This is a genomic window from Microcoleus sp. B4-C2 (genome assembly GCF_036705265.1).
Lineage (GTDB): Bacteria > Cyanobacteriota > Cyanobacteriia > Cyanobacteriales > Microcoleaceae > Microcoleus.
On the sequence record NZ_JAUBUB010000009.1, the window covers coordinates 1 to 112230 of the forward strand.

Below are 112230 nucleotides of genomic sequence, written 5' to 3' on the forward strand. Positions count from 1 at the left end.
TTAACTTCAAATCAACCGGGATTTATCCCTTTGTTGATTAACGGGCGACCATTGAAATCGATTAACCAGTTCTACAATAAGCGGAAAGCACGATTGCAATCCCAGTTAAAAGGGAATAGCAAAACTTCGCCCCGCATTCAGCGCTTAACTCGCTGTCGCCATCAAAAAGTTGATAATTACTTGCATCATGCTAGCCGTCTAATTATTAACCTTTTGCTAACCAAGCAGATTGGGACGCTAGTAATTGGCAAGAACGCGCAGTGGAAAACAGAAATCGAGTTAGGGAAGCAAACCAATCAAAACTTTGTTAGTATTCCTCACTCTCGATTAATTGAAATGTTGGAGTACAAAGCTCGGTTGGCGGGAATCACAGTAATTGTGCAGGAAGAATCCTACACATCCCGATCCAGTTTTTTAGGTTTAGACCCAATTCCTGTTTATGGAAAAACAGAAAAAGAGCCTGTGTTTACTGGTAAACGGATTAAGCGGGGTTTGTACAAAACGTCGAGTGGTCAGCTAATTAATTCCGATGTGAATGCAGCGTACAATATTCTCAGAAAAGCAATCCCAAATGCGTTCCGCAATGGGATAGGGAGCTGCGTAGTTCAGCCGAGGCGGGTCGATCCGCTCAAAGCAAAAGTGAAAGGGGAGGGACTTAACGCCCCCCATGTCTATAAATGACTATACTTTTGCCAGCTATAATATTAATATATAATTTGTTAACTTGTACTTAACACTATCCGGGTAAATGAGCAATCCAACTCAACTCACCCCCGATTTCACGATCGGACATCTGCCGTGTCACGACTTCCAAGTGAGCGCTGCAACTCTAGGACAGGTAGTGGCTGAAAGATTTGAGCAAGAACCCGACCTGCCGGGAGTCATTATTACTCATGAATCACAGGTATTGGGCATGATTTCTCGCGTCAAATTTCGAGAGCAAATGAGTTTTCCCGATCGCGTAGAACTTTACGGGTCACACCCGATTCGAGCCTTGTTAGATTTTATTAGAATTCCGCCTTTGCTGCTTTCGGAAAACTGGAAAATTGACGATGCTGTCCAAGCGTCTTTCAACAGGCATAGAGACTTGATTTATGAACCGATAATTGTGGTAATGGAAGACCAGAGCCACCGCCTTTTGAACATTCATACTCTGGTGATTGCCCAGTCAAAGATTTTAGCACAAACCAACAAAGCTATTCAAAAATACAGACTAGAAAGACACAAGTATTTGGCGCTGATTCAACAAGAAAGAGCGAAAGTTCATGAATGTAATGAACTTTTAAAAAGCTACCAACGTCAAGCAGAAAAATCCCAGGCTCATCCGAATTCCCATCAAGCGGCGCTGGTCAAACAAGCTGAAGAAATTGCTCAAATGAATCAGCGATTTGTGAGGATTGCAAAACTGATTTCTTCGGAAGGTCGCCAAGCATTTCAAGCTACTTTTCAAGGTGCTAATTCTATTTGCAACAATACAGATAAAATTTTGGGCGTGGGCAAAGCCATAGCTAATGATTTAGAAACGGTTAACCGCACTTCCCGAACCATCCGGGAGGCGATCGAACAAGTCAGGCATTTAGCAGTACAGGTGGCTGTAGTTACCAATCAAATGGGAAGTCAGCCCAGCGGCCTGAGTAAAGTGAGTCTAGAAATTGGCAGACTGGCAAGTAAAACTTTTGAATTGGGGACTCAAATGGAGCAAATTGCCAGCCGATTTAAACTTCGAGTTCACGAACTCACGGAGGCAGCAAGAGCGGGTGCTAATGTGGCTAAATCCGTGACTATCAAGATCGATCGCGCCGAAATGGCCCTATTAGAGTTGGAAGAATTAATAGCGGAAAAAAATTTCAATTCGTTGACCGCTATCCAAGAACCTTTGGGAGTCATAAAAAGTGTTACCGCTGATTCTTTAGTTCGAGAAATAGAACACACAGAAGTGGCGGCTTCCGAGTTGGAAGATTTAGTGAGAAATCAAGATTCCTCGCAATATTTGATTCAAAAAATTCAGCAGGCGTTGAAGTCCAAAAAGCCCTAAAATCCAAGCCAGAATCTAATGAAATATTACGATAGGAAAACAAATAAAATCACAAGAATAATTGACACTTATACTATTTCAATAATAATATTTGTTATACTGAAGGTGGGGAATTTTTCCATTCAGTTGTAAAAAGGCTATTTAATTAGCCCCAAAAACCTCTAAAAAATTCCAATAATAGTTGGAAGGACAGGTGACGTTTATGAAAATCCTGCTGGTAGAAGATGACACAGTTACAGTCAGTTTGCTGACTCAAGCGCTGGAGTCTCACAATTACAATGTGAATGCGGCAGCAGACGGTGAAACAGCGTTGCATTTGGTGCAGGCATACGATTACGACCTGATTGTTTTGGATGTGCTGATTCCTAAACTCGATGGCATTAGTTTGTGTCGAAAATTGCGATCGTCCGGCTGCCAAATGCCGATATTACTGCTGACAGCGCTAGATAGCAGCAACGATCGAGTCCAAGGTTTAGAGGCCGGTGCAGACGATTATGTGGTCAAACCCTTTAATCTCGAAGAATTAATCGCTCGAATTCGGGCTTTGCTGCGCCGGGGTAAGGCAACTTTGTCGAGTACAAATTTGACCTGGGAAAAACTGCAAGTCAACCCGGACACTACCGAAGTAACTTATGCCGAAAAAGTGCTGCACTTGACTCCCAAAGAGTACAATTTGCTCGAACTTTTCCTGAGAAATCCCCGGCGCATTTTCAGTCGCAGCGCCATCCTCGATCGCATTTGGTCGGCCGGCGAATTTCCTCAAGAAGAAGCCGTTACTGCTCACATCAAGGGGCTGCGGCAGAAGCTGAAAGCAGCCGGGATGACTGTAGATTTAGTGGAAACAGTGTACGGATTGGGCTATCGGCTCAAAAGTCTGCCGGAGGAGATTGAGAGCCAACAAGTTGGACAGGAAACGGCAGAAACTGCTAAAACTCAAGAGACTTTATCTACTGAATCCAGCGGTTCGAGCCAGGAATTAAACAAAGACGAGCGCCGTCTCAAAGTCTTGAATGCGATTGCCCAAATGCGCGGAAATTTAAAAGCTAATTTTATAGAAAAGGTGGCGATATTCGATCGCGCGATCGATCAACTCAAAAGCGGAAGCTTGGAGGGCGAAGTGCGCGAGGAAGCCCAGGCCCAAGCTCACAAATTAGTCGGTTCTTTGGGAACGTTAGGGCTGCCGAAAGGTTCGGAAGTTGCGCGCCAGATAGAACATTTGTTCAAGGCTCAAAACATCTTGAAACCGGGGACAGCCCAGCAAATTGAGGAATTTCTGCATCAGCTCAAACAGATATTCGATCGCCCGTCGCCCGAACCGGAAGGCGATTTAGTTCCTGCGGTTTCCCAAAAGCGCCGAATGCTGGTTGTTGATGATGATACTTTTGGGAGCGATCGACTCAAAACAGTAGCATCCGGTTCCGACTTCCAGATAGAAGTCGCCAACTCTCCGCAAGCGGCAAGAAATGCGATTTCTCAACAGCCTCCCGACGCGATTTTGCTGGATTTGACATTTTCCAGATCTCAGGAAAACGGACTTTCTCTATTAGCCGAACTCCGCAGTGAAAAGCCCGAAATTCCGGTAATGGTTTTTAGCGGGCACAATCAATTGAGCGATCGAATAGAAGTTGCTCGTTTGGGAGCTTCGGGCTTTTTACACAAATCTATCCCCCCAGCAGATATACTCAAAGCAGTCGCCCAACTACTCGACCAGACTGGCCCTGCTGAAGCTAAAGTTATGGTGGTAGACGATGACGTGCATCTATTGGCTGCACTGCAAGTGATTCTCCAACCTTGGGGATTTCAAGTAACAACATTGGACGATCCCGAAAAGTTCTGGGAGGTACTCGAAACGACTTGTCCGGATTTGCTAATTTTAGATGTGGAGATGCCCGGTTACAGCGGTATCGAGCTGTGTTTGGCAGTTCGCAACGATTTGCGCTGGAGCAAGCTCCCCGTGCTATTTTTGACAGCTCATTCCGAGTCGGAAACCGTGCGCCAAATGTTTGTCGCAGGTGCTGACGACTACGTTAACAAGCCGATCGTGAAACCGGAATTAATTGCTCGCCTCCTGAATCGTTTGGAGCGGACTCAACTGAGAAACAGACTGGCTCAGGCACAGCGCTAATCCCATTTTAGATTTAAAAAATTAAAGAATTGAAGAACTGGGAATGGCTGATGAGATATGGGTTTCGAGCACGTACCTACAGTTGTATTCTTTTTTTAAAATGGGATAACTAGGAGCAAATATGCAGTGCGTGTCCGAAACAAATTAGGAAGCCTTAGCCAAGACTGGGGATGGTTAGATTGTGTGATTGCGACGCGGTGCTGTTGATTAATGCTAGCCCGCCGATCGAGAACACAGGCTAATTTAGAGAAATATTAATCAGATGAAAGCGATGGTATTGCCCTCAGACACAGGCACTCTCAATAACAGCGACTGCGAACTAATTTACGCCCCAGGTTCGATTCAACCTCACGGCATCCTTTTGGTGCTGGAATCTCCGGCGTTAAAAATTTTGCAAGTTAGCAACAATACTTTTGAGGCGATGGGCCTTTACCCCGAACAACTTTTGGATAAATTTTTAGAGGAATTTGTCGAGACTGAGGAAATTGAGGCTATTGAAAAAGCTTTATTTGAAAAAGACCAACGTAATGGTATCAGATTATCATTCAAAAGTCAAGACCGCCAGTCTTTTTTTGAGGGGACGCTACATCAATCAAATTCAGCATTAATTGTTGAACTAGAGTCGGTTGTTTCTCCAAAAACGAGCGATTGTTTCAATTGTTATAATTTAGTCCAAGAGCCGATCGACAAAATCCACAAAACACCAAACCTGCAAGTGCTGTGTCAGACAGCAGTTGCAGAAGTGCGGAGGATAATCGGTTTCGATCGAGCGATCGTCTATCAATTTGATGCCACCGGGGCGGGGGAAGTTGTCGCCGAAGACAAAGTAGAAAGTTTGGCTCCTTTATTGGGACTGCACTATCCGGCTACCGATATTCCCGCCCAAGCAAGAAACCTGTTCAGCATGAATTTAATTCGGTTTATTCCCGATATTAACTGTCAGCCTGTCGAACTAATTCCTCACTGCAATCCGCTGACGGGTAGCCCTTTAGATATGGGCGGATCTTTGTTGAGAACAGTTTCGCCTTGCCACGTTCAATATCTCAAAAATATGAACGTGGCTGCTAGCATGACTCTGACATTAATCAAAGATAAAAAACTCTGGGGATTGATTGCCTGTCACCATCCAACACGAAAGTATGTCAACTACGAAACAAGAACTGCTTGCGAACTACTAGCGAAGTTTGTGAATTTAGAACTCAGCTATAAACAAGATAGCGAAAACCGGGAATATGCTATTTATTTAAAAGCACTTTGCCAAAAATTTATCACGGAAATTTATCAAAAAAACTGCTTTGTAGAAGGTTTACTAACCTACCGAGATGAATTGCTTGCCTTAGTGGGTGCTACCGGTGGAGTTGTGTGTGCCAATGAAAATTTAACAACCATCGGGCAAACCCCGGAATTGGTAGAAATCGAAAACTTAATTGCTTGGATAAAAACTCAAATAAATAATGAGGTTTTTTATACAGATTCTCTCTCAAAACTGTATCCGCCCGCCGATAATTTTCAAGAATTTGCTAGCGGTTTACTGGTGCTTGCCATGTCCGAGATGCAAAATTATTACATTTTGTGGTTCCGTCCCGAAGCACTTCAAACTGTCAACTGGGCAGGTCCACCAGAGGGAAAAATTGAATTTAAACCGGATGGCACCCGATTAATTTCTCCTCGCATTTCCTTTGAGTTGTGGCAAGAAAATGTGAGGTCAAAATCTTTGCCTTGGCAGCAGTGCGAAATCGAAATAGCCAGAGAACTTCGAGTTGCTATTACTAGCATTGAGCTGCGGAAAATCAATCAGCAGCTTAGCTTAGCTTTGTCGGCTACCAAAATTGGATTTTGGGACTGGGACGTGCAGAAAAATCACATAGTTTGGTCGAGGGAACACGAAGAGTTGTTTGGGTTGGCCCCAGGGACTTTTGCCGGAACTTATCAAAGTTTTGCAGCTTGCGTTCACCCAGAAGATTTTAAAAATATGGAGAATGCTATCAATCAGGCGATCGCCCAGCGAGGAGATTACTGTCACGAAAAGCGCGTGGTTTGGCCCGACGGCAGCATTCACTGGATGGAGGGAAAAGGTAAGTTTTTTTACAACGAAGCCGGCGATCCAGTGCGGATGGTGGGGACTGTTAGAGAAATTACCGATCGCAAAGCTAGAGAATTGCAGTTGCGCCTGTTGGAATCAGCAGTCACCACCACTAACGACGCCGTGTTAATTACCGAAGCTGAACCGATTGAGGAACCGGGGCCGCGAATTATTTATGTCAACCCAGCTTTCACGCGAATGACCGGCTATACACTAGAAGAAGTTGTGGGCAAAACGCCACGCATCTTCCAAGGTGAAAAAACAGATCGCGCCAGTCTCCATCGAGTTCGGACAGCTTTGAAAACCTGGCAGCCGGTGCGGGTTGACTCGATCAATTACCGCAAAGACGGGACGGAATTTTGGGTAGAAATGAGCATTGTCCCCATAGCGGACGAAAATGGTGAGTTTACCCACTGGGTATCAGTCCACCGCGATATTAGCGATCGCAAACTTGCTGAAGCTACCCTCCAACAGCTCAACGAACGGTTAGAAATGCGAGTTTTGCAGCGAACCAGAGAACTAGAAAGCTCTCAAGCAGAACTCCGGGAAAGCGAAGCTTTATTTCGCTCTCTGAGCGAGAGTTCACCCGTGGGCATTTTCAAAATCGATACTGAGGGGAAATGTACCTATACAAATCCTCGCTGTCAAGCAATTGGTGGCTTCACATCGGCAGCGGCTTTAGGAAACGGCTGGATGCGGTTTGTTCACCGCGAAGACCTCAAACTAATTCTGTCTAAGTGGTCTCAATCGCAATCGCTAGATGGGGAATTTTCCGGCGAATTTCGCCACATCCAGCGAGACGGAACCATTCGGTTTTGTCGGCTTAAAACAGCTCCGATTTTTTCCGACAAAGCTCAACTAATTGGTCACGTGGGCACAGTCACAGATATCACAGAAAGTCGGGCAATTGAAAAAATGAAAAATGAGTTTATTTCGATTGTCAGCCACGAACTGCGAACGCCACTTGCCTCGATTCGCGGTTCTTTAGGTTTGCTGGCGGCTGGGGTACTGAAAAATAAACCGGAAACTGCCAAACAGATGTTAGAAATCGCTTCGAGCGATACCGAACGGTTAGTGCGTTTGGTCAACGATATTCTCGACTTAGAACGGCTCGATTCGAGCCAAGTTATCCTCGTCAAGCAGTGGTGCGATGCCCAGGTTTTGATGCGGAAGTCTGCCGAAGCTGTACTTTCTTTGGCTGCTGAAAATAACATTGATTTGTTGATTTTGCCCGGAACAGCAAAAATTTGGGCTGACCCCGACAGAATCGTTCAACTGCTGGTAAATTTGTTGAGCAATGCGATTAAATTCTCCGCTCCTGGAAGTACAGTAACTCTCAGGGTGGAAGATTTGGGCGAGCGGGTTTTATTTGAAGTCAAAGATCGAGGGCGGGGGATTCCGGCAGATAAACTAGAAACAATCTTTGGACGGTTTCAACAAGTCGATGCTTCTGACTCCCGCCAAAAAGGAGGTACGGGTTTGGGTTTGGCTATCTGTCGCAGCATAGTACAGCAGCACGGGGGCAGAATTTGGGTCGAAAGTGTTGTCTCACAAGGCTGCAGTTTCTATTTCACAGTCCCTGCACCGTTGGAAGGCGAGGGGGGAAAAAGTTTGGAGGTTTGAGATTGCTTTGATAATATCTCGCGAAAGCTCAAGTTCCTGGCAACCCACGCGGGTAGGATGATTGTGGGAGGCTGATAGGTCGATTTTTATGTTCAGGGTTTAAGTAGGTGAGCGGCAAAATCTATCAACAGCGCCCGACGATTAGGACGTTTTTAAGTGCTGAAACTCTTAATTTTATTGCTTCTTCCTTTTGCTATATCTTTCAAGAAACCCGGTTGAGGAGGCAGCGTGCCTAAGTTTTTTTTCGGTTTACCATGATTAATTTAAAATTTGAGTTTTAATTATGTCAGCAAAGCGCATTCTGGTCATTGATGATGAAAAAAACCTCTGCAGCGTGATTCAGGCTTGTCTGGAACATTTAGGCGGCTGGTTTGTACTAAGCGCACCAGGCGGCAGCCAAGGATTGCTGTTAGCTGAAACTCAACTCCCTGACGCTATTCTACTAGATGTGATGATGCCGGATATGGACGGACTTACTCTGTTTGGTTTGCTACAAAACAATGTTGCTACTCGGGGGATTCCGGTGATTTTCCTGACGGCTAAGGTGCAGGCGATGGATTTGAGCAAATTTGCTGATTTGGGGGTAGCGGGGGTGATTGCAAAGCCTTTCGATCCTTTGATTTTGGCACAGCAAGTGGCGGAAATTCTGGGTTGGGAACCGTTGCTTTAAGCTGTGGCGGCATTTAAATTGTAGGTCAAAAAAAATTAAAGTCTTGTGGGGAGTAGGGGCCCTAGCGTCCCGCCCGCCCTTAATATACAATTTAAATGCGCGACAGCTTAAACTCGGGTAAAATACATCGCAGATAGCAGATCAAACTCGGCAGTTGAAACCGCTACTAGACAAACAAAGTCGGCCCAGCCCGACGGCAGAATCAAAGAGGCATTAAAGCCGGATGAGGATCAAAACTCCGCTTTCTCATTCCCTTGATTCTTGCGAAAATAACGCAGTTATGTTATTGAACCGGGTTTAGGCGTCGAGGAAAGTGCTAGTTTTTCCGGCTATTTTCATAATTTCCTCATTTTTTTGATTTAGCTTTGAGATCGATCGGTGATTCGTTCATTTAAACCCTGATTCCCTAGAAATTCTAGAGATGATCTCAGGGAGTCGGGGTTTTTTGTTACCTGCAAAGCCGATCGGCTATCACCGTATTTACAGGCAGAATAACTCCTGCAGAAGTTACACAGATTGGCCTCAAGAACGGTTTTTTTTAATCCGAGCTCACAGATGCAGCGAAGTTTTTTGGTAAAAAACCCGGTTTCAGCCTGCTAATCCAAGATTTACGCAGATTTCCCTCAGAAACCGGGTTTATTAACCCAGGAGCACAGATGGAGTCAAGTTTTTGGCTAAAAAACCGGGTTTTTGCTTAAGTATTGTAATCCCTGCTTCGGCAAAAGTAGATTTATCAAAAAAAATGATGGTCTTCATAATTTCCTCATATTTTTTAGATAAAGTTTACTCCAAGCTCAGGATCTAAAGGTCGATCGCACTCTCAGCACCATTCCACTGCCAAAGAGTGAATCTGTTGTCAGGAGAGTTCGGGAAAGTGACGGTATTTTCGATTAACGGGTGCAACAGAACAACAACCTTAATAAGTCAGGATATAGGCCCTGCATACCAAACAAACCGGGGGTTTTCGCCGGAAAAAACAGGGTTTCTTCGCCAAACCTCTCAATGTTGGCAGGATTACTCAATGCTACAAAAATTAATAACTGAAGATGTGATTCGTGCTATAGAATAACACAAAAAAAATAAGTCTGTCCTTTTGTCAAGATCCAAACTCACAATTGCCACTAACAGGCAAAGCCAAGTCTCAGTAAGTTTTTGAAAGAGTGTGGAGATTTTTTAAATGTCTGATCAGCTATCTTATAAAGGTAACAACCAGATTCTGTGCTATTACGCAAATGTTACCAACCTAGTTCAGGTGGTTCGGATTGGGAACATTCCTAATTGGTACTTTGAAAGAGTGATGTTTCCGGGACAGCGACTGATGTTTGAAGCTGCTGCAGAAGCAGTCTTAGAAATTCACACTGGTACGGTGGCAAGTGCTATTTTATCCGACAAGATTCCCTGCTACGTGCTGCGGGTTATAGAAGAGGTAAGTTCTGAGTTTGAGCTGGTGATGACCGAAGAACGATGGGCGGTATTAGCCGGTTAAAATTCATGAGAAATCAGACGAAAACGAGAAGGATCACAAAAATATTAGTTAACGAGTCTTTGGGGACAGGGAAAATGCAGAAAAATCTTGTCAATATTACCTTGGCTGTAGTCACAGAGGAAGTAGAAATTATCTTGGAGTCTTATCCGAAGCACCCATACCAACAAGCTTTTTCGCCTTCGGGATTGCGACAAGATTTAATTGCTTATGTGCTCAGCCGAGTTCCTAATAGATATACTGCGATCAACTCCGGCGAGTCTGTGTCAAACCAAACAGTTCAGGTTAGCTGTTCTTCAGAACAGTTGCTGCACATAGAAAATTTGATTCATACTGGCATTCGCGACGTGCTGCACAGCTATCAGAAGATAGATTACCCCCTACCTGAAGAAGTTAAATTCGATTCCAGAGTTGCTAGTTGGTTTTGATAGTTTATTGTCATTGAGGGAGACGCCGAGATTCTCGGCACTCTCGGTTTCTCAGTTGGGCGAGGTGAAATTGTGTACTGACGGAAAGCATCCAGGATACCCGCCACGTGATTCATCCGTCCAGAAATAAAAAACCTGTATCCGATAAATGCGCCCCCGAATTTATCCGTGGGCTCAATGCTTAAATCTAAAATCTAAAATCTAAAATCTAAAATCGATTGACTTGATGGTTCAAGACTGTTGGTAATCGCAGCAGCAGTTGCACGGGCCATTGGGATTGACAGCACAGCGCAGAATTTCCGATCGAGCATTAAAGCGACAGCTAGCATCTCCAATAACCCAGATGCCGCTTACAAAAGTTCTTTCCGTCGGCGGTGTGGCCGACTGCACGTACAGGGCAATTTTTTGCAGTTGGTAGCGGCCGGATTTGAGTTGATAGCGGTGGTGGCGTTCCAAAACAGCGTAGGTTTGTCCCTCTAAATCTAGATAGTTCCCCGGTTGCGGCGTCCAATCCAGCCGAATGCTACCTAAATATTGGCGGGGGTGAGAGAGAATCACCTCTACGGGTAAAGTATTTTGTTCCATGTGGCGGTGCGTTGGCGAACTGAACTAAAGGGGCAAATAGTTGACTCAACCTACATCTTGTTCATCTAGAAAAATAAGTTTTTATAGAGAGAGTAATTTAGGTTTAGGCGCTAAACTCACTATAGAACCTTTGGCGATCGGGGAATAGCCGACTTATCTTGGGATAGCCGACTCCCTCCACTACGTTGGGCCCAAGAGGCTAGGAAATAAACTTCAACTCGCTTGAGGTAACTCAAGTGAAGTTCGATTAGGTTTGATAAAGCAGTACACGCTGATGGTATCGCAACTCGCAGGTTCGATCGATACGCGGTTGAGATTCCTGAACAGATTTTAACTGTTTGCAGGACTTGGGGTGCTTGGGGTGCGTTTGTACTGAGGACTTCACAGCTAACTACAAACCAAACCGAATTTTTGGCAATCAAAATTCCCAAAAATATGCCATTCCTTCCATGATTCCCCAAGCGGAAGCAGAACCAGCTAAATAATGATTTTCAGTGCCGCATTCGCGATGCCATTCTAAGAGTTCTGATAGAGCATTAGCGACGATTACTCCCCGGAAATCCTGCTCAAACATACTGATATCATTGCCAGAATCACCGCAAACTAATGTTGCTTCAGATGGAATTTGTAGGCGCTTTTGTAAATAAGTAAGGGCATTGCCTTTATTGCTAGTTTGTGGTAAAATATCTACATTACTATTGCTGCTAAAAATGATTTGAGCTGGCAGTCCCGATTCAGTTAACTTTTGCTGCAAAGCCTTGATTGTCGAGCTATTTTCTGCTGCTGGTTCCAGACTATAACTGATTTTCCAAGGATTTTGTTCTTTTACGGATTGGGGTTTAAGCTGGGAAAACTGCTGTGCTAAAGAGGCGATCGCCATTTTATCCCAGTCTTGAGAAAGATACTCCGCCCAATCTAAATCGAGGATTCCGTCTTGGTAAATTTCGCTGCCTACACCTGCGATCGAATAGTCGGGTGATAGCAGTTGCTTTTGGGCAATTAATTCGCAAGTTGAAGCATAAGAACGCCCGGTAGCGTAAACCAAACAAATTTGCGATCGCACAGGTTGCAAGCGCTGGTTGAAAACTTGAGTTGCTTCGTCATCTCCGACTAGCGTGTTGTCTAAATCTGTAACTAATAAAAACTTCATTTGGGGAATTAGTCAGGAGTCAGTAGTCTGTAGTCATCAGTCATTAGTGATTGGAAATCGATCGCTTCCTAAAATAATTTTAACTATTTATAAGAATTTGTTAAACCAACTACATTTATAAGCAAGCTTATCGTTTAAGATGGGCCAGATTTAATTTTCAACAAGTGGTGTGAGTGGTATGGTGAATAATTCAACCTCCGTTAAAGCTTTTTGGCTGTCTTTCTTGATTTCTGGTGCGGCAGTGCCTTTGGGGCCGATCGCAGCAACAGCTCAAATTCAGGATACCTCAACTCCAGAAGTTGCGCTAGAAGGTAGTGCCGTCCCTACGGCTACCCCAGACGCAGCGCTGGCAGCAGGTAAGATTGAGATACCGCAGTTAGCGGCGATTACCGCAGAGACTAACTCAACAGTCGATCGCGCTTTACCCGAAACAGATGCAGCATGGGTGAATCGCGCTTTACCCGAAACAGATATAGCAACAGTCGATCGCGCTTTACCCGAAACAGATGTAAAAGTCGATCGCGCTTTACCCGAAACAGATGCAGCATGGGTGAATCGCGCTTTACCCCAAACAGATATAGCAACAGTCGATCGTGCTTTACCCAAACAAGATATAGCAAAAGTCGATCGTGCTTTACCCAAACAAGATATAGCAAAAGTCGATCGTGCAACAACAACCCCAGAAATAACGGAGGCAATTGGCGAATTGCCCCCACAGGAGTTAGAAATTGCAAACTCTCCTCAGTCTCAAAACGTTGCTGAAGCCAGCAAAGTTGCCGACATCAGCAGCGAGACGGGCACCGCTGATGACCTCAGCATACAAGAAGACGCAGCACAAGTCACTTCTGTTTCCCAACTCTCCGACGTGCGGCCGACAGATTGGGCTTTTCAAGCCTTGCAATCCCTAGTAGAAAGATACGGCTGCATTGCGGGATATCCAGACGGCACATTCCGAGGCAATCGAGCAATGACTCGCTACGAATTTGCCGCCGGATTAAACGCTTGCTTGGATCAAATCACCAAACAAATTGGCGGTTCTACTGGTAATTTAGTCAAGCGAGAAGATTTACTTGCTTTGCAAAGATTGCAAGAAGAATTTGCCGCAGAATTAGCTACATTGCGCGGTAGAGTAGATGCTTTAGAAGCCCGCACTGCCGAATTGGAGGCCAACCAATTTTCCACGACAACTAAACTAAACGGATTTGCTTGGTTTAACCTGACTGGAGCTTTTGCGGGCGATCGAGTCCGAGTTGAAGCAACAAATGGAAATGCTGCTCCGCTCGATCGAGTAGCCGGACGCGATCCTGTCACCAACAGACCAATTGTGCAGAGAGTGGACGATCCAGAAATCACTTTCAGTCAGTTAGTTTGGTTGACTCTCACTACTTCCTTTACAGGGAAAGACGAATTGATTACACAGCTAGCTGTAGGTAACGGCAATTCCCCCGCCAACCAGTATACTTCAACGGGTTTTTTCAATACATTCGGCACTCCTTTTCTCGATCAAACTGCCGGAGCAAATCCCAATGAAGTTATCCTGCGGGAACTTTCCTATCGGTTCCCGCTTACCAACAGCTTGCAAGTAGTAGTCGGGCCGCGGATTAATTTTTACCGCTACTTTGACAACAATAAATTTAACTTTTTCGTAGACGGTGCGAGCAGCTTTAATTCTAACAACAGCCCTTTGTTAAGCGCTACCAGACGCGGTGCCGGTGCTTTGGCTTTGTGGGATATCGGCCGCGCATTGAAACTGCGTTTTGGTTACTTGGGCGAGAGTACAGAATTTTTGCCAACTTCCGTGTTTAATTCGGCTTCCAATCCGTCTCAAGGCTTGTTTGACGGGACAAATACGACTACAGCAGAATTAACATTCAGTCCGAGCGATCGGACTAATTTGCGCTTTTTGTACAGCCGTTCAAACATCCAGCAAATCGGCGGCTTAATTGGATCTCCTAACAGCAAGCCGTTAAACGGTGTGGCAGATGACGGTTTTGGTGGTCGGCTGGGGAATGCGACTGCGAATACTTATAGTTTCAATTTCGATTGGTCAGTCACTCGCGGTTTTGGTCTTTTCGGCCGTTACGGCTACGCCGAAACCAATATATTTCCCAAGACTAACCGACCCGACGGCACGATCAAAAATCAATCTTATCAGTTAGGAGTTGCATTTCCCGATTTGTTCAAAGAAGGAGCTTTGCTTACGGTGTCATATTTAGTACCTTTTGACTTTACTGGCGGTCGGAGGTTTCTGGTTTCTGGCGGGGGTAACGGTGGCACGCAGTACGAAATTGAGGCAACTTATTATTTTCCTCTCACCGACCATGTTTCGATCGTACCAGCATTTTATGCGATCGGCAATCCCAACAATTTCGATAACAACCCGACAATTTTTGTGGGCAATTTGCGGACGCAGTTTAGTTTTTAAGTAAGTTAGGGCTGACTTGAACATAATTATATAGCAATCCTCAATGAGTCGTAAATTTTTTACCCCACCCAACCCTCCCCGAACCCGCGGAGAGGAAGTAAGAAATTCACAAATGATGCGAGGATTGCTATATCCTGATTAGCGTCGTCCTGATGTCAACGAATTGGGATTTCGATGATAAATTCAGTGCCTTTACCGGGTTCCGAGTGACACTGCAATTTGCCGTTGTGTTTTTCAACGACAATTTGGTGGGAAATTGATAAACCCAAACCTGTGCCTTTGCCTACGGGTTTTGTGGTAAAAAACGGGTCAAACAAACGCACAATCTGATCTTCGGGAATGCCCAAGCCATTGTCTTTAATCCGAATTAAAATGCTCTTATCATCAATTGTTTCTGTTTGAATGGTAATAGTAGGAAAGGTATAATCGGCTGTGTCTTTTGCTTGGATGCAGCTTTCTTCCAAGGCGTCGATCGCATTTGCCAATACATTCATAAATACCTGATTTAACAGTCCGGGATGACAGTTTATTTGCGGCAGTTCTCCGTATTCTTTAATAACTTTAATGCCCTGCCAGTTGGGTTTGGCTTTCAGCCGGCTGTTTAACATTAACAAGGTACTTTCTAAACCTTCGTGAATGTCGGCAGTTTTGATTTTTGCTTCGTCCGCCCGCGAGAAATTTCGGAGAGTTTGAATTATTTCTACAATGCGCTCGCATCCGGTCTGCATTGAATTGAGCAATTTTGGCAGGTCTTTTGCTAGAAATTCTAAGTCTATATCTTCGGCTTGTTGCTGAATTTTTGTAGGGGAATTTGGGTACTCTTCTTGATAGACTTGCACGATTTCTAACAAGTCTAGAACGTAGCCTCGGACGTGGCAGAGGTTGCCGGCGACAAAGCCAACTGGGTTGTTAATTTCGTGGGCAATTCCTGCTAGCACTTGTCCGAGGGAAGACATTTTTTCGGTTTGTACTAACTGCATTTGAGTTTGCTGCAATTCGCGCAAAGCTGTTTGCAATTCTTGGGATTTTTGCCGATCGCGCGACGCGGCGGCGGCCCGTTCTTCCTCAACTCCGATCGCCCCGGCAATAATTCCGATCAGCTTGCAGTCGGCTTCTGTGGGCGCGATCGACTCAGTGTAGAGAACGCACATCGCACCCACGTAATTGTCGCCCAGCCGCACTGCTTGTCCCAGATAGCTTCGCAGTTGGTAGCGGATGACAGCGGGATCGATTTGGCCGTAGATCGTGTTCTGCAAGTCAGGAATGGCAACAGCCCGATCGCTTCCTTTGCTGCATACATCGGTGCAGATGTGGCCCTCGGCGCGATCGACTAGCGGGTAGTCCGGCGGCGCTTGCCAAGTCGCGATCGCTTGCAGCAGTCCGCCACCGACGTGGCTGTAGATGGCGCAGTTTCCGCCCAAAAGCTCGCCGGCTAAGGATGTCAGGCGCTGGATGTTCTCAGCGGCGTCGGTGGTGAATCCCAAAAAGCACTCGTTGATTTTGCTGAGGCGGTACTCTGCTTGCCTGCGCGCCGTCATGTCGCGGGAGTTGATCACAATTCCTTTCACAGCGGGGTCTGCTAGCAAGTTGATGCCCACACCTTCGAGAAAACACGAAGAACCGTCAGCGCGGCGGAACCGACCTTCTAGGGCGATCGGAACGCCTGGATTTGCGATCAGTTTTTCGCCGTCGGATATCACCGAGGCAATGTCGTCAGGGTGGATCGAATCGAGAGCAATTTGACGATCGAGTTCAAGGGGTTCGTAGCCCAAAACTCTTTCTACAGAAGGGCTTTCGTAAACAATGCGACCGCTAGCATCGAGAATAGTAATGATGTCGGAACTGTTGAGAATCAGCGATCGCCACTTAGCCTCATTTTGGAACAAAGCTGACTCGGCTTCTTTGCGATCGGTAATATCCTCTACCATTTGCAAAATAAACTGTGGCGTTCCCTGACTGCTGTCGATGACAGAGGTGCTGAGGCGTCCCCACCTGATGCTGCCGTCTTGGCGGAGGTAGCGCTTCTCAATTTGGTATGCTTCGCGGGTGCCCGCGACTAACTGTTGGCGCAACTCGCGCGAAACTTGTGCGTCTTCCGGGTGCGCGCAGTCGTCGAGGCCGAGACCCCGCAGTTGAGCTTCCGATCGCCCCAGCATAGCTTGAAATGCCGGATTAGTGGCGATCGCCACACCTTCGAGGGTAGCGACTACCATGCCGATCGCAGCGCGTTCAAAAATTGCCCGAAACCGCTGTTCGCTGTCTCGCAAAGCTGCATCCGCTGCCACTTCCTGCGTGATGTCCCGCCCCGCCACTGCCAAACCTTTGCGCGAACCGTCAGGGTTGAACAGTGGCACTTTTCGCACTTCAAACAAATTGCTGCCGCCTGTGGGCAAGGGGACAATTTGGCGGCTGGAGGTAAGAGTGCCTGCTTCCCAGGTGGTTTCGTCGGTTTCCTGCCAAGTTAGCAGGATTTCTCTGACTCTGGGATCGGCGGCGGCAGCGAGTTCGGCAGTAGTTTTGCCCTGATAGTCTGCGGTTTCCCAGCCCAAAAGTTGGAGGGCGCAGTCGTTGGCAATCAGCCAGCGCCCCTCGCTGTCTGTGAGGTTGATCGCGTCGGGGACGGCGTTGATCGCGGTTTTCAGCCAGTATTGTTGATTTCGCAGGGCTGCTTCGGCGCGCTTGCGATCGGCGATCTCGGCGACGGTTCCTTCGTAGTAAAGGAGTTCGCCATCTTCGTCGCGGACTTCGCGCACGTTTTCCGAGATCCAGGTAGTGCTGCCGTCTTGGCGGCGGACGCAAGACTCAAACTCTTTCAGAGAGCCGTTTTTGCTGATTTCTGCCATGAAGGAAGCGCGGCGGGTGCGATCGGCGTAAATGTTTTTTGCCGAACATTTTGCGATCAATTCTGACGGGGAATCGTAGCCGTACATTCGGGCAAGTGCCTGGTTGGCGCTGAGGTAGCGCCCGTCTGGGGCGGTTTGAAATATGCCTTCGGTGGCGTTTTCAAAGATGCTGCGGTATTTTGCCTCGGCTTGTTTGAGGGCTTCTTCTGCTTGGAAGCGATCGGTGATATCAGATTGGACGCCGATGAAGTGGGTGACGAGTCCGCTGCTGTCGCGCACCGGCGAGATGGTGAGTTCGTTCCAGAAGGGGGTGCCGTCTTTGCGGTAGTTTTTCAGAACTACTTTGCAGTCGTGTTGTTCTTTCAGGGCTACGCGGATGCGATCGACGGCAGCGCGATCGGTATCCGGGCCTTGCAGAAAGCGGCAGTTCTGCCCGATTATTTCGCTGCGATTGTAGCCTGTAATCCGCTCGAAAGCACCGTTGCAGTAAACTATAGGCTTGTCCGGCCGGGTAGCGTCCGCGATCGCGATGCCGTTGCTGGTAGCTGCCAGGGCGCGATCGTACAGTCGAAATACTTCTTCTATTAAATTCGGTGTGCCGCCAGTACGAGTCGGCGATAGCGTTTCAGAAGGAATGCTTATATCTATCTGCATGAGTTTCTATAAATTGAGTTTATTGTAGATACCGACTGCCAGCACACCCTAAAGTTTAACAGAATTTCCCTGTTTTCCGAAGGCAGAAGTTAGAAGGCTATCATGCAGAATTTTGGCGCTAAATTCTACCTAAAGAAAATCTGGCTTCCATCGTTTTTTTTTCCTTCTGCCTTCTGCCTTGTGCCTTCTACCTTCAAAGGAATCCTAGTTGTTAATTTATAATAGTTGTTCCCACCATAACTCTATCTCTGGTATGGTTTGCTTGGCAGAGTTTGGGCGGCTTACAAGTTCGGCCATTTATTTTTTTAGTTAAATAAAAAATACATCATCGGGCTCTCGTAAAAAAAATTAATTAAATACTTTATAGTTAAATGATTCAAACTCTTCTCTCAAACAAACCGAGGAAAAATTAATTTTTAACGAACACAGCAAGTTCTGAAATATCGTCGATCGCGAAAGTCGGTTCTAGGGCGAGACACTGAGCGCGATCGCCATATCCGTAAGCCGCCCAACAAACATCTATCCCAGCATTTTTAGCAAACAGCAAATCAATCGCTGTATCGCCAACCATTAAAATTTGACTGTTATCCAACTCCGGGAACAGCGGTTTAATAATCGAGTGAAAAACAGTCGGATTGGGTTTCGGAATTATTTGTCCGTTATCACCTAATATCAAATCAAAAAAACTGTGAATGCTCAAATTTTTTAGTAATAAATTAACAAAAGTAACCTGTTTGTTGCTGAAAACTCCCAGGCTCAATCCCGACTGACGCGCCAACTGCAACACTTGCTTTGTCCCGGTAAATAACTCTACCTGCTTTTCACCTTCAGTCCGATAATAAGAGCGGTAAGTTTCAACCCATTCAGGAATTGCGCTTTCCGCGATCGCCGGATGGAGGATTTTAAAGCTATTTGGTAAATTGATGCCGATCGTACCTATAATAGTATCAGCACTAGGCGGGGCAATATTGTAAGTCTCAAAAGTTTTGGTAAAGCAAAATACAATAGCTTTGTGAGTAATTGCCAAAGTGCCGTCAAAGTCGAAAATAATTAACTTGTACTGACTCATATTCCGTTCCCAATGTGAAGTAGAATTTTTAAACATTCAAGAGGTCAACATGAGTGTCACCGAAAAACCCGAACTTCTAGTAACAGATTTTACAGAATTTCCAGACCACACTCAATTACCAGACTCCGACGGTACTTTTGTGAAAAACTTTCAAGAACTCCCTCAAAGCATCCTGTTAACAACATCTGTCCGACCCATTTTAGACCAACTTCATCCCGACGGACAATACTGCATCGGTCAAGATTCAGGTATTTATTGGCGAGTCCCGAAACCCCCAGAACCGCCAGAAAAAGGAGCCGAAGCACCAGATTGGTTTTACGTGCCCGACGTGCCGCCAACTCTCGACGGAAATATGCGGCGTTCCTATGTAATGTGGAAAGAATTAATGCCGCCGTTAATTATACTAGAATTTGTCTCTGGAGATGGCAGCGAAGAAAGAGATAAAACTCCCAAAAAAGGCAAATTCTGGATTTACGAGCGGATTATTCGACCTGCTTTTTACGGAATTTATGAAGTCAAAAAAGCCAAAATAGAATGCTATCATTTGGTAGAAGATAGATTTGAGTTAATGTCAGAAAATCAGCGCGGACATTACCAAATCGAGCCAATGGGATTGGAATTAGGCATTTGGCAAGGAATTTATCAGGGCGTAGAACTGCCTTGGATGCGCTGGTGGGATGCTGAGGGGAATTTGCTGCTGGCCGCTGATGAACGGGTAGAACAAGCGGAATTCGTCGCCGAACAAGCGGAATTGGCAGTCGAACAAGCGCAGTCAGAAGCAGAACAAGAACGGCAAAGGCGAATAGAAGCCGAGCTGCGAATTCAAGCTTTAGAAGCGCGTTTGCGAGAGCTAGAAGGAGGCTAAAGTCCGAATCAAGAGGGCGGGTTTATTAAATTATTGGTGTGAGAGAATTAAAGGGCTGGTAAAACCCGCCCATACCCACATATTTTTTGTCGTTTACGCAGATATTTTTTCTCTTTTCTCCGGTTTGTCGTAGGGTAATTTTAAAAATTACCACTTCTAATCCAGAAGCTGCTTGTATTATTTGATAAGTATTTTGTAGCTTTGTGTAGAATCTATGGCACTAATTGTTCAGAAATATGGCGGAACCTCGGTTGGTACAGTCGATCGCATTTTGGAAGTAGCCAGACGAGTAGTAAAAACAGCACAGCTCGGCAACTCTCTCGTTGTCGTACTTTCAGCGATGGGCAAAACCACCGACGGTTTAGTTAAACTCGCCAAGGAAATTTCCCCAAATCCCAACAAGCGGGAAATGGATATGTTGCTTTCCACTGGGGAACAAGTCTCGATCGCACTTTTGAGCATGGCATTGCAGGAAATGGGACAGCCCGCCATTTCCCTCACCGGCGCCCAAGTCGGCATTGTCACCGAAGCCGCCCACACCCGCGCCCGGATTTTGCGAATCGATCCCAATCGCCTTGAGAGTCAGTTAAAAAGCGGTAAAGTTGTTGTTGTGGCGGGTTTCCAAGGTATCGCCGATGCCGGAGAATTGGAAATTACCACCTTGGGCCGTGGCGGTTCCGACACAACCGCAGTAGCCCTCGCTGCAGCGCTGCGGGCCGACAGATGCGAAATTTATACCGACGTGCCCGGAATTCTGACTACAGATCCGCGCTTGGTTGCCGACGCGCAATTGATGGACGAAATCACTTGCGACGAAATGCTGGAATTGGCGAGTTTGGGCGCAAAAGTCCTCCACCCGCGCGCGGTAGAAATTGCCAAGAATTACGGCGTGCCCCTAGTAGTGCTTTCTAGCTGGAGTGACGCCCCCGGTACCCGTGTAGTGTCCCCACCCCCGCAACCCCGGCCTTTGGAGGGCTTGGAGCTCGCAAAAGCCGTCGATGCGGTGGAATTTGACTTAGATCAGGCGGGGGTGTCGCTACTGCGTTTGCCCGATCGCCCCGGTGTAGCAGCGCGGTTGTTTGGTGCGATCGCCCAACAAAACCTCGATGTAGACTTAATTATCCAGTCAATTCATGAAGGAAATACTAACGATATTGCCTTCACAGTGACGCGAAAATCTCTGCAACAAGCCACCGCCGTTGCAGATGCAATTATCCCCGCCCTCGGCAAAAATTCTCGCCCAGAATTGGGAGAACCGGAAGTGAAAGCAGAAGAAAGGCCCATAGCTAAAGTTAGCATTGCGGGTGCGGGAATGATCGGTCGTCCGAGGGTAGCGGCGCAGATGTTTAAGACTTTAGCGGATGCGGGAATTAACATTCAAATGATTTCCACTTCCGAGGTAAAAGTTAGTTGTGCGATCGATGCCGAAGATTGCGATCGGGCCGTTGCCGAACTCTGCAAAACATTTGATGTCGCCAACTCCCCTGTTGGGCTGCGTTCATCCTCCCACAAACCGCCTGCAGTCCGCGCCGTTGCGTTGGATCTCAATCAAGCGCGTCTGGCAATTCGCCAATTGCCCGATCGACCCGGAGTAGCAGCAAAACTGTTCGGACTTTTAGCCGAAGAAAATATCAGCGTAGACACAATCATTCAGTCGCAGCGCTGTCACAATATCGACGGTATCTTAACTCGCGACATCGCATTTACCGTAGCACAAATTGACGCCGAAGCTGCTAAAATAGTCCTCGAAAAAGCCGCCCCAGAATTCGGATGGGGCGAAGTAGCAGTCGATACACAAATTGCCAAAGTTAGCGTTGTCGGTTCCGGGATGGTAGCGCATCCGGGAGTAGCGGCAAAGATGTTTGAAGCGCTTTCCCGCCAGCAAATCAACATTCAAATGATTGCAACTTCCGAGATTAAAATTAGCTGCGTTGTGGATGAAGGACAAGGCGTAACTGCTTTGAAGGCAATTCACGCAGCCTTTGAACTTGCCGGCACTGAAAGAATCCAAGTTCCAGCTTAAGACAAGTAGGGAAATGGCACTGCCGTGTCGTTACAAAAATCGAGGAGACGGCACTGCCGTTTCCCTACCTCAATTAATTGTAGGGAAACGGCACTGCCGTCTCCTGACTTTGGGTAACTTTAGTCCTTATCTTCAGCTTCTTGTGAAATTAAAGTCATTGCTTGATTAATAAGTGCCTCTTGATTCACTAACTGCGACAATTCTCTTGGTTCATAACGCCCTTCTTCCACTTCTAGGGAAGCTTTGTTAATAGCTTGTCGATACGCCATTTCTAAAACAATGAGTAACTCTTCTAGAGGTAAGTAAAAACCCGCGCCTCTCGGTCGCTTATTTTCCTCCTGAATTTCTAGAACCGAGTTCCGAATCGAGATATCCCAAGAGCGAGTTGTGCGATTTTCAGCTTGCTGTTTAATCAGATGCAATAGTAAAATCACTGCATAGCTGCGAATAGTTTTAATGATGTCTTTTTTGCTCATTTCTTCTAGTTCTTCAACTATAGCTAATGACCCAGGTATATCCCCTTTTAGCAGTAAGCTTTTTAAGGTGAGTAATTCTTCCATGACGACTATATCTATCTTGGGTGACTTATATTATAGCTCAAAGTTAGCGCTTGGTTAATTCTAAAATTGTTTAATAAGAAAGTTAATCTCAAGTAAGAGTGTTAACTAGAGTCTCAACTGGTTCCAGAATCCGGGACTCTGGACATCTTTGTAGTTCCTTCTTTTCATCATACAATAAATTTTGACTTAATATTTCTTGGGCGATCGCCTCCACCACCGGCACACAAACCGAATTCCCAATTTGCTTGTAACTTTCCCCCGCACTCGGATAACTTTTAAAATCTTCAGGAAAACCCATAAGACGGTAACATTCCTTCAGCGTCAACTTTCTCACCCTATCTTGCTCAGGAATGTAGATAAAAAACCTGCCCGATGTTTCTTGCGAAGGAATTGTCGGATGCACTCCATCTACCGAATAAATGCGATTAGGCTGTCTGTGAACTCTCGATAAATGTTCTGTATTCGGCCTCACGCCAGTTTTCCAAGTACCTTTATTTCTGTAACCTACAAATAAAAGTCCCGAATCTTGCTTTCTCGGAGACTCAATTAGAGTATACTCGGATTTATCCAATATTTCAAAATCTCCTGTCTCGTCTAGAAATTCCCTGATTTTTGGAGTAAACTGGATTTTAACTCTAGAAAAATTGAATGGTTTACCTTTAGTTGCAATAATAAATATTCTTTCACGATGTTGAGGAATTCCAAAGTCTTTAGCATTCAGCATTTTGTAATTCACGCTGTATCCCAAATCTTCAAGACTGGCAATAATTACTTTTAATGTATTTCCCTTGTCGTGATGGATTAAGTGCTTGACATTTTCGAGAACAATTACTTGAGGTTGCTTTACTTTGATAATTTTACAAATCTCGAAAAATAGCGTGCCTCTAGTATCTTCAAAACCTCGCTTTTTGCCACAGATGCTAAAAGGTTGGCACGGAAACCCGGCGACTAAAACATCAAAGTCTTCTAACTCAACGGGATTAATTTTACTGATATCTCCAAAAGGAACCTCACCGAAGTTCTCCGTGTAAACTTGTCGGCATTTGCTGTTAATTTCGCAGGAAAAAACGCATTCAAAGCCCATTTTTTCAAAACCTTGTCTGAAACCTCCAATTCCTGAAAATAAATCTATAAATTTCATTTATAATTAAATCCCAAAATTACTCACCCCAATGATAACTCACCGAAGAGCACTATTCTCAATAACAGGCAAGATGCCTGTTCCACAAAGAGTGAATTTCTGGTGGTGGGCAGGACAACCCGGTCTTTAAAAGCTGATTGCAAATGGTGCAATATCTCAGTGATAACATATTTTGTTTCTCTCTCTTCTTTCACTCTGCGTTCTCTGCGCTCTCTGCGGTTCATTCTATCAAGTTCCACAAGTATTGTGACAGTCCTCAATCTTATACCACTCATTAAAAGTCGCAGCAGCCACCGCCGGACACGGCAATGCCCTGTCCCCACAGATATCGGATAGAATGTCGATCGCCCGAAAATTCCCCCCGCATTCAACCAACCAATGTCCCAAACTTGTCCCACAGCCGACTAAACTAGAAATAGCAAAAAAAATATAGCTATTCTTTACTTCCTTTCACCAACCATGAGTCAAACATTGGAAAACCTCACCGCAATCGATGACAAGCTATCCAAACGCCACATCGACCTCGATCCAGGCGGCTACTTCATCATCTATCTCGATCGCGAAACCAGCTTAATTTGTGCCAAACATTTCACCAACATCATCGACGATCGAGGCCTCGCCGTCGATCCCGAAACTGGCAAACCCATCCCCGCCCGCGGCAAAGTAGAACGCACTCAGTCCACACTTTTTACCGGCAGAACCGCCAAAGAACTTTGTGTCAAAATCCTAGAAGAAACCCGCCCCAGCCCGGTGACAATGTTAGATCACGCGGCTTATCTGGGACGGGAATTTGTACGGGCAGAAATTGCTTTGTTGAGCGATCGAGAATACGTTCAAGATTAGTGCAGCCCTGCCATATTTTCTTGACAAAACGGCAACCGATCGGATGCAAGCAGCACCCGATCACGAAAAACCTTGATACCAGAAATAAGTCACCATCGGAATCACTGTCGCCAACACCAACAGCACAACCACAACAACTGTGGCATTGCCTTGATCTGTTTCTTCAGCTTTTTTAAACGTGCCTTCAACTTGAATGTTGTCAACAACTTCAGGAGGACCCGGATCGGGTTCGCCCGACAAAACAGTTGCAATGCGCGTACTTGCAGCCGCAAATGCCTCGTTGTATTTATTCGCTTCCCGCAGCGGCACTTGCACAGTTTCCCCGGCCACACTCTGGGCAATTTCATCGGTTAGCAGGGATTTCACCCCTTCCCCCGTCCGAATTGCCGCGCTGTTGGTAACAGTGTCGAGAACGAGTAAAATTTGATTAGTCTGGTCTTCTTTTGCGGGAAACCACTGTTCAAACAGTTGGTCGGTGAAAGTGGCAGCCGTTTCACCGTAGTCTAAGCGGTGGATGGTGACAAATCGGACTTGTTTCCCTGTTTTGTTTTCCAGGTTGTCGAGCACGCTGCTGATATTGCTTTCGCTACTGCGGCTGAGCACGTCGCCTTTGTCGAACACCCAAGTTCGATCGCCCGCCGACAACATCGGTATTTCGTAAACGCCAGTCGCCAATGCCGGCAATACCGCCATCTGGGATGCGATTAGGGCGATCGCGATCGTCGCGGCCAAAGGTTGGAGATATTTTCTCCAGTTAAATAATTGCTTCAGGAGTCTGGTCATGAGGTTAACCGTAAAACTGACTTTTTTCCAAAAATACTATAGAAACCCCCGTAAAATTCATTTTATGCAGGGCAATATTTACAATTAGCTAGTCAGTGGAACTCCCCGCCCGATTATTTTAGGATTCTAACTATGGAACCAGCAGACACTTATAAAGGTTGGATTATTCAATCCCAGAAAGTCTTCTACGTCGAGGTTTGGGATAGCCGCGGCAACCGCCACGTCGCCGTCCAAAATGCCAAGACAGAGGAGGAAGCTTTGGAATTGGCCAAAAAGTGGATAGACAAATATGAGTCAAAACCCGGAAGAATGCCGATCGACGTACCCCATCCTTTCGGAGACATGATCGATATGCCATTTTGACTCAGTTGACTGTTGACTGTTAACTGTTACATTACAGCTTGTAGGGTGCTCTGCTAGAGAGAAAGCCTCTTCAAATCGAGAAATTATGGCAACTGACGTATCCGAATAATATGCCAGTTGCGTCCAGGAATGCGTTTTTCCTGAAAGACAATTACGAAATTCCTCGCAATTTCCGCGTATTTTCCACTAAACTCCGAGCAAATTCGTCGAACCTTTCAGACAGTTTTTCATCCAATAATTTACCATCAGGACTAAAAGCTTTCCAAGCTTGTCCGATCGCAATTTGTTCGGGAATTACCCAAGCGTGCACCCATCTCAAAATGGTTCGCAAATCGTTGAGTGCGTTGCTGTTAACTTGCCCTCCCAAAACGCTAATCCCACCCGCAACTTTCCCGTCCAAATGCTCAAAACTCATCAAATCCAGGGCATTCTTGAGAGCACCGCTGATGCTACCGTGATACTCCGGCGTTGCCAAAATCAAGCCGTCGGCTTGCTTAACCGCATTCTGCAGCTTTTCCACATCTGGGTAATCGAGATAATCATTCTCACCATTGCAGAATGGCAGATTGAGCGATCGCAAATCCAATATTTCAACTTCCGCGCCCAAAGCCTGCGCCCGTTCTGCTGCCACCTTCAACGCTAACTGGCTGTAGGAGCCAGCCCGCAAACTTCCACCAATGCCGACAATTTTTACCATAAAGCTTAAAAACAATAACTGCTTGACTAAAACGTACTCATTACGAGTATGATTAACATAGCAAGTTCGATCGACAACTGTCAATCGATTTTAGATTTTAGATTTTAGATTTTAGATTTACCGACGGGGCCCAGAAACCGGGTTTTTTGAGCAAAATCCTGGGTTATAGCCCGCAGATTAGGTAAAAAACCCGGTTTCTTGAGGAGCCGTGGGTAAGTTCAGTGGAGGGGGCCCAGAAACCGGGTTTTTTGAGCAAAATTCTGGGTTATAGCCCGCAGATTAGGTAAAAAACCCGGTTTCTTGAGGAGCCGTGGATTCAAAACCCCCCCTCTTGAGGGGCCTCTTAGGATGCCCGCGAGAGATAAACCCATCCAACACCCGGCATCTTGTTAAAATAAATGAACGTAGCAAACCACAAGCGGTCAATCTTGGCAGTCTTCAACCTTGGGCAAAGCAATATGAAAAATTCTTGGAAACACGCATGGCTGGGGCATCTAGCTGTAAACAAAGACAAGTCGAGCCAGAATCCTAAAAAATCAATTCCAGGACGGAATCTTTGGCGCATCCTGGGCAGTTTGGTGATTTCTCAAGGAATATTGCTCTCGACCCCGGTGTTTGCCGAGAGTGCGCCAAACACCATGAGTTACAGCCAACTCATCGACAACATAGAAAAAGGGCAAGTCAGTAAAATCGAAGTAGACGAAACTCAAAGAACTGCCAAGGTTAGGCTAAAAAATCAAAAAAGCGATCAAACCCAATCAGTTAGTCTGTTCGACTACAACAACCGAGAACTGTACTCGCAAATCCGCGCCAAAAAGATTGACTTTGAAGTCAAACAAACAGCAGATAACGCAGCAGCAGTCAGTTTAGTAATAAACTTGCTAGTGATTTTTGCAGTCTTGGCAGTGCTGATGGCAATCCTGCGCCGATCGACCCAATCTCAAGGAAATGCCATGAACTTCGGCAAATCCAGAGCCCGTTTCCAAATGGAAGCCAAAACCGGCGTGATGTTCGACGACGTAGCAGGCATCGAAGAAGCTAAAGAAGAACTGCAAGAAGTCGTAACCTTCCTCAAAAAACCCGAACGCTTCAACGCCATCGGCGCCAAAATTCCCAGAGGAGTTCTGTTAATCGGGCCTCCCGGAACCGGCAAAACAATGCTGGCCAAAGCCATCGCAGGCGAAGCAGCCGTCCCCTTCTTCAGCATTTCTGGTTCCGAATTTGTCGAAATGTTTGTCGGAGTTGGCGCCTCCCGCGTCCGCGACTTGTTCAAGAAAGCTAAAGAAAATTCGCCCTGCATCGTCTTCATCGACGAAATAGACGCCGTAGGAAGGCAGCGCGGCGCTGGTATCGGCGGCGGCAACGACGAACGCGAACAAACTCTCAACCAGTTGCTGACAGAAATGGACGGCTTTGAGGGTAACAGCGGCGTGATTGTGATTGCAGCTACTAACCGGCCCGACGTGCTAGATACCGCCCTGCTGCGGCCCGGCAGGTTCGATCGACAAGTAACGGTAGATTTACCCAGTTACAAAGGGCGTTTGGGGATTTTGCAAGTTCACGCGCGCAACAAAAAACTCGACCCAGAAGTTGCCCTAGACACGATCGCCCGCCGGACTCCCGGCTTTTCCGGCGCTGACTTGGCAAACTTGCTCAACGAAGCAGCAATTCTCACTGCGAGGCGTCGCAAAGACACGATTACTAACTTAGAAGTTCACGACGCGATCGACCGGATCACGATCGGGCTTACCCTTAACCCGCTGCTGGATAGCAAGAAAAAGTGGATGACAGCATACCACGAAGTCGGACACGCCCTAGTCGCGACCATGCTCAAAAATGCCGACCCGGTGGAAAAAGTAACGATTATTCCGCGTTCCGGCGGGGTCGAAGGCTTTACTAGCTTTGTGCTCGACGACGAAATGCTCGACAGCGAAGGTTTGAGAAGTCGGGCTTTGCTGTTAAACCGAATTAAAGTAGCTTTGGGGGGACGGGCGGCGGAGGCCGAAATTTATGGCGATGCTGAAATCGACACCGGTGCCGGTAGTGATCTCAGAAAAGTTAGCAGTCTCGCGAGGGAGATGGTAACGCTTTATGGAATGTCGGATTTGGGGCCTGTGGCTTTGGAAAGTCCGAACAATGAGGTGTTTTTGGGTCAAAGCTGGAATTCGCGATCCGAGTATTCCGAAGAAATGGCAATCAAGATCGATCGCCAAGTCCGGGAAATTGCCTTTGAGTGCTACGAAGAAGCTCGCCGAATTATCCGCGAAAATCGGGATTTGGTAGACAAACTTGTCGAAGCGCTGTTGGATGAAGAAACGATCGACGGCGATGAATTCCGCCAAATTGTCGCTCGCTACACCGAGGTAAACAAAAAAGAGTTGGCACCAACATAAAGAGTCATTAGTCATTAGTTATTCAAGTTTGTAGTGATGACTTTATTCCTCATTCTCGAAAAAATCAGGACTTTACTCATTACTACAAACCCCAAAAATGACTACTAACTAATGACTAATGACTAATGACTAATGACTACTAACTAATGACTAATTAAGATTGTTGCGCGTACATTTCCCGGAGAACCAAAGCCGGGTCAACCCAGCGGCCGCCGTACTTCAATCCCCAGTGCAAGTGAGGCCCACTCGTGCGGCCGGTCATCCCAACTCTGGCAATTCTCGCACCCGCAGGCACTGTTTGACCTTGCCAAATTTGCAAGGTACCTTCGCGATCGGTATAATAACGCCCGCCGTTAGCCGTTAGCACTCGGCCTCTGAGGTGACAGTAGATGTGTTCCCAATTTCCCGATCGCACGATCATACCAGTGCCGCATCGGCCATCTTCCCAAACTTCCACAATTTGCCCGCCCCACCAATTGCGGATATAGCTGCCTTCCGGGGCGGCCAAGTCCAACCCGTAATGAAAATCCCCGCCACGGGGGCCGAAGGGGGAAGTGTAGGTTTCAAAGTTTTCGACTGGAAAAGAAGCTTCTTGCCACAAATTACCCGTCGCTACTCTGGTTGGTAAGCCTGACTGAGCTTTGACCACCTGCTGCTGCAAATAAGGGCTAATCAACACAATGCCGATCGAAAGTGCCAGCAGCAGCATCTGTCTGAGACGAAAAAAGCGTTTTGCCGTCAGCGGGCCTCTAGAGTCTTGCAGGATTTTTTTCACGGCTCAAAGTTAAATGTGTGTGTGAGTTTGCGTTGTCTGTTAGGCTCAGATATTGCACCCTGGTCAATAAAGCTTTCAGGGGTGGGCTTTCCGGCCCAGCCCACAAAAAAATCATCCTTTGTGGAACGGGCATCTTGCCCGTTTCTCAGAAGGGTGCAAGATGTAAGTTATGCCAATTCGCTGCAAGATTGGCTTTGAGCTCTACCCGCGATCGCGAATCAGTTTATCAACAACGTGTATCTTACTCCATCCAAAACCCGTGTCAAGGCTTCCGGGTAAATGGCTAGGGGTGATAAAAAAAAATTGGCCGAGGAATTCGTGCTGCGGTTGAATTCGATCGAGCTTTTGCTTGACACTATAGTTAAGTTCGGGGATTTTGGATGACATCCAAAATCTCAAATTCATCACAAATATCAAGCAATGCTTACTGAAATTTTTCCCTTTAGTTTTGCCATAGACGCAACTGCGATCGCCGGTGCGTCCTTGTGGTCTTTGGCCCTGTACTGGGGCCTGTCGCCCCTCACAGAATGGGTAATCCTGCAACTCAACCGCTGGATGAATTTTGCCGAGAGATCCCTCTACACCTCAGAAGCCGAGTTTGAAAGAACCCGCCAAGCCAGAGAAGCCCAAAATGCCTTTTACGCTTCGCTGTTGAGTATTCTGCCCTTTTTGATTGTGGGGGGATTGTGCAATTGGGGCGTCGAATTGTCTCTGGGCACTGGTTGGGCGGTATCTATGGGTACGATCGCCTGTATTGGCGGCGGCGTGTACGAGCTCGGCCGCCGAGACGGCGAGGAGTCTTAGGGGATTTTGGATTTTGGATTTTGGACAAAACTTACACGCAGGTAGTTAGACACCTGGTTTTTGCGACAATATTTCGTTGTCACCCGCAGATCCGCTAAAAAACCAGGTTTCTGTTTCTTTTCTTGAAGCGCGTAATTACTGTATGATTGTCGCTCAAAAATTAGGATGTAAAGCTATGAAACTCAAGTGGTTGATACCTGCAATTATCTCATCTTTTTCGATCGTTGTTATTCCTGCGAAAGCGGCTGAAACCAGGTGCGGATGGTTAATAAATCCCACGCCTGCTAATTGGTATCTCAAAGACAAAGATGCTCAGTGGACTATCTCGGTGCAAGGGGGATATCAAGCCGGAGGAATGAACAATATTCCTCCTTTTAACGACGATGAATATGTCAAAACTAATGTTAATTATGGATATGGCTGTGCTTGTTTAAATGTGGTGACAGATAGAAATCGAATGAGAATTACCACGATACAAGGTGGTGAACAATTACCACTCTCGACTTGTCGAAAAGATCCGAATTTGCCAAAAATTCGTTAGTTGTGGCGAAACCATACAAGTTTTTTAACTCAGTCAAATGAACTTTAAACCAGAACTAACATCATTAAATCAAGCCCGCGCCGCATTTAAAAAAATTTGGGGATACGACGACTTTCGACCACCCCAAGGAGAAATCGTCGGTAGTTTATTAGCAGGAAAAGATACACTTATAATTATGCCGACAGGTGGCGGCAAATCAATCTGCTTTCAACTACCAGCTTTGTTACAAACAGGCTTAAGTTTGGTAGTTTCGCCGTTAGTCGCCTTGATGGAAAATCAAGTACAAGAATTGCGCGATCGCAATCTTCCCGCTTCCCTCCTCCACAGTCAATTGCCAACAGCGCAGCGCCGACAAACTATGCAGTCGCTGCAACAAAACAAATTAAGATTGCTGTACCTGTCTCCCGAAACATTACTCAGCAAACCAGTTTGGGAAATTATCAGTCAGCCACACATACCAATCAACGGTTTAATATTAGATGAAGCTCACTGTTTAGTGCAGTGGGGTGATACTTTTCGACCAGCTTACCGCCGTTTGGGAACAGTGCGATCGGCTTTGTTGAAAGCTAAACCAGCAAACAGTAAAATTGCGATCGCCGCTTTCACCGCTACCGCCAACCCGGAAGCACAGCAGACAATCAAAAATGTCTTGCAACTGCAAAAACCCGAAGCATTTTTGCTAAGTCCCTACCGTTCTAATCTACACCTGCAAGTGCAAACAGTCTGGACGCCGAGAGGACGAAAACAGCAGTTATTAAATTTTATCAAAGCTCGACCCAAACAAGCAGGTTTAGTCTATGTCCGCACGAGAAAAGATAGCGAAAGCTTGGCGGATTTGTTGGAAGCAGCAGGTTATGAAACAGCAGCATATCATGCAGGTTTAAGTCCAGAATCACGACGACAAATAGAAACAGCTTGGCTGAACAATGACCTTAAATTCGTGACTTGTACCTCAGCATTCGGTATGGGAATTAATAAGCCAGACGTTCGGTGGGTTGTTCATTATCAAGCACCTTTGCTATTATCGGAATACATTCAGGAAATTGGTAGAGGCGGACGCGACGGCAAATCGGCGATCGCCCTGACATTGATTAGCGAACCTACGGGTTTGCTTTATCCCGAAGATAAACAAAGAGGGCAGTTTTTTCAAGATAAATTGCGATCGCAATACCGAGAAGCTCAGCAATTAGCAAAAAAACTGCCAGTTAAAGGCGATATAGAAGCAGTTTCCCGCGAATTTCCCGAAAGCGCGATCGCCCTTTCAATCTTGCACAGCAGCGGACAATTAAAATGGCAAGATCCTTTTAATTATGCGATCGACAAATCCGCACAGCAAAAAGGCGAAAAACAAAATTTTACCGCAGCGGAAGAAATGGCAAAATATCTCAAACATCGCGAGTGCAGGTGGCACTTTTTGCTGCAAGCTTTTGGTTTTACCAAGGAAGCTACATCAATGCGCTGCGGCCACTGCGATAATTGTAGATAGAATTGACGATTATACTCAAGCGACTTAACCACTCCGACCAAAGAAACCGGGTTTTTTACCCAGTCTGCGGGCAGAAACGAAGTATTGCTGTGAAAAAACCCGGTTTCTCGCTACCCGTGCGATCGCGAACTAACTCACAGATGTTATGATTAAGATATTTGCTTTACAGACTTGGCAAAAAATAGTAAAAACTAAATGATAGAAACAGACACTGCGGCACAGATTTACACAGTAGAAAATACAGAGGAATTCGATCGCAGTAATGTCAATCAGCGATTAGATATTTGGCTGTCAAACCAGATACCGGACTTATCCCGATCGCGAATCCAAAGCCTCATATCACAAGGCAATGTCAAAGTCAACGACGAAACCTGTACCTCGAAAAAAATATCAGTAAAAACGGGCGATCGCATCCACCTCACTTTACCCGAAACCGAGCCCACAAAGTTGCAGGCCGAAGCAATTCCCCTCGACATCCTCTACGAAGACGACAGCCTAATTATCATCAACAAACCAGCCGGATTAGTCGTCCACCCAGCCGCTGGACACGCAGATGGTACATTAGTCAACGCTTTGTTAGCCCACTGTCCCCTAGCAGAAATAGGCGGAGTTCAGCGGCCGGGAATCGTACACAGATTAGACAAAGATACAACAGGCGCGATCGCGATCGCCAAAACCGACATCGCCCACCAACACCTGCAAGCCCAACTCAAAACCAAAACCGCCCGCCGCGAATATTTAGGCATAGTTTACGGGGCTCCCAACACCGAAACAGGTACAATAGACCTACCCATCGGGCGGCATCCCACAGACCGCAAAAAAATGGCGGTAGTACCCGTAGAAAAAGGCGGTCGCCCCGCAGTTACTCACTGGACAATCAAAGAAAGAATCGGCAACTATTGCTTAATGCACTATCAATTAGAAACCGGCCGCACCCATCAAATTCGCGTGCATACAGCGGAGATCAAACATCCCATTGTCGGCGACCCGATGTACAGTTCTAACCGTTCTATCGGCGTCAATTTAACCGGACAAGCCCTCCACGCATGGCGGCTGACATTGCAGCATCCCGTAACCGGAGAATTAATAGAGGCGATCGCACCTTTACCAGATCAATTCAACACCTTGTTAAAAATATTGCGATTGCGCTCTCACACTTGATATGTTGGGCAGTTAACACTGGTAATTTCTATGTCTAAATTTGAGGAACTTTGCAAAGCTTACGCCGCATCCCGGCAAGCATACCGCGAATCCTGCGAAGCTTGTCAGGATTTTAGTGACATTTTTATCAAGCAAATGAGCGATTATTTGGAATGCCCGATTCAAAAGCAAAATCAGAAGTTTGATGACAATGGCATTCTGTATTTTGATGGTGCGATCGATGTTTGCGAAAATCCCGAAAATCCCCAAAAGGGCGATCGCGAAACAGTCGAAATATCTTTGAGTGTTAACAAAGTTATTGACAATTTCATTGTCACCGTTTATCCTTGGGGTCACGAATTCAAGATTCTCATTGATGAACCCAGACACTTTGAAGAAGCTTTTGAATACATTTTTGATCGACTCCAATCAGCTTATACTGGCGTAAGTCTGTTACCGTCAGAACCTGATCCTTTACCTTTTTAATGACTAAAGGCCTTACTATAAACATTTTTCCCCCTGCCTTTTTTCTTGATTAAACTTCTTGCCTAAATTTTTGATGTAATAGGCAAACCGCAGATGGAATGAGAATTAAATAACTTCCACAAGATTGTGGGATGGGCGTCCCGCCCGTCCAAAAAGGACGGGCGGGACGCCCATCCCACAATCTTGTGGAAGTTATTTAATTCTCATTCCTTAGCTAAAGTCCCTATTTTTTTGTTGATTAAAGGGGCGGATTGTCGGCAAATCTCGATCGCTCTTTAATCCAATCGAGTAAAATAGGATTGACCAATTCCGGCGCTTCATCTTGCGGGCAGTGTCCCACTCCCTCCAAAGGAATAAACTTTTCAACAGCCGGAAACTTTGCCAATTCTCGCCCCAAGGCGATCGGCTCCCAAGGGTCATCCGTACCCCACAAAATCAAAGCCGGACAGCTCAAACGCGGCAACAAATCCTCCGGTAGCGGGCCTTGAGAATAACTGATAAAGGCCACAAATACTTCAACTGCGCCGCTGTCTTTAGCAGGTTCCAGCAGCATATTTACCAGTTCGTCGCTGACAGCTTCAGGACGGTGATAAGCTTGCAAAAGCACTTTTTTTACTGTTTTTGGCGTTGCTAATTGTTTAAAAAATAATTGACTTATCCACTTGACATTTAAAACTTTTTGTGCAATTGGCGCTCCAAAACTGCGATACCAAGGCAATTCGGCGCGTTTGCGATCGTGCAGCAAGCGTAGGGAACAATTGAGTAAAATTACGCCAGAAGCAATATCGGGAAAATCAACAGCCGCTTGCATAATTGCCACACAGCCGATCGAATTTCCCACCAAAAAAGCCGGCCCGCCCGCAACTTCCCGACAAAAATCAGCAATTAGCTGACCCCAAGTTTCAAAAGTATAGTCAATCTCAAGCTTGGGCGCGGGTTTAGCAGAACCGCCAAAACCGATGAGGTCGATCGCATAACAGCGGCAATCAGCAGCCAGCGCCGGCAAATTCTTGCGCCAGTGGCCCCAAGACGCACCAAAACCGTGGACAAACACCACCGCAGGCCCCTGGGAACCAGCAGCCTGGTAGCAAATCGGAAAGCCTTTCCACAGCCAAGTTTGAGGCGAAATAAGTGTTGACAAAGCGGGAGTAGAAGATGTCATGCGATTTTAGATTTTAGATTTTAGATTTTAGATTGGGCATGGGGCATAGGGCATGGGGCATTGTTAGCTGCTGACTGCTGACTAATGACTAATGACTAATGACTAATGACTAATGACTACTTTGCAGTTAGAGCCGATAGTATGTCACGATTAAACCTGCTGACTTCTTTGCTGTATTAAAATTTCCCTTATGCCAACGATCGTTTCCACAGCAGTCGTACCATTTCTGGGGTCTGAAATTGTACCCGACTACGACACCGCCAAAGTAGTAATCTTACCAATTCCCTACGAAGCTACCACCACTTACCGCCGGGGGTGCGAAAACGGGCCGGCCAAACTTCTAGAAGCTTCTCATCAACTCGAGTGCTACGACGAAGAATTGGATGCCGAAGTTTGCTACGATGTCGGAATTTATACAAAAGAGCCGATCGCCGATACCCGCAACAGACAACCAGTTTCATCCTCAGAAATGCTGCAAGTAACCCAAGCAGCAGTCCACCAGCTAGTTACCGAAAATAAATTTGTCATCTCCCTCGGAGGCGAACACAGCATCACTGCCGGCGTTGTCGAAGGTTATCGCCAAGCATACCCAAACGAACCTTTCACAGTCGTGCAAATTGACGCCCACGGCGACTTGCGACACGAATACGAAGGCTCGATTCACAACCACGCCTGCGTGATGCGACGTGTTGTCGATATGGGCTTACCGACACTGCAAATCGGGATTCGCGCTATCTGCAAGGAAGAAGCCGACTTGATTAAAGCCAAACAGCTAAACGTGATTCGAGCCAGAGAAATCGCTACTCAACCGGATTGGGCCGATCGCGCAATTGCCAGCATAACAACTAAGCGAGTATTTTTGACGATCGACTTAGACGGCATCGATCCGACTTTAATTCCAGGGGTGGGAACACCCGAACCGGGCGGGTTAAATTGGTATTCCCTCACCGCATTTTTGCGCCGCGTCTTCGAGTCCTACGAAGTAATCGGGTGTGACATTATGGAATTAGCACCTATTGTAGATTCTGTAGTCTCAGAATTTACCGCCGCCAAATTAGCATACAAACTTATTGGATACCAAGCTCTAGCTCAAGGTTGGCTAAAGCCAGACGAGGAATAAATCGCGAAGCACGAATCAAAATAGGCTGTTGGCAAGGCTAGAATTAAGCTAAAGCCAAACAACAGCCAATTTTATTCGTGCTGACAGTTTCATCTTTCATGCTGGCAAATACTCCTCTTCACCTCCTGAAAACATGAGTTTACTAATGGATACAACGGGTACTCCCATTAACGGCTACGCTCCCGATTTTGAACTGCCGGGAGTTGACGAAGAAGTTCACCATTTAGCTCGATATTTAGAAAAATTTCGGGCGATCGCGGTGATATTTATGTGCAATCATTGCCCTTACGTGCAGTTGTATCTCAATCGCATGAAAGAACTTCAAGCAGATTTTCAAGATCGAGATGTTACTTTAATCGGGATTAATGCTAATGATGCAAACCAGTATCCCGACGACAGTTTTGAGAACATGAAAATTTTTGCCGCCAACAATCAACTCAACTTCCCCTACATCCGGGATGTTGCTCAAGATGTGGCTGAAAGTTTTGGGGCTTCTAAAACCCCGGAGGTTTTTTTGTTAGACCAAGACGGCAAACTGCGCTATAAAGGTTTAATTGACGACAACGCTGACGATCCGGCGGCGGTGCAGGTTTCTTATCTGCGGAGTGCGATCGACCAATTGCTCAACAGTCAACCCGTTGAGCCTTCAACTACAGAGGCAATAGGCTGTTCCGTCAAATGGCGATCGTAGGCAGATTTAAAATTAACGTTCCCGCACTAATTAACTGGTTCCCTGGCTGTGCCTGGGAACCTATCTCCAGAGGCTCTGCCTCGTCAAAGACTGGATGAAAATTGGAGGTACAGCCTCCGAATCTGCTTTACTAGGCAGAGCCTGGTAAGGAGTAAAAAGATTCAAAACAATTGTCTGTGAACTTAAAAAGTAGACGTATTCCCAACTTAATTTTCGCAGTCGCCTTCCTGCTAGCACTGCTGATTAGTTGGAACTTATTTAAGAACTTTTCCTCAGTCGATACGTTGCAGCGCACCTCCTTAAACGTATCCGCTGCTATCAGTCTCTCGAAAGCTTTAGGGGAAATCAAAACTGTTTATCAAAGCAGTAATCCGAATTTTACTATTACTTATAATTTCGGTGCTTCCGGCGCCCTCGCACAGCAAATTCAGCAGGGAGCACCGATAGATGTATTTTTCAGCGCCGCCACCAACCCAATGGATGCTTTGCAGCAATCTAACCTGCTAATTAACGACACGCGCCGCAATTTGCTGACAAATCGCCTGGTTTTTATTACTCCCAAAAACGGTGTTGCTTTGACGGATTTCAAACAGTTGACAGATGCCCAAATAAAGAAAATTGCGATCGGCGAACCTAAGAGCGTACCTGTCGGCCAATACGCTCAGGAAATGCTAAATAAACTTGGATTGTGGGGGCAAATACAGCCAAAATTAGTGCTAGGAAATAACGTCCGCCAAGTGCTGACATTCGTCGAAAGCGGTAACGTTGATGCTGGTATAGTTTATGCGACTGACGCCACAGCCTCCGACAAAGTAACTGTGCGGCTAACGGCTGCCGAAAATTTGCATTCGCCCATTGTTTATCCGCTGGCAGTTATCAGAAACAGCCGCAATCCGGCTGCTGCGAAAAGGTTTGTTGACTTTTTGGCGGGCGATCGGGCTAAAATAGTATTTCAGAAATATGGGTTTGGCATAGCTAGTTAATTAGTCTCATACAACTGAGATGTTGCACCATTCTCAATTACTTGTTTAGCAACAGGCTTTCCGGCCTGTTCCACAAGAAAATTCACTCTTTGTGGAACAGGCATCTTGCCTGTTCTTGAGAATGGTGCAAAATGTGAGATACAACCAAATTTTGTAGGGGCGGGTTCACCAACAATATCTAATTCCCGCCAACAATCTATATAAACCCGCCCTCACACAACAGATAACCTTGTGTATTCAAAGAGATACATTTCGATTTGCCGTTGGGTGGGGGCGGGTTTACGAAATTATTGGTATTAGCCGAAGATTGTTGGTAAAACCCGCCCCTACGAGCGAATCCCCAAATTATACATTTTGATTTATCTGTGTGTGGGGGGGTTTAGGAAATTATTTGTTTGAGGCAATTATTGTTAGTGAAACCCGTCCCTAGGATTTATGGAATTTGATATTTCTCCCCTCTGGATATCTCTAAAATCCTCCGCTATTGCGACATTTATTACCTTTTTCCTGGGAATAGCCGCCGCCCGGTGGATGCTTTCAACTCGCATCAGAGGTAAAGCTTTAATTGAAGGGATTTTCATTTCTCCCTTAGTTTTGCCGCCGACAGTAGTGGGATTTTTGCTGCTGCTGCTGTTTGGGAGAAATGGGGCGATCGGGCAATTTTTGCTACAATTCGACTTAACTATAATTTTCACTTGGCAAGCGGCCGCCATTACTGCCACCGTTGTCTCATTTCCCCTCATGTACAAAACTGCTTTGGGAGCTTTTGAGCAAATTGATGCGAATCTTCTCAATGCAGCCCGCACTTTGGGGGCATCGGAGTGGCAAGTTTTTTGGCGAATTATGTTGCCGCTAGCATGGCCGGGAATTTTAGCAGGAACTATTCTCGCATTTGCTCGCGCTTTGGGTGAATTCGGCGCGACGTTGATGTTAGCGGGAAATATTCCCGGCCAAACTCAAACTATCCCGATGGCAATTTATTTTGCTGTGGAAGCAGGGGATATGAGGCAAGCTGCTATTTGGGTTTTGATTATTCTGAGTATTTCTTTGAGCGTGCTAACTGCTGTTAATTTTTGGACGAATTTACAAAGGATATCGCCCAAACCAAATTCGAGTTATAGATTGCCATCAAATCTTCCTAAAGTCGCGTCTACTTTTACCACAAAACCCCAAAAACAACCGAAAAGCGGACTTTGTTTAAACATCTTCAAACCTCTCTCCAGCTTTGCCTTGGATGTCGGCTTTGATATCGGCTCGGAAGTGCTGGGAATTTTGGGCGCGTCGGGTTCTGGTAAGAGCATGACTCTGCGCTGTATCGCCGGTTTGGAAACTCCAAGCAGCGGTAAAATTGCAGTCAATGGCAGGGTTTTATTTGACTCAGCACAGGGCATTAATGTACCTTCTAAAGACCGCCGGATCGGTTTTTTGTTTCAAAACTATGCTTTATTTCCTCACCTGACTGTTGCTCAAAATATTGCGTTTGGCTTGCAGCATTTATCTGAAAGCGAGCAAAAACTTCGGGTAAAAGAACAGCTAATTTCGGTGCAAATGTCGGGACTGGAAAACCGCTACCCGCACGAACTTTCGGGGGGACAACAGCAGCGGGTGGCTTTGGCGAGGGCGATCGCCCCTTCTCCAGAATTGCTGCTGTTAGACGAACCGTTTTCTGCTTTGGACACTCACTTACGCAGTCAACTGGAACGCGAGTTAATGCAGACTCTGGCTAATTATCGGGGCATTACTTTGTTTGTCAGCCACAATTTAGAGGAAGTTTACCGGGTGTGCAAAAATCTGTTGGTTTTGGCTGAGGGAAGGCCGATCGCCTTTGATACAAAACAGAACATTTTCGATCGCCCGCGCAACTTCACCGTCGCCCAGTTGACGGGCTGCAAGAACTTCTCTGCCGCTAAACCGATCTCCGTAACTCTCGTGGAGGCGATCGACTGGGGCTGTACTCTGACTGTAGTCGAACCAATTCCCAAATCTCTAGTTTCTGTGGGAATTCGGGCTCATCAACTGATTTTTGTTAGCGGGTGCGATCGTGAAAATACTTTTGCTTGTTGGATCGCCTCGACTGTGGAAACTCCGCACCGGGTGACATTATATCTCAAATTGCACTCGCCTCCCAATGATTCCCAAGATTATCACTTGCAAGCCGAAGTTTTCAAGGAAAAGTGGAGAGCTATTAAAGACAATCCTTTTCCCTGGTATGTTCATATCGAGCCAATTAGGTTAATATTAATGGAAGCATGAGTTAACTAGCAATATACCGTTAACCGTCAACACTCAACAGCTAAATACATCTTAACCACAATCAAATCATGACTGAAAAAGTTAAAAAAACCGACGCAGAATGGCAACAACAACTCACGCCAGAACAGTTTAAAGTCGCCCGAAAAAAGGGAACCGAAAGAGCTTTTAGCGGCGAGTATCACGATAACAAAAAGCCCGGAATTTATAATTGCATTTGCTGCGGTACGGAGCTATTTAAATCAGAAACAAAGTATGATTCCGGTACCGGTTGGCCGAGTTTCTACGCTCCAGTTAGCGAAGAAAATGTCAAGTGCGAGTCGGATAACACCTTGTTCATGCGCCGAACAGAGGTACTGTGCGCTGTTTGCGACGCTCATCTCGGTCACGTATTTAACGACGGGCCCAAACCTACCGGTCAGCGTTACTGCATGAATTCTGCTGCTCTTAATTTCGTTCCCAAGGATTGATTCTTTTAGGGGCTAGCTAGAAGCCCAACCCCTACTCCCCACAAAAAATAAATCCGGTTGTGGAACAGGCATCTTGCCTGTTCACCGGCGCATTCACTGAGAAAAAATAAATCCGGTTGTGGAACAGGCATCTTGCCTGTTCACCGGCGCATTCACTGAGAAAAAATCAATCCGGTTGTGGAACAGGCATCTTGCCTGTTCACCGGCGCATTCACTGAGAAAAAATCAATCCGATTGTGGAACAGGCATCTTGCCTGTTCACCGGCGCAGCCGACGCCACAAACAAATTCTCTGGCAGCACAAGCAGGATGCCTGTTCCGGGCAATTGATGTTCAAAATGCACCCATACTGCTATCTTATGGTGGAGGCAAAAAGAGTAAAAAAATAGTGGCGGCATGGGGATGGTATATCAGCGAGTTTTGCTGAAGCTCAGCGGTGAAGCGCTGATGGGCAGCTTGGGCTACGGCATCGATCCGATAGTCGTTCAGTCGATCGCCCAAGAAGTGGCCAAAGTCGTGTCCCAAGGCATTCAAATCGCGATTGTTGTCGGTGGCGGCAACATTTTTCGCGGGGTGAAAGCTGCTTCGGCAGGGATGGATCGGGCAACTGCTGATTATGTGGGCATGATTGCTACGGTGATGAATGCTATCACTTTGCAGGATGCCCTGGAACAAGCAGGAGTGCCAACGCGGGTGCAATCGGCGATCGCCATGCAAGAAGTAGCTGAACCCTACATCCGGCGGCGGGCGATTCGCCACCTAGAAAAAAAACGAGTAGTGATTTTTGGTGCCGGTTCTGGCAACCCTTTTTTTACTACTGATACTACAGCCGCTTTGCGGGCGGCTGAAATTGATGCAGAGGTGATTTTTAAAGCTACTAAGGTAGATGGGGTGTACGATTCCGACCCCCACCTCAACCCCAACGCGCGCAGGTATCAAACCCTCACCTATGCCCACGTCTTGAATCAAGATTTGCGGGTGATGGACAGTACGGCGATCGCCCTTTGCAAAGAAAATAATATTCCTATTATGGTATTTGACCTCTCGGTGTCGGGCAACATCTACCGAGCTGTAATGGGAGAATCTATTGGAACTCTTGTCGGAGGTTTTTGTGAAGTTAGCTGAAGCAGAAGATCATATGCAAAAGGCAGTTGAGGCTACTCAACGGTCTTTTAATACTATTCGGACGGGACGGGCCAACGCCTCCCTCCTCGATCGAGTCATGGTAGACTACTACGGCTCTCCAACTCCGATCAAATCCCTTGCCAACATCGGCACCCCGGATGCGACTACGATCACCATTCAACCGTTCGATCGTACAGCGCTTACCTCGATCGAAAAAGCAATTTCCCTGTCCGATGTAGGACTCGTTCCCAACAACGACGGTTCAGTTATTCGCTTGAACATTCCGCCGCTGACGAGCGACAGACGCCAAGAATTTGTCAAAATGGCCAGTAAGTTTGCTGAAGAAGGTAAAGTTGCAATTCGCAATATCCGCCGCGATGCCGTTGACTCGATTCGCAAGCAGGAAAAAAGCAGCGATATCTCTAAAGATGAATCCCGCGACTTGCAAGATAAAATTCAAAAGCTGACGGACAAGTACGTTGCCAAAATAGAAGAAGTTCTGGCAGCCAAAGAGAAAGATATCACGACTGTTTAGGGAATGGGAAATTGGGCATGGGGAATAGGAAGAGTTTTGAGATTGTTCAGAGCCGGCCGCGAACAACGAGCAGACGCTTAGTCATTTGTGAGTTGTGAGTTAAAAACTCAAGATTTAACACTCATTAACTTACCAATTCCTCCTGTCCCATGACCAATCACCCATTACCAGTTGTCCGGTGAAGGAATTCGTCCTGCCATTTTTAGTGGATTTAAGGCTGCTGAGGCGATCGATCGAGCTCTTGGAGGTGCCGACGACGCTAAGGAGCCTTACACTCAATCGATCGCCCAAGAATGGAACACTCATCTGATTTGGGCCAGTCGCTTGGCTAGAGCATTCTATCAGTTTACAGGAGCTGCTTACAGAGCGGGCGTCAAATTGCCGATGACTACTCAGTTGATGAGCAAAATTTTGTGTGGCGAACTGCGTTAGGCCGATATCGCTAACCGCGCTCTTAAAAAGCTGATGCCGTTTTAGAACGAAGGAAGTTCAGCAACGGATTTAACGCATGGATTTTGAGGGAAGAAAAAAGAGAGAATCTTCTTAAATCCCAATTCCTTATTCTCAATTCCTCATTCCCAATAGCGGTAAGGTGCGCCCCTAAGCACCCTAGATAATTGGATTTTGCGTAAATCCTGTAAAATGTAAAATCTAAAATCTAAAATCTAAAATCTAAAATCAAATGATAATTTATTTTTATAAAGTAGAGGAGCCTTACGGCTGCTTTTCTAATTTTTCACTACACGACATTTCTCTGCACGGTCAATATTGGTTGACTGTGGAACATTACTATCAAGCCCAAAAATTTGTCAGCACAGATCAAAGATTAGTGGCGGCGATTCAAGCCGTAGCAACTCCTCAAGAAGCCGCTAAATTAGGCCGCGATCCCAACCACCGGATTCGAGCTGATTGGGAAGCCGTGAAAATTCCCATTATGCGCGAAGCAGTTTTAACTAAGTTTCTCACTCATACAGACATTCAAGCGATTCTTCTTGCCACAGGGGATCGAGTAATTGTAGAGGATTCGCCAACGGATTACTACTGGGGGTGTGGCTGCGACCGAACCGGTCAAAATCATTTGGGTAAAATTCTGATGAGCGTGCGCCAAGAAATTAGTCAGCACCAGGGGCGCTGATAGAAACTCAAATTCTTTCGTTAATTATCATTATATGAAGTTCTACAACAAATGTCAAGTTATCCTAACAATGAAGAATTCTCCTAGTGAGAGTGTAAGATTGCGAGAAATTTATAAGAGCATTAAAATAATAATTATTATTTGCTTAAGTCGCTCTGCCTGTTGAAGGCAAGGGTTAAACTGGCGCGATCGCAGATTTGACTTGCCCCAGCCCACCGGAGGCGATAAACAGTCGTCTCTCACAAGTGCGCGACGGATTAATTGTACAGATCGGTTGAGTCAAAAACTCAGGGTGAGGCATTTGAGTTTCAACGCTCCAACAGCACATCAAAACTTCTTATTATCATTGTATAAGTACAAAAGGAGATTTATGCAACTCAGAGAAAATACGCAAGAATTACATTATAAACTAGACAGAGAAGTTTTGATACGGCGGATAACAGAACGCATTCGCCAATCTCTAGAATTAGAAGATATTTTAACCAGTACGGTAGCAGAAGTGCGGTCTTTTTTGAAAACAGATCGCATTATGATTTACAGGTTTAGTGCCGACGGCAGTGGAGAAGTTGTTGCTGAGTCACTTAATAACAACCATCTCCCTTCCTTGAAAGGACTGCACTTTCCAGCAGACGACATTCCCGCCAGCGCCAGGGAGATGTATCTCACTTTGCGCCAGCGGACAATAATAGATGTTAACTCAGGGACGATCGTCCTGAGTCCCCTCGATGCAGCAGACACCGGTCAACCTTTAGTAAAAGAGGAGATGCACTACAGATCGCTCGATCCTTGCCACACCGCTTACCTGATCGCAATGGGAGTGCAATCATCCTTAGTCGTGCCGATAGTGCACCGCCGGATCGTCTCGGAAAACAGCAAAACAGATATCTGCCAGGCCGCGACGTGTCTGACTCGATACGAGCCAGGAAATAATCAAAAAATTCACATCGAACTGTGGGGACTTTTAGTGTCTCACCACTGTGCGCCCCTCAATATTTCACCAGCAGATTTAGAAGTAGTTCAGCTCGTATCAGATCAATTGTCTAGCGCTATCGCCCACGCCCTCCTCCTCCAGCAAACCCGCTCTCAAGCGGCCCGCGAAGCTACCGTGAGCCGCATAGCAGCCCTGTTGTATGGTCACGTCAACATTCAACTGCAACAGGGTTTAGAAGCCACCGTCACCGCTTTGGGTGGCAGCGGTGGCAGACTCTATCTCAACCAGCCGAAAATCAACGGTGAAAAATTATCCCCTCCCAAGATTGAAGGAGGATTGCCAATTGCCCCGCCCCACAGTGATGCTACCTTTGAACTGTTCACCACAGGAGAACAACCGACACTTCCCAACTGGGAAAAAGTTAAGGCGATCGAAGCTCATCCCCTCTGGCAGGAATGGCTAACCAAAGGATTCAAAAATACCGAAGAATTTCCCAAATTTCCAATTTTTACTAATTCTCAATTCCCAGTTTCGATAATTACAGACTTATACAAAGAACCTCTATTCAGAGTTTTAGTTCCCGCTTTCCAAGCTACTAAAATTCGGGGTTTGCTGGTAATTCCCCTCCACTACAAACAACAAGTAGTTGGCTGTTTGACCATTTTTCGCAATGCAATTGATACCGAAAAAATGTGGGCGGGGCGCTTTGACACCAACGCGGCACAAACCCTTCCCCGACAATCATTTGAACTTTGGCGAGAAATAAAAAAAGGTCAGTCGCCAGAGTGGAAGTACGAAGAAATTGAGCAAGCTTTAGCTATAGGCAGCCAATTTTGTTCGGCAATTGGGCAGTACGTTCTTTATAAAGAAGTGCAAACTCTGAATGCCAACTTGGAGCGCCAAGTTCAAGAGCGCACCGCCCAATTGCAAAAATCCTTGGACTTTGCCAAAGTATTGACGCGAGTTAGAGACCAGATTCGCAGCACCTTAGATTTAAAAATCATACTGCAAACTATTGTGCGAGAAGTCAGAGTTTTGTTGGATACCGATCGCACGGTAATCTACCAATTTGCGGCCGACAAACAGGGCGAGGTAGTTGTCGAAGCTGTTTGCGGCGAGTGGCGATCCATTTTAGGTATCACATCTCCACAAGGATGCTTTCCCGAAGGCTCAGACTGCTTTTATCGAGCCGGACGGGTGCGAGCAATTAATGATATTTATACTGAGGATTTAACACCCTGTCACCGCGAATTTTTGGAAGAGTTGCAGGTGAGAGGAAGTTTAATTGTGCCCATGAGAGGCAAAGATTCCCAATTGTGGGGATTGCTGATTGCCCATGAGTGTTCGGGGCCGAGAGTTTGGCAAACTGCAGAACAGGAATTGGTGCAACATTTAGCGGCTCAAGCTGCGATCGCCATTCACCAAGCAGAACTTTATCAAGAAAGTCTCAATGCAGCAACTGCCGATCGATTAAAAGCCGAAGAGCTAGCTAAAACCCTCACAGAATTGCACAATACCCAAGCCCAACTGATTCAAACCGAAAAGATGTCCAGTCTCGGACAACTCCTGGCCGGAGTCGCCCACGAAATCAATAACCCCGTTAACTTTATCTACGGTAATCTGTCCCACGCCAGCGAATACACCAAAGATTTACTCTGCTTGGTGGAACTCTATCGCCAGCACTACCCCAATCCCAACCCAGAAATTAGCGAGTGCTCCGAAGCAATCGACATCGAATTTCTTGCCGAAGATTTGCCAAAAATTTTGGGTTCCATGACAGTCGGAGTTGAGCGCATCCGCCAGTTAGTGGTATCTTTGCGTAATTTTTCCAGGAGCGATCAAGCCGAGAAAAAAGCCGTTGACATTCACGAGGGCATCGACAGTACCCTGTTGATTTTGCAGCACCGGATCAAAGCCAATTCTGAGCACAACACCGTAGAAATCATTAAAGAATATGGCAAGTTGCCCTTAGTAGAATGCTATGCCAGCTCGCTCAATCAGGTATTTATGAATCTGATCGGTAATTCCCTCGACGCCCTAGAACTGAGAAAAAAAGAGGGAGTTATGAATCTTCCCTTTAAAGCAGCAAATGCAGCCGCGACGCATTTAAGCTCCCAAATACTGCCTATCGAGTCAGGAGATATAAAGGCCACCACCGAGTGTTTGATTCCTGATTTCCCATCCCCTTGCATTCGGATTCGCACTGAATTAATCGATGAAAAAACGGTAGGAATTTGCATTGCCGACAATGGTCACGGCATCCCCAAAGAGTTAATCTCTCATATATTTAATCCGTTTTTTACTACTAAACCCGTAGGTCGGGGCACGGGTTTAGGACTTTCTATCAGTTACCAAATTGTAGTTGAGAAACACCAAGGCGTACTTAAATGTGTTTCTGTACCCGGTCATGGTACAGAATTCTGGATCGAGATTCCGCTGAATTAAGTAGAACAACCTAAAAAAACTGAACACCCAGATACCCGGCTTCTTTGAGAATTCGGGTAATTAACAGCGATCGCGTTTTACGTCAAGAAATTATTTTCTCTTCATCGCAGAGAGAGATAATTCGATTCACAAAAGCTTTTAGCTCTGGACAAGCTTGAATCGCAATCATCAAATCGTTTTTTTCCAAAATAGCCTTTCCATCAATCACTTTGTCATAGTCTTTTCTGCATTTTCCTGTTCTAAAAATTTCCTTAATCCAATAGGAAGGTGGCTTTTGATGATTCACTGTTTCAGGCGAACCGCTAGGAGCAGAAAGGTTGTGTTTCGCTAGCTTCTGGATAGTGGTCCAGTAGGGAAGAAGCCATGCTTCAAAATCATGTAATGCTGTGTGAGGATAGAAGTTTGGGTTTTTATCTACCCATGTCATCATTTTCTCTTTAGCATCATTGGCATCTTTAAAGTCCGGCTTTCCCGTATAAACGTCTGTAAGTGCAATTACAGCATCATAGCCATCATTATCGAGGAAATTTTCAACAATAACCTTGAGTTTCTTTTCCTTGGGAATTCCACCATGTTGGGGTTTAAAGTCGAGTCTGGGCATTTTTTGCTTGCTCTAAACGACTTTGGAGAAACTTACGAAGCTTCTCTTTAAATGCCACTTCAGTAGCACCTTCAACCAAAATAGCAATTCTCATGGACGGCCACCCATCACATTCATTTCCCAAAGCTGGTCAAGAGTATAATCTTCTAACCATTTATTCAGGTTAAAAGTGTCACCCCACCTCATTTTTGCCTCCCCTTCTTCCAAATCGCAGACCAAAACCTCGCTTGGATCGAGAAATCTGATGAGTCTATCTGAGTGTGTGGCAACTATCAGTTGAGTGTGTTTTGAAGCTTCTCTCATTAGATAAACTAAGTGTCTTAAGAGTTCCGGGTGTAGGCTAACTTCTGGTTCATCTAACAACGTAATAGTTGTTAAAGTTTGACTTTGCAGCAGCGCAACCAACCAGAGGAAACGCAGCGTTCCTTCTGATAGCTCATGGACATAGAAAGGCTCAGAAAAATTTCTATCTGTCCAAGTCATAGACATAGTTCCTGCGGCAACCGGAGGAAAGTTTAATCGCTCGAAATCTGGAAAGGCAGCAGAAATGATATTTTCAACCATTTCAAAACGGTCACGATCGGTTTCCCGAAGGTCATAAAGACAGGAAACGAGGTTTTCACCGCTTGCTCCAGGCAACTTTGCAGGGCGCATTGCTTGAGGTAGACGGATTGGACTTTTCTCGGAAACATCGAGTGCTCCATAATATGTGCAAGAAGCAAGGCTCTTTCTCAGGTTCTCTGGTTCGCGATACATTTTAGGAACTTGAGAAAGGGATGTTTCAAGAGGATTATGCTCCCAACTCGGTCTAACAAATCCTCTGCTTTCTTCTTGAGAATATTTAATATCCAAACCTTGTGATTCAATATACTTGAATGGTTCAGCTCTGTTGGGATTTCTCTGCTGTGTTAAAGATTCGTCTCTAACTTCATAAGATAAACCTTTAGGTGACAATGTTAAGCTGTACTTCAAAGGTTGTTCCTTTGGCACTTGCAGTGAAATTTCAATTTCAAGTTCTTGTACTTTACCTCTTGTCAAAATTTCATTCAAGCCGCCTTTAAGTTGTAATAAATTCTGTAAATTTCCACTTGCTGAAGCGGCTAGTATTGAAAGGACATCTAAAAAAGAAGTTTTTCCTGCTCCGTTTGCACCAATCATGACGATGAGATTTCTCATCTCAAGCTCAATATTTTGAAGACGCCGAAAACCCCTTACTGATATATTTTCAAATCTATTCATACTACTAACCATCATTACTATCAATAGTTAAACTAGCCTAGACAGATATATCCAGACTAGGCTAAGTATACCTGCGTTACAGACATTAGGAGTTTAGTAAAGCCAGATGGCTCTATGATACGCTCTGCATCGCTTGGGTTGGCGCAATGAAAAATCGTTGGAGCAGGTCGTTCACAAGTTCTTAAGGTAAAACCAACTTGATCAGCACAGAACCGATCGACCCCAGAAGACTCATAAAGTCGCCGCGGCTGGAAGTGCGGGGTTCCGTTGGCTTTTGGCGTGCCACAATGGCTTCGCCTAACTGCTTTGACAACTCCTCACCTTGGGGATTTCCTTGATCTGCAAAGAGTTTGTTTGCTATTGCAGCGTCTTGAGCCGCACCGGCGAACTCTCCCAAGTCAGCGCGAGACATACTGCGCGCAAAATAAACTGCTGCTAAATCCGATTTCAGATTCAGGGCTTGATTGTAATAATCAATGGCGTTTCTGTAGTTTCCTGCTTGAGCTTCCAGCACTCCCAACCGATAGAAGTCTTCAGCGGTGCCAATATTGGTTGGCATTCCTCTAACTCCGAGCAGTTGTGCGTTAGTTAAATTGGCGTTGAGCAAATTGGCGTCGCTGAGATAGGCACTTCTCAAGTCAGCACCGCTGAGGTTCGCACCGCTGAGGTTTGCCCCTGTCAGGTTGACGCCAAACAGGCTAGTGCCGCTGAGGTTGGCACCGCTGAGGTCAGCCCCCGCGAGGTTGGCTCGACTGAGGTTAGCCAACCTCAAGTCAGCACCTTTGAGATTGGCTCCTGTTAAATTGGCTAAAACCAAGCCAGCACTGCTGAGGTCGCAGTTGGGGCACTGTCGGGTGGCTAGTAATTGTTGCGTGTGTTGGATGTTCTCGGCGGGTGCAGGAGCGATCGGGGCGATCGCGCTCAGCAGCGTTGCAGCAGCGAGGATTCTGAGTTTCATTTTAACCGTCCCAAATCCAAAATATTAAATCTAAAATAGCTTTTATCGAAGCAATTGAAAATCACCATAACACAAGTTCACCCAACAAATCTTTTGACTTGCCGTATGTAGGAGTTCTGAGCGCCATCAGCAGCCTAGATTGAAGTTCTCGGCCTTACCTGAGTGTCAATCGATTTTAGATTTTAGATTTTAGATTTTAGATTTTAGAATTGAAGCATTGACTTGCGCGAGAGAAATACGTTCGGCAAGTTTCTCGGATACAGGTTTTTTATTTCTGGACGGATGAATCACGTGGCGGGTATCATGGATGCTTTCGGTCAAATAAAGATTTCGCTGCCAATAAATTAGGGTAATGAATTACTCATTACCCTTTAGCCGCTGTTCTCGGCAACCATAAAAATTAACCAATAAATTAGTCGTGAATCGTGCCGTCGGGCATCGTTGTACCCTTAAGATATACTCCGCTCAGGTTGACTTTTGTAAGGTTTGCTCCCAACAGGTTTGCTCCGCTTAAGTCGGACGCACTTAAAATCGCTTCAGTCAAGTCGGCCCTAATTAGACTCGCCCCCATTAAGTCGGCTCCGCTAAGGTCTACTTTACTCAAGTTTGCGCCAATTAAATCGCATTCTGTGAGCACCGCCCTACGCAAGTTTACTCCGTAAAAATTTACTCCGTGCAAGTCTGCACGGCTGAGTGTTGCCCGAGATATATTCGCTCCAATTAAAGTTGCTTGGATCAGAGAAGCTCCGCTCAAGTCTGCTTTACTGAGATTTGCTCCCATCAACTCAGCTCGATTCAGGTTAGCTTCAAGTAAAAGTGCTTCTGTGAGGTCTGCTCCACCTAAGTCTGCTTTGCTCAAATTAATCTTGCACAAATTGGCTTTGCCAAAGTTGACTCTGTTGAGTTTGGCTTTGCTGAGATTGGCTCCAATCAGGTCGGCTTCATACAGATTGGCTCCAATCAATTCTGCTTCGTAGAGGTAGACCTCGTGCAGGTAGACCCCACTAAAATTTCTTTCTCCTATTGCATATAGCTTGAGCAGTTCGTCAACGTTCATTGTGGCTTCTCTACACCTTTTAAATGAAGAATACTGTCAGCAAGCTGGTTACACCGGATGTTCTGCAATTTTAGATTCTGAAATATTCACACCTAGGGTGAAACTTCCCTGAATCTATAAGGTTTTAGGTGGAAAGTCCGATCGAACTCATAACTTTTTGTGGCTAGTTGAGCTTACTGAGTGCTCGTGTGACCTAAATCACAAAACAATGTTAGTAGTATCACATAGAGGTTCCGCTTTCGATCACAGCAGACGGGCAAAAATAGCCGATACTTATACTGTAATGCTGAGAAATTGACAATGCCACCCTCGTCGTGTTTTACTCAATTGGCGATAAAGCCAGTAGTTTCACGGATAGTAGCCCGCTTGCTGTGAAAGTAGGTTGCAACGTCACTCGGCCCTACCCGCTCTGACCGATGAGAGTGCTGATATCTAAGGATTTTTCGCACTGCGAAAGCCAAAAATGCACTTCGGGGACGAGGGGAATGTCTGTATAAAAATGCGATCGCTGGTGTACAGACATTCGCTTGTTTGCTAGCACCTAATGACTGAAAATCGCCCATACGTTCGCAAAAAATACCAATAAATACCAGGAAAACCATGATTGATGTTTAACAATAAAAGAATAAATGGTATTCCTTAAGAGTCACCTATTGCCGCTAATGTTACAGTCGATCGGTTAACGGCTATCAGTATTAGCAATGACGCTTGTCCATCAAATACAAAACTGACCCAGAAACAGGGTGTTTTACCAAAAAAATCGTTGCAACCTTGCTCCAGGTTAAAATAATCAGGTTTCTGAGCGTCTGAGTGCATCCAGGAAGGAAAAAGTTGAATGAGTACGATCGCTTTTGTATTGCTTCAGGGCAAACAAAAGGTCAGCATTTAGGATAGGAGCAGCTTTTGCTCCCTTGTCAAACAAAGGTATTGTAGAACGCGAATCGTGAGGTAATTGATATGGCTGGAGTATGTAAACTTAGCATCACAGAGACAAGTGAAGAGCTAAAAAACCTGTTAACTGAACAAAAAACAGCAAGTGGCTTTCAAAAAATTCAAGCACTTTACCTGTTCAAAATTTGTCATGTTAAGACAGTTAAAGAATTGGCAATGACGATCGGGGTAAATCGAATTACAGTGCAGCGGTGGCTGAGAAAGTACCGATCTGACGGACTCGAAGGACTCCTCGAAACAAAGCACAGCGGTGGCCGTAAGCCGGCCATTCCACCTCTTGCCCGCGCTAGTTTGGCAATGCGCCTCAGCGACCCCCAGAAAGGCTTTAAAAGCTATGGAGAAATTCAAGAGTGGTTGCAGCAGGAATACAGCATTGAGGCTTCCTATAAAGCAGTTTATGCAACAGTCAGATATCACCTAAAAGCCAAGCTGACGAAAGTCTAGACAGTTCATACCACGTCGGATTAAGCGCCGATTATCTAATGGTTAACCGTCAGCTTTTGAATATCTTGAGGAGTTGCGTCATCACGACAAACCGGACTAATTCTTTTTTAACAAAACTCGCTCTCCTAAACTGCGAAGCATATAAATTATATGTTGTGGCAATGGGGGTGAAGGGGAGAAAATTTGATGCTTTTCCCGCGTTTGTGAAAGATGCTTAAAAAATTAGCCAGAAAGAATAACTTGCAAGTTTTGTCTAACTTGCAGGTTTTGTTATATGGATGTAAAAATTGGCAGCAGCTAAGGCAAAAACCGATCCAAAGCGGCTTTCAACTCTTCGATTTCCGTATCGATATTGCCTTCTTTCGCGGCTCTGGCGATGCACTCAGTTAAGTGTTCGTCAAGAATGATTCTCGCTACGCGATCGAGCGCGCCTCGAACCGCAGCAACTTGCACCAGAACTTCGGGACAGGGACGGTTTTCTTGCACCATTGTTTTAATGCCGCGGACGTGTCCCTCAATCCGAGACAAGCGATTTACCAGCCGCCGCCTCGATTCTTCATCGTGATGGTGAGGGTGGACTGATTTATCGTCGTGATGGTGGTGGTGGGAATTTGAGGGCAAGGATTTGTCAGTAGAAGTATCAGATAGAATCATTGGGGTTATACCATTTTAGATTTTAGATTTTAGATTTTAGATTGGGAATGAGTGATTTGGTAATGGTTGGGCCCACGGGCCTAGAGTTGCATTCTTTTTTTGAAACTGGTATTACTAGGGAATTTTTTAAAGTTAGAATTCAGAATAGGGTGAGTTGGTGCGGGCTCGTGACTCATGTATTGTAACTGTCAAAATATATTTAGGATCTTCATAGTGACAGATTATTGAGTCCGCACGATCGCACACCTTTACCAGACTAACCCAGACTAACAAAGATTGACGCTATGCGACTATTTAAGTTTTTTCGCCCCGCACCTCGAATCGGTGCTCGTTGGTTCGCCCTAATTTTAGGAATGACGATCGCCCTGAGTGCGTTAGCAATCAATCCTGCACCCGCTACCGCCGCGACGTTCACAAATCCGCCCAACTTACACTTCCAGAGTTTCCCAGCCACTCCCCCGAATCCGCAACTGTTAGCGCTGCGGAGTCCTGAACTCCCGGCGGATACCGGCAGCTTTGTCACGGCGGCAGTCGATCGAGTCGGGCCGGCAGTTGTTCGCATTGATACCGAGCGCACTGTCAGCCGCAACATCGACCCCTTAATGGAAGATCCCTTCTTCCGTAGATTTTTGGGAGAAGATTTACGCAGCATGACCCCCAGACAAGAACGCTTACGTGGTCAAGGTTCCGGCTTCATCATTGACAAAAGCGGGATTGTTTTAACCAACGCTCACGTAGTTGACAAAGCCGATCGAGTCACTGTCACCTTAAACGACGGCAGGACATTTCCAGGAGAAGTGCAAGGTACTGACGAAGTAACAGATTTGGCTGTTGTCAAAATTAATACCAAGGAAGTTAACTTGCCCGTGGCAACCCTAGGAGATTCCGACGCGGTGAAAGTAGGAGATTGGGCGATCGCCGTGGGCAACCCCCTGGGATTTGACAACACCGTCACCTTGGGCATTATCAGCACCCTCAAACGCTCCAGTGCAGCCGTCGGCATTCCCGACAAGCGGCTCGATTTCATTCAAACCGACGCAGCCATCAATCCCGGCAATTCCGGTGGCCCGCTGTTAAACAGCAGAGGGGAAGTGATTGGCATCAACACGGCGATTCGAGCTGATGCAATGGGTATTGGGTTTGCGATTCCGATCGACAAAGCCAAGGCTATCTACGCGCAGTTAGCCAAGGGAGAACAAGTCAGCCATCCGTTTTTAGGGATTCAGATGATTGCTTTGAATCCTGAAATGGCCAGAGAGAATAATTCTGACCCCAATGCTCCTTTGATTGTGCCCGAAGTCAAAGGGGTGTTAGTGATGCGAGTTGTGCCAAATACGCCTGCTGAGGAAGCAGGGATTCGCAAGGGAGATGTCATCGTTCAAATTGACGGCGAGGGAGTGACTGAACCCGAACAGTTGCAAAATTTGGTGGAAAACAGTCAAATCGGTCAAATTCTAAAACTGAAGGTGCGCCGCGGTGCCCTGATTAAAGAACTTGCGGTTCAAACTGCTCAATTGAGGGATTTTTAGGGAATAAGGGGAAGGGGAAACTGTTAGAAACCCTTTCCTTCTTCCTTCTTCCGACTTCCCTCGGACTGACATCCGTTACATCCGTTACATCCGTTACATCCGTTACATCCGTTACAGAATCCGTTGCCGAACTTCCTTCCTCTATATGACACGAGTTCAACTTGCCTATCCCAAAATTCCCGATAGTAAAAATTGCCCTCATGAACAATGTGTAGCTTTTGAGAAGTACGATGGCACTAATTTGCATTGGGTTTGGGAAGTTGAACTTGGTTGGTATGCTTTTGGTACGCGCGGCAGTAGATTTGATTTGGATGAGATGGGAATTGCAGAATTTAACGCTGCACATCCAGGTTTAGAAGCAGCACCGGAAATATTTAAGATAGATTTTGCTAGTCCGTTAGAGTTTATATTTCGAGAGAACGAACAGTATCACTGTGCTGAAATTACGGTGTTTAGGATCGCGAATTAAATAACTTACAATTTTAATTGTTATTGTGGGATGGGCGGGACGCCCGTCCTTTTTGGACGGGCGGGACGCCCATCCCACTTTCAAGAGTGGAAGTTATTTAATTCTCATTCCTTACAGAGTTTTTTGGTGCTAAGTCGTTTGCGGGAATGCACCAAAAGGACGATCGCAAACAACTGGTGCTTTTTGATGTGGAAACCGATCGCGCTATGGTTGTTCCCGATCGGTTTATTCAGGATTTTGGTAAATTAAATATTGCGCGAGTGATTTATCGCGGCAAACTGACAGGCAAGTTTATGGATGATATTCGCCACGGAAAATACGGTGTGGATGAATGTGTTGTGTGCAAGGGAGGCCGCAATGCTAATAATCTGTGGATGGTGAAGATTAAAACTGATGCGTATATGCAGAGATTGCAGGAAGCTTTTAAGGATGATTGGGAAAATTACTGGGAGTAATATCAAACTGATAGATTAACTGTTACAAGCCAAAGTGGGAGATATCGGCAACCCCCTTGGATTTGACAAGACCGTTGCGTAACTCATCAGGAATTAAAGTATATTGGTCGTAATCAATAGACAGCCAATAAAAAAATCAGGGAGGATTTAGTTATGACATCTGTGGAGCTTGAAAAAAAATCCATGACTGAAGAAGATGTGGCAAAGTTATGGGAAGCGTTCCAAGTATTTGACGCGGACGGGAGCGGTGCTATTTCATCAGAAGAACTGGGTCAAGTGATGCGATCGCTCGGCCAGAGTCCTAACGAAACCGAGCTGCGCGACATGATCAAAGAAGTGGACGTAGACTTGTCGGGCAGTATCGATTTTGAGGAATTCAAAATGCTGATGGTGTCCCAGCAGGGCGATCGCCAGAGTCGTCTCAAAATGGCATTTAGTGTATTTGATGAGGATGGCAGCGGTCAAATCACTAAAAACGAGCTGCAGGGTGTGATGAGCCAGTTTGGGCTGACAGAGCAAGAGCTCGATGAGATCATTAAAGAGGTAGATCATGACGGCGATGCCTCAATTGACTTTAAGGAATTCTGCAAACTGGTACCCGATGAGTCAGAGATCACAACAGGATATCAAGACTCACCCGTTCCGGTTGTCAGCACACAGACAACGGAGATTTCAGACAGTACAGCGGCTGCGATCGCAAGTACAGCAACTGCGATCGATGAGGCAGCTTCTGCCACTATTGAACCTAATCTAGAAGAAGCACCCACCGATAGCAATCCAGAAATAGCGCGCCTAAAGGAACTACTCGCCCAACACCCACAAGCTGAGAACAAGCGCGGTACGTCTCGCTTGCAGATGCAGATTGGTTTGTTTCGTCTGATCCAGGGAGCAGCCTACCGCAGCTTCCGCGAGAGTTTTTCCGCAAACCACGAGACTCACCTGCGCGTGAGAAACTTGCCCTACAGAATCGCTGATTTTGTGCAATTTGTCAGATGTGCGATCGGGCTTTATAAAGGATTGGGTGTAGTAGAGTCGGCGTGCAACCCTGTACTGGATGCAGTAGTTAAATCGATCGAAGATGAATATGCCCGACTGCAAGATCGCATCAAAAACTGGAAGACTATAGAAAAAACTCCAGAAATGTTGGCTGAACAAAAAGCCATGTTGGAGGCGCGGGGTAAGTCTGCAACTGCCAAGGAAAAGTTTGCCGCGGGAGTCGAGTTTGCCATCACCATCAAGAAGAAGAGTCTTAACTTGCGTGACATCGCCGAGGGTGTGCTTGCCATCAACGAACTCAACCGATTGAGAAAAATGGAACTGAGTGAGGAAATGGCACCGCCACCAGCCAAATCTGAGGGAGATCCCAAAGACTACCTGAAGAAGTGGAACCGCGTCATCCTCTCGGATGCCTCAGAGGAAATCGATGGTGCGATGATGCCAGTCGCCTATTGGTATGAAGACTTTATGCCGAAGCTGTTGGCAGCCTTCAGCGTCAGCACAGCAGCAGAAATCCCCTTCAACACGGTGCCTGACGAAGCAGCTTTAAACCAGTGGTACGAAGCCACTAAAACGTCAGGGGAATTTGGGCGCTATGGGGCGGATGTTGTAGAAAGCTTTCCCAAATGCGCTCCAAAACAAAAGCTAATGCTCAAACAGGCATGGCGCTTGACGCACAACTACCTGAACGGGGTACAGAAACGGCGCGAACGCTTGGAGTTTGGGCGCGAGTCTGGCGAACTCTCGCAATATGTATCGTTCATCGATGTGTATATCGATCGCAGTGAAATAAAGAATTCACAAATGCGCGTCAGCTTCCCTTACTATATTGGCCCTGCGGTGTGGCGTTTCTTCCACACTACGGCTGAAATCGTCTTTACCAAGACCCCCCAACAGCAAAAAACTCTGGTGGCAATCTTCAAGGACTTCTTCAAGCTGTTTGCCACTATGTATCCCTGCCCCTACTGCCGCCACCACCTCAACGCCTACGTCGTGCAGAATAAAGAGGTGGAAATGTACCCTGTGGAGTACCTCGTGCTTGGGCGCGATCCGCGTCTGAATAACTTTGAGGTATCAATGGAGGCAAAGCTTTCCACCGTAGTAGATGGCGCTTCCCTGCGCTTATTCTTCTGGAAGCTGCACAATACTGTCTCCTCATCAATTGCGCGATCGGAGGAGTGGTATCACAAGGATGAGAAAGCATTCTATACCACTCGTTATTGGCCCAGCATTGACTCTGAGCTAGCACGAGCCAAGGCCCTCAAACACATTAGCATTGCCACCGATCGGATGTACCGCCTCTACGGTATGCTCAAGCCCGCGGCACGACTGACAGGGGTGAGAGCAACTTTGCAAAAGCTGTTGGATAAGCGGGATGAGGAAGGCATCAAGGAGGCTTGCTTAGTTGCCCAAGATTATATCAAGGAGTTGGAGGAGGCGATCGTCACCGGACAATTCTTACAAGAGACATATTACTTTGACCCTGACCTTGTGGATCAAGCTCCCGTCTTTAGTCCTGAAGAAGAGGAGTTTGCTCGCAGCGGTGTGTTCGTAGAGGTTGCTTAAATATCAGTCAGTAAAAAGTTAAGTTTAAAAGCTTAACTTTTTACCCCTTCAAAATTTCGTGAGAATGAGTTGTATCACTGGGCTGAAATTACTGTGTTTACAGAGTTTTTTGGTGCTAACTCGTTTGCGGGAAATCACAAAAAGGACGATCGATGGTGAAGATTAAGACTGATGCGTATATGCAGAGATTGCAGCAAGCTTTTCAGGATGATTGGGCAAAATACTGGGAGTAATATCAAATCTGAAGACTAACTTTTTCCATGAATTGATCGAGTAGTGCGATCGCTGAAACCTCCTCTTTTGCTCCCCCTTTACCAGAATAGTTGACAAACAACCTATCTTGTGTTGAGATGGCAGTGCTGAAGGTGCAGAGCGAAAGAATCAATTTTTGATTTGGAGAGTGGGACGGCGCGATCGGTTATATTACCCAACAGTCGGTGTGGGGGGTTTGAAATCTAAAGTTTGAGTCTACCATCGGTCATTTGCCCCACTCTAATTGATGCCCCAATGGAAAATTTTCCATCACAGCCAGGGAATACAGTCAGCGCCATCATACAAAAAGCAATCCAAACGGCAGGACAAGGGCTACATCCCTTAAGCATTTTTGCCTCTGCCGAATTCTGGTAGATTATGGGGTAAAATTATATTTGCAGGAGCAGGCTGCCTAAAAGCTTTACTCTAATGTTAGATAGCATTAAATCTAAGGCTGTCGGGGGCTAATCTATAAAAACTATTGAAATAAAAAAAGAAAGGCTTATGACAATAGATACAATAGATATCGATATTTTAGAAGATAAAAAGGTAAAGTGCTACTCTTTTATGGTACAGCTAAGGGTTGAAGATTATCTCAACATGGTAAGTAGGACATTTAAAAATAGAGGAGGCTTAGAAGGACAAAGAGATACATTAAAAACAACAACCGCTATTCGGATTAGGGATAGAATGGTTCAAGATATAGAAGCAGGCGCACTAATTCCACCAATAGTCTTAGGAGTAATCGTGCCGAAAGATACTTTTGACCAACTGGAGACATTAAAAAACAGAGATTCCTTTTTAGCCTTGATGGAAGGAATTGATAGTGATAGCATCTCTATTATCGACGGAATGCAAAGAACTACAGCTCTACATGAAGCACGAAAGAAGACAGATATTAGTAACAACAAAATTCGTATAGAATATTGGATTGCCTCTCAAGTAAATAGTCTTACCTACCGGATGTTAGTTTTAAATACTGGCCAAGTTCCTTGGAATATAAGGAGACAGATTGAAATAGTTTTTAGATCAATTATTAAAGAATTAAAACAAAAATCTACTTGCGTCGAGATTTTGGAAATAAATGACGAGAGGCGAAGTTCATCACCTGGACAATTTCAGGCTGATAACATTATAGAATTATTTTTGGTTTTTGGGGCAAGAAAAGAAAAAATTGACTTACAGGAGAGGTTAGCAGATGAATTTATGCGACAAGACTTTATAGAATCAGCAGCCAATGAAAATTTTATAAATATATTTTATGAAGTAATAAATTATATGGGTAAATTTGATCAAGCTATAGCCAGATATAAAGATGAAAATTCAGAAGAATATTTTAAAGACGGTAATTTATTCAGAAAAAGTCAACCAGCTTGTGTAGGTTTTGTAACAGCAATAGGTTTGTCTGTACTGGGTAGAGCTGGCTCGAATTATAGCCCAGAAAGACAGAATGAAAAATGGAATAAAATTAAAAATGATGCCGATAAAATGTTAGAACGTATATCTAGTCTAAAGAGTAACGAAATAAAAGATTTTCTAGATTTTCCAACTTTAAATGAATTGATTGGTAAAAAACCAGCTAAGTCTAATGAAAGAGAATTCTTTCTGGAAGCTTTTAAAATCTTAATCGAGGATAACTTTAAAGTTGACAATATGACTCCGTGTTGGAGAGCTTACTGAAAAGCTTATGTCTAGAAACATGATAGACGCTAACAAATATATATTTGAGCTATTAGCTGAATTTGTCCAAACAAGTGAAGTTGCTGTGCCTGTTTCTAATAATAAACGATGTATTAAGACAAATACTAAAGATAAAAAATGGTTGCAAGAACTCAAAATTATAAACAAGCAGTTAATTTTACCCAATTTCCAAACAGCTTCATTTGAATTTAATAGCCAGAAATACTTTGTTGCCGTCGGTTGGCCGAGTAAACAAACTATTGATAGTGATGAAGTAATTGAATTTGTAGAACTGAATGCGGGAATAGTTACAGCATTACTATTTGAACTTAAAATTCCTCTTAGCCATGAAGCAAAACCTTATGATATTGCCGATAAAATTTTATATAATGACCCTATAAACTCAATAATTAAATATGAAAATTTTTCTTTAATAAGCAACTTTTTTGAACCATTTTCTGTCTATCGAATTCCCGAAGATTCTCCTTTTATCGAAAAAAATGATATAGATTTAATAAGGATATCAGGCTTCTATGCTTTAAAAAATAGCCAACTCATTGCCTTAAAATTTTCTAGTCAAACATTTGATAAATTTGAAAATATTTTTTTTGAAGGCTCAAAAAACATACCTTATGCAAATTTATTATTTAGTTTAGTTTCTGTTTCTTGGAAATATTCCTTTCTCGATATTTATAGATGTATAGAAAGGCTGTTTCCCCTATTATATTTAGAAATTTTATACAAGAAATTGAACATCGCAGATTCGCTCTTAAAGTTTTCGGCTGAGGTTGAAGATTGCCTGATTTGGAAACCTAAAGAAACAGACGCGGTTAATAAACTAATTGACGATTCCCCGGAAGAAGCTCGTAAGTTATTGCGAGAAATTAAAAAATTGCTTGATGGTACAGAAGAAGGTAATTGTGGAGATTTTGTTTATAAAATTCGGAATTCTATAGTTCATTTTAGACCAGCAACTCCGTCTATTAATAATATCGAGGATAATAATTGGGATATGCTAATAAGAGCATCTTTATATATCGTTGAATATTGGTATAAGCAATATGACGAACAATTAACGCTTAGATAGTCCCGCCATACCTTACCTACCTCTTCAACAATTCCTACTCTCACACTTGAAATATTAGGAATATTTAACTCATGACGGCCACAATTGCCACCGAACAAAAACTCAAAATTCCCGTTTTAGATGCCGCTTATACCGATACCAAAGGACGAATGTAGGAAAATTTTTCAACCATCCAGAAATCCTGCGTCACTCGATGCTATATTTGTCACCCCGCCAGTTTTTGCATTTCCCTACTCTTCAATTTCTAAATATCGAGCCAAAATCTGTTTAATTTCTGGTATTTGGTGCAACTCCAATTGCCCAAGACAGCGCACAAGTCTGCGTTTATCAAACGTCATCGGATCGACGCAAACGATAAAACTCTCGGTACTCAGACCATTGAGAGTCGAAGGAATCACAGGCAAAACAACAGCTCGTAAACCCTCGTTGGGAACAGCAGAAGTGATGGGTAGAACAGTTACCTTGCTGCGTTGATTAAAAGCAGTTCCTGAAATAATTACTGCTGGTCGAGTCTTGCGGATTTCTGTACCAACTGACGGATCGAAAGTTACAAGCCAGATGCTTCCCAGTCGATAATCGCTGCTTGCTGCCATGCTTCCTCCTCATCGGTTAATTCATCACTTAGTTCATCCAGCAATAAACAAGCTTCTACCATTGCCTGCTGTTCTTGTTGTTTGCGCCATGCTTGCAATAAAACCTCAACTAACCGACTGCGATTTTCTACACGCTGGTCAATGTAACGCACTAGCTCATCTGGCAAAGAGATAGATACTTTCATATTATTTATGCCACTTTTAATACTACCAATGGTAGCACATCGATCGCGCAGATTGCAAGTAGGGTGCGTCGCCATCTATAATCTGCAAGTTATATCCAAAATCTCGCAGCGACGCACCCTACGGATTAACACTACACAAAATTAGCCGGATCTTGGTCTCGCCGATGCTTCAGCAGAATCGGAGAACCTTGGCCCTCACCCACCAAAGCCGCCGTTTCCTCCAACGCTTCCCTCAATCGCTTGGCCGCGTAGATCGACATATCGCGGGGCACATTCACCCGATCGCGCAAATACCGCAAAGCCGCATCAGAACCACTCGGCGGCGTACAAACTTCGCCAGTCATCATCAAAGTTAAAGCACAACGCAAAGCCTCATCGAATAAGTTGTCATCAGCAGGATTGACTCGAACGATGTTGCGCTGGTGCTTAATGACGCGGTGAAGTGCTTCAGCGCGGGAGGTTTCCGGTTCTGGATACATCACATCCGGCAGTCCAGCCCAAGGCCCATTATCCACGCGGGCTTTATTGAGTAGCATCTGAGGTTCGCCGTTTTCATAACACCCGCCCATCTGAGGCGGTAAATCGTGGACGTGGGTGTGAAAATCGCTTTGAGTGCCGCGATAGGTAGGGCGGGTTTCCATCGCCGCAAACCAGTCAGCAAAGCGCGGGTTTTCTTCCCGCATCGAGTAGCCTTTGTAGTAGTAAAGACTGGCATTCATCCGTTCCACGTAGGGCGTAAATATCACATCCGCAGTGCCAAATTCATCGAGGAAATAAGGCCCCGGAGTGCTAGCCAGAGCTTTTTCTACCTGGGTGACGACGCTGATAAATTGGTTGCGGTTGTGCTGTTCTACTTTGGCTGAAATTGCTGGGTAGCACAGCCAAGAGCACCAGGCTCTAAATAGCAGTCGCTCTAACCGCCGCATGGGTATTACTGCGGGGTTTTCCATGCCCAAACCCAAAGGGCCATAGACTCGTTCGAGGGCGATTAAGATGTCATCGCTTTCGGTGATGATGCGGCCGTCTAGTTCGATCGCCGGTAGCATTCCCGATGGCACTTTGCGCTTGTACCAACTTTCCTTTTCCCCATAGCAGAACATGGTAACTTTGTCAATACGGTAGGGGATTTGTTTTTCTTCCAGCCACAGCCAGATTTTTTGGCAGTAGGGACACCAAGCATGGTTATCGCGGTACAGAGTGACTCGCACATCGGATTCGGTTTTACCGAAGAGGCGCAAGCGGGATTGAGCGTTGGTGGGGCCGTTTGTGCGATCGACTTCAAAGTCTGTGAGGGCTTCTAATTCTGTCCAGCTTAGGGGGGTCATGGGATTTTAGATTTTAGATTTTAGATTTTAGATTTTAGATTGGAGACAGCAATTGCTTCGTGGCAATAATAGAACTTACGCACCAACTCTATCTGTAGGGTGCGCTGTGCGCGCACCTTACCCCTACCGATAGCGCATTCAACTATTTTTTGGTCTTAGTGCTGAATAAGATAGTTGGTTATCAGTTAAAAAAGGCTTTGAGGACTCAAGTCCTCACTACAAACTTAACTACAATTAAGGCGACAGTTGGGGAGGGGGTGGGGCGTCTTGAATTTTAGCCAGTGCTGCTTTCATTTCAGGAGTGGCTAGCAACTTTTGCGTATCTGCGATTAAACGATCGCCCCAGAGGTTTTCTTTGAGATATTCTACGGTAGCATACCGTTTGTCGAGTTTCAGAGCTGCTTCTCCCATCGCTAAGCCTTTTTCTTTGTCACCTTTGGTGTAGAATGCTACTGCTAGAGCTAGCATTGCTTCGGCTGCTTTGTCGTCAATCACGATCGCCTGTTCCCAGCGTTTGATGGCGCTATCAACATCTCCCATTTCGTATTTGACTAATCCGATATTGTTGACAGCAGGCCACAGGTTTTTTTCTAAAGCAAAGGCTTTTTCGTATTGGGCGATCGCCTGATCAAACCGCTTTAGCTTATAAAAAGCATTGCCTAAATCAAATAATGCACCTGGAGTGTCTGGTTTGAGTTTTAATCCTGCTTGCAAATATTCAACTGCTTTCTCGTAGTTCGCTTTCCGAAAGTAAGCTTCTCCCAAGACAAATTTAATTGATGGATTTTCTGGTGAGAGAGATTGAGCTTGCCCCAAAGCTTCAATGCCTTTGTCAAACTGCTCGACTTGAAGGTACAAGCTACCTAACAAAGTCCAAGTTTGAGCATTTTTGGGGGCTAACTGTGTGGCGAGTTCGGCTCTAGGTACCGCTAGTTGGTACTGCTGGAGTCTGGCTAGCTGGACGGCTTCTTCTGCAAGGCTCAAGGCCGTTTGTTCGAGTTGGGCCGAGTCGATTTGCAGGGTGTAAGGCAGGAGTGCCTGTGCCACAGCAGGCTGGGGCATTGCCCCCAAACCGAGTGCGAGTAGCAGAGATATTAAAGGAATGCGATTAGGCACTGTACAGCCCCAGAAAAAAATATAAGGGTTTCTCGATCGCCTATAATAACTCATATTTTTGAGTTTTGATATTGCTTCTTGACTCGGCACACTTCGGGGTTTTCATTTAAATACTTCTAAAATTATGTTTACATTCAGGATAACCGTTTTTCTTCACTCTTTTAGATACGACTTATCACCTCATTACAAATAGGCAAAATTATGAATTATCAGAAAGTTGAATGAGTTAATAAATAATGCTTCACAGTTGTCAGTTAAATAGTTACATCATTCTGTTTTTCCTCATAAATAATAGTTTATTTTTACTGGTTAGAGAGGAGTAAATTCCTCACTACCAACCTCGTAAATTCTTCCTTCTCAGGAACTTGAGTGAGTTAATAAAGTCTGTTGAATTTTATCTAACAATTGTGCTGCCGATAAGGAAGAAGGCAAAATTTTGGCAGATACTTCTTGCAGTAGAAAGTCGATCGCCTCTGATTCCGAATTTACAGCCGACCGATAATCCCAGACTAAAATTGGCAGTTTTACTGCCATTTGGCGCAGGTTCGACAGCGCCTGCAGCATAGCGGTTGATTCTGAGGGGGCATCTCGCAAGCACAGCAAAACTAAGTCAACGCTTTGATATTGCAACTGCTGCAAAACTTCTGTCCAGCAGGGAGCGATCGACCCTCGAAATCCTGCGGTGTGGATGTATTGAATCAAAGCTTGAAGGTTGGGACTAGAAAACTGGGAATTGGGGAGGGGAATCTCGGCCGCGGTCGATCGATCGCCATGTTCCAATTCTTCCGTCGGGTTCCCCCCAGAAGAGGAGTGCAAATCCGGTAAAGTCGAAATGTCAGCAAATAAAATGCTGGGCTTCCAACTCATGCCCGCAGCAACTTGAATCACTTGCCACAAAGCACTTGGCACCAACCCGGTTGGTGAAGTTTCACTGTCGTCGGGACTGGTAGTGGCTAAACAGGGAAATACCGACAATCCTTTGACTTGATTTGCCAGTTGCGTCGTTGGAGGGTCTAAAGTCACCAACGGGAGAGAACCCAAATTTCGAGACCGACTTAACTGTTCGATAAAAGCTAAGGGGTTTTGCAGTTGACTTGTACTATCCAAGACGATCGCGTCGGGGCGCCAAATTCTGGCCACGAGTTCTGCTTGGCCGAGGTCGTCTGCTTCTAAAACCCGGCAGTAGTTGGGGTTGAGCAGTAAAGCGGAACCTTGAGAGGAACTGTTTTGCGGGCTGAGCCACAATACAGTTAAAGAACTCCTCACCTTGGCGGTACTGCCATTAGTGTCGCCAATCGAGTCCGCCAGCAGTCGCCGCAAAGCGGATTCTTCGATCGGCAAGCTCAAAAAGCCTTCGGCCCTGTTGACACTGGCCCGTTCTTTTTCGCCTCTGGTGGCCGTGACGATCGCCGGAATCGATCGGGTATCCGGGTCACTCTTGAGCAGCGTCAGCACGTCCCAACCCGACAGCAGTGGCAGCAGCGGGTTGAGGAAAATCGCTTCGGGACAGAACCTGCGAGCTTTTTCCAGTGCTTCGGTACCGGAACGGGCGACTATTACTTGGTAGCCCAAACCCGAAAGGACGTTGGTTAAATCTTCGATATATTTAGGAACTGCTTCGACTATTAATACTAAACGAGAGCGAGAATTGGCGATCGGAGTCGGATATTGGGGTTTTAATAATTCTTCCTCGGCGGTTCCAGGTACTGGGGATTCTTCTCTGCAGTTTGCCGGAGGATTTGGCGGCAGCAACAGGGTAAATTGAGAGCCTTGATTTTCTGAGGAAATAAACGAAACGTCCCCACCGTGGAGCCGAGCTAGGCGTTGAGTCAGTACCAGTCCTAGTCCGGTTCCTTGAAAGCGCCTGGTGAGGGGGCTTTCTAGCTGTTGGAATTTCTGAAAGATCAGATGCTGTTTGTCGGCGGGGATGCCGATGCCAGTGTCCCAAACTTTGAATGCGATCCAGCCTTCCCAAACATTTACTTTCAATCCGATTTTGCCGCCGAGTTCGGTGAATTTTAGGGCGTTGGAAAGGAGGTTAACCAGCATTTGCCGCAGTCGCAGTTCATCCGCAATTAATTGGCTCAATCCTGGTTCTATTTCGAGTGTAAATTCTATTTGGGCGGAAGGTTCTGCGTTTGCTGTGCCGTCAGTTTTGCTTGGTTCGGGTGGTTTTTTTTCTTCTTGCTGTTGCAGTTGTTTTGCTTGTTCAAAGGCTCTTTGGCAGGTTGATTCTATTTCGACTGCTTCGGGAATTAGTTCTAGCTGCCCGGTTTCCATCCGGGTCAAGTCTAATATATCGTTAACTATTGTCATCAAGTGCCGCCCGCTTTTATGGATTAGTTTGGCGTAGCGTGTTTGGCGATCGTTGAGTTCTCCGATCAATTTATCTTTGAGGAGGCTGGACAAACCGAGGACGGCGGTGAGCGGGGTTTTTAATTCGTGGCTGATGCAGGATAAAAATTCGTCTTTTAGTCGGTTGAGGTGGATTAAATCTGCGTTTTTCGCTGCTAGTTCTTTGGCGACTAAATGTTCTTCGGTGACATCTTGTCCCATTACTAAAATTAGCTTGTCTGAGAGCGGCTGTTTGACAAATTGCCAGATCCGTTCTTGACCTTTTTGTACGGGGCACTCGCAAATGTAGGTGTCTGGTTTGCCGGCCATGGGACACCAAGCTGGAGCGGTTAAGGTTGAGGGGGAGGCGGCGGCGTACAAGGGTAGTGGGCAACTGGTGGCTGCTGTTGAATCACGCGCGGCGAAGCTATCCCGCAGGGAATCGCCCGATCTACTTGCTCCTACTAGGCTCCTGCAGTCTTTGGTGATGGCCTCAAACTGCACGCTCTTGTATTCGCTTGTTAAATTGCTTGGTTTGCGGGGCGAGTGTTTACCCAAATTTGCTGCTGGTTCGGGAACTGGTTCTGGGCCTGCTCCCAGCAAAATCCGCCACGCTGCGTTTTGACTGACTATTTGTGCGGTAGGGGTTTGCAATCTCAGGGGCAGGGGCAGTTTTTCCAATAGTTCAACTAGGGAGTTCAGGTTTTCCGAAGGTTTCAATCCTGCTTCTAGAAAGCGCACTTGAGCGCCTAGGGCCGTGGCGATGGCTTCGGAAACCGGCCTTAATTCGATTTCTTTGACGGCTGTTTCCTGCTCTGTGAGGCTGCAGAGCGAGCTGCTGTTGAGTGCGGCGAATTGCAGCAGGCTCAGGCTGTCTAGCATTCCTAAAAATTGACCACTGGCATCTGTGACGGCGATCGGGCTGTTTGAGGAAATGCCGGCGGTTTGGCGGTTTGACCGGGCTGGGGTGTTTTGTTCTTCTGTTTGCAGGTACTCCCAGAATTCCCTGACGCTCATAGTGGCGGGTAATGCTCTGACTGGCTCGATCGCGATCGAGCTTTCTGACAAAGGTTGCTGCCCGTCGTTTGTGCGATCGGCCGCGCGGGCCCAAAGGCTGCGGAGGTACACTAATCCCAGCGGCTGTAACTGTTCGTTGACTACTGCGACTCGATCGCAGTTGCAGGATCTGAAAATTGACTGCAGCGATTCTAGCGCACCCGTTTGGAGGCACAGCGGCACTGGCTCGATAAAATTTTTGAGACTGGGGGTGGTGAGTGGCATAACAAACCTGAGAGTCTGCTCGCGAGAGCAGTAATATTTTTGATGCTCAATGTAGCTGCGAATTTCTGTATCTTATTTGTTTTATATCAGTTCCCTATCAGGCTCGGTATCCGCACCGAGACGGGGGAGTTCGATGCCTACGCCTGATTTGAGGCGACTAGCAATTATTTTAAGGCTTAAGCTTAATTGCAGAAATCACGCTCAGGGTGCTTGACACAAAAACCACGGAGTACACTTTGATTCTTCCTCTGGTAGAAGCGCATCACTTATTTTGCGGTTAAGATTGGTTAAAATAAATATTGAGATGATTGTTAAAATGTTAAGTTTTTTGTAAAGGAGATATCAACTCTGAGCGATCCAGCACTTTCAGGCAACTTAGGTGGTGCACCTACAGCTTTGCTTCCTCAACTTTCTATCGGTATTTTTGTCCGCTCTGAGGAAATTGCAGCCTCTGCGATCGAGCTTTTGAGAGGCGAACGCTATGCTTTAACGCACATTAAGTCGGCAGTGGAGCTTTTGGGGTTCCTTAAGCACAATTATCACCTTGATTGTTTGGTTTTGGAGGTGGATGGGGATCTGCGATCGCTTGTGGGGAAGCTGCAAGAACGATTGCTCTTTTTGCCTGCTGTGATTTTTTCGCCTCACGCGCCGGTAGATGGCAGGCCCGAAGCACCATATTCAGATGGTTTTGAGGCCGCAGCCAGTACCGCCAACCAGAGTCAAGACGAAAGCTGTGCTTTTTTTTATCACCCTGCTGAGGTGCAACTGGCAATCGCTCGATCGAGCGAAATAGCTGCTGGTATCGATCGGGCGATCGCACAATTTCTGAAACTTTCAACTCCGGTTCCTGTCAATTACCAATCCGTAACCGTCGATGCGACAGCCCAATTGACTGCTCAAAGTTTGCTCAGCCGACAGCAGCGGCGACTGGCGGAAAAATTACGGGAGCGATTAGGATACTTAGGTGTGTATTATAAAAGAAATTCTCAGATTTTTTTGAAAAATCTGTCGGCCCCCGAAAAGCAAAAGTTTTTGGAGCAACTCAAGTCAAGTTATCGCGACATCGTTTTGAATTACTTTTCTCAAGATGCTGCCGTCAACAATCAAATAGATGAATTTGTGAATTTGGCTTTTTTTGCTGACGTTCCCGTGACTCAAATTGTAGAAATTCACATGGAATTGATGGACGAGTTTGCTAAACAGCTAAAATTAGAAGGGCGCAGCGAGGAAATATTGCTAGATTACCGTTTGACCCTGATTGACGCGATCGCTCATATGTGCGAGATGTATCGGCGATCGATTCCGAAAGAAACATCTCAAGGTAGAATCTAGAAGGGATTCGGCATAATTTAAGAAAGAAAAGGTAGAAGGTAGAATCTAACAAAAAAGAAAGGAGCAGACCAACTGCCGAGCGAGCGCGAGGCTGAAATTATTATAAAATAACAAAGAACAGCGGATTTAAGACAAATAACAACTACAACTAACATCTGACAACTAATACTCAACATTTAAAAAAGTTCATGAGTCCTCTGAAGAAAACCTACGTTCTGAAGCTATACGTTGCGGGGAATACTCCCAACTCAGTCCGAGCTTTGAAAACCCTAAAGGACATCCTAGAACAAGAATTTCAAGGTGTCTATGCGCTGAAAGTCATAGATGTTCTCAAAAACCCTCAGCTAGCAGAAGAGGACAAAATATTGGCAACCCCGACGCTGGCCAAAATCCTGCCGCCGCCGGTGCGGAAAATTATTGGCGATTTGTCCGATCGTGAGAAAGTTCTGATAGGATTAGATTTGCTCTATGAAGAACTTCGCGAAGAAGACCTGAATTCATAAGATAATCAGGTAAGAGTCAGTCGATTTTAGATTTGAGACTTCGGTTTGGCGTCAAACGTTCGGCGAGCGCGAGCGTCGAAGCGTCGAGTCGCGCGATCGTCGAACGATTTTAGATTTTAGATTTACTCCACAGATGAATCTGGGAGGTTGAACAAAAGTCTAAAATTTCTATCTTTCCACGACAGGAGTACGTGGCACGGTATCGGTTTTTGGGCGGGGTCATTAGTCAGCATTCAGCAGTCATTAGTTATTGAGCAAGAGCCAAAACTAAAAGCTGGGTACAAAGACTCATGATCCGCGGTTAATGAGTGACAACTAAAGAATACTGAGAGTTGACAAAAATCGACATGAATGAAATTAGTCAAACGGTTAAACGAGAAGGATTGGTAACGGCAGGAGTTGAAAAAATTCGCACGATGATTGAGGGTTTCGATGACATCAGTCACGGCGGAATGCCCATCGGCCGAACCACCCTAGTCAGTGGCACATCAGGAACGGGAAAAACTTTATTTGCCGTACAATTTCTCTATAATGGAATTACCCATTTTGACGAAGCTGGAGTGTTCGTAACTTTTGAAGAATCTCCGACAGATATTATTAAAAATGCTTGCAGTTTCGGTTGGGATCTAGCACAGTTAATCGAGGAAGGCAAGCTATTTATTTTGGACGCTTCCCCCGATCCAGAAGGTCAAGATATCGTAGGAAATTTTGATTTATCAGCCTTAATCGAGCGAATTCAGTACGCCATTCGCAAGTACAAAGCCAAGCGGGTTTCAATAGATTCTGTTACCGCCGTATTTCAGCAGTACGATGCTGCATCGGTGGTGCGCCGAGAAATTTTTCGCTTAGTTGCGCGCCTCAAACAAGTCGGAGCAACTACAGTTATGACGACGGAACGGGTGGAAGAATACGGCCCGGTGGCTCGGTTTGGAGTGGAAGAGTTTGTGTCGGATAATGTGGTGATTGTTCGCAACGTATTGGAAGGAGAACGCCGCCGCCGCACCATCGAAATTTTGAAGTTGCGGGGTACAACTCATATGAAGGGCGAATATCCTTTTACTATGACTAATGACGGAATTAATATTTTCCCATTAGGGGCGATGCGATTAACTCAAAAGTCTTCCAACGTGCGGGTTTCTTCGGGCGATAAAACTCTCGACGAGATGTGCGGCGGCGGCTTTTTCAAAGACTCGATTATTTTGGCTACGGGTGCAACGGGCACCGGCAAAACACTCTTGGTGAGCAAGTTCTTGCAGAATGCTTGTATGAACGGCAATCGGGCGCTGCTTTTTGCCTATGAAGAGTCGCGGGCTCAGTTGTTCCGCAATGCTTATTCTTGGGGCATTGATTTTGAGGAAATGGAACAGAAAGGGCTGCTGAAGCTGCTATGTACTTACCCGGAATCTGCCGGTTTGGAAGACCACTTGCAGACTATTAAATCAGAAATTGCGGAGTTCAAACCTTCTCGAATTGCTATAGACTCGCTGTCGGCCTTAGCTAGGGGTGTCAGCAATAATGCTTTCAGGCAATTTGTGATCGGAGTGACAGGTTTTGCGAAGCAGGAAGAAATAACAGGCTTTTTTACGAATACAAGCGACCAGTTTATGGGTTCTAATTCGATTACGGACTCCCATATTTCTACGATTACTGACACGATTATTATGCTGCAGTATGTAGAGATTCGAGGAGAAATGTCGCGGGCAATTAATGTGTTTAAGATGCGCGGTTCCTGGCACGATAAAGGAATTCGGGAATACACAATTACTGAAAGAGGCCCACAAATTAAAGATTCGTTCCGTGGTTACGAACGGATTATCAGCGGTTCTCCGACTCGGATTACGATTAATGAGAAGAGTGAGCTATCGCGGATTCTCCAGGGTGTGCAAGGTCAAGACGATGAGGATATTTGAGAGTTAGCAGTAATTCGTTGTTAAAAGTAGGTTGGGTTGAGCTAGGAAACCCAACTTTTTTAATGTGAGGAGTTTGTGAACATTTATAGCAACCGCGACAATGTTTGGCAGGTTATTAATTGCGAAAATAGGAGCTTTTATTGCCTATCGAACCCAATACCTATAGTTTTTACACAGCAACAATACCTTGGGTCAAATCCAATACCTTGGCGATCGCAAATCTCTTGAATTGTGCTTGGAAAGCCAATATTTGCTGTATGATAAACCTCAGCTCGATTGGCAAACAGGTAGCCTTGCGGGTGTTAAAGTTATAGTATAGCAATCCTAAATCAGTTTCAATAACTGGTTAACTGGTTCCCAAGCTCTGCCTGGGAACCGATGTCCAGAGGCTCTGCCTCGGCGGAGACTATGGAGGCAGAGCCTCCGGATATGCGTTACCAGGCTCTGCCTGGTAACGAGTATAATCATTTAGGATTGCTATAGGAGGGCATTCTCCTGAACTAGCTTGGGTTCATGGCTATCGATTTATTCCCATCGCCGAAAAAACTGGATTGATTTTGCCCGAAGAGCAAATGGGTTTTAGAGCAAGCTTGTGGGCAATATCAGCAGTGGCTAGCAACAGGACTAATTCTTCCTAATATCGCGGTGAATCTGTCGCCACGTCAACTCACCCAACCGACTTTAATCGCTAAGAGCGATCGCATCCTTGAGCGCACCGAGATGAAGCCGAAATATCTATAGCTACAGATTACGGAAACTGTAATGATGCTTAATGTTGACATTACATACCATGTTTTGAGCAAATTATCAAAGCATGGTATGGGGATTTATGTCGATGATTTGGGGACGGGCTATTCTGCTTTTAACAACCTGAAAAATTTTCCGGTGAAGTCGCTCAAAATTGCTCGCTCATTTGTCCGCGATTTAGCCAGCGATCCGAGCGATCGCGGAATTCAAAAACCCATAGTTGTAATCCCAGAGGGGTTAAATCTCAGCATAATTGCTGAAGGAATGGAAGCCCCAGCGAAATGGGAATCGTTACAAGCGATCGCCTAGGAAATCGGGCAGCGTTATATGTTGAGGAAGCCTGCCATTGCTGAGGTTGCCATTCAATTAATCCGACATCCTGAATTGTTGCCTACCGCTATGTGGGATCAGCAATCGTCCCTCATGAAAGCGCGCAAAAGTCTTATAATTAATTTAATGCTCGTCTCGCTCAAATGACTAAAAAAATTTTCTTACGGAATAATATAAAAGTCTTAGGACAAGGCACCCAGACGATGATGTTTGCTCATGGATTTGGGTGCGATCAAAATATGTGGCGTTTCGTAACACAGGCCTTCGAGAAGGATTACAAAATTATCCTATTTGATTATGTAGGTTCGGGACAGTCTGATATTAGTGCCTACAGTTATGAACGGTACAGCGACCTCAATGGCTATGTTCAGGATGTCCTCGATATCTGTGAACAATTAGCCTTGAGGGATGTAATTTTTGTCGGTCATTCTGTCAGCAGTATGATCGGCCTTCTGTCCTCAATTCAAGCTCCTAATTACTTTAATCGCCTGATTTTCGTAGCGCCTTCACCTTGCTACATCAATGATTTACCAAATTATTACGGAGGGTTTGAGCGCAAAGATATTGAGGATCTCCTCGATATCATGGAGAAAAATTACATTGGTTGGGCAAGCTTTCTGGCGCCAATGGTGATGCAGAATGAGGATCGTCCTGAGTTAACTGAGGAACTTGAGACAAGTTTTTGCTCTACGGATCCGGTGATTGCAAGTCGCTTTGCCGAGGTAACTTTTTACTCTGACAATCGCAGTGATTTACCCAAGGCATCAGTACCTACACTGATATTGCAATGCGCTGATGACGTGATTGCTCCCACCCAGGTAGGGGATTACCTCCACCGCCACCTACCTAAAAGTACGCTACGGGTGATGAAAGCTACGGGACATTGCCCGCACCTGAGTCATCCACAAGAGACGATCGAGATGATTAAGGAGTATTTGAGTGTACCTCATACTACCTGATTTGTATGGCAAACATGACCTACCAGATAGACGAGCTACTCAACACGTCACCCTGTGGATTCCTCTCGTTTGCTGACGATGGTACGATCGTAATGGTCAACGCCACATTACTGCAATTACTCGGATACGAAACCGATGAACTGCGGGGACAGAAGATGGAATTCATTCTGCCAATGGCCAGCCGGATTTTCTATCAAACCCATTTCTTCCCCCTGTTGAAGCTCCATGGTAAAGTAGAGGAAATTTACTTCTCATTAAGGTCAAAGGAGGGTAGTGATATACCGATGCTGATCAACGCTGTGCGTCGGGAGAAAGGAGGAAGCTTCGTCAACAATTGCATCTTGATCTGTATCCGCCAGCGTATCCTATACGAAGGTGAAATTATTAAAGCAAAAAAAGCAGCAGAGGCAGCTATTCTCGCCCAAAAGCAAGCAGAAATCGCTCTGCGGAAACAGTACGACAAGGCGATATTACTTCAAGAAATTACTCAACACATCCGTCAATCTCTTGATTTGTCTACAATTTTTGAGATTGCTTCGCAGGATATTCGCTTGTTTCTTGATGCCGAGCGCGTCGGCATATTTAAGTTCGATCCTGATAGTAAATTTGGATATGGTGAGTTTGTTTCAGAATCCGTAGGCGAAGGATGTAAATTGGTAAGCAAAAATCAATTTAACGACCATTGTTGTGGTGAACAATATCCTGAGTCATATCAAGAATGGAGAACGCAGATAGTAGAAAATATCAATAATATTGACCTTCAACACTGTTACCGCGCTCTTTGGAAACAATTTCCGGTTCGGGCTAATTTAGTTGCGCCGTTGCTCAATGGACAAGATTTGTGGGGGTTGTTATGTATTCATCAATGTTCTGCGCCTCGGCAATGGGAAGAATTTGAAGTTGACCTTGTTAAACAGATTGCTAATCAGTTAGCGATCGCCATTAAACAAGCGGATATTTTTCAGAAGTTGCAGAAGGAATTGGCAGAAAGGCAGCAGGCTCAAGCGCGGATGAGAGAAATTAATCAACAACTGGCACTCTCTAACGAAGAACTAGCCCGCGCTACTCATCTCTTAGAACAAGTGGTAAATATTGATGGGTTGACTCAAATTGCTAATCGTCGCTGTTTTAATGACCGCTTAGAGCATGAATGGCAGCGGCTATACCGGGAAAAAAAACCTATTTCTCTTTTGTTATTTGATGTGGATTATTTCAAACGTTATAATGATTCCTACGGTCATCAAATGGGGGATAGTTGTCTGTTCAAACTTGCTCAGACGGTGCAAGAGGTGGTGTACCGTCCGGCGGATTTAGTGGCGCGTTACGGCGGAGAAGAATTTGCCATCATTTTGCCTAATACAGATATTGAAGGAGCGAGTTCGGTAGCCCAACGGATTCACGCTGCTATTCAAGCTTTACATATTCCTCACAAAACCTCTGATGTGAGCGATGTAGTTACTATTAGTATGGGTATCGCCAACTTAATTCCGATTTCGGAACTATCATCGGCTGACTTGATTGCGCTTGCCGATCGTGGACTCTACCGTGCCAAGCAACAGGGGCGCAATCAGTCCCGGATCTGCGACTACAGCGGTGATTCGATTTTTGACACTGACGCTTAAATCACAATAATTGAGACCGAGGATAAAAATTTGTCCCCGGTCTCTCAAAATCAGTCATTTTATAAATTTAAATGAGTACGGAGCTATTGGAAAACTCCGCTCCGACCGTCGCAGAATTTCCAGAGCCGGCAGACCTTCTCAACCAGTTGAAAGCGCGGCGCAAAAATTCCGGCCCAAACTTGGCAGATATGGAGGTGGTTTTGGAGATACTTGGAACAGATGGGAGCGAAATTTGAGCGGAAAATAGGACTATCGGTAATACAATTAACCTGAAACCCTTACTCCGCAAACGACATAGAAAGTGAGCACGGAGGGATTTGAACCCCCGACCCTCAGGACCGGAACCTGATGCTCTATCCACTGAGCTACGTGCCCTCAACTATTTAGAGTATAACACGTCTTGCGGAAAATGACGAGTGCCGATCGCAAATTTCCTAGCCTGCCTCCAAACTGCTTGAGCCATGCGGGTTAAACTCGCCCGCGCGATCGGGTATCAGGCCATTCTCGCAGCCAGAGACGGCAACTTTTACCTAAATGGTAACAATAATACGACAATGGGTAAAATAATAGACTTTAATCGACCAAACATTAGGTTCACAAGCGATCGGGGTCGAGCATCTACCACAGCTAAAATAGCCCGCATCAATTCCCCTAGCTAATCGGCAGTAAATAAATGGTGCTGCAGTTAAGACAGGTTGTGCAAATACGGTTCTAGACTAAGTTCACCAAACCCCTCAATCTTATGGTTTCTAAAATTTTAGACAAATTACCGCTGCGAACTGTTCTCATAGTTCCATTTGTATTGCAAATCGTGGGAGCCGTGGGACTCGTAGGATATCTGTCTTTTAGAAACGGACAAAAAGCAGTTAATAACCTAGCCAGTCAGTTAATGAGCGAGGTGAGTTTGCGGGTCGAGCAAAACCTGCAAGTTTACCTAACAACTCCCCATCAAATCAATCAAACCAAGCTGGATGCTGTCAAACTCGGGTTGTTAAATATGGACAACTTATCCGCTTGGGAGAAATATCTTTGGCGCCAAGTACAATTATATCCATATATCAATTTTACCTCCATTGGCAACAAGAATGGAGACTATCGAACCGGAGAGAAACTGTCAAATGGCTCTCTAATGATTAATTTATCAGGCAAATCTACTGGTTTTGATTTTTATTCTTACCATACTAATGATACAGGCGATCGCACTACCCTAGCAACAGTTGTCAAAAACTTTGACATCCGCGAACATCCTTCGTACAAAAATGCGGCTCATCTCGAACAACCAACTTGGAGTTCCGTTTATATTTCGTTTCTAGAACCAACCTTAATACTCAGTGCGCTCCAACCTGTATACGAGAACAATCAGCTACAAGGAGTATTAATTAGCGCCTTGCGTCTAGACCATATTGGGAGTTTTTTAAACAGTCTCAAAATTGGCAAATCCGGGCAAGCATTTATTATGGAAAAGAATGGTACTTTACTGGCAACTTCAACTGCCGAACAACCATTTCGCATCAAAAATAATAATAAGAAAGAACTGTTCAAAGCAGAAGAGAGTGTTGACCACTCGACTCAAGCTACAGCTAAATATGTAGCAGTTCGTTTTCAGGGATTAAAGCAAATAAAAACTTCCTATCTCTTTAATTTTGAAATAGACAACAAGCGACAATTTGTAAAAGTTCTACCGTTCCAAGATGGCAAAGGTTTAGACTGGCTGATTGTGGTAGTTGTTCCCGAATCAGATTTTACCAAAGAAATAGATGCTAATACCCAGACTACTATTTGGCTATGTTTAGCAGCTTTAGGAGTAGCTTTAGTTATCGGCATTCTGACTTCTCGCTGGGTGACAAATCCTATTTGGCGCTTAAATACAGCAGCCCAAAATATTGCTAAAGGTGAATGGGATAAAACAGTAGAAAGCGAACGCTCCGACGAATTGGGGGAATTAGCTAAGTCATTTAACAGCATGGCTCAACAATTGCAACAATCTTTTGAAACTTTAGAACAGCGAGTGCAAGAGCGGACGGCAGAATTGGCTATAGCTAAAGACAAAGCGGAAGTAGCGAATCAAGCTAAAAGTACCTTTCTTGCTAATATGAGTCACGAATTGCGATCGCCTCTCAATGCAATTCTCGGTTTTTCCCAACTGATGACTCGCAGCCAAACTCTATCCCCAGAGCATCAAGAAAATATTAGCATAATTAGCAGCAGCGGAGAACACCTCCTTACCCTGATTAATAACGTGCTGGATTTATCTAAAATTGAATCGGGGCGCACCACCCTCAATCCCCAAAAATTCGACCTCTATCGCCTGCTAAACGACGTGGAAGATATGTTTCAACTCAAAGCAGATGACAAGCACTTGCAGTTGATTTTTGACTGCAGTCCCGATGTGCCACAATATATAAAAACTGACGAGTTAAAGTTGCGGCAAATCTTAATTAATCTGCTCAATAATTCTCTTAAGTTTACCGAGGCAGGCTGTGTAGCGGTAAGAGTTGGCAAGCAGTCATTAGGCCGAAATCAGCAGGCACAAGGGGGAATTTTTTCTGATTTTGCAGTATCAAAACCTACAGATTTTTTCGCCATAAATGGTCTTAAAATATCTCAAATCAGTCAGTCGAACAACCAAATCATTGCAACCCCAAATGACGATGCAGCTTCTACCTCTTCCTTCTTCCTTCATTTTGAAGTCGAGGATACTGGTCCCGGTATTGCTACCAATGAATTAGACGATATTTTTGAACCTTTCGTGCAAACCAAGACAGGCAAAGATTCGCAAGAAGGTACTGGCTTGGGATTGCCCATCAGTCGCAAATTTGTGGAATTAATGGGCGGTGAAATGAGCGTCAGTTCTGCTGTTGGTAAGGGAACGAATTTTCAGTTCGATATTCAAGTTATTGCTGTCGATGCGGCTGATATTGAACGCCCAAAGCCGATCAGGAATGTTATAGGCCTGGTTCCCAACCAACACACCTATCGAATTTTGATAGTAGACGATAAACCGCTCAATCGCCAATTGTTAATTAAAATCCTCTCTCCTCTGGGTTTTGAACTAAAAGAAGCGAATAACGGTCAAGAAGCTATTGAGATTTGGGATAGTTGGGAACCGCATCTCATTTGGATGGACATGAGAATGCCTGTGATGGACGGCTACGAAGCTACGCAATACATTAAAGGTACTATTAAAGGTCAAGCTACTGCGATTATTGCGCTGACAGCCAGCGTTTTGGAGGAAGAACGGGCAGTTATTTTATCGGCGGGTTGCGATGCTTTTATGAGGAAGCCTTTCCGGGAACCCGATATTTTTGATGCTATGCACAAACATATCGGAGTGCGCTATATTTATGAAGATCCGGCTCAAAGTGATTTATCGGCAATCAAAGAGGGCGATCGCGCTATGAGTGCGACTGATTTCGTAAAATTGCCTGATTCACTGGTAGCTGATTTAAAGCTAGCAATACAGAATGCAGATATGGATTTAATTGATACTTTGATAGAGCAAATTCGCTTAAAGGATGCAGTAACGGCAGGTGCAATCGCAAATTGTATAGAAAATTTTGAGTACGACAAACTTTTAAAATTAATATCTCAAGCAAGATCACATGAATAACGACATTCCTAGCACCGATCGCGGTAATATTTTAGTAGTTGACGATACCCCAGCTAATTTGCGGCTGCTAGCCGGAATTTTGAACAGCAAGGGCTATAAAGTTCGCCCGGTACCTAGCGGTGAGTTAGCGCTTTCGGCAGCCAAAGGTATGCCTCCAGATTTGATTTTGCTGGATATTATGATGCCCGAAATGAATGGGTATGAAGTTTGCGAAAAGATCAAAGCTGATGAACGAACTTGCGAAATCCCGGTAATTTTTATTAGCGCGATTAATGACGTACTTGACAAGGTCAAAGCCTTTGCTGTGGGCGGGGTAGATTATATTACTAAGCCCTTTCAGGTGGAAGAGGTTCTAGTGAGGGTAGAAACCCATTTAGCAATGTGCCAGTTGCGAAAAAAACTCCAACAGAAAAACAATGAACTTACAGTTACTTTAGACCAACTGCAAGCTACTCAGAATCAATTAGTGCAATCGGAAAAAATGGCGGCATTAGGGCAACTGATTGCGGGCATTGCTCACGAAATCAATACGCCGTTGGGAGCGATTCGGTCGTCTATTGGAAATATTACCAGCTTTTTGGATAACAATCTCGAAAGCTTGCCAGTTTTTTTTAAAGAACTGTCTGCTGAACGCCAGCAAGATTTCTTGCGTTTGATGTACAGTTCTAGTCAACAAAATTACTCTTTATCTACTCGAGAAAAACGGGTATTGAAAAAAGGAGTGAAGCAGCAACTAGAGTCGGAAGGTCTTGACAATGCTGACAGCCTTGCTAGCATTTTAGTCAATATCGGATTGCAAGGAAATTTGCAAGAATTCTTGTCGTTGCTCAAAGATCCTGACAGCGAAAATATTATAAAAACAGCCTACGACTTTGCTAGCATTCACAGAAGCGCCCGAACCATCGCTACCGCTACTGAACGCGCTGCAAAAGTTGTCTTTGCCCTGAAAAATTATGCGCGTTACGATGTAAATGGGGAAAAAATACAAGTGAATATTACGGATGGAATTGAAACTGTATTAACTCTTTACCAAAACCAAATCAAGCAGGGTGTGGAAGTGTTCAGAAACTATCAAGATAAATTGCCTGTGGTACTATGTTATCCTGATGAACTCAATCAAGTTTGGACAAATTTAATTCACAATTCCTTACAAGCGATGGACAATCAAGGGACTTTAACAATTGACGCGCTACAACAAGATACCAGCCTCTTGGTAAAAATTATTGACAGCGGTAAGGGGATTCAACCAGAGATTATTCCGAAAATTTTTGAGCCTTTTTTTACCACCAAACCTGCGGGAGAAGGCAGCGGATTGGGACTGGATATTGTCAAAAAAATAATTGAAAAACATCAAGGTAAAATTGATGTGGAGTCGAGGCCCGGTAAAACAGTATTTACCGTGTGTTTGCCGATTAATTTAACTGAGTAGCTAAAGCGCCGGATGCTGAAGTCGGGGGCGAAAATTTGCAGTCTAGCCGCGCAGAATGTAGAATTTGGAAAACGGTGTACTGCCCATGGGGGTTCACCCTACCCCACTAAAGAAGGAAACTAGCGATGTCTAAATCAGCAATTTTGTGTGTGGACGATGAAGTAGGAGTGTTGGAAAGTCTGGAAATTGAACTGCAACAGGCATTTAACGGTAAATATCTTTGCGAATTTGCTGAAAGTGCTGCCGAGGCCCTGGAAATTATTGAAGAGCTCTGTGAAGCTGAGGTTAATATTTTAGTAATTGTCTCTGATTGGTTGATGCCCGGAATGAAAGGAGATGAGTTGCTGATTAAAATCCACCAAAAATATCCGCAAATTGTGACAGTGATGCTGACAGGACAAGCCGACAAAGAAGCAATCGAACGCACAAAAAATCAAGCTAATCTTCATGCTTTCATAGAAAAACCTTGGCAGAATCAAGAATTAATTGAAGCGATTAAGTCTGGTCTAGCAAATTTATGAAAAAACCAGTCATTATTTGTGTGGATGATGAGCAGACTATACTCGATAGTCTGGAAATAGACCTCCTAAAAGCCTTTGAAGATAAATATTTAATTGAAACGGCCCAAAGTGGCGAAGAAGCTTTAGAGTTGCTGTCAGAACTTTTAGCAGAACAGTATGAAGTTCCTTTGGTTATTTCGGATCATATCATGCCTAGCATGAAAGGAGACGAACTATTAAGGAGCGTTCATGCTATCTCGCCGAACTGTCTCAAAATCATGCTGACGGGCCAGGCCGATTTGGATGCGGTAGCCAATGCTATTAACTATGCTAAATTGTACCGATATATACCTAAACCTTGGCAATGTGATGACTTAAAATTAACGGTCACTGAGGCAATATATAGATATTTTCAAGATAAACAATTAGCGGAAAAACAAAGAGAACTGCAGGAAATGAATCAGGAGTTGGTAAAATTAAACCGCAAGCAGGCGATGCTGATTGCCAAACTCCATGAAAACGAAAGTCGCTTGACGCAATATTTAGAAGCTATGCCATTGGGCGTGTGTGTACTTGATGCAAACGGGCAATCTTTCTACGCTAACCAGAAAGCGCGGGATGTATTTGGCAAAGGCACTGTGCCACATATTAATTCAGAGCAAAAAGCAGCTATTTATCAATTCTATAAAACCGGGACTAATCAGAGATGCCCTGTGGAAGAATTGCCAATTATGCGGGCGCTTAGGGGCGAAAATGTGCGGACTGAGGGTGTAGAAATTCGTACAGCTAATAAGATTATTCCTGTAGAGAGTTGGGCAACTCCAATTTATGATTCTACCGGAGACATTTCCTATGCGATTATTGCTTTTAGTGACATAAGTGAACGCAAGGAAGCTGAAGCGGCGCTAATTCAAGCTGAAGAGAAGTATCGCGGGATATTTGAAAATGCTCTAGAAGGTATTTTTCAGACGACGCCGGACGGACATTTTATCAGTGCGAATCCTGCTCTGGCGGAAATTTACGGCTACGATTCTGCGTCAGAATTGATAGAAAGTATTAATGATATTCAGCAGCAATTGTACGTGGAACCGAACCGCCGTCAAGAGTTTTTGGGGCTGATGAAACAGCACGGTACTCTGTGTGAGTTTGAGTCTCAGGTTTACTGTCGAGATGGCAGCATTATCTGGATTTCTGAGTATGCGCGCACAGTTTATGATGCTAACGGTGAAGTGCTTTACTATCAGGGTTTTGCTAAGGATATTAGTTTGCAAAGACAGGTAGAAGTGGAACGAATTAGGTTTACTAATGATTTAAAAAAAGCTTTGGCAGCCGAAGAAAAGTTAAATGAGGCACTGTCAGAAAACGAAAGCCGATTGACTCAATTCCTGGAAGCGATGCCAGTAGGAATATTTGTTGTGGATGGTAAGGGTAAACCTTTTTACATGAATTCTTGGGGCGAAAGGATACTAGCCCAAGGTTTAATTTTTGATGGGGGTACTGAGCAATTTCCTGAAGCTTATCATTTTTACGACGCTGGAACTAATCAATTGTATCCCAGGGATAGCCAACCGATTGTTCGGGCGTTGCGGGGAGAATTTGTGCGTATGGACGATCTAGAAGTTCATGGATCGGATCGGATTGTGCCGATCGAGGTTTGGGCGACTCCAATCTACGACGAACGGAAAAACATAGTTTACGCCATCGCGGCTTTTCAAGACATCACGGAACGTCTAGAGGTAGAAACCGAGCGCCGCCAATTCACAGACGAGTTGCAAAAAGCTTTAGCAGCAGAAGAAAAATTAACAGATGCTTACGGGCGGTTTGTGCCGCACCAATTTCTCCACTTTCTGGGATATGAAAGTATTCTGGAAGTCAAATTAGGCGATCAGGTACAGAAAGAAATGTCGGTGCTGTTTTCAGATATCCGCGATTTCACTTCTCTTTCGGAAAAAATGAATCCCGAAGAAAATTTTAAATTTATTAATGGTTATTTGTCCCGGATGGAACCGGCAATTACTGACAATTTTGGTTTTATTGACAAATACATTGGCGATGCGATTATGGCGCTGTTTGATGGCAGTGCGGACGATGCTGTGAAAGCTGGCATTGCAATGCTAGAAGAGCTTAACGAGTATAATATTAGTCGCAATCGACCCGATCGCCCGCCGCTGCAAATTGGCATTGGCATCAATACAGGTTCTTTGATGTTAGGCACGGTGGGCGGCCAAAGTCGGATGGACAGCACGGTGATTAGCGATGCGGTAAACTTAGCCTCCCGCGTGGAAACTTTGACGAAAGAGTATGAAGTTTCGATGTTAATTACTCACAATACTTTTATACAGTTAAACAATATTTATGATTTGAGGTTGATCGATCGCGTAACAGTTAAAGGCAAATCCCGAATGGTAACACTTTATGAAGTATTTGCGGCCGATCCGCCAGAGTTACGACAGAAAAAGTTAGAGACAAAGACAATCTTTGAGCAAGCTTTGGTACTCTACAATAGTGATAGGTGTGGCGAAGCTATAAGATTGTTTTCGGCCTGCTTAGAAATCAACCCTAATGATAAGGTAGCTCAAATTTATATGCAGCGGTGTCTGAAAGGCGCGATCGCTCCTGCATAATACCATTTTAGAGTTGAGATTTAACAATTGGGAATGACTTATGCCATAAGGGTTGGGAGTGTGCCTACAGTTGTATTCTTTTTGGAAACTGGTCTAATCATTGTTTAGACAGGCAGGGAAACGCAAACTATGGTTTCTTGCTGCGGAAAACTTTCTATTTTAAATTCTCCTCCGTGCAATTCTACAAGGCGTTGAACGATGGCCAGACCCAATCCCAAACCTGCTTGTTGGTAAAGTCTGCGATCGAACTGCCTGTAAGCTTCTAGCTGTGCAATCTGATCGTTAGTCATACCGCGGCCTTGGTCTTTGACAGACAGAATAAAAGTCTGATTTTCGACGAAAGTGCGTAATAAAACAGGCGTTCCTTCTAAAGAAAATTTGAAAGCATTGTCCAATAGTTCTTCAACAATTTTTGCGAGTCTGACAGAATCAATAGCTACCGACGAATCTTGCAAGTTTAATTGTAAATCGTCTGTTCTATTCGCGTGTTTTGCTTGCTGCCGCGCTTTTTGACTCAGCAAAGATTTTACACAGCTAAATTCGCTGTTTCGCATCTCCTTTAGCAGTTCGGGATTGGTGGCTGCTATCTCCAGTTCTGCATACAGCAAAAAGTTTTGAATCAGCCGATACAAGCGATGACCGGAAGTGTGAATTTGACCGATCATCTCTAAGATATCTGATTCCTCTAAAACCTGATATTCTGACAGAATCAGCTCAGAAAAACCCAGAATTGCATTCAAAGGAGTCCGCAATTCGTGGGGCAGCGACATACTAATATTAGTGCGTAATTCGTCAAGCGTCTTTTGAGATTGTCGGCTAATTGTTTTTTGTTTTTCAAGTCTAATAGCAATGGCTTTTAGCAGTTCTTGCGGCGTACACGGCTTAGTAATGTAATCGTCAGCTCCCAGTTCCATGCCCGTGCGAACGTCAACTTTATCGGCTTTGGCTGTGAGGAAAATAAACGGAATTGTGGCAGTCAAGGGTTCGGAGCGCAAAGCTTTGAGGACGCCGTGACCGTCTACTTCCGGCATCATCATGTCGCACAAAATTAAATCAGGGATTTGTTCGATCGCCAATTTGATGCCGACTTGGCCGTTAATTGCTCCCATTCCTTCAAAATTCTCGGCTTCCAGCAACTCTAAAATATTTTCTCTAATCGATTCTTCGTCTTCTATTACCAAAATCTTAGCCACGGTGATACCTCCTTTTAGTTAGTAGCTTGTTGGAAAAATCCTGGGTTCATACACTTGATAAATTTCTTTTTAATGCGCTTAAGTGAGGGTTAAGCAGCGGATATGTATAGTTGATAATTCACTTGTTATGGACAGGGAGCGCAAATTAAAGGCAAGGTAATAGTGAAAGTTGTGCCTTTTCCTTCTTGACTGTCGAGCGCAAGTTGGCCACCGTGAAGTTCCACAGCCCTCTTCACAATTGCTAAACCGAGACCTGTTCCCGAAATAGTGCCGACATTTGGAGATCGGTAAAAAGTTTCTAAGATCCGCTCTCGATCGGCTTGGGGAATGCCGATGCCTTGGTCTTGAACTTGGAATACAGCTTCTTGGTTTTCACAGTTGAGATGCAAAGAAACTGGACTGCCGACGGGGGAATATTTGATGGCATTTGAGAGGACATTTCCCAAGATTTGCTGCAGCAGTTTTTCATCCATTTGAGCCTCGCAGTTGCCCCCTTCATATTGAAAGGCGATCGGGTGTTGGTTACTGTCGTTGAGCTGCTGCTCTTCTACCAGTTGACGGCAAAATTTTTCAAGGTTTAAGGAAACCGGTTGAAACTGCAAGGTATTGGCTTCGATTTTGCCAATTACGAGGATATCTTCTAATAACTCTGTCATGCGTTTAATTGCTAATTGAATCCGCACAAAATGAGTAGATTTTTTATCTTGGGGCCACTGAGAACTGTAATCTTGCAGCAATCCAGCGGAAAATTGGATGGTTGTCAAAGGTGTGCGGAACTCGTGAGAAACCATTGTGACAAATTTAGCTCGCAATTCTGAAAGCTCCTTTTCTCGTGCGAGGGCTTTGAGAATTTCCGCTTCTGCTCGTTTACGATCGCTAATGTCACGGGCTTCCGCAATCAGCAGCAAAACTTGTCCTGTTTCATTTTTAACAGGTTTCAGTGAGAAATCAACTGTCATAATTTGGCCACTTTTGCCTAATAAGTCGATTTCGCTGCGGAAAAACTCGCCCCGACTTGCTTTGCCGATCGCGCATTGCAATTGTTCGGAAACCTGTGGCGACTTGCCCCAAATCGCCATTTCCCAAATGGGGCGGCCCACAATACCCTCCGATCGCAATCCGGCAAAATCGAGGGCTGTCTCGTTGACTTCCAGCACAATTCCTTGCGGAGTCAGCAGCTTGGTTAGCTGAAACGACGAGTCAAAAATCGCCCGAAAGCGGCGCTCGCTTTCCCGCAGCATTTGAAATGTTTGAGATCGTTCGATCGCATAGCGGATCGTCCGCACTAATAATTGAGTAGTAATTTGACCTTTAACAATATAGTCTTGAGCTCCCAAGCGAACTGATTCTAGGGCGATCGCCTCATCGTCCAAGCCTGTCATTACCACCATTGGCACATCAGGAGCAACTTCTCGCAGGCGAGTTAGGGTTTCCAAACCGCGGCTGTCGGGCAAAGAAAGGTCGAGCAAAACGACATCAAAGGGTTGTTTACACAGTTGTGCGATCGCCTCATGCAGGAACTCAACAGACACCAGTTCCCACTCGACGCCCACAGATACTTCTAACAGTTCTGCAAGTAAATCAGCATCAGCAGGATTGTCTTCTACTAACAGAATCTTAATCCACATAGCTTAGACGTTTTTGACTGTAAAATTTTTACTCTACTAATCTTAGGTTAAACTTTTTTGCTTTCCCTTACCATTTTCAACTTGAAAATTATTATTTGGGAACTGTCACCACCACCAGCCACCCATCCTCAATCCATCTCACCAGCTTAGCGACTTGACTAAAATCGATAGGCTTAGTGATGTAGCACCGGGCTGACAGGGCATAAGACTTGAGCATCTCTTCATCGGCTGCTGAGGTTGTCATTCGATTTTAGATTTTAGATTTTAGATTTTAGATTGACTTGCGCGAGATAAATTGGGGGGCTTGAGGATTTTAGATTTTAGATTTGGGATTGATTCCACGGATAAATCTGGGGGCCTGTACCATCAAGAAATTCGCTTGTCATAATTACCACCGGAATCATTTTTAACTTGAGTGTTGAGTTGATTTATATCAATATTTTTAACCTGTTTTTTAGGCAAAATCAAGTTAAGCAGAATTAAATTAGACCTAGCAAGCGAACCGAAAAGCCTGCTTTATTCAATAAACTCTTGCTTGTACCATATCTTCTACTATTTGCAACTTGTTAAAAATTGGCTGGACGCCAGCTTTTATAAACCCCATTCAGCCTCGCTGAGCAAATCATCCACCAGCAGAATTTCCATAGGTTAAAAATTTTTAGAGCCTTCATAAGCAAAGCATCTGTTCGTTTAATTTAGAGGAAGTTTGACGACTGCCAGCCAGAATTCCTCAATTAACCTGACTACTTTAGTAAATTCTATGAAGTCTACCGGTTTTGTTATGTAACAGTTGGCGTGGAGGGAGTATGACTTAAAAATATCTTCGGGCGCTGCTGAAGTGCTGAGAATTACTACAGGAATTAATTTTAAGTTTGGGTCAGTTTTAATTTCTTCTAGCACTTCAATACCGCTTTTTTTCGGCAGATGCAAATCGAGCAAAATCAAATCAGGACGAGGTACCCTGAGATAAGGTTCTTTTCGGCGCAAAAACTTGATTGCTTCGACTCCATCCTCCACAAAATGCAAGTTATTCAATATTTTACCCTGACTGAGGACTTCTCTTGCCAAATCCGCATCGCTGGGAGAATCCTCAATCAGCAGAATCTCTATAGGTCTAACAGTGCTTCGATCGCTCATAACCGGCGTATCCTTTTGAGTATAAAAACAAAATTGAATTTTGAGGATTCAGGTACTAATTATAGGAATAGTGAAGTAAAAAGTCGCTCCTTTTCCCTCTTGAGATGCCACCCAGATGCGACCGCCGTGGCGTTCAACAATGCGCTTGCACATCGCCAAACCTATACCAGTACCGGAATATTGGCGGCGTCCGTGCAGGCGCGCAAAAATGATAAAAATGCGATCGGCATACTGCGGATCAATGCCAATGCCGTTATCGCGGACACTGAACACCCATTCACTCTCTTGCCTGCGGGCAGCGATATGAATCAACGGGATATCTTGGCGACAAAATTTGATGCTGTTGGCGACCAAATTTTGGAATAATTGCACCAGTTGAAATTCATCCGCCATCACGGTTGGCATCGCGTCGCAGGTGATTACAGCTTTTGTTTCGGCGATCGCAATTTGCAAATTGCACATAGTTTGCTTAACCACAGCGTTGCAGTCCGCCTGCTCAAACTCCTGACCCCTCGTTCCCAGGCGCGAATACGCCAACAAATCGTTAATTAACTGCTGCATTCTGGTGGCGCCATCGACAATATAATTAATATACTTATCTGCGCGATCGTCCAAATTTCCTTGATAGCGTTGGGCAAGCAATTGAGTGTAACTGGTAACGGCTCGGAGCGGTTCTTGCAAATCGTGGGAAGCCACATAAGCAAATTGTTCTAATTCCTCGTTGGAACGCTTCAAATCTTCTGTCAGTTGCAGCATTTGCTGCTCTGCTTCTTTGCGGCTTGTAATGTTGTAAACCAAGGCGCAACAAGAGAGTAGATTACCCTCGGAGTCCATGACTGGACTGGTAGACATATCAGTCCAAATATCTTTACCGTCCTTGCTTTTAAATTTAAATTCGTGTTGTTCACCAATACCTTGCTTACGGCGCTCGACATTTTCAATAGCTTGTGGTTTTTCCCGTTCGTCCATAAAATCAAAAAGCGACCGCCCGAACATTTCTAATTCACTATAACCTAGCATTCGCGCCATTGCGTGGTTTACGTAAGTCGTGAGGCCATTTCTGTCAATTACCCAAATACCTTCTTCGGCTAATTCAACTATTTGCCTGTACTTGAATTCGCTTTCCAGCAAAGCAGTTTCAGTTAGTTTCCGCTCAGTGATATCTTTCATAAAACAGTGGTGACCGTTAAATATCCCTTGTGCGTCGCAAGCTTTTACCATCGTTAATTGCTTATAAAAAAATGAGCGATTTTTTCGGACTCCTCTAGCTTCAACTTCTACTTTGCCAGAAATTAGCATTTCCTGATAAGCTGAAATCATCATCTCAACATCGCCCGGATGTACGGTGCTCTGCCATTCCATGCCAAGCATTTGGTCCGGTTCGTAACCGCATTTATGAGCGTAAGCTCGGTTAACCTTCACGTAGCGCCCCTCAATATCCAGCCGCGAAATGCCTTCCACCGCATTTTGCATGGCACTGGTTAGGTCACGCAGCTCTTTTTCAGCTTGTTTGCGATCGCTAATATCCTGACCAATACCCAAAAAACCGTTAATATTTCCGCTACTATCAAATAAGGCAGTCACCGACAGCAGTACCGGAAACCGCGAACCATCTTTGCGAATATAAGTCCATTCATTTTCGTCCGCGATTTCCCGGCACGGCAAGGTAAATAATACTTGAATTCCCGGCTCTATTTTCACTCCCAATTCTTGAGAAAGAACTTCAGCTCTTTGAGCGACCTCCAGAGGCTCGTGAATTATTGCTATGGTGACTTTCCCCACTACTTCTTCTAGCGAATAACCTAAAAGTTGCTCTGCTGCCCGATTAAATGTTTTAATTGTACCGTCGGAATCGGTAGAAATAATTGTGTAGTTAGCGCTATTAAGAATAGCATTTTGCAGTTGCGTCAATTCCAACAAAGTGAGAGCAATTTTTTCGCGGTAAGCTATTTCTTTTTGCAATTGGTGGTTAGAAATTTCAATTTGAGCAGTGCGCTCAGCAACTCGATGCTCCAGAGTTTCATTGAGCAGTCGATTTTCCTCTTCTATCTGCTTGCGTTCTGTAATATCAGTAATAGTACAGACATAACTTTTAACCTCCCCATTTTCTCCGACTTGACCGACAGATTGACCGAATACCCAACTGATTTGAGGGTGATTAATGCCTTGAAAGCGGTACTCAGATTTAAACGGCAATTTCTCCTGCGCGGCGCTATACCATTCAGAACAAACCCGATCGCGATCGTCTGGATGAATGCCTTGCAACCACCCTTTGCCCAAAGCTTCATCACAGGTAATTCCCGAAATTTGACACCAGCGTTCGTTGACATACAAGCAGTCTCCTCCAGCATCTGCATAAAATATTCCCACCGGCGAAGCTTCAGTTAAAGTTTGATAGCGAGCTTCCGTTTCTCGGCGTTCAATTATTTCTTTTTGCAGTATTGAATCGATCATCCCTAATTGAGTTGGACTCAGGAGAGTTAATGCTTGGGGAACGAAAGGAATTAATGCAAAAGCGGTGTAACCAGAAATCGCGGCGGTAATAATTTTTAGAATGCCAGAAACCCAATAAACAGGATGCCAAAGCGTCCAAACTTCCATCACATGAGTAGTGCCGCCGGAGATAATAAAGGCTGCAAACAGCCAAAAGATATTGCGAAAGGGCAAGTCTTTTCGCTGAAAGATAAAATAATAAATTAGCGAGAGGGGTATTGAATAGTAAGCCAGGGCAATGATAGAGTCTGACACTATGTGGAGTGCTACTAGCTCTCGCTGCCAAAGGTAACAGTGACCGTGAGGAATATAATTTCCCGTGAATAACAGGTGATTTAAAAACTTCCAAATCATAAACGGAATGACAAATGGGGAAGGAGTAATTTAACGCAATAACTTATAACTTATCTTAACTCTCTGAAATATACAGTTCTGGAGGCACGGGGGGCTAAAAACCCGGTTTCTTCATAAAGGCCTCATTGCCAAACCGAATATTGTGGTAGAAACTGGTTTTTCTTCGGTAAGTCTTAATATAGCAATTCTCAATGATTCGCGAGCTGTAGCGAGCTCTAGGTTGGGTATAACTCATATGTTGCACCATTCTCAATCCTTTTATGAACAGGCTTTTCGGCCTGTTCCACAAGAGATGAATTTTCTTGTGGAACAGGCCGAAAAGCCTGTTCCTGACAATGGTGCAAGATGTGAGGTATGACGAAGTGAAACCCTAGATGCCGATTTGAGATTTGAGATTTTAGCTTTTCCTTTCTTCTTCCTTATCTTCTAGATAACTAAAGCCTTCTTCCATCTATCTGTTACATCTGTTACATCGGAAGGAAGCGAATCCGTTGCCGAACTTCACTTCCTTCTGCTATAAAAAATGGGGCGAGCCAGAAGCCCGCCCCACCCAAAATTATGCTGCTGCTATTAACCCAACAGCGCCTGAGCCTTAGCTACCACATTATCAACGGTGTAGCCAAACTTTTCTAAAGCAACGGGGCCCGGTGCAGAAGCGCCGAATCGGTCAATACTGAGGCTATCGCCTTCAGAACCCAAATAACGTCCCCAGCCGAAGCTAGAACCTGCTTCAACGGCCAACCGCTTAGTAACAGCTTTCGGCAGTACAGATTCGCGGTAAGCGGCATCTTGTAAGTCGAACAATTCCCAGCAAGGCATCGAAACTACGCGCACTTTATTACCTGCGGCGCGCAATTTTTCAGCGGCATCAACGCAGAGGTAGGTTTCGCCGCCGGTGCCGATTAAAATGATGTCGGGAGTGCCGCCGTCGTCAGACAAAATGTAAGCGCCTTTGGCTGTTCCTTCGATCGAACTTCCAGCCAAGTTAGGCAGATTTTGACGAGACAAAGCCATTAAAGTTGGGCGAGTGCGGCTTTCAACTGCCACTTTGTAAGCGCCGGATGTTTCGTTACCATCCGCAGGGCGCATTACCAACAAATCGGGAATTACTCGCAGAGAAGCGATGGTTTCCACGGGTTGGTGAGTTGGGCCGTCTTCGCCCAAGGCTACGGAGTCGTGAGTCATTACGTAAATAACTCCAGCTTCCGAGAGTGCAGAGAGGCGAATTGCTCCCCGCATATAGTCAGCAAATACCAAGAAAGTGGCGCAGTAAGGAATTAAACCGCCGTGCAGTACCATACCGTTGGCGATCGCACCCATGGCGTGTTCCCGCACACCAAAGCGCAGGTTACGTCCTTCGTACTGACCTTTTTGGAAGTCTTTTTCACCCTTGAGCAAAGTCATGTTAGAAGATGCCAAGTCAGCGGAACCGCCGATCAGTTCAGGTAACACACCTGCCAAAGCATTCAAACATTTTCCAGAATGATTCCGAGTCGAATCGGCTTTATCTTCTGCCTTGTATGTCGGCAAAACTTTATCCCAACCTTCAGGAAGTTTGCCGGCAACGCTGCGCTCATATTCTGCTGCTTCTGCAGGATATGCTGCTTTATAAGCATCAAAAGCTTTCTGCCATTCTTGCTCAGATTGAGCACCGCGATCGACTGCTTTGCGGAAGTGTGACAAAGCATCATCAGGAATCTCAAACGGTGCGTGTTCCCACTTCAAGAAATCACGAGTTGCTTTCACTTCATCGGTACCCAAAGCAGCACCGTGAGAACTGTAAGAATTGCGCTTGTTTGGAGAACCGTAACCAATGATGGTGCGGACTTTAATCATGGACGGTTTGTCCGTGACTTTTTTGGCTTCTTCAATAGCTTTGTGAACTGCTTCTAGGTTAGTATCTTCGTCTAGAGCGGTATTGTCTACTGTAATAACGTGCCAATTGTAAGCTTCAAAACGCTTGCCCACATCTTCAGTAAAGGCCAAGCTGGTGTCGCCTTCAATAGAAATGTGATTGTCATCGTACAAGGCAATTAATTTGCCGAGTCCGAGGTGTCCGGCCAAAGAACAAGCTTCGCCAGAAATGCCTTCCATGTGGCAGCCGTCACCCATGATGACATAGGTGTAGTGGTCAACAATTTTATGGTCGGGCTTGTTAAACTTAGCAGCGAGGTGAGCTTCTGCCATTGCCAAACCGACGGCATTAGCAATTCCTTGTCCGAGGGGGCCGGTGGTAACTTCTACGCCTTCGGTGACGAAGTTTTCGGGGTGTCCAGGGGTTTTGGATTCCCACTGACGAAATTGCTTGATGTCGTCGAGGGTGACGCTATCGTAGCCGGTCAAGTACATGAGGGCGTACTGTAGCATACAGCCGTGGCCGGCGGAGAGGACGAAGCGATCGCGATTAAACCACTTGGGGTTTTTGGGGTTGAACCGCATGAACCGATCCCACAGCACAAAGGCCATAGGGGCAGCGCCCATCGGCAGTCCCGGGTGTCCTGATTTTGCTTTTTCTACCGCATCGATGGCCAAAAAGCGGATAGAGTTGATGCAGAGTTCTTCGAGTGATTGGGTTGCAACAGCCATAATTCTGGTTTTTATATGTTAAGAGAGAGTGTGTGTGGTCGATTCTGACAGAGGTGCGATGAGCCGAGTTCGATCGCTCGCGTTTCTGCTGTTCAGTTTCTGTGGAACTGCCGTGAGGCTGCACTACATATCATCTCACCTGTTGCGATCGACAGACAACTTAATTTTTTAATGTTTCGGTCGCTTTGTGCAGTTGATTGTAAATTTTTATCGGAGATATTTCTGGGGCGAGTGCGGCTCTGTGCGATCGGGCTACGAGAGGATGTAACTTATTTATTTGGCAAATTGCCTCTCAAAGCCGCCCAGTTATGATAGAGTTTGGTGTTTCTGACATCTTGCAGCTTTGTCACGAACAGGCAAGATGCCTGTTCCACAAAGAGTGAATTTTCTTGTGGGGCGTTGATTTGAGCAACGCTCGATCGCACGATCGCCAGAATAGTGCAAGATGTCAGATATTTGTAATTTTAATCAGGCAATAACTAATGACTCTCAGTGAAGCCGAAGTCCGCAGTCAAAAAGTAGACGAACTGCGATCGCAAGGCATAGAACCGTATCCCAGTGAATCCTACGCGCGATCGCACACAGCCAAGCAAGTTCGCGAAATATTTAGTCAGCCGGGAAAAGAACTCGAAAACGGACAAAGTGACCCCGAAGAAATTTCCCTGCGATTAGCTGGCCGCATCACTTCCAAGCGAGACAGCGGCAAAATTGGTTTCATCGATTTAAAAGACGCCACAGACAAAATTCAACTCAAAATCGAGAAAGCAATCGTCACCGGCGAAGTCGGTTTGAGCTTTGAACAAATTAAAAAATTGCTCGATGTCGGCGATTTTGTCGGCGTCGAAGGTATCGGCTGCCGCACCCCCAGGGGAGAACTTTCTATTTTAGTGAGGGAATTAAAGCTTTTATCAAAAGCTACCATTCAATTTCCCGATTCTTATTACGGAATTAACGACCCCGAAGTTTGCCGCCGTCACCGCGAAATGGATTTGGCAAGCAACCAAGATGCGCTCAACCGTTTTATGCTGCGTAGTCGCATCGTTCAAAGCATCCGTTCCTATCTCTGGCAAGCCAATTTTTACGAAATAGAAACGCCAACACTCCAAGCTATTTACGGCGGTGCTGCTGCTAAGCCATTCATCACTCACCATAATGCTTTGGAGGTGGATTTGTATTTGCGAGTGGCTCCCGAATTATTCTTAAAAAGAGCAATTTGCGGCGGTTTCGAGCGAGTTTTTGAACTAGGGAAAGCATTTAGAAATGAGGGCATTGACAGCACCCACAATCCTGAGTTTACCTCTTTAGAAGTTTACCAAGCTTATGCTGATGTTTTCGACATTTTAGGAGTTGTCGAAGACGTGATATGTTTCGCAGCGGCGGCGGTATTTGGGGATGTCAAGGAAATTGAAAATCAGGGGGAAACGATTAGTTTAGAACGCAAGTTCGACTACAGCGAAAAATATCCCGGTTTCAGTGGCAAACACTGGCAAGTGAAAACGATGGTAGAAGCTGTCAGAGACGAGTTTGGGCTGGATTTTGACACTTTGGATTTAGAAAGTGCGAGATCCTCTGCAACCAAGCTAGAATTGCACCTGTCTAAGTTAGAACAACAGAGTTTAGGCTACGTGCTGTATGCAGTTTTTGACAAATTAGTTGTTCCCAAACTAATTCAACCTACATTCATCATCGACTACCCTGTTGAAGTCAGTCCCTTAGCAAAAGGACATCGCAGCAAGCCCGGATTTGTAGAACGTTTCGAGCTATTTATCAACGGTACAGAATACTCGAACGGCTTCTCAGAATTGAACGATCCGAAAGAGCAAAGAAAGCGGTTTGAGGAACAGTTAGCACAGAAAAATGCGGGCGATGATGAAGCGCATCCAATGGATGAAGACTTTATTCAAGCTTTATCTTTGGGAATGCCTAATTGTGCGGGAATGGGTATCGGTGTAGACAGATTGGTGATGCTTTTAACTAATACTCAAAGCATCCGCGATGCGGTGATGTTCCCGACAATGCGGCCGGTCAAAGATTGATTCGTAATTTTTTGTAGGGGCGGGTTCACGAATAACATTTAATTCCCACAAACAATCTATATAAACCCGCCCCCACCCGACAAATAACCTACATCAACCTTGACTTCGATCAAATACTAAAAATGTGCATTGCGATTTACCGTTGGAGGGGGGCGGGTTTATTTATATCGTCAATTATTGGCTAATATTTTGGTGAAACCCGCCCCTACAATTATGCAGAAAATGTGCATTGCGATTTACCGTTGGAGGGGGGCGGGTTTATTTATATCGTCAATTATTGGCTAATATTGTTGGTTAACCCGCCCCTACAATTCTACGGAAAATGTGCATTTTGATGGCGGGCTGGGAGGGGGCGGGTTTATATAGATTGTCAATTATTGACAGGTATTTTGGGTGAACCCGCCCCTACAAGCCTGAATTTAACAGATTTGATATCACCGCATAAACGAACCGACAACACCGTTCATATCTTCAGCCAAAGGATTTCCCAAAGCCTTAAACTTCCACTCGCCGCCTTCTCGATAGACTTCTCCCATCAACATATTTAATTTTCCTTCATAAGATGGGTCATTTGACAAGCGATAGCGAGCTATTTCTTTCCCGGCGGCATCTACAGCTCTCACGAAAGCATTTTGTACCAGGCCGAAATGCTGTTTTCTCTCTTTTCCATCGTAAATATTTACGCCCAAAATAATTTTGTGATATTCTGCTGGCAAAGAACTCAGTTTCACCACTATTTGTTCGTCGTCTCCCTCTCCCTCCCCCGTGAGATTGTCGCCTGAGTGAACAACTGTTTTGTCCTTTGATTCCAAATGAGAGTAATAAATTACATCCTCTTTGTAGTTCTTTATTTTGCCATTTTCTCCCAGCAGCATAGCGTAGGAATCTAAGTCAAAATTTGCACCGCTGCTTCGCCCGAAAAGACCTTTTTTAGCTTGTGCAACATCCCAGCCCAAACCCATTGTCAGTCTGGACAAGTCGTATTCGCTTTTGCTGAGAACTATTGATTGTCCTTTGGTTAAGTTGATAGCCATAGTTTTGTGATTTTGTAAGGTTTATGGTGAAGTTGAATGATTGCCCTAAGCTAGCATTTTGTTTGTCGGCAAAAGCTGTTTCTAGGGTAAGAGATTTTTGATTCGTGCTGATTTTACCCAATTCGGATATTCTGCTGTCAACAAATCGTATAATTCCTCATCGGCAATATGTTCCGGGTCTTCTAAACTGAAGAAATCGGCGTTGTCTAGGTAGCGATCGCCCATTTGGTCAAGCTGCTCTAAAAAGCTAAAATCGCTCGCTACTGCTCTTGCTAACCACCCGCGAACTCCCTTACTTTTGACATCTTTCTGCGACTTACCGATCGCCATAAACTGCCAAAATATCGGCTCATAGGACGACCATTGTAGCTGCTGCTTGGTTTCCGATTCGTCCGCAGTGGCTCCATCAGTCACAAACATCACGTAGACAGGTCGATCGGCTTTAATACCTGCGTTGCGCCTGCTACCCCTACCGTCAGGAAAATAGAAGTTTCTAATTTCCTTCATCACTTTACCGTAGTAAGTACCTCCTTCTAAAGGATACTGTTGCAGTATATGGTCGATGAAGTTTGAGAAATTGTCGATCGACATTTCACCGGGATTGTGTGGGTTCACTCCAAACAGAAATATGTCGATCGCTGCGTTGTCATCAAACCGACATCCCAAAGCCAAAATCTTCTCTGCCAAACGCTGAATTTTTCCTGAACTGTATAGCGAAGACATGGAACCAGAAATATCAAGGCAAAGCGCTACTTGAGCATTGTGATTGGTGAGATTTGCCTTTTTTAGCGAGATATCTGCTTTCTTAGCGAGATTGAAAATGTGCGGCGCTTTCTCCTGAAGCTTTTTGTCTAATGCTATAGCTTTCTGACTTTTGTGGCTATCTTCAATAACTGGTAATCTAGGCAGTTCTACTGTACGTTGTGCAGGTTTTTCTGGCTGTTGAATCTCTGAATGATACTTGTCAACAAAACTCTGCAACCCTGCTTTATATCCTTGTCCTACGGCCTGAAATCTCCAAGCTGCCTCTTTTTTATACAACCGTCCAAATTCGACTGCTGTTTCTTCAGAAAAACCTTCTGTTAAATCATAGCGCGCTAGTTCGCTGTCGGTTTGGCGATCGTACAATCGGATAAAAGCATTTCTGATTTGGCTAAAATTTTGATGTTTAGCTTGTGCGTCGTGAATCGTGACCACAAAAACCATTTCCTCAACAGCAGCAGTTACTTTTTCCAAGTCTACATCAATTGTCTCGTCATCCCCTTGAGTTTGACCAGTTTGATTATCTCCCGAATGGGCGATCGCTCCGTCCGGCGACTGCGAGTTATTGTAAAATACAAAGTATCTTTCATCGGGGATTTTGCCGTCTGAACCTAATGCAAAAACCGAGGCATCGATATCGCAGCTTTGCTGGTTTGAGTCTGAAAAATTTAGTTCAGTTGCTATTTCCCATCCCAGGGCGATCGCAACTTTTGTTAAACTTGGAGATGTTTTAGAAAGATTAAATCTTTCGCCCTTCTTTAATTGAATTCCCATCTGGTTTGTCACCTCATGAGTCTGGCTTAAAATCGAGGGAAATATTCCTGCTTCCGAATTTCCCCTCGATTTATTTAGTTAGGAGCGATCGACCTTTTATCCGGCATACTTATCTACAAAGCTTTGCAAGCCGGAATTGTAGCCTTCTCCTACAGCTTGAAACCTCCACTCGCCGTCTTTCTTGTAAAGTCTGCCAAACTCTACCGCTGTCTCCCTAGAAAAATCCTCGTCCAAATCGTACTTCGTTACTTCTGTGTTAGTAGTAGTGTCGTAAATCCTGATAAAAGCATTCCGCACTTGACCGAAGTTTTGCCTTCTCAATTCTGCTTCGTGGATAGTTACCACAAACACAATTTCTTGCACCGCCGGATCGACTTTGGTTAAATCGACTGTAACGGTTTCATCATCGCCAAATCCTTCTCCGGTTCTGCTATCTCCCAGATGTATTACAGAAGTGTCCGGCGACTCCTTGTTGTTGTAGAAAACAAAGTATTTTTCGCCGGGAATTTTGCCAGTAGCCCCCAACATAAACACGGAAGCATCTAAGTCAAACGCTGCGCCGGTGTCTGTAGCATTGGTATCCCATCCCAAACCAATCCCGGCATTTTTTAGCCCCGGTGCTTCTTTAGAGAGATTGATTCTCCCGCCTTTTTCTAAGTTGATAGACATTTGCTCTCCTGTTTGCAACATCTCTGATATTACTGCTAACAATTATACCAACTGTCAGAGCAGCTTGACAAATTGCTTTTGGTACTCGTCCTCGGTCAATCGATTTTAGATTTTAGATTTTGGATTTGGGATTTGGGATTGGAGAATTGCTCCCGTATGGTCAGAGCAGCTTGACAAATTGCTGCTGGTACTCATCCTCAGTCATCAGTTCGTGGGTATTTTCCACCCTGTCTAAAAACACGATTCCATCTAAATGGTCGTGTTCGTGTTGAAAAATTCGGGCTACAAAGTCTGTCAATTCTTGTCGGTGGAGTTTGCCGTCTCTACTGGTGTATTCTATCTCGATCGCCCTACTTCTCGGCACCAATCCCCGAATCCCCGGAATGCTCAAACAGCCTTCCCAGTCTTTGACTGTCTCTGTTGATGCAGCCACAATCCGGGGATTAATCATCGCTGTGGGCTCCATGTTGGGTGCTTGGGGATACCGCAGGTTGGGGCGAGATGCGACGATGAACAGGCGATCGGACTGAGCCGCTTGAGGGGCGGCAATCCCCACTCCGTTTGCCTGCTGTACTGTAAATATTAAGCTGTCAATCAACTCTTGAATGCGATCGTCTTTAATATTCTCGACAACTTGCGACGGGCGGCGCAATACGGGATTTCCTAATTGTGAGATTTGTAAGATTTCTGCCATAGTTATTGATTATCTGTTATTGGTTATTTGTTGTTACAGTTTTGTCGGTTGAATGGAGGAACAAAATATAACTTACTCACTCAATAATTAATCCGTGTATCCGTGCCCAAATCCGTGTCGTGCTTTCCTTCTTATCCAACTTTTTGAACCGGCAAACTTCCCGTTTTAACAGTCAAATTAACTATTTGTCCGTTACGGTTAATTTCCATTTGCAACAGACCGCCAACCTTAGCATTTTGCACGAACTCCTGAACAGCTTCCGACTGAATAATCGGCTGATTATTAATCTTTTGAATCACATCTCCAGCCCGCAAACCTGCCGCCGCAGCGGGAGAATTAGGAACAACACTAACAATAGCCACACCCCGATCGACTGCAACTCGCAGGCTGCTGGTAGCATTGCTGTTAATTTGCTGCTTAACCTCTGGATTCAGCGTCGCCATTTCAATGCCTAAATAAGCGTGTTCGACTTTCCCCGTCGTAATCAGTTCCTTCGCCACCTGTTGGGCCGCCTGAATGGGAATCGCAAACCCCAATCCTTGAGCACCTTGAATAATCGCCGTATTCATGCCAATAACTTCGCCCGAAGCATTCAGCAGCGGGCCGCCAGAATTCCCCGGATTAATTGCAGCGTCTGTTTGAATAAAACCGATCCGCTTGTCGGGTACGCCCACATCAGTGCTCGATCGCCCCGTAGCGCTAATAATCCCCGCAGTTACGGAATTGTCCAAACCCAAAGGATTGCCGATCGCGATCGCCCATTCCCCAGACAACAGCTTATCCGAATTGCCGATCGTCACCACAGGTACATTATTCGCCTCAATCTTCACCACAGCCACATCCGTCACCTTATCCGCCCCCAACACCCGCCCCTGAAAGCTGCGGCCGTCCCTGAGAGTTACATTTACCGTATCGGCTCCCTCTACAACGTGAGCGTTAGTGAGAATCAGGCCGTCGGCACCGATGACAAAACCCGAACCAGTGCCCCGTTCGATCCCGCCCCGGCCACCCGAATTCGGTTCTATCCCAAAAAAATCTTCCGGCGACAGCCCTCTATTTCCCGGTTTCACCAGGCGCGAAGCATCGATCCGAACCACTGCCGGGCCAACTTTTGCCACCGCAGCCACAATAAAATTCACATTAGCCGCGTCCCCCGACAAGGGAACCGGCGGCAAGACTTTCCTAGCTTGATCCTTTGTATTAGGAGGCAGTTGCAATTTCGGTTCTAGCGCCCTTTGTCCAGAATCGCCAGAATTTGCACGAAATTGAGAAACCGTCAGACGATCGCCCAACATGGCGGCCCCGGCTCCCGTTACCAGCAGCAATATGTAAATTGCCGGTTGCTTCCAAAATTTGCCAGTAGAACTCTTCATTGCCATGTTTTAAGGCTTTCCTGCCAAATCTAAATATTTGCTGAGCAGCTCCCCGATAGCTGGCGCAGGACTGCAGAGCCGCCAAATTTGTGGGCGATGGCGTCGGGCCCTTGCCCGTGCTACGGCAGACTCCCTTAAACTTTAGCATCTGAGGACTAAACTCTCTAGACTGTAGAATTAATATCTTGAATGCCGATCGGCAGAGGTGAGCAGTGGACATTCCCCTCGAAAGTCTGTGGAATCAGATACTTGAACGTCTCCAGGTACAACTGAGCAGACCTAGCTTTGAGACGTGGATCAAAACTGCCAGGGCAGAACAACTCGAAAATAACTGTTTGATCGTCAGCGCCCCCAACCCCTTTGCTCGCAATTGGTTGCAAAAATATTACAGAGAAATCCTTGCCGATGCAGTCGCAGAAATTCTCGGCTATCCCGTAGACATTTACTTGACAATTGCCGGGGGAAACGAAACAGGCGGCAGCAGCGACTCGGCCATAATTTGGCCCTCCCCCATCGCCGATATCCCGGAAAGCCACTCGCTTCACCCCCCCAAACCCGCCAATTTAAACCCCAAATACCTATTTTCCCGCTTTGTCGTCGGTTCCAACAACCGCATGGCCCACGCGGCCTCCCTCGCGGTAGCTGAGTCTCCCGGCCGAGAATTCAATCCCCTATTTTTGTGCGGTGGCGTTGGTTTGGGCAAAACTCATTTGATGCAGGCGATCGGTCATTATCGCTTGGAAATTGACCCCAACGCCAAGATTTTTTACGTTTCTACTGAGAAATTTACTAACGATTTAATCGCCGCCATTCGCAAAGACAGTATGCAAACTTTCCGCGACCATTATCGGGCGGCAGATGTTTTATTAATAGATGATATCCAATTTATTGAAGGCAAAGAATATACTCAAGAAGAATTTTTCCACACTTTTAATACTCTGCACGAAGCCGGGAACCAAGTAGTTTTAGCTTCTGACCGTCCGCCGCAGCAAATCCCCCGCCTGCAAGAGCGTTTGTGTTCCCGATTTTCCATGGGATTAATTGCCGACATTCAATTGCCAGACTTGGAAACTCGGATGGCAATTTTGCAGAAAAAAGCTGAGTATGAAAATATGCGCCTGCCGCGAGATGTGATTGAATACATTGCTTCTAGTTACACTTCCAACGTTCGGGAATTGGAAGGTGCTTTGATTCGGGCGGTAGCATATCTTTCAATTACTGGTTTGCCGATGACTGTGGAAAATATCGCCCCGGTTTTGAATCCGCAAACTGAAAGTGTAGAGGCAACGCCAGATGCAGTAATTGCAGTTGTGGCTGAGGAGTTTGATGTTTCTGTTGAAGATTTGAAAGGCAGTTCCCGGCGGCGAGAAATTAGTCTTGCCCGTCAAATAGGGATGTATTTAATTCGGCAGCATACTGGTTTGAGTTTGCCGAAAGTTGGCGAAGTGTTCGGTGGCAAAGATCACACGACTGTGCTTTACAGTTGCGAAAAAATTGCTCAGTTGCGGAACACTGACCCGAATTTGGCTCAAACTTTGCGTCAGTTGAGCGATCGAATTAACGTTGTCAGCCGCAAAAGTTGAACCTCTTTTCACACATTCACTCATGGCGTAGGGTGCGTCGCCACCCTTAAATCTTAAATAGTATCCACAATCTTTGAGCGACGCACCGGTGCAGACGGGGTGAGCGTAAACAAACCCACACTTTCGATGCCACCGGATTCGATATTGCCTGTGGAAAAACCTGTGGAAAAGTTGCCCTCTGTTTGTGGAAAACTTTACTCGATCGCCCGAAACAGCTTTTGCACAAAAATGGGCGATCGACCGCACCAGTTTTTCCACAAGTTTTCCACAGGTATTTATTATCTATAAGTGACACGCAGCAAGCAGTTAGCTTTTTTTTCCACAGTTTCCACAGGGCGATCGATACAAAAATAATTCCATAAATTAAAAAATACTAGCGATCCCTGCACACCCAAAACACATAATTCGCGACGCGCACTAACCTCAGAAACCCGGTTTCTTGGAAGATTTCTCGTTTTTACAGGCAAAATTTTGCCTAGAAACCCGGTTTCTAGCCCCATGCTTAAGCCCTACACACAGAAAAACCGACCCGCCGGCTTTCTGTGATACCATTTGTTTCTGTTTCAAATCCGGTTAATTAACCTTCCTACAATGAAATTGGTTTGCACCCAAAGTGACCTCAACGCCAACCTCTCGTTGGTAAGTCGGGCCGTTCCCTCCCGCCCGACACATCCGGTACTAGCCAACGTGCTCTTAGTCGCGGATGAGGAAAATCAGCGGGTTAGCTTGACAGCTTTCGATCTCAGTTTAGGCATTCGTACCAGCTTCGCAGCAGAAGTGACTGGCGGTGGCAGTTTTACCATACCCGCTAAATTACTCAACGATATTGTTTCGAGACTCCCAGATGGAGAGATTACTCTAGAAGACGAAGCGGGAGACACCGTAGCATATCTCACTTGCAGTTCTGGCAGCTACCAAGTTAGAGGCATGGGCCCGGAAGAATTCCCAGAATTGCCCGCAATCGAAGCCGGAACAATCCTTAAATTGCCACCGGAAGCCTTGATAGAAGGACTCAAAGGAACTTTATTTGCTACTAGCCCCGACGAGGCAAAACAGGTACTTGCAGGGGTGCATTTAAAGGTATTGCAAGATTGCCTGGAATTTGCAGCTACAGACGGCCACAGATTGGCAGTAGTTCAAACTGCCAATGAAAAAGCTGAAGGCGAAGAAACCCAAGAAGAATTTGAGGTGACAGTCCCCGCTAAAGCATTGCGGGAAGTAGAAAGAATGCTGGTGATGCGCCAGTGGACTGAACCTGTCACCCTGCATTTTGAACACGGTCAAGTAGTGTTTGAATGGGCAGACCAGCGGCTGACAACCCGCACCTTGGAAGGGCAATATCCCGCATACCGGCAGTTGATTCCACCGTCTTTTGAGCGACAAATTACCTTAGAAAGGCGATCGTTCTTAGCAGCCGTAGAAAGAATAGCCGTTTTTGCAGACCAAAAAAACAATATTCTCAAATGCAGCATCGACGAGGAGAATCAGGAAATTACTTTGTCTGTAGATGCTAAAGATGTCGGCTGTGGCAAAGAGTCAATGCCCGCACAGATTTCGGGAGATAGCATCGATATTGCTTTCAACGTGAAATACTTAATTGACATTTTGAAAACTGCTCAATCCCCAGAAATTCAACTGCAATTAAACGGTGCTTTAGCCCCCGTAATTTTCCAGCCTTTGGGCGGAGTCAATGCTACATTCTTGGTAATGCCCGTGCAGCTTCGAGCGTAACGGATTGGTAGGGGCGGGTTTTACAAACAATCTCCGCCTAAAATTGCTCCTCTAATAAACCCGCCCCCGCTTGGGCGGTAAATCGATATCGACAAGTCGCCCAGGCATTCAAATCCATGGCAACAAAATTTCAAATTCAGTACCTGTACCGGGCGTAGAATGCAAATTTAACTTGCCTTTATGCTTTTCCGTAACAATTTGATGGGTAATTGCCAACCCCAAACCGGTACCTTTCCCCGCCGGTTTAGTGGTGAAAAATGTCTCAAAAATCCGCCGCTGAATTTCGGGCGGAATTCCCGGCCCGTTATCGGCAATTCGGATGGCTATCCAAGCGTTATTTTGATTTTTTTCCGCAGATTCTGGGCATAAGTCGCCGTTTTGGCTGGCGGATAATAGCTGTTTGGCATTTGGTCTATCGCCCCTAACATAATTTTGAATTAATTCCGAATTCACACAGTCTCCGTCACAACTTTCTATTACCTCGGTTTCAATAGTAATCGCAGGCATAAATTCTTTTTCTGCTTTTACCTCTTCCAAAGCGTCGATCGCATTACTGATGATATTCATAAATACCTGGCTCAACTGACCCGAGTAACATTTTACCAAAGGCAAATCCCCATAGTTTTTAACTACTTTAAATCCGTACTTCAGACGATTTTTCATAATTAGCAGCGTACTGTCAATACATTCGTGAATGTTAGCTTGCTTCAAGTGGGCTTCGTCCATGTGAGAAAAGGTGTGCAGGCTGGTGACGAGTTCGGTCAGCCTCTGCGATGAAACTTTCATACTTTTGAGAATTTCCACCCAATCTTCTTGCAAAAAATCAAATTCTATGTGTTTTTTGAGTTTGTCAATTTTTTCGCTGTCACCCACAATCTCTTCGTAAGCCGACAGCAACTCCATGATGTCTTTCGAGTAGTTGGACAAAAACCCGATATTTCCGCTGATGCAGGTGACGGGATTTCTAATTTCGTGGGCAACTCCAGCTACCATCTGTCCCAAACTCGCTAGTTTTTCGGTTTGAATTAATTGAGATTGAGTTTGCTGCCTCAGCAATTTTGTTGCTAGTTCGTGAATGTTGGATTGAGCTACTAACAGTTCGTGCACATCTAGCAAACTATAAGTTTGAGGCGACACTTGAACCACAATCGGTTCGTAAAGCAGTTCTTTCGATCGCAACAGCGACTTCCTGGCTGCATCCACGATTAAAGTATTGCTGGGAAAAATTAAACTCTCAGTTTCGGCAAAGCGGTACAAAGCCCTCACCGGTCGCTTTAAAAATAATTCTCGCCCAAAAGGACGGCTGATAAATTCTAAAAATCTCCGCCGGGAAATCATACCGGCAAATTCACCTTGATGGGTCACAATGACTCCCGGTAACAGCGGATTAGCTTCTAACATCTGAGAAATTCGTATTCCCCAATCCGTAGCTTCTACCTGAAAATCGTAAAGCGACAATTCTTGGAGAGTAGAGTCTAAACAAAGTTCTCCTAGGTCAGCCTCGGAGAGGGGTTGGACTGGTCTTTCTACGCAGGAGGTATTCAACATAAATTTATCAGCACGCTTTTTTTGGGGTTCTATTTGCCAGACATTCAGCTACCAAAGGTCAGCAGGTGAGTTGCTGAGTGGACAGACATCCCCCTGGCAAACTGCATTTTAAATTACACAAAAAACTGACTGTACCAAGGAAAATTTTACCACTTAAAGTATTAGGCAAGATTGAGGATCGCCGAGATAAATGCGCCCTTGTAATTATACCTGACTTTATTTTATACTGACTTGAGCGGTATTAACGCTTGTTTCTACTATTTAACTATTCATTAATCTTAGGTAGTCGTCTTAACCTTTTGTTAATAAAATATTAGGCTGAGAAATATAAGTGATTGATAATAGAAGAAAATCGGAATTGCCCGATCGCCAACACGATGCAGCCCGTCAGCAGAAAATTTAAAAGCAGAAAGTCGGGGGGTGACGCCCCGGAATTTTAGCTGGCTATCGCGATGGCGGGACGCCCTCGCCCGTGCTAAGGCGTTTGAGGCGATTTTATCCCATATCCCCGATCCGGTACTCGCAACCCCCCGTAACGCTCAGCCAGCTACACACCTGCCAGTGCGTCCCCTATAGGTTTGTCGTGAAAACAATTATTTTTACCCGAAATATTTATCAAATCGGCGACGGTTCGCAGAGTCAATCGATTTTAGATTTTAGATTTTAGATTTTAGAATTGAAGCATTGACCCCAGGGATAAATTCGGGGGCTTGTATCCTGGATAATTTCGGTCAATTATTGATTGGCTGTACGAGGCGGATATGAATAGAAGTTCATTCAAATTAAAACAAGTTTAACCATTCCCAATCATTCAAGGCATCAGCATTGATTAAATTAGAAGCTCTACAAACTCCCGCAAAAAAAAGACAAAATAAAATTAACGGGATCTTAACTTAGTGCTATGCTTTGGTATGATCTACAAGGAGTTCTACCAAAGACGTATAGCTAAATAGCAATCTACCAGTAGGTGATCGATGCAACCCGCCCTGACAAATCAGTTAAATAATGCTTTCACCCTGTTTCTCAGCTTGTTAGTAGAAGCAATACCTTTTCTGCTGCTCGGAGTTTTATTTTCAGGTTTGCTGCTGGGGTTTGTAGACGAACGCAAACTCGTATCGCGCATCCCGCGAAACCCGCTGCTGGCGGCTTTGATGGGCAGTTCGATCGGCTTTTTGTTTCCCGTGTGCGAGTGCGGTAACGTGCCCGTAGCCCGCAGGTTACTGATGCAGGGAGTACCCGCACCAGCCGCGATCGGCTTTTTGCTGGCGGCCCCCACCATCAACCCCGTGGTAATTTGGGCTACTTGGACGGCATTTCGGGATCAGCCAGAAATTGTAGTTTTTCGGGTGGTATTTTCTCTGTCTATAGCCACAATTATCGGCTGGGTGTTCAGCGCCCAAAAAGACTTGCGGCCTCTGCTGCAACCCTCTGTAGCCCGTGCGATTCCTCTGCCAAAACCAGAGTTTTCCGAAAAAGAACTCGTCCAAGCTAACACTCCGCTGCTGTTGCAGTCGGGAACATTTATGCTCGGTCAGCCGGGGGGGGTGGTGCCGATCGAATCTTTGCTACAAGACAACTGGAAGCCATTACAAACAGGCAAAACAGAAAAAACCTCGAAACTTTCCTCAATGTTCCACCCCGTTTCTAAAGAGCGTCTGCGCCTGCTTTTAGATACTATGGTACAGGAGTTGCGCGAATTAGGAGGAGTGTTGGTAATCGGAAGTGCGATCGCAGCCATCATTCAAGTTGGCGCCCCCCGCGAACTAATTCTCAACCTCGGCCAAGGCCCCGTTTCCTCGATTCTAGCCATGCTGCTATTAGCGGCAGTCGTATCGATTTGTTCTACAGTAGATGCCTTTTTTGCCCTGTCTTTTGCTTCCACATTTACCAGCGGTTCGCTGTTAGCCTTTCTCGTTTTCGGCCCGATGATTGACCTCAAAGGTATCGGTTTAATGCTGTCAATTTTCAAAGGTAGAGCCGTAGTTTACTTAATTGTATTAGCAGCTCAGTTAACCTTTTTAATGACCCTTTCTATTAACTTGCATTTAGGTTAATAAACTAGCTCAAACAGACAACTCATACGATGATTTTCGCTGGGCTATTTTCAATTACCTTGCTCCCCGACACAGAAGTCACCGATATACGGATAGTTTTTTTTCTTTTCCTTCTACCCTCTTCCTTCCCAGTCACTCTTAAAAAATGAATTTAAAAAAAATTAGCCCCTGGCTGGATGCCCTAGCTATCTTAGCCTGGGGAATATTGCTCCTCAAATATTGGATCACGGGCAAATTAAGCATTCTCATTCACCCCAATTACTTTGGCTTGACTCTAGCAGGAGGAATCGGCTTAATAGTTATTGGCGGTTTAAAAACTTGGGAACTCTTAAAACTCGATCGCACCACAAAGCAATCGCGGACATCAACAGCAAATAACTCTCTCAGAATCACAGAAGTTGAACACGTTACTTTGTTTCCCCCCAGTATCGGCAGCACCTTAATGTTGAGCGTCGCATTAATAGGTTTACTAATAACGCCACGCACATTTACCAGCCAGACAGCTTTAGAACGGGGCCTCACCGAAGCCCTGCCCATCACCAGACTGCAACCCCAAGAATTTCGCAATACTACCAAACCAGAAAATCGATCGCTCGTCGAATGGGTGCGGCTGTTAAATTTCAACCCCGAACCGGATACATACAGAGGTCAAAAAGTCAAAGTTCAAGGATTTGTAATTCACCCCCCCAACATAGCCGAACAATATATGTGGATCGGGCGTTTTATCATTACCTGCTGCGCGGCAGACGCCTATCCGATCGGGTTGCCTGTAAAATTACCGATCGGTCAAAGCCGCGCCGCCTTTGCCCCAGACAGTTGGCTAGAAATAGAAGGAGAAACGATCGTAGAAGAACTGCAAGGCAAGCGCAAATTAACCATTCAAGCATCCTCCCTCAAACCAATTCCTGAACCAAAAAACCCTTATGATTATTAGATGTGGAATAAGTATCAGATTAAATTTTACCTTGATTGCGAGATCGACAGTCCAGAACCGTCCTGCGTATACAAATTAAGATACTGTACAGTCAGCGATCAAACTTGCAAAAGCATCCTGTAGTAGTTGCCAAAAGTAAATTCAGCAACTACACTCGTCATTAGTAAATAAATTCTGAGTATATGTCAGCAGAAAAAAAATTAGCTATCAAAGGTGCGGCCTGGACGATCGCCAGCTATGGAATCAGTCAAATTATCCGATTTGGCAGCAACTTAATCCTGACGCGTCTCCTTTTGCCCGAACTATTTGGTCTGGTAGGTCTAACCTACGTTTTCATCATAGGGATCAACTTATTTTCAGACATAGGTCTAGGCCCAAGCATCATCCAGAATAAGCGCGGGGAAGATCCTCAATTTCTCAACACCGCTTGGACACTGCAAGTCATTCGCAGCTTTTTCGTTTGGATTTGTTTGATTATAATTACCCAGCCTGTTGCGAGTTTTTATGGAGATGCCCGTCTGGAGTGGTTGATTCCAGTAATAGGTATAAATTCCTTAATAGGAGGCTTTAAATCCACTGCCACATCCAGCCTAGAACGCAAAATGGCAGTGAAGAAAGTAGTAATTTTTGAGTTAGGCCAACAGATTTTTTCTACTACAGTAATGATTGTCTGGGCCTGGTTCGATCGCAGCATCTGGGCGATCGTTGCAGGCGGCTTGAGTGGAGCTTTAATAGAGTTAGTATGGAGCCATTTTTTGATTCCCGGCAAGTCAAACCGCTTTGCTTGGGATAAAGAAGCAGTTAAAGAAATATTTTCTTATGGGAAATGGATATTTCTGTCTACGGCTTTGTATTTCTTGTGTTCTCAAGCCGATAGACTCATCCTGGGGAAAATATTTACTTTAACAACGTTGGGCATTTACGGCATCGCTTTTACTCTCGGCGATATGCCGCGCCAAGTCATCATCGCCATTAGCGGCAGGGTGATTTTTCCCTCGATTTCTATGCTGGCAGAGTTGCCACGGGAGGAGTTGCGCGCAAAGATACTTAAGAACCGCAAGTTAATTCTAATACCATTAGCCGTAGGTTTAGCAATTTTTGTGAGCTTCGGAGATCAGTTAATTTTAACACTGTATCGGAAAGAGTATGAGGCGGCATCTTGGATGATGCCTATCTTGGCTTTAGGTATCTGGCACACCACCCTCTACAATCTGATGGGTTCTTGTCTGTTAGCCGTAGGAAAGTCTCAGTACCAAGCTATGGGAAATCTGCTGACTTTTGTGAATCTATGTATAAGTATACCGCTGGGATATCACTTAAAAGGTAATTTAGGTGCCGTGATTGCTGTAGCTCTCGGCGACCTTCCTACCTACGCAGTAACTAACTACGGTTTGTGGAAAGAAGGACTAACTTGTTTTTGGCAGGATATTCAATTAACAGCACTGTTTGTAGGGGTGCTGGCAAGTCTACTTTGGTGTAGAGTCGCTTTTGGTTTGGGTCTGCCGATCGATAAAATATCACCGATGGATTTAATCCCCATCAATCAACTGTTTCAGTAAACAAACCTGTTGAAACTGCAGCGTGTCCCACCTAATTAATATCTTAAGTTTCATTCAGTCCTGGAGGCACCACAAGTTTCAAAAACTAGGTTTGTTACGGGAAATAACTCGTTGCAGCCATTTACTGTGGTAAAAAAATGGCTGGGTGAGTGTTAGGAATGGGCCCATAAGTGTAAAATTTAATAGGGAAAATTTGGTAGTTAATTTTCAGCAGAAAGTAGGAGAGAAAGATTGGTGAGTATTTTTAAGAAAAAAATTAATCCTTCACCCTTCGCTATTGGGCCATTCAAACAGCCGATCGACCGCACGGCGATCGTCCTCATGCTAGTGCTGAGCTTCTTAATCGGGCTGCTGCTGCTGAGCGGCGATCGCACAGCACCCAGAGTGCGAGAATTTACCTGGGAAAACAAACAAATCGGCGCCGAAGATACCGGCTTTATCCTCACATTCTTTCGGCCGATGAACCAGCCCACCGTCGAGGAAAACTTAAAGCTAGAACCCCCCCTCCCCGGTAAATTTAGTTGGGCTGGAAGGCGCATGGCTTACACCCTCAAAGATCCAGCACCCTATGGCGTTACCTACACATTAAAACTCGCCGGAGCAACCGACAAGTATTTCGGAGAAAAAAACCAAAATAAAGGAACGCTAATGCAACCGTTTAGCAGTTCCTTTCGCAGTCGCGATCGAGCTTTTGCTTACATCGGTGTCCAAGGCGAAACAGAAAGCAGATTAATGCTAGTCAATCTCACCAGCAGCGACTCGAAACCAATACCGCTGACTCCCAAAGATTTAGTTGTCACCGATTTTAAACCATATCCCGACAGCGATCGCATTTTATTCTCCGCCACAGATCGATCGATCGCCCGTACTCGCGGCACCCTCAATCAAGAACTCTTCACAGTCACCACCGGCCTCAACCCCCAATCAGGCTCAGGAAATCAACCAAAATACCCAGCCGGTAGAATCGACAAAATCTTAGACTCCAAAGATTACCAAAACCTCAAATTCGACCTCTCAGCCGACGGAAAAATCATAGTTGTCCAGCGCGTCAACCGCCGCAATCCCGGCGATTTCAGTCCTTGGATTGTGGAAGAAAAAGTGCCGCCCAGACCATTGGAAAATGAACAAGGCGGAGATTTTATGATTCGCCCCGATAGCATATCGATGGTAATATCTCAAAAACAAGGATTAGCGATCGTCCCCCTCAAACCCGAAGCAGATCCAGTCGAATTTTTGCCAAAATACGAACAAGTATTGGGCATGGCCCGCGACAACTCCGCCGCCGCCTATGTTAAATACAACAGCGATTTTACTCGATCGCTTTTCATCTTAGATAACCAAGGTGTAGAACAAGAAATATTGCGTATTCCCGGCAGCATTATGGCTGTTTATTTCGACCCCCGCAAAAACGAAGACAACCAAGTTCAGCGTCTCTACTGTTTGTTAGCCCAACGCCTCAAAACAGAAAGCTACAAAGAACAGCCTTTCATCGCCACCATCGACCTCAAAAAAGAGGGTACTCGTTTGGTAGGAACCATCAAACCGCTGCTGATTTTGCCCAACCAATTAGATACCCAAATCAGTTTATCTCCCGACGGACTGGCATTAATTTTCGACCAATCAGTCACAGCAGCAACTCCCTCAGCAGCCGACAGTCCCCGCAACGATAGTGGACAGTCGATCGCCACCAGCCGCCTCTGGCTGCTACCCTTAGTAGAAAGACCTGCAGACGGTTCTCCCGCCAAAGTACAGCCAGAAGAACTTCCCTTTGCCGGCTATCACCCCCGCTGGCTACCATAAACCAATTTTAGATTTTAGATTTTAGATTTTAGATTGACCGATATTGGTAAATATCGATAGGGTAAGGTGCACGCCTAAACACCAAGCGTTGAAATGTGCTCGGTATACATCCTACTTTTACTAAATCCATTTGAGATTAGAGATTAGAGATGGAGTTGATACTATGCGATACTGGTAAATACGACAAATTTTGACACCTAAAATCTAAAATCTAAAATCTAAAATCATTATGACTCCCGAAGAAATTAGCAATACCCTTAAAGACTTATTTGGTGAGAGTGTTGAGATGCCTGCTGCCACTTCTTGGCAAGTAGAAACCCCCAATTTTCGCCTGTTAGTCCTCCTTTCAGAAGACGGGAGTTGGCTGCGGATTTTGCTGCCGATCGCCGATGCCCAGGAAGCTCAACCATTTCTTGATAAACTGCTAGAAGCTAACTTTGACACCACCCTGGAAACTCGCTACGCCTTACATCAAAACGTTTTGTGGGGAGTATTTCAGCACAGCCCGGCCACACTCGCGGCCGCCGATTTCTCGGCCGCCGTCGCCAGACTGCTGGCTTTGCAAGAGAGAGGTTTATCTGACTTTTTCGACGGTTTGATAGAAAGCCGCATCCGTCAAATCATCAAAGCTGCGAAGATGCAGGGACAGTCTGTGGAAACTACCCTTCAGACTTTAGACCGTTTTTACGCAGAGGGATTGATGGGTGAAATGGAACTAGGCCGAGAGTCTCGCGAAAACACTCTTGCCGCTTGGCGGTATCAGCTAGAACGCCTCTGGCCGGAGGTGGAACCCTAAGAGAATTGGAGATTGCTGATTGGAGATTGCAGATTGCAAAAAACTGATGACTGTCGAGGTTCGGAAGTTGCCTAAAGTTGCATTTCTTTTGAGTGGAATAGGAACTGGGGCCGACGGTTAGGATGTTCTTAATTCCACAAACCCTTGCGGAACATTGCTTCTTCCTTCTCTCCTAGGGAATGAGAATTAAATAACTTCCACTCTTGAAAGTGGGATGGGCGTCCCGCCCGTCCTT

General features: G+C 45.3%; 96 protein-coding genes and 1 tRNA gene. 58 read left to right on the top strand and 39 right to left on the bottom strand.

Annotated elements, in window-relative coordinates; translation table 11 throughout:
- The 7 genes from QUB20_RS05325 to QUB20_RS05355 all read left to right on the top strand — a co-directional run.
- Nucleotides 1–681 (top strand): transposase (locus QUB20_RS05325; protein WP_333291215.1); only part of this gene is annotated, 681 nt, incomplete at its 5' end.
- A 67-nt stretch (nucleotides 682–748) separates the two neighbouring features.
- The gene (locus QUB20_RS05330; protein ID WP_333248667.1) at nucleotides 749–2035 is read left to right on the top strand and encodes a chemotaxis protein; all 1287 of its coding nucleotides are present in this window, start codon (nucleotides 749–751) and stop codon (nucleotides 2033–2035) included.
- Nucleotides 2036–2237: 202 nt separating this feature from the next.
- A complete protein-coding gene (locus QUB20_RS05335) occupies nucleotides 2238–4160 on the top strand; it encodes a response regulator (protein ID WP_333248670.1) in 1923 nt (640 codons plus the stop codon).
- Nucleotides 4161–4422: 262 nt separating this feature from the next.
- Nucleotides 4423–7866, top strand: coding sequence for a PAS domain S-box protein (locus tag QUB20_RS05340; protein ID WP_333248672.1), 3444 nt, complete (start codon nucleotides 4423–4425; stop codon nucleotides 7864–7866).
- A gap of 283 nt (nucleotides 7867–8149) precedes the next feature.
- Entirely contained in the window at nucleotides 8150–8536 is a 387-nt protein-coding gene (locus tag QUB20_RS05345; RefSeq protein ID WP_333052261.1) for a response regulator, read from the top strand.
- 1177 nt (nucleotides 8537–9713) lie between these two features.
- Nucleotides 9714–10022, top strand: a complete 309-nt coding sequence (locus QUB20_RS05350; protein ID WP_333243174.1) for a DUF1830 domain-containing protein — start codon at nucleotides 9714–9716, stop codon at nucleotides 10020–10022.
- 74 nt (nucleotides 10023–10096) lie between these two features.
- Complete coding sequence (locus QUB20_RS05355) at nucleotides 10097–10447, top strand: late competence development ComFB family protein (protein WP_333248675.1); 351 nt, start codon at nucleotides 10097–10099, stop codon at nucleotides 10445–10447.
- Nucleotides 10448–10678: 231 nt separating this feature from the next.
- On the opposite strand, the gene QUB20_RS05360 is transcribed toward QUB20_RS05355, so the two are convergent.
- The 3 genes from QUB20_RS05360 to QUB20_RS05370 form a co-directional block, all read right to left on the bottom strand.
- A complete protein-coding gene (locus tag QUB20_RS05360; RefSeq protein ID WP_333248678.1) occupies nucleotides 10679–11032 on the bottom strand; it encodes a DUF6464 family protein in 354 nt (117 codons plus the stop codon).
- 119 nt (nucleotides 11033–11151) lie between these two features.
- Nucleotides 11152–11463, bottom strand: coding sequence for a hypothetical protein (locus QUB20_RS05365; protein WP_333291217.1), 312 nt, complete (start codon nucleotides 11461–11463; stop codon nucleotides 11152–11154).
- Nucleotides 11451–12182, bottom strand: a complete 732-nt coding sequence (locus QUB20_RS05370) for a sucrose-phosphate phosphatase (protein WP_333248681.1) — start codon at nucleotides 12180–12182, stop codon at nucleotides 11451–11453. The genes QUB20_RS05365 and QUB20_RS05370 overlap by 13 nt, the downstream gene beginning before the upstream one ends.
- 178 nt (nucleotides 12183–12360) lie before the next feature.
- Here QUB20_RS05370 and QUB20_RS05375 point away from each other — a divergent pair, with 178 nt between their 5' ends.
- Nucleotides 12361–14607, top strand: a complete 2247-nt coding sequence (locus QUB20_RS05375) for an iron uptake porin (protein WP_333248684.1) — start codon at nucleotides 12361–12363, stop codon at nucleotides 14605–14607.
- Between the two features lie 155 nt (nucleotides 14608–14762).
- Here the strand turns inward: QUB20_RS05375 and QUB20_RS05380 are convergent, their stop codons facing one another.
- Nucleotides 14763–18104, bottom strand: coding sequence for a PAS domain S-box protein (locus QUB20_RS05380; RefSeq protein ID WP_333248688.1), 3342 nt, complete (start codon nucleotides 18102–18104; stop codon nucleotides 14763–14765).
- 409 nt (nucleotides 18105–18513) lie between these two features.
- Nucleotides 18514–19173, bottom strand: coding sequence for an HAD family hydrolase (locus QUB20_RS05385; RefSeq protein WP_333248690.1), 660 nt, complete (start codon nucleotides 19171–19173; stop codon nucleotides 18514–18516).
- 49 nt (nucleotides 19174–19222) lie between these two features.
- Here QUB20_RS05385 and QUB20_RS05390 point away from each other — a divergent pair, with 49 nt between their 5' ends.
- Complete coding sequence (locus tag QUB20_RS05390; protein WP_333248693.1) at nucleotides 19223–20038, top strand: Uma2 family endonuclease; 816 nt, start codon at nucleotides 19223–19225, stop codon at nucleotides 20036–20038.
- A 214-nt stretch (nucleotides 20039–20252) separates the two neighbouring features.
- Nucleotides 20253–22061 (top strand): aspartate kinase, encoded by a 1809-nt coding sequence (locus QUB20_RS05395; RefSeq protein ID WP_333248696.1) that lies wholly within the window; start codon nucleotides 20253–20255, stop codon nucleotides 22059–22061.
- Between the two features lie 119 nt (nucleotides 22062–22180).
- Here the strand turns inward: QUB20_RS05395 and QUB20_RS05400 are convergent, their stop codons facing one another.
- The 3 genes from QUB20_RS05400 to QUB20_RS05410 all read right to left on the bottom strand — a co-directional run bounded on the left by QUB20_RS05400 (nucleotide 22181) and on the right by QUB20_RS05410 (nucleotide 24160).
- The gene (locus tag QUB20_RS05400; protein ID WP_242716398.1) at nucleotides 22181–22621 is read right to left on the bottom strand and encodes a DUF29 family protein; all 441 of its coding nucleotides are present in this window, start codon (nucleotides 22619–22621) and stop codon (nucleotides 22181–22183) included.
- Nucleotides 22622–22709: 88 nt separating this feature from the next.
- Nucleotides 22710–23762: a DNA (cytosine-5-)-methyltransferase gene (gene dcm, locus QUB20_RS05405; protein ID WP_333248700.1), complete on the bottom strand. Its 1053-nt coding sequence runs from the start codon at nucleotides 23760–23762 to the stop codon at nucleotides 22710–22712.
- Between the two features lie 23 nt (nucleotides 23763–23785).
- The gene (locus QUB20_RS05410; RefSeq protein ID WP_333291219.1) at nucleotides 23786–24160 is read right to left on the bottom strand and encodes a hypothetical protein; all 375 of its coding nucleotides are present in this window, start codon (nucleotides 24158–24160) and stop codon (nucleotides 23786–23788) included.
- A 61-nt stretch (nucleotides 24161–24221) separates the two neighbouring features.
- Between QUB20_RS05410 and QUB20_RS05415 the strand changes: the two genes are divergently transcribed.
- Nucleotides 24222–24605: a DUF4346 domain-containing protein gene (locus tag QUB20_RS05415; protein ID WP_333066492.1), complete on the top strand. Its 384-nt coding sequence runs from the start codon at nucleotides 24222–24224 to the stop codon at nucleotides 24603–24605.
- Nucleotides 24606–24665: 60 nt separating this feature from the next.
- On the opposite strand, the gene psb32 is transcribed toward QUB20_RS05415, so the two are convergent.
- Nucleotides 24666–25388, bottom strand: coding sequence for a photosystem II repair protein Psb32 (gene psb32 / locus QUB20_RS05420; RefSeq protein ID WP_333248702.1), 723 nt, complete (start codon nucleotides 25386–25388; stop codon nucleotides 24666–24668).
- A gap of 132 nt (nucleotides 25389–25520) precedes the next feature.
- Between psb32 and QUB20_RS05425 the strand changes: the two genes are divergently transcribed.
- Complete coding sequence (locus QUB20_RS05425) at nucleotides 25521–25751, top strand: hypothetical protein (RefSeq protein WP_006635545.1); 231 nt, start codon at nucleotides 25521–25523, stop codon at nucleotides 25749–25751.
- Nucleotides 25752–25902: 151 nt separating this feature from the next.
- On the opposite strand, the gene QUB20_RS05430 is transcribed toward QUB20_RS05425, so the two are convergent.
- Entirely contained in the window at nucleotides 25903–26448 is a 546-nt protein-coding gene (locus QUB20_RS05430; RefSeq protein ID WP_333248718.1) for an NADPH-dependent FMN reductase, read from the bottom strand.
- 458 nt (nucleotides 26449–26906) lie between these two features.
- On the opposite strand from QUB20_RS05430, the gene ftsH reads away from it, so the two are divergent.
- Entirely contained in the window at nucleotides 26907–28841 is a 1935-nt protein-coding gene (gene ftsH, locus QUB20_RS05435) for an ATP-dependent zinc metalloprotease FtsH (protein ID WP_333248705.1), read from the top strand.
- A gap of 154 nt (nucleotides 28842–28995) precedes the next feature.
- Here ftsH and QUB20_RS05440 read toward each other — a convergent pair whose 3' ends face one another.
- On the bottom strand, nucleotides 28996–29550 hold the full coding sequence (locus QUB20_RS05440) for a M23 family metallopeptidase (protein ID WP_333207798.1): 555 nt from the start codon (nucleotides 29548–29550) through the stop codon (nucleotides 28996–28998).
- A gap of 267 nt (nucleotides 29551–29817) precedes the next feature.
- Nucleotides 29818–30003, bottom strand: coding sequence for a hypothetical protein (locus QUB20_RS05445; RefSeq protein ID WP_333248708.1), 186 nt, complete (start codon nucleotides 30001–30003; stop codon nucleotides 29818–29820).
- Between the two features lie 33 nt (nucleotides 30004–30036).
- Here QUB20_RS05445 and QUB20_RS05450 point away from each other — a divergent pair, with 33 nt between their 5' ends.
- From QUB20_RS05450 to QUB20_RS05470, 5 genes are all read left to right on the top strand, one after another.
- Nucleotides 30037–30420 carry a hypothetical protein gene (locus QUB20_RS05450; protein WP_333162726.1) on the top strand — a complete coding sequence of 128 codons (384 nt, stop codon included), beginning with the start codon at nucleotides 30037–30039 and terminating at the stop codon, nucleotides 30418–30420.
- 175 nt (nucleotides 30421–30595) lie between these two features.
- Entirely contained in the window at nucleotides 30596–30961 is a 366-nt protein-coding gene (locus QUB20_RS05455; RefSeq protein ID WP_333248710.1) for a DUF4087 domain-containing protein, read from the top strand.
- A 37-nt stretch (nucleotides 30962–30998) separates the two neighbouring features.
- Nucleotides 30999–32447 (top strand): RecQ family ATP-dependent DNA helicase, encoded by a 1449-nt coding sequence (locus tag QUB20_RS05460; protein WP_333248712.1) that lies wholly within the window; start codon nucleotides 30999–31001, stop codon nucleotides 32445–32447.
- A 195-nt stretch (nucleotides 32448–32642) separates the two neighbouring features.
- On the top strand, nucleotides 32643–33608 hold the full coding sequence (locus QUB20_RS05465; protein WP_333248714.1) for an RluA family pseudouridine synthase: 966 nt from the start codon (nucleotides 32643–32645) through the stop codon (nucleotides 33606–33608).
- Between the two features lie 30 nt (nucleotides 33609–33638).
- Complete coding sequence (locus QUB20_RS05470) at nucleotides 33639–34073, top strand: hypothetical protein (protein WP_333243223.1); 435 nt, start codon at nucleotides 33639–33641, stop codon at nucleotides 34071–34073.
- Nucleotides 34074–34311: 238 nt separating this feature from the next.
- Here QUB20_RS05470 and QUB20_RS05475 read toward each other — a convergent pair whose 3' ends face one another.
- Complete coding sequence (locus QUB20_RS05475; protein ID WP_333245132.1) at nucleotides 34312–35235, bottom strand: alpha/beta fold hydrolase; 924 nt, start codon at nucleotides 35233–35235, stop codon at nucleotides 34312–34314.
- A gap of 190 nt (nucleotides 35236–35425) precedes the next feature.
- Here QUB20_RS05475 and speB point away from each other — a divergent pair, with 190 nt between their 5' ends.
- From speB to msrB, 5 genes are all read left to right on the top strand, one after another.
- Entirely contained in the window at nucleotides 35426–36355 is a 930-nt protein-coding gene (gene speB / locus QUB20_RS05480) for an agmatinase (protein WP_333245129.1), read from the top strand.
- Between the two features lie 133 nt (nucleotides 36356–36488).
- The gene (locus QUB20_RS05485; protein WP_333239467.1) at nucleotides 36489–37046 is read left to right on the top strand and encodes a thioredoxin family protein; all 558 of its coding nucleotides are present in this window, start codon (nucleotides 36489–36491) and stop codon (nucleotides 37044–37046) included.
- A gap of 176 nt (nucleotides 37047–37222) precedes the next feature.
- On the top strand, nucleotides 37223–38029 hold the full coding sequence (modA, locus tag QUB20_RS05490) for a molybdate ABC transporter substrate-binding protein (protein WP_333245125.1): 807 nt from the start codon (nucleotides 37223–37225) through the stop codon (nucleotides 38027–38029).
- A 435-nt stretch (nucleotides 38030–38464) separates the two neighbouring features.
- A complete protein-coding gene (gene modB / locus QUB20_RS05495) occupies nucleotides 38465–40282 on the top strand; it encodes a molybdate ABC transporter permease subunit (RefSeq protein ID WP_333245122.1) in 1818 nt (605 codons plus the stop codon).
- A 68-nt stretch (nucleotides 40283–40350) separates the two neighbouring features.
- Nucleotides 40351–40749 carry a peptide-methionine (R)-S-oxide reductase MsrB gene (gene msrB, locus QUB20_RS05500; RefSeq protein WP_333245119.1) on the top strand — a complete coding sequence of 133 codons (399 nt, stop codon included), beginning with the start codon at nucleotides 40351–40353 and terminating at the stop codon, nucleotides 40747–40749.
- A 5-nt stretch (nucleotides 40750–40754) separates the two neighbouring features.
- Here msrB and QUB20_RS05505 read toward each other — a convergent pair whose 3' ends face one another.
- Nucleotides 40755–40880, bottom strand: coding sequence for a hypothetical protein (locus QUB20_RS05505; RefSeq protein ID WP_333291221.1), 126 nt, complete (start codon nucleotides 40878–40880; stop codon nucleotides 40755–40757).
- Between the two features lie 46 nt (nucleotides 40881–40926).
- Here QUB20_RS05505 and QUB20_RS05510 point away from each other — a divergent pair, with 46 nt between their 5' ends.
- The 6 genes from QUB20_RS05510 to QUB20_RS05535 all read left to right on the top strand — a co-directional run bounded on the left by QUB20_RS05510 (nucleotide 40927) and on the right by QUB20_RS05535 (nucleotide 46919).
- The gene (locus QUB20_RS05510; protein WP_333291223.1) at nucleotides 40927–41175 is read left to right on the top strand and encodes a hypothetical protein; all 249 of its coding nucleotides are present in this window, start codon (nucleotides 40927–40929) and stop codon (nucleotides 41173–41175) included.
- Nucleotides 41145–41873 carry a UMP kinase gene (gene pyrH / locus QUB20_RS05515; protein WP_333076369.1) on the top strand — a complete coding sequence of 243 codons (729 nt, stop codon included), beginning with the start codon at nucleotides 41145–41147 and terminating at the stop codon, nucleotides 41871–41873. The genes QUB20_RS05510 and pyrH overlap by 31 nt, the downstream gene beginning before the upstream one ends.
- Nucleotides 41860–42408 (top strand): ribosome recycling factor, encoded by a 549-nt coding sequence (frr, locus tag QUB20_RS05520; protein ID WP_333056539.1) that lies wholly within the window; start codon nucleotides 41860–41862, stop codon nucleotides 42406–42408. The genes pyrH and frr overlap by 14 nt, the downstream gene beginning before the upstream one ends.
- Before the next feature lie 171 nt (nucleotides 42409–42579).
- Nucleotides 42580–42840: a hypothetical protein gene (locus QUB20_RS05525; RefSeq protein ID WP_333245115.1), complete on the top strand. Its 261-nt coding sequence runs from the start codon at nucleotides 42580–42582 to the stop codon at nucleotides 42838–42840.
- A 250-nt stretch (nucleotides 42841–43090) separates the two neighbouring features.
- Entirely contained in the window at nucleotides 43091–43543 is a 453-nt protein-coding gene (locus QUB20_RS05530) for an NADAR family protein (RefSeq protein WP_333056541.1), read from the top strand.
- 370 nt (nucleotides 43544–43913) lie between these two features.
- Nucleotides 43914–46919, top strand: a complete 3006-nt coding sequence (locus QUB20_RS05535; RefSeq protein ID WP_333245112.1) for a GAF domain-containing protein — start codon at nucleotides 43914–43916, stop codon at nucleotides 46917–46919.
- 82 nt (nucleotides 46920–47001) lie between these two features.
- Here QUB20_RS05535 and QUB20_RS05540 read toward each other — a convergent pair whose 3' ends face one another.
- The 5 genes from QUB20_RS05540 to QUB20_RS05560 form a co-directional block, all read right to left on the bottom strand.
- Complete coding sequence (locus tag QUB20_RS05540; RefSeq protein WP_333245110.1) at nucleotides 47002–47520, bottom strand: DUF4276 family protein; 519 nt, start codon at nucleotides 47518–47520, stop codon at nucleotides 47002–47004.
- 90 nt (nucleotides 47521–47610) lie between these two features.
- Nucleotides 47611–48759, bottom strand: coding sequence for an AAA family ATPase (locus QUB20_RS05545; protein ID WP_333245107.1), 1149 nt, complete (start codon nucleotides 48757–48759; stop codon nucleotides 47611–47613).
- A 181-nt stretch (nucleotides 48760–48940) separates the two neighbouring features.
- Nucleotides 48941–49717 (bottom strand): pentapeptide repeat-containing protein, encoded by a 777-nt coding sequence (locus QUB20_RS05550; RefSeq protein WP_333056818.1) that lies wholly within the window; start codon nucleotides 49715–49717, stop codon nucleotides 48941–48943.
- A gap of 412 nt (nucleotides 49718–50129) precedes the next feature.
- On the bottom strand, nucleotides 50130–50774 hold the full coding sequence (locus tag QUB20_RS05555; RefSeq protein WP_333056817.1) for a pentapeptide repeat-containing protein: 645 nt from the start codon (nucleotides 50772–50774) through the stop codon (nucleotides 50130–50132).
- A gap of 400 nt (nucleotides 50775–51174) precedes the next feature.
- Nucleotides 51175–51297, bottom strand: coding sequence for a hypothetical protein (locus QUB20_RS05560; RefSeq protein WP_333056816.1), 123 nt, complete (start codon nucleotides 51295–51297; stop codon nucleotides 51175–51177).
- Nucleotides 51298–51731: 434 nt separating this feature from the next.
- Here QUB20_RS05560 and QUB20_RS05565 point away from each other — a divergent pair, with 434 nt between their 5' ends.
- Nucleotides 51732–52169 (top strand): helix-turn-helix domain-containing protein, encoded by a 438-nt coding sequence (locus QUB20_RS05565; protein WP_333056815.1) that lies wholly within the window; start codon nucleotides 51732–51734, stop codon nucleotides 52167–52169.
- Nucleotides 52170–52466: 297 nt separating this feature from the next.
- Here QUB20_RS05565 and QUB20_RS05570 read toward each other — a convergent pair whose 3' ends face one another.
- Nucleotides 52467–52823, bottom strand: a complete 357-nt coding sequence (locus tag QUB20_RS05570) for a metal-sensitive transcriptional regulator (protein ID WP_333056814.1) — start codon at nucleotides 52821–52823, stop codon at nucleotides 52467–52469.
- A 284-nt stretch (nucleotides 52824–53107) separates the two neighbouring features.
- Between QUB20_RS05570 and QUB20_RS05575 the strand changes: the two genes are divergently transcribed.
- The 6 genes from QUB20_RS05575 (at nucleotide 53108) to QUB20_RS05600 (ending at nucleotide 60857) form a co-directional block, all read left to right on the top strand.
- The gene (locus QUB20_RS05575; RefSeq protein ID WP_333245104.1) at nucleotides 53108–54352 is read left to right on the top strand and encodes an HhoA/HhoB/HtrA family serine endopeptidase; all 1245 of its coding nucleotides are present in this window, start codon (nucleotides 53108–53110) and stop codon (nucleotides 54350–54352) included.
- Nucleotides 54353–54497: 145 nt separating this feature from the next.
- A complete protein-coding gene (locus tag QUB20_RS05580) occupies nucleotides 54498–54821 on the top strand; it encodes a hypothetical protein (RefSeq protein WP_333245101.1) in 324 nt (107 codons plus the stop codon).
- A 146-nt stretch (nucleotides 54822–54967) separates the two neighbouring features.
- On the top strand, nucleotides 54968–55276 hold the full coding sequence (locus tag QUB20_RS05585) for a hypothetical protein (RefSeq protein ID WP_333245098.1): 309 nt from the start codon (nucleotides 54968–54970) through the stop codon (nucleotides 55274–55276).
- 153 nt (nucleotides 55277–55429) lie between these two features.
- On the top strand, nucleotides 55430–57838 hold the full coding sequence (locus tag QUB20_RS05590; RefSeq protein ID WP_333291225.1) for an EF-hand domain-containing protein: 2409 nt from the start codon (nucleotides 55430–55432) through the stop codon (nucleotides 57836–57838).
- A 756-nt stretch (nucleotides 57839–58594) separates the two neighbouring features.
- Nucleotides 58595–59770 carry a hypothetical protein gene (locus tag QUB20_RS05595; protein ID WP_333245091.1) on the top strand — a complete coding sequence of 392 codons (1176 nt, stop codon included), beginning with the start codon at nucleotides 58595–58597 and terminating at the stop codon, nucleotides 59768–59770.
- A 7-nt stretch (nucleotides 59771–59777) separates the two neighbouring features.
- Entirely contained in the window at nucleotides 59778–60857 is a 1080-nt protein-coding gene (locus QUB20_RS05600; RefSeq protein ID WP_333245088.1) for a hypothetical protein, read from the top strand.
- Between the two features lie 230 nt (nucleotides 60858–61087).
- Here QUB20_RS05600 and QUB20_RS05605 read toward each other — a convergent pair whose 3' ends face one another.
- From QUB20_RS05605 to QUB20_RS05625, 5 genes are all read right to left on the bottom strand, one after another.
- Nucleotides 61088–61450, bottom strand: a complete 363-nt coding sequence (locus QUB20_RS05605) for a type II toxin-antitoxin system PemK/MazF family toxin (protein ID WP_333245084.1) — start codon at nucleotides 61448–61450, stop codon at nucleotides 61088–61090.
- On the bottom strand, nucleotides 61405–61635 hold the full coding sequence (locus tag QUB20_RS05610) for a hypothetical protein (protein ID WP_333245081.1): 231 nt from the start codon (nucleotides 61633–61635) through the stop codon (nucleotides 61405–61407). The genes QUB20_RS05605 and QUB20_RS05610 overlap by 46 nt, the downstream gene beginning before the upstream one ends.
- 131 nt (nucleotides 61636–61766) lie before the next feature.
- Complete coding sequence (locus QUB20_RS05615) at nucleotides 61767–62960, bottom strand: glutathione S-transferase family protein (protein WP_333245078.1); 1194 nt, start codon at nucleotides 62958–62960, stop codon at nucleotides 61767–61769.
- A gap of 234 nt (nucleotides 62961–63194) precedes the next feature.
- The gene (locus QUB20_RS05620; protein WP_445299379.1) at nucleotides 63195–64076 is read right to left on the bottom strand and encodes a tetratricopeptide repeat protein; all 882 of its coding nucleotides are present in this window, start codon (nucleotides 64074–64076) and stop codon (nucleotides 63195–63197) included.
- 357 nt (nucleotides 64077–64433) lie between these two features.
- Entirely contained in the window at nucleotides 64434–67691 is a 3258-nt protein-coding gene (locus QUB20_RS05625) for an ATP-binding protein (RefSeq protein ID WP_333245072.1), read from the bottom strand.
- Between the two features lie 396 nt (nucleotides 67692–68087).
- On the opposite strand from QUB20_RS05625, the gene QUB20_RS05630 reads away from it, so the two are divergent.
- The 7 genes from QUB20_RS05630 (at nucleotide 68088) to QUB20_RS05660 (ending at nucleotide 75330) form a co-directional block, all read left to right on the top strand.
- Nucleotides 68088–69023 carry a circadian clock protein KaiA gene (locus QUB20_RS05630; protein WP_333245068.1) on the top strand — a complete coding sequence of 312 codons (936 nt, stop codon included), beginning with the start codon at nucleotides 68088–68090 and terminating at the stop codon, nucleotides 69021–69023.
- A gap of 188 nt (nucleotides 69024–69211) precedes the next feature.
- A complete protein-coding gene (gene kaiB, locus QUB20_RS05635; protein WP_006632119.1) occupies nucleotides 69212–69526 on the top strand; it encodes a circadian clock protein KaiB in 315 nt (104 codons plus the stop codon).
- Nucleotides 69527–69873: 347 nt separating this feature from the next.
- Entirely contained in the window at nucleotides 69874–71436 is a 1563-nt protein-coding gene (gene kaiC / locus QUB20_RS05640) for a circadian clock protein KaiC (RefSeq protein WP_333245064.1), read from the top strand.
- Nucleotides 71437–72183: 747 nt separating this feature from the next.
- Nucleotides 72184–72492: an EAL domain-containing protein gene (locus QUB20_RS05645; RefSeq protein ID WP_333245147.1), complete on the top strand. Its 309-nt coding sequence runs from the start codon at nucleotides 72184–72186 to the stop codon at nucleotides 72490–72492.
- 164 nt (nucleotides 72493–72656) lie between these two features.
- Nucleotides 72657–73472 (top strand): alpha/beta hydrolase, encoded by an 816-nt coding sequence (locus tag QUB20_RS05650; RefSeq protein WP_333245060.1) that lies wholly within the window; start codon nucleotides 72657–72659, stop codon nucleotides 73470–73472.
- Between the two features lie 5 nt (nucleotides 73473–73477).
- Entirely contained in the window at nucleotides 73478–75094 is a 1617-nt protein-coding gene (locus tag QUB20_RS05655) for a diguanylate cyclase domain-containing protein (protein WP_333245057.1), read from the top strand.
- A gap of 71 nt (nucleotides 75095–75165) precedes the next feature.
- A complete protein-coding gene (locus tag QUB20_RS05660; protein ID WP_333245054.1) occupies nucleotides 75166–75330 on the top strand; it encodes a hypothetical protein in 165 nt (54 codons plus the stop codon).
- 66 nt (nucleotides 75331–75396) lie between these two features.
- Here the strand turns inward: QUB20_RS05660 and QUB20_RS05665 are convergent.
- Nucleotides 75397–75469 (bottom strand) — tRNA-Arg (locus QUB20_RS05665).
- 86 nt (nucleotides 75470–75555) lie between these two features.
- On the opposite strand from QUB20_RS05665, the gene QUB20_RS05670 reads away from it, so the two are divergent.
- The 5 genes from QUB20_RS05670 to QUB20_RS05690 all read left to right on the top strand — a co-directional run bounded on the left by QUB20_RS05670 (nucleotide 75556) and on the right by QUB20_RS05690 (nucleotide 83257).
- Nucleotides 75556–75753 carry a hypothetical protein gene (locus tag QUB20_RS05670; RefSeq protein ID WP_333056790.1) on the top strand — a complete coding sequence of 66 codons (198 nt, stop codon included), beginning with the start codon at nucleotides 75556–75558 and terminating at the stop codon, nucleotides 75751–75753.
- A gap of 83 nt (nucleotides 75754–75836) precedes the next feature.
- Nucleotides 75837–78704 (top strand): ATP-binding protein, encoded by a 2868-nt coding sequence (locus tag QUB20_RS05675; RefSeq protein WP_333245051.1) that lies wholly within the window; start codon nucleotides 75837–75839, stop codon nucleotides 78702–78704.
- Nucleotides 78697–80133, top strand: coding sequence for a response regulator (locus QUB20_RS05680; protein ID WP_333209128.1), 1437 nt, complete (start codon nucleotides 78697–78699; stop codon nucleotides 80131–80133). The genes QUB20_RS05675 and QUB20_RS05680 overlap by 8 nt, the downstream gene beginning before the upstream one ends.
- Nucleotides 80134–80258: 125 nt before the next feature.
- Nucleotides 80259–80654 carry a response regulator gene (locus tag QUB20_RS05685; RefSeq protein WP_333056787.1) on the top strand — a complete coding sequence of 132 codons (396 nt, stop codon included), beginning with the start codon at nucleotides 80259–80261 and terminating at the stop codon, nucleotides 80652–80654.
- Entirely contained in the window at nucleotides 80651–83257 is a 2607-nt protein-coding gene (locus QUB20_RS05690) for a PAS domain S-box protein (protein ID WP_333245048.1), read from the top strand. Before QUB20_RS05685 ends, QUB20_RS05690 begins: the two co-directional genes overlap by 4 nt.
- Nucleotides 83258–83361: 104 nt before the next feature.
- Here the strand turns inward: QUB20_RS05690 and QUB20_RS05695 are convergent, their stop codons facing one another.
- The 6 genes from QUB20_RS05695 to tkt form a co-directional block, all read right to left on the bottom strand.
- Nucleotides 83362–84450 carry a response regulator gene (locus tag QUB20_RS05695; protein WP_333245045.1) on the bottom strand — a complete coding sequence of 363 codons (1089 nt, stop codon included), beginning with the start codon at nucleotides 84448–84450 and terminating at the stop codon, nucleotides 83362–83364.
- Between the two features lie 125 nt (nucleotides 84451–84575).
- Nucleotides 84576–86078, bottom strand: coding sequence for an ATP-binding protein (locus QUB20_RS05700; RefSeq protein ID WP_333245042.1), 1503 nt, complete (start codon nucleotides 86076–86078; stop codon nucleotides 84576–84578).
- Nucleotides 86079–86169: 91 nt separating this feature from the next.
- On the bottom strand, nucleotides 86170–86322 hold the full coding sequence (locus QUB20_RS05705; protein WP_333245039.1) for a hypothetical protein: 153 nt from the start codon (nucleotides 86320–86322) through the stop codon (nucleotides 86170–86172).
- Nucleotides 86323–86768: 446 nt separating this feature from the next.
- Nucleotides 86769–87215, bottom strand: coding sequence for a response regulator (locus tag QUB20_RS05710; RefSeq protein ID WP_333245036.1), 447 nt, complete (start codon nucleotides 87213–87215; stop codon nucleotides 86769–86771).
- A gap of 48 nt (nucleotides 87216–87263) precedes the next feature.
- Nucleotides 87264–90062 (bottom strand): PAS domain S-box protein, encoded by a 2799-nt coding sequence (locus tag QUB20_RS05715; protein ID WP_333245033.1) that lies wholly within the window; start codon nucleotides 90060–90062, stop codon nucleotides 87264–87266.
- Between the two features lie 570 nt (nucleotides 90063–90632).
- Nucleotides 90633–92648, bottom strand: coding sequence for a transketolase (tkt, locus tag QUB20_RS05720; protein ID WP_333245030.1), 2016 nt, complete (start codon nucleotides 92646–92648; stop codon nucleotides 90633–90635).
- 34 nt (nucleotides 92649–92682) lie between these two features.
- Between tkt and QUB20_RS05725 the strand changes: the two genes are divergently transcribed.
- Nucleotides 92683–92820, top strand: coding sequence for a hypothetical protein (locus QUB20_RS05725; RefSeq protein WP_333110366.1), 138 nt, complete (start codon nucleotides 92683–92685; stop codon nucleotides 92818–92820).
- Nucleotides 92821–92917: 97 nt separating this feature from the next.
- Here the strand turns inward: QUB20_RS05725 and QUB20_RS05730 are convergent, their stop codons facing one another.
- Nucleotides 92918–93073, bottom strand: coding sequence for a hypothetical protein (locus tag QUB20_RS05730; RefSeq protein ID WP_333291228.1), 156 nt, complete (start codon nucleotides 93071–93073; stop codon nucleotides 92918–92920).
- 57 nt (nucleotides 93074–93130) lie between these two features.
- Here QUB20_RS05730 and lysS point away from each other — a divergent pair, with 57 nt between their 5' ends.
- Nucleotides 93131–94684, top strand: coding sequence for a lysine--tRNA ligase (gene lysS / locus QUB20_RS05735; RefSeq protein WP_333245027.1), 1554 nt, complete (start codon nucleotides 93131–93133; stop codon nucleotides 94682–94684).
- A 434-nt stretch (nucleotides 94685–95118) separates the two neighbouring features.
- Here lysS and QUB20_RS05740 read toward each other — a convergent pair whose 3' ends face one another.
- From QUB20_RS05740 to QUB20_RS05760, 5 genes are all read right to left on the bottom strand, one after another.
- Nucleotides 95119–95718 (bottom strand): TerD family protein, encoded by a 600-nt coding sequence (locus tag QUB20_RS05740; protein WP_333209118.1) that lies wholly within the window; start codon nucleotides 95716–95718, stop codon nucleotides 95119–95121.
- Nucleotides 95719–95799: 81 nt separating this feature from the next.
- Nucleotides 95800–97254: a TerD family protein gene (locus QUB20_RS05745; protein ID WP_333245024.1), complete on the bottom strand. Its 1455-nt coding sequence runs from the start codon at nucleotides 97252–97254 to the stop codon at nucleotides 95800–95802.
- A gap of 96 nt (nucleotides 97255–97350) precedes the next feature.
- Nucleotides 97351–97923, bottom strand: a complete 573-nt coding sequence (locus QUB20_RS05750; protein WP_333056776.1) for a TerD family protein — start codon at nucleotides 97921–97923, stop codon at nucleotides 97351–97353.
- A gap of 160 nt (nucleotides 97924–98083) precedes the next feature.
- A complete protein-coding gene (gene def / locus QUB20_RS05755; RefSeq protein WP_333245021.1) occupies nucleotides 98084–98617 on the bottom strand; it encodes a peptide deformylase in 534 nt (177 codons plus the stop codon).
- A gap of 131 nt (nucleotides 98618–98748) precedes the next feature.
- Entirely contained in the window at nucleotides 98749–99990 is a 1242-nt protein-coding gene (locus QUB20_RS05760) for an HhoA/HhoB/HtrA family serine endopeptidase (protein ID WP_333245019.1), read from the bottom strand.
- Between the two features lie 212 nt (nucleotides 99991–100202).
- On the opposite strand from QUB20_RS05760, the gene dnaA reads away from it, so the two are divergent.
- The 3 genes from dnaA (at nucleotide 100203) to dnaN (ending at nucleotide 103304) form a co-directional block, all read left to right on the top strand.
- Entirely contained in the window at nucleotides 100203–101573 is a 1371-nt protein-coding gene (gene dnaA, locus QUB20_RS05765) for a chromosomal replication initiator protein DnaA (protein ID WP_333245016.1), read from the top strand.
- Nucleotides 101574–101672: 99 nt separating this feature from the next.
- The gene (locus QUB20_RS05770) at nucleotides 101673–101861 is read left to right on the top strand and encodes a hypothetical protein (RefSeq protein ID WP_333245013.1); all 189 of its coding nucleotides are present in this window, start codon (nucleotides 101673–101675) and stop codon (nucleotides 101859–101861) included.
- A 303-nt stretch (nucleotides 101862–102164) separates the two neighbouring features.
- Nucleotides 102165–103304, top strand: coding sequence for a DNA polymerase III subunit beta (gene dnaN / locus QUB20_RS05775; RefSeq protein WP_006632140.1), 1140 nt, complete (start codon nucleotides 102165–102167; stop codon nucleotides 103302–103304).
- A gap of 108 nt (nucleotides 103305–103412) precedes the next feature.
- On the opposite strand, the gene QUB20_RS05780 is transcribed toward dnaN, so the two are convergent.
- Nucleotides 103413–104852 carry an ATP-binding protein gene (locus QUB20_RS05780; RefSeq protein WP_333056770.1) on the bottom strand — a complete coding sequence of 480 codons (1440 nt, stop codon included), beginning with the start codon at nucleotides 104850–104852 and terminating at the stop codon, nucleotides 103413–103415.
- A 974-nt stretch (nucleotides 104853–105826) separates the two neighbouring features.
- On the opposite strand from QUB20_RS05780, the gene QUB20_RS05785 reads away from it, so the two are divergent.
- The 5 genes from QUB20_RS05785 (at nucleotide 105827) to QUB20_RS05805 (ending at nucleotide 111995) form a co-directional block, all read left to right on the top strand.
- Nucleotides 105827–106906 (top strand): permease, encoded by a 1080-nt coding sequence (locus QUB20_RS05785; RefSeq protein WP_333056769.1) that lies wholly within the window; start codon nucleotides 105827–105829, stop codon nucleotides 106904–106906.
- 145 nt (nucleotides 106907–107051) lie between these two features.
- A complete protein-coding gene (locus QUB20_RS05790; protein WP_333245010.1) occupies nucleotides 107052–107840 on the top strand; it encodes a TIGR03943 family putative permease subunit in 789 nt (262 codons plus the stop codon).
- Nucleotides 107841–108022: 182 nt separating this feature from the next.
- A complete protein-coding gene (locus tag QUB20_RS05795; RefSeq protein ID WP_333245007.1) occupies nucleotides 108023–109399 on the top strand; it encodes an oligosaccharide flippase family protein in 1377 nt (458 codons plus the stop codon).
- Nucleotides 109400–109633: 234 nt separating this feature from the next.
- Complete coding sequence (locus tag QUB20_RS05800; protein WP_333239374.1) at nucleotides 109634–111199, top strand: hypothetical protein; 1566 nt, start codon at nucleotides 109634–109636, stop codon at nucleotides 111197–111199.
- Between the two features lie 229 nt (nucleotides 111200–111428).
- Nucleotides 111429–111995, top strand: coding sequence for a hypothetical protein (locus QUB20_RS05805; RefSeq protein WP_333239372.1), 567 nt, complete (start codon nucleotides 111429–111431; stop codon nucleotides 111993–111995).
- Nucleotides 111996–112230 lie beyond the last annotated feature (235 nt).

What these genes read in the sequence shown, in the direction of transcription:
- QUB20_RS05530 (WP_333056541.1), top strand. Translation starts at nt 43,091, where the DNA reads ATGATAATTTATTTTTATAAAGTAGAGGAGCCTTACGGCTGCTTTTCT.
- QUB20_RS05340 (WP_333248672.1), top strand. Translation starts at nt 4,423, where the DNA reads ATGAAAGCGATGGTATTGCCCTCAGACACAGGCACTCTCAATAACAGC.
- QUB20_RS05360 (WP_333248678.1), bottom strand. Translation starts at nt 11,032, where the DNA reads ATGGAACAAAATACTTTACCCGTAGAGGTGATTCTCTCTCACCCCCGC.
- pyrH (WP_333076369.1), top strand. Translation starts at nt 41,145, where the DNA reads ATGGGGATGGTATATCAGCGAGTTTTGCTGAAGCTCAGCGGTGAAGCG.
- QUB20_RS05555 (WP_333056817.1), bottom strand. Translation starts at nt 50,774, where the DNA reads ATGAACGTTGACGAACTGCTCAAGCTATATGCAATAGGAGAAAGAAAT.
- QUB20_RS05680 (WP_333209128.1), top strand. Translation starts at nt 78,697, where the DNA reads ATGAATAACGACATTCCTAGCACCGATCGCGGTAATATTTTAGTAGTT.
- QUB20_RS05625 (WP_333245072.1), bottom strand. Translation starts at nt 67,691, where the DNA reads ATGCCACTCACCACCCCCAGTCTCAAAAATTTTATCGAGCCAGTGCCG.
- dcm (WP_333248700.1), bottom strand. Translation starts at nt 23,762, where the DNA reads ATGAAATTTATAGATTTATTTTCAGGAATTGGAGGTTTCAGACAAGGT.
- QUB20_RS05505 (WP_333291221.1), bottom strand. Translation starts at nt 40,880, where the DNA reads ATGCCTGTTCCACAACCGGATTTATTTTTTCTCAGTGAATGCGCCGGT.
- QUB20_RS05790 (WP_333245010.1), top strand. Translation starts at nt 107,052, where the DNA reads ATGAATTTAAAAAAAATTAGCCCCTGGCTGGATGCCCTAGCTATCTTA.
- QUB20_RS05675 (WP_333245051.1), top strand. Translation starts at nt 75,837, where the DNA reads ATGGTTTCTAAAATTTTAGACAAATTACCGCTGCGAACTGTTCTCATA.
- QUB20_RS05595 (WP_333245091.1), top strand. Translation starts at nt 58,595, where the DNA reads ATGACAATAGATACAATAGATATCGATATTTTAGAAGATAAAAAGGTA.
- QUB20_RS05590 (WP_333291225.1), top strand. Translation starts at nt 55,430, where the DNA reads ATGACATCTGTGGAGCTTGAAAAAAAATCCATGACTGAAGAAGATGTG.
- QUB20_RS05710 (WP_333245036.1), bottom strand. Translation starts at nt 87,215, where the DNA reads ATGAGCGATCGAAGCACTGTTAGACCTATAGAGATTCTGCTGATTGAG.
- speB (WP_333245129.1), top strand. Translation starts at nt 35,426, where the DNA reads ATGCCAACGATCGTTTCCACAGCAGTCGTACCATTTCTGGGGTCTGAA.
- QUB20_RS05780 (WP_333056770.1), bottom strand. Translation starts at nt 104,852, where the DNA reads ATGTTGAATACCTCCTGCGTAGAAAGACCAGTCCAACCCCTCTCCGAG.
- QUB20_RS05600 (WP_333245088.1), top strand. Translation starts at nt 59,778, where the DNA reads ATGTCTAGAAACATGATAGACGCTAACAAATATATATTTGAGCTATTA.
- QUB20_RS05460 (WP_333248712.1), top strand. Translation starts at nt 30,999, where the DNA reads ATGAACTTTAAACCAGAACTAACATCATTAAATCAAGCCCGCGCCGCA.
- QUB20_RS05345 (WP_333052261.1), top strand. Translation starts at nt 8,150, where the DNA reads ATGTCAGCAAAGCGCATTCTGGTCATTGATGATGAAAAAAACCTCTGC.
- QUB20_RS05580 (WP_333245101.1), top strand. Translation starts at nt 54,498, where the DNA reads ATGACACGAGTTCAACTTGCCTATCCCAAAATTCCCGATAGTAAAAAT.
- QUB20_RS05690 (WP_333245048.1), top strand. Translation starts at nt 80,651, where the DNA reads ATGAAAAAACCAGTCATTATTTGTGTGGATGATGAGCAGACTATACTC.
- QUB20_RS05425 (WP_006635545.1), top strand. Translation starts at nt 25,521, where the DNA reads ATGGAACCAGCAGACACTTATAAAGGTTGGATTATTCAATCCCAGAAA.
- QUB20_RS05470 (WP_333243223.1), top strand. Translation starts at nt 33,639, where the DNA reads ATGTCTAAATTTGAGGAACTTTGCAAAGCTTACGCCGCATCCCGGCAA.
- QUB20_RS05375 (WP_333248684.1), top strand. Translation starts at nt 12,361, where the DNA reads ATGGTGAATAATTCAACCTCCGTTAAAGCTTTTTGGCTGTCTTTCTTG.
- QUB20_RS05615 (WP_333245078.1), bottom strand. Translation starts at nt 62,960, where the DNA reads ATGACCCCCCTAAGCTGGACAGAATTAGAAGCCCTCACAGACTTTGAA.
- QUB20_RS05350 (WP_333243174.1), top strand. Translation starts at nt 9,714, where the DNA reads ATGTCTGATCAGCTATCTTATAAAGGTAACAACCAGATTCTGTGCTAT.
- QUB20_RS05700 (WP_333245042.1), bottom strand. Translation starts at nt 86,078, where the DNA reads ATGTGGATTAAGATTCTGTTAGTAGAAGACAATCCTGCTGATGCTGAT.
- tkt (WP_333245030.1), bottom strand. Translation starts at nt 92,648, where the DNA reads ATGGCTGTTGCAACCCAATCACTCGAAGAACTCTGCATCAACTCTATC.
- kaiB (WP_006632119.1), top strand. Translation starts at nt 69,212, where the DNA reads ATGAGTCCTCTGAAGAAAACCTACGTTCTGAAGCTATACGTTGCGGGG.
- QUB20_RS05740 (WP_333209118.1), bottom strand. Translation starts at nt 95,718, where the DNA reads ATGGCTATCAACTTAACCAAAGGACAATCAATAGTTCTCAGCAAAAGC.
- QUB20_RS05685 (WP_333056787.1), top strand. Translation starts at nt 80,259, where the DNA reads ATGTCTAAATCAGCAATTTTGTGTGTGGACGATGAAGTAGGAGTGTTG.
- QUB20_RS05560 (WP_333056816.1), bottom strand. Translation starts at nt 51,297, where the DNA reads ATGTCTGTACACCAGCGATCGCATTTTTATACAGACATTCCCCTCGTC.
- QUB20_RS05370 (WP_333248681.1), bottom strand. Translation starts at nt 12,182, where the DNA reads ATGAAGTTTTTATTAGTTACAGATTTAGACAACACGCTAGTCGGAGAT.
- QUB20_RS05455 (WP_333248710.1), top strand. Translation starts at nt 30,596, where the DNA reads ATGAAACTCAAGTGGTTGATACCTGCAATTATCTCATCTTTTTCGATC.
- QUB20_RS05485 (WP_333239467.1), top strand. Translation starts at nt 36,489, where the DNA reads ATGAGTTTACTAATGGATACAACGGGTACTCCCATTAACGGCTACGCT.
- QUB20_RS05585 (WP_333245098.1), top strand. Translation starts at nt 54,968, where the DNA reads ATGCACCAAAAGGACGATCGCAAACAACTGGTGCTTTTTGATGTGGAA.
- kaiC (WP_333245064.1), top strand. Translation starts at nt 69,874, where the DNA reads ATGAATGAAATTAGTCAAACGGTTAAACGAGAAGGATTGGTAACGGCA.
- QUB20_RS05415 (WP_333066492.1), top strand. Translation starts at nt 24,222, where the DNA reads ATGAGTCAAACATTGGAAAACCTCACCGCAATCGATGACAAGCTATCC.
- QUB20_RS05330 (WP_333248667.1), top strand. Translation starts at nt 749, where the DNA reads ATGAGCAATCCAACTCAACTCACCCCCGATTTCACGATCGGACATCTG.
- QUB20_RS05575 (WP_333245104.1), top strand. Translation starts at nt 53,108, where the DNA reads ATGCGACTATTTAAGTTTTTTCGCCCCGCACCTCGAATCGGTGCTCGT.
- msrB (WP_333245119.1), top strand. Translation starts at nt 40,351, where the DNA reads ATGACTGAAAAAGTTAAAAAAACCGACGCAGAATGGCAACAACAACTC.
- QUB20_RS05565 (WP_333056815.1), top strand. Translation starts at nt 51,732, where the DNA reads ATGGCTGGAGTATGTAAACTTAGCATCACAGAGACAAGTGAAGAGCTA.
- QUB20_RS05390 (WP_333248693.1), top strand. Translation starts at nt 19,223, where the DNA reads ATGAGTGTCACCGAAAAACCCGAACTTCTAGTAACAGATTTTACAGAA.
- QUB20_RS05400 (WP_242716398.1), bottom strand. Translation starts at nt 22,621, where the DNA reads ATGGAAGAATTACTCACCTTAAAAAGCTTACTGCTAAAAGGGGATATA.
- QUB20_RS05715 (WP_333245033.1), bottom strand. Translation starts at nt 90,062, where the DNA reads ATGATTTGGAAGTTTTTAAATCACCTGTTATTCACGGGAAATTATATT.
- QUB20_RS05395 (WP_333248696.1), top strand. Translation starts at nt 20,253, where the DNA reads ATGGCACTAATTGTTCAGAAATATGGCGGAACCTCGGTTGGTACAGTC.
- QUB20_RS05570 (WP_333056814.1), bottom strand. Translation starts at nt 52,823, where the DNA reads ATGATTCTATCTGATACTTCTACTGACAAATCCTTGCCCTCAAATTCC.
- dnaN (WP_006632140.1), top strand. Translation starts at nt 102,165, where the DNA reads ATGAAATTGGTTTGCACCCAAAGTGACCTCAACGCCAACCTCTCGTTG.
- QUB20_RS05535 (WP_333245112.1), top strand. Translation starts at nt 43,914, where the DNA reads ATGCAACTCAGAGAAAATACGCAAGAATTACATTATAAACTAGACAGA.
- QUB20_RS05795 (WP_333245007.1), top strand. Translation starts at nt 108,023, where the DNA reads ATGTCAGCAGAAAAAAAATTAGCTATCAAAGGTGCGGCCTGGACGATC.
- QUB20_RS05335 (WP_333248670.1), top strand. Translation starts at nt 2,238, where the DNA reads ATGAAAATCCTGCTGGTAGAAGATGACACAGTTACAGTCAGTTTGCTG.
- QUB20_RS05545 (WP_333245107.1), bottom strand. Translation starts at nt 48,759, where the DNA reads ATGAATAGATTTGAAAATATATCAGTAAGGGGTTTTCGGCGTCTTCAA.
- QUB20_RS05650 (WP_333245060.1), top strand. Translation starts at nt 72,657, where the DNA reads ATGACTAAAAAAATTTTCTTACGGAATAATATAAAAGTCTTAGGACAA.
- ftsH (WP_333248705.1), top strand. Translation starts at nt 26,907, where the DNA reads ATGAAAAATTCTTGGAAACACGCATGGCTGGGGCATCTAGCTGTAAAC.
- lysS (WP_333245027.1), top strand. Translation starts at nt 93,131, where the DNA reads ATGACTCTCAGTGAAGCCGAAGTCCGCAGTCAAAAAGTAGACGAACTG.
- QUB20_RS05655 (WP_333245057.1), top strand. Translation starts at nt 73,478, where the DNA reads ATGGCAAACATGACCTACCAGATAGACGAGCTACTCAACACGTCACCC.
- QUB20_RS05445 (WP_333248708.1), bottom strand. Translation starts at nt 30,003, where the DNA reads ATGTCATCCAAAATCCCCGAACTTAACTATAGTGTCAAGCAAAAGCTC.
- QUB20_RS05465 (WP_333248714.1), top strand. Translation starts at nt 32,643, where the DNA reads ATGATAGAAACAGACACTGCGGCACAGATTTACACAGTAGAAAATACA.
- QUB20_RS05660 (WP_333245054.1), top strand. Translation starts at nt 75,166, where the DNA reads ATGAGTACGGAGCTATTGGAAAACTCCGCTCCGACCGTCGCAGAATTT.
- QUB20_RS05670 (WP_333056790.1), top strand. Translation starts at nt 75,556, where the DNA reads ATGCGGGTTAAACTCGCCCGCGCGATCGGGTATCAGGCCATTCTCGCA.
- QUB20_RS05610 (WP_333245081.1), bottom strand. Translation starts at nt 61,635, where the DNA reads ATGAAAGTATCTATCTCTTTGCCAGATGAGCTAGTGCGTTACATTGAC.
- QUB20_RS05385 (WP_333248690.1), bottom strand. Translation starts at nt 19,173, where the DNA reads ATGAGTCAGTACAAGTTAATTATTTTCGACTTTGACGGCACTTTGGCA.
- QUB20_RS05750 (WP_333056776.1), bottom strand. Translation starts at nt 97,923, where the DNA reads ATGTCTATCAACTTAGAAAAAGGCGGGAGAATCAATCTCTCTAAAGAA.
- QUB20_RS05380 (WP_333248688.1), bottom strand. Translation starts at nt 18,104, where the DNA reads ATGCAGATAGATATAAGCATTCCTTCTGAAACGCTATCGCCGACTCGT.
- QUB20_RS05475 (WP_333245132.1), bottom strand. Translation starts at nt 35,235, where the DNA reads ATGACATCTTCTACTCCCGCTTTGTCAACACTTATTTCGCCTCAAACT.
- QUB20_RS05605 (WP_333245084.1), bottom strand. Translation starts at nt 61,450, where the DNA reads ATGGCAGCAAGCAGCGATTATCGACTGGGAAGCATCTGGCTTGTAACT.
- QUB20_RS05550 (WP_333056818.1), bottom strand. Translation starts at nt 49,717, where the DNA reads ATGAAACTCAGAATCCTCGCTGCTGCAACGCTGCTGAGCGCGATCGCC.
- QUB20_RS05805 (WP_333239372.1), top strand. Translation starts at nt 111,429, where the DNA reads ATGACTCCCGAAGAAATTAGCAATACCCTTAAAGACTTATTTGGTGAG.
- def (WP_333245021.1), bottom strand. Translation starts at nt 98,617, where the DNA reads ATGGCAGAAATCTTACAAATCTCACAATTAGGAAATCCCGTATTGCGC.
- QUB20_RS05540 (WP_333245110.1), bottom strand. Translation starts at nt 47,520, where the DNA reads ATGCCCAGACTCGACTTTAAACCCCAACATGGTGGAATTCCCAAGGAA.
- QUB20_RS05440 (WP_333207798.1), bottom strand. Translation starts at nt 29,550, where the DNA reads ATGCTGCTGCTGGCACTTTCGATCGGCATTGTGTTGATTAGCCCTTAT.
- modB (WP_333245122.1), top strand. Translation starts at nt 38,465, where the DNA reads ATGGAATTTGATATTTCTCCCCTCTGGATATCTCTAAAATCCTCCGCT.
- QUB20_RS05760 (WP_333245019.1), bottom strand. Translation starts at nt 99,990, where the DNA reads ATGAAGAGTTCTACTGGCAAATTTTGGAAGCAACCGGCAATTTACATA.
- QUB20_RS05785 (WP_333056769.1), top strand. Translation starts at nt 105,827, where the DNA reads ATGCAACCCGCCCTGACAAATCAGTTAAATAATGCTTTCACCCTGTTT.
- QUB20_RS05355 (WP_333248675.1), top strand. Translation starts at nt 10,097, where the DNA reads ATGCAGAAAAATCTTGTCAATATTACCTTGGCTGTAGTCACAGAGGAA.
- psb32 (WP_333248702.1), bottom strand. Translation starts at nt 25,388, where the DNA reads ATGACCAGACTCCTGAAGCAATTATTTAACTGGAGAAAATATCTCCAA.
- QUB20_RS05450 (WP_333162726.1), top strand. Translation starts at nt 30,037, where the DNA reads ATGCTTACTGAAATTTTTCCCTTTAGTTTTGCCATAGACGCAACTGCG.
- QUB20_RS05745 (WP_333245024.1), bottom strand. Translation starts at nt 97,254, where the DNA reads ATGGGAATTCAATTAAAGAAGGGCGAAAGATTTAATCTTTCTAAAACA.
- QUB20_RS05705 (WP_333245039.1), bottom strand. Translation starts at nt 86,322, where the DNA reads ATGACAACCTCAGCAGCCGATGAAGAGATGCTCAAGTCTTATGCCCTG.
- QUB20_RS05430 (WP_333248718.1), bottom strand. Translation starts at nt 26,448, where the DNA reads ATGGTAAAAATTGTCGGCATTGGTGGAAGTTTGCGGGCTGGCTCCTAC.